We start from the raw sequence: 115,343 nt of genomic DNA on the forward strand, positions 1-115,343 counted from the left end.
CATTTTGAATATCCTGCAAAACGCCGAAGAAGCCATCACGGAGCCGCAGGGCAATATCTCCATACGAACCGGCCTCGAAAAGAACAACATCCATCTCGAAATCACGGACACCGGGCAGGGCATTCCTCCGGATGGCATGAAAAATATTTTTGATCCTTTTTTCACGACCAAACCCTCGGTCAAGGGCACCGGGCTCGGACTTTCCGTAAGCTACGGAATCGTGAAGATGCACGGTGGCGACATTCAGGTAGAAAGCAAACCGGGGGAAGGCACCCGGTTCATTGTCATCCTTCCGGTCAAGGCCCGGAATCTCCATACCGACGTTCTGCAGGACCCGGCGCTTCAGTCATTCAATCAGAATCCGCCGGGCTCCGGCCCGCCGCGCACCTGATCTCAGGAAATTGGCCATTTGTGGAAACTGCTTTATAATGGTTTTTTTGTGGCTGATGATTGAAACGCCATGTGCGAGGCACATGGACCCCGCAATTTACGAATTCGAAAATGTCCATTTTAAACATACGCAATTGTCTCGACCCGGTGCTTCGTAAAAAGTGCGCGCCGGTGCAGAATATCGACGGAAACCTGGTTACGCTTTCCAATGACATGATCGAAACCATGTTCGATTCGGTGGGCGTCGGCCTCGCCGCCAACCAGGTGGGCATTCCGCAACGCCTGATCGTGGTCGATTTCGGTTTCGATGCCCAAAAAAAGGAAGACCACAACCCCATCATCATCGTCAACCCGGTCATCACTGCCGCGGAAGAAGAGCAGGACGGGCAGGAAGGATGCCTCAGTATCCCGGAAATCGTCGCCGACGTGCCCCGCTTCAAGCGGGTCGAAGTGAAGGGAGTCGATCTGGATGGCAACGACGTGCGTTACGAAGTGGAAGATTATCTCGCGCGCGCCTTCCAGCACGAACTCGATCACCTGGAAGGCAAGCTGTTCTGGGACATGCTGGGCCGCACCAAACGCGACATGCTGAAACGCAAGTTCAAGAAACTGCTCAAAGAGCAAGGAGACGAATGAACCTCGTCTTCCTGGGCACCCCCGATTTCGCCGTCCCCACGTTGAAGGCCCTGCATGCATCACGCCATACCGTGCAGGCGGTGGTCACGCAGCCCGACCGGCCGAAAGGTCGCGGCCGTGCCGCCCAGCCGCCGCCCGTCAAGGAATTCGCGCTGGCCCACGGACTCGACGTCCTGCAGCCGGTGAAAGCCAGCGCCCCGGATTTCGTCGAACAGTTAAACCTTTTGAAGCCGGACCTCATCGTCATCATCGCCTACGGTCAACTGTTAAAACCGAACTTCCTGGAAATCCCGAAACACTTCTGCATGAACATCCACGCGTCCATTCTGCCGAAGTACCGCGGCGCCGCGCCCATCAACTGGGCCATCATCAACGGCGAAACCGAAACCGGGGTGACCACGATGAAAATCGACCCCGGCCTCGACAGCGGCGACATGCTGTTGATCCGCAAGGTGCCTATCGGTCCAAACGACACGGCGCAGGACGTGCACGACGCGCTGGCCGACGCCGGCGCGGAGCTGGCTTTGGAGAGCATCGACCAGCTTGAGGCGGGAACGCTTCCCATCACACCGCAGAATCATGACGAAGCCACCTTCGCCCGCAAACTGAAAAAAGAAGACGGCTTCATCTGCTGGAACCAGCCGGCTCGACGCCTTCACGACCTGGTGCGCGGACTCAACCCGTGGCCCGGTGCATTCACGTTCCTGAACGGGCACCGGCTCAAACTGTACAAAACAGAAACCGCACCGAGGCAGCAAACAGACGAAGCCGGAATGGTGATGCGCGTCACCAAACACGGCATCGAAGTCGGCACCGCCGACGACCGGCTGATCCTCACCGAACTGCAACCCGAGGGCAAAAAGAAAATGAACGCGCAGGATTTCCTCGCCGGACATGATGTGCAGATCGGCGACCGGTTCGAATCCGCGCCGCAACCCATTCAATCCGACTAAAGGAGCCCCATGCCAACCACCCTGGTGACCGGCGGCGCCGGATTTGTAGGATCGCACTTCTGCGACCTCCTTCTGGAAAAGGGACACGACGTGGTGTGCCTCGACAACTTCATCACCGGGTCCCGCGACAACATCGCTCACATCTCCGATCCCCGGTTCCGGTTCATCGAGCAGGACATCACCGAACCGTTTTCGTACGACGGGCCGCTCGACTACGTGGCACACATGGCGTCGCCGGCCAGCCCCCCGGACTACTACGCGCACCCCATCGTGACACTCAAGTGCGGCTCCTACGGCACACACCACACGCTGGACCTGGCGCGGGAGAAAAACGCCGTTTACCTCACCACCTCCACCTCCGAGGTGTACGGCGATCCGCACGAGCATCCGCAGCCGGAAACCTACTGGGGTAACGTGAACCCCATCGGACCGCGCAGTGTGTACGACGAAGCCAAGCGGTACGCCGAAGCGCTGATCACCGCTTACCACCGCACGCACGGCATGGAGGTGCGTATCGTTCGCATCTTCAACACCTACGGGCCGCGCATGCGCCTGAACGACGGCCGGGCCATCCCCAACTTCATGCACCAGGCGCTGAACGGGCTGGACCTCACCGTATACGGGGACGGCACCCAGACCCGCAGTTTCTGCTTCGTTTCCGACCTGGTGGACGGCATTTTCCGCCTGATGACGTCCTCCATCAACGAACCCGTCAACATCGGCAACCCCAAAGAAATGAGCCTTCTGGAGATGGCCCAGAAAATTTTGCAAGTCACCGGGAGCCAGAGTAAAATCGTCCACAAACCATTGCCGGAGGACGACCCCAAACTGCGGCGGCCCAACATCGACAAGGCCCGCCGGCTCCTGAACTGGGAACCCGGGGTCGATCTGGAAACGGGACTCCGGGCCACCCTGGATTATTTCAAGCAGCAGATGGAACCCCCGAAGTCATGATGGCGCCCCTATGGCAGACAACTCCACGTCCTCGTCCTCAATCAAGCATTGGCCCGAGGATGAACGTCCCCGCGAACGGCTCGTCCGTTACGGCGGGGACAAACTGTCCGATGCGCAGCTGCTCGGCATCCTGATCGGGTCGGGGGACCATCGATCGCAGAAAAACGCGGTGGACATCAGCCGCGACCTCCTGCATGAATTCGGGAATTTCCAAAGCATCGACCGCGCCTCGGTGAACGAACTGTGCTCCGTTCCCGGCATCGGTGTGGCCAAGGCCGCACAGATCAAGGCCGCATTGGAAATCGGCAAGCGGCTGGCCGCACACAGCGTCGGCCAGCGGCAGAAAATGAATTCCTGCCAGTCGTTTGTGGATCTGTACGCACCTTTCCTGAAAAATCTCAGAAAGGAAATCGTCAAAGTCGTTCTTCTCAACCAGAAGCTGAACATCATCCGCGATCTCACCATCTCCGAGGGAAGCGTGGACGCCAGCATCGTGCATCCGCGGGAGGTGATGATCCCGGCCATCAAGGAATCTGCCGCGCGGATCGTTCTCATCCACAATCATCCCAGCGGCGACCCGACCCCCAGCCAGGCGGACATCGAGATCACCCACCGCGTTTCGAAAGCGGGCGAGATCATCGGCATCCCGTTGATCGACCACATCATCATCGGCGGCTCGGAGTATTACAGTTTTTCTGAAGAAGGTTTATTGTAAGCGAGAATTCAAAGGAACCCCATGGACCGGATCAAGGAATTTCTGAACGAAAGCGCGGATCTGAAACGCGAAGTCGCCAACACGCTGGCGCCGCAGATCCTCGAAGCGATCAATCACGTACGCACCAGTTTCGAGAGCGGCGGCAAGTTGTTGCTCATGGGCAACGGCGGCAGTGCGGCGGACGCCCAGCACCTCGCGGCCGAGTTCATCGGCCGTTACAAGCGCGAGCGCAGTCCCATCCCCGCCATCGCGCTCACCGTCGATTCGTCCATCCTCACCTGCGTCGGCAACGACTACAGCTTCGACGACGTGTTCGTGCGGCAGGTGAAAGGCCTCGCCCGCAAGGAAGACGCAGTGATCGCCATCAGCACCAGTGGCAACTCCGGCAACGTGATCAAGGCGGTGGAAGCCGCAAAAGAAATCGGCGCCGTCACCATCGGGTTTCTCGGAAAGGGCGGCGGCAAACTGAAAGACATGGTGGACCTGCCCATCGTCGTGCCGTCTGACGAAACCGCGCGCATCCAGGAAGTGCACATCACCATCGGTCACATCCTCTGCGAAATCCTCGACCAGGAGTTCTAGGATGAAAACCAAATTCCAGCATCTGTTTGACGAAAAGAAGCGGGTCAAGATCCTCGTGGTGGGCGACCTCATTCTGGATGAATACATCTGGGGATCGGTCAGCCGCATCTCGCCGGAGGCGCCGGTGCCCATCCTGGAGAGCAAATCCGAAAACCTGGCGCTGGGCGGTGCGGCGAACGTGGCCAACAACCTCGTGGCGCTGGGGTGCGACGTGTACCTCGTCGGCGGTGTCGGCAAGGACGAAAAAGGCGACAAGCTGCTGGAGCTCATCGGCAACCGCAACATCCACACCGACGGCATCTTCCGTTTCGTGCACCGGCCGACGACTTCCAAAATCCGCGTCATCGCGCACAACCAGCAGGTCCTGCGCATCGACAAGGAGGACAACCGGCCCATCCTGCCCGAGACGGAAAAAAAGATCATCAATTACATCAACGAAACCGTGCCGAAGATGGATGGCGTGATCTGCTCCGATTACAACAAGGGCATCCTCACCGAAAAAGTGACGCACACCATCATGCACCGCGCCAAAAACGCGAAGAAGCACGTGGTGGTCGATCCCAAGGGGACCGATTTCAGCAAATACAAGGGATGCACGGTGATCACGCCGAACCAGCTGGAAGTGGAGCGCGTCGCACCGATCAAGATCGCAACGCAGGAAGACCTCGACCGCGCCGCCGAATACCTGATCTCGCTCGCAAAGGCGGAATCGATCCTCGTCACCCGCGGCAAGGAGGGAATGATCCTCTATCGCAAGAAAAAGAAGCCGGTGGACATTCCCACCGTCGCGCGAGAGGTGTTCGACGTCACCGGTGCGGGCGACACGGTCATCAGCGTGTTCGGCATGTCGCTGTTCAGCGGCTTCACGTTTGAGGAAGCGGCGCGTCTGTCCAACATGGCGGCGGGCATCGTCGTCGGCAAGATCGGCACCGCCGTCGTCACGTTGAACGAGCTCAACCAGTTCCTGCAGGAAGACATGCTGCGGACGTCGCCGACCATCCTCGAAGTCGAGGAAGCGAAAAAGATCGTCAGCCTCGCCAAGAACATCGGCAAGAAGGTGGTGTTCACCAACGGCTGTTACGACCTCATCCACGGCGGGCACATCGAGTTTCTGCAGAAGTCGCGGCGCATGGGCGACATCCTCATCCTCGGCCTCAACAGCGACGAATCGGTGAGCGCCATCAAGGGTCCGAACCGCCCCATCAAAACCCAGCAGGAGCGCGCAAATATTCTCTCCGCCCTGCAGGACGTGGACTACATCGTCATCTTCAACGAACAGACGCCGGAGAACCTGATCCGCGAACTGCGCCCGGACATTCTCGTCAAAGGCGACGACTACAAGATCGACCAGGTGGTGGGACGCGAGATCGTGGAAAGCTACGGCGGCAAGGTGGCCCTCGTGCCCATCGTCAAGGGCCTGTCCACCACCAACACCCTCGACCAGATCCTGCAGCACCACAAAAGCTGACGCGCCATACGCACGCACGAAAAAAGGGCCCGGCTCGTTCGCCGGACCCTTTTTGTTTTTCACGCAGACAATGCGGCGTGCCGTCAGATCATCCTGATCAGTTCCTTCACCGTCTTTTCGATGCCTTCGGCCACCTCCGAAATGCTCTTGCCCAGCATGTACGCGGGGCTGGTGACGATTTTTGCCGCCTGGTCGATGACGATGTCTTCCACAGCGCAGTCCTGGTGCTTGCTTCCCATCGCCACGATCTTGCCGCTCGTGCCCTTGTCGTTGCCGATGGTGAGTGTCGGGTGCATGTCGGTGTTTTTGTAGATGCCCGCCATCACTGCCGGGGCAATGCACACTGCGCCCTGCGGTTTCTGCTTGTCCTTGAACTCGCGCACCAGCCGCTGGACTTCCGGATGCACCTTGCAGTTCTCGCCGTTCACCGCAAAATCGCACAGGTTCTTGGCCGCGCCGAAACCGCCGGGGAATATGATCGCGTCCAGGTCATCCGCCTTCACCGTGGCGATGTCCTTGATCTCGCCGCGTGCGATGCGCGCCGATTCCACCAGCACGTTGCGGCTTTCGCCTTTCGCCTCTTCCCCGGTGAGATGGTTGATGACGTGCATCTGGTCCACGTTCGGAGCCATGCACACCGCTTCCGCCCCGTTGCGGTCGATGGCCAGCAGGGTGATCACGGCTTCATGGATTTCCGATCCGTCGTAAACTCCGCACCCGGCCAGCACCACACCAATTCGCTTTTTCATGATGGACACCTCCCCCTGGAGCCCCAGGTTGAATGATTGAAGATGGGTCGATGGTTCGTATTCTGATTTTTGCGAAAATTCTAGCACAAATGCCAAACGCCTTCCAAAATCCGTGTGCGCCCTTCCTCACCGCCAGAATCCCCACCCTGCTGTAAAAGAAAACAGGGCTTTTTGGTTTTATTTGGGTCTGGAAGCCGGATGTACTAGAATGAGTTCAAATTCTTAAATCAACTCGGAACCCACAGGTTACAGAAACGGCGCGTCGGGTCTCATGCATTGCATCGCATGCGACGAACGCGGACCTTCTCGATTTTCATCAACGGATCCATGACAGACACCCACACCGTAGAAACCAACATCAAGTATTCCATCGAAAAGAACGGCTACCCGGGGAAAACGGTGAAACTGCCGTTCAAGCCGGTCTACCAGAGCTGCAAGGACCACGGCACCGCGCTGAAGACCGTTCTGGCCAATTTGCAGGACGAACAGATCACCGGGCACATCGAAGGCGACTACATCGTGTTCCCGTCTCCCCACCGCAAAGAGGGGGTGGCGGAGCCGGAGGTCGAGCCGGCCGGAAATTCGTACACTCCGCCGGGGGGCGGTGCGGAGTCGTGGCTCGACATGCTGAAGCGCATGCCCGGACTCAACAACCTGTCCAACCTCGAAGGCGAAATGCAGAAGGCCATGTCCCAGCTCACGCCGGAACAACTGCGCGAGGTCCAGGAACGCGTGAAAAACATGACGCCGGAAGAAAAACAGGCCATCATGAAATCGCTCGGCGACCTGTTCAAACCCAAACCCGGGCCGCGCTGAAGCGTGTCCGTTCCTCTTTTATTATTAATGCCGAACTCAATCCCACATTCATGCTGATCTTCGCCAAAGACATTTACGAAAGAAACCCGCGCGTTCAACGCGAGGCGGACCATCCGGAACTGGCAAAGTACATGGAATACCAGCGCCAACTGTTTCCCTACACCATCGTGCGCGCCGGGCTGGACCTCGCTTACAAGGAACTCGACGACATTCTGAACTACGTCGAGAACGACCACCAGAAACCCGAAGGCTCGCAACGCGACTCGTATCCCGCGGACGTCCCCGCGTGGTACCGCGACCGCTTTCCATGGTCCGCGTCGTTTTTGAGCATGGAAGACATGCACAGCCTGATGGTGACGCTGATCCAGTCGCTCGACTCCTTCCGCACCTTCGAGCGCGGCACGACGTACCAGTGGGTCATCCTCTACGATGCCACGCACAACATCGTGCGCGTGTACAACGACCTGTTGAAAACCAATCCCAACGGGGCACGCGACATCCGCCTGAGCCGCGAGGTGGAGGTGGACTTCGACGACTTCATCAACACCTACTGGCCGCACCTCGAGTTCATGATCCTGTCGAAACCCGATTACCCGCACCGGCGGCTGATGGAGCGCAACCACGAAATCGAGGAAGCCATCAAGGCGCAGCTGGCCGATGGTGCCTCGCCGTTGAAAGCGTTGGAGGACGCGGCGAAGCAGTACTCTTTCGCTCCGGGCACCCTGCCCCTTTTGCGACGCGATCCCGTTACCCCGGACGTCGCCATACTGGAAGAGGTGCCGATCGAGTCCAATCCCTACAACCCGATTCAGGAACCGACACCCCCCGATGCGCCCATTCCAAACGTGCCGTGGGTCGAGGCCGAGTACGAGCTCAATTTTCTCAGCAACCGGGGCATGGCCACAAAAGAGTGACCTCCGGTTCCAGGTTTTCATACAAACTCTGCGCCCCTCTCCTTTACCCAAAAAGGACAATCCTGTTCGTAAACCTGCTCCGACAAAAGCCGTGCTCCCGCCTTGTTTTCCCTTTCGGTTTTTATCAGACGTTACAGGCTAATTTTCTGAACTTGCCAGAAACGGCAAAATATTCATTTTTTGTGTTAACATTTCGGAGTTCTTGAACCCCCGTACCGCCATGCTGAAACCGACCCCTCTCCAAACCCGCATACGTATCCAGGGCACCGACGGCATCCGCCGCGAGGTGATGCTGTCCTCGCACCCTTCCATGAAGGGACTCACACCGCAGGAAGCGTTTCTTAAAAAAGGCGTCATCACCGACCTGTTCATGGAACAGTACGCCTACGCCCACGTGCGGACGGTGTTGCAAGAGCGGCGGTCCTCCATGCGCCCGGTGTTTGCAGTGGCGTGGGACCCGCGCGATATCGAGGGCAAATTCAACGAGGCCGTGGTACGCGGCATCCGCAAGGCCGGAGGCGACGCGCACGTATTGGGCATCGCCCCGACGCCCCTGGTGCCGCTTTACATCCAATATGCGAATGCCGACGGCGGCTTCATGGTGACCGCTTCGCACAACCCCAAGGACCAGAACGGCATCAAGATATTTCTCGCGCACCGCGGCATGAAGCTGTTGCCCGAAAACGACATCGCTCTCACCGATGCCCTTCTGGACACGCCCTCGCTCGTCAACAAACCGTTGAAGGGAAAACGCGTCGACCGGCAGAAGGTGGCGACCAACCTGTTTCTCAATTTTTCCCTCGATCCGGAAAACAGCTGGGTGGACAATGCCGGCCTCCTGAAAAACATCACACTGGTGGTGGACCCCGCCTGCGGTGCGTTGACGGGGGTGGCCGCCGCGGTGTTGAGTCGCGCCGGGTTCGGCAAGGTCATCGAGGTCAACACGCACATGGATGGCCACGTCAACGTGAACAGCGGCGTCGCCGACCTGGAAGGCCACCGTACGATCCCCCCCGGGGCCATCGCGGCCCGAAGCGGTGCGTTCCGAAAACACAAGGCGGTGGTCAAGCTGTTCCAGCTCGGCCGCAAACATCGGGCCGAGATCATCAGCGGACAACGCCGAATCGCAGCCGCTGTGTTCGACGCCGACGGCGACCGCTTCTACCGGCTCGACTACGATCCGTTTACCGACGACCTCACCGTGTCGAGCGGCGACGAGACGGCGTACCTGCAGGCGGCTTACCTGTCAGCCAGGGACCCGGACCGTTACCGGAACGCGGCATACATCCACACCGTCGAAAGCGACCTCAACACCGGTGTGGCAGCGCAAAAACTGGGACTCAAACGCGAACTTTCTGCCGTCGGTGACAAGTGGATTCTGTACCGAATCGCAGGGATGATCGCCGCGGCGCGACTGAAACGGTTGAAGGGTCCGGCGAAGTTGGATTTGGCAAACCGTTTGAAGTCGATTCTGCAAGGCGTCTGCTTTGACGTGGGGCAGTTCGACGCTTTGGAAAAAGAAATCGACCGGGTGAGTGTGGGCCTGCCCGAGACCGCCCTGTCCGTTCCGTTTGCGGTGGGGAGCGAAGAGACGGGCCACAACATCACCCTTGGCTGGCTGGACACGCCACTTGGCCGGCGGGTCCCTGTCTTCTGCGGCAACGGGCTCAAAAGTGCGCTCAACACCTTCGCCGCTACGGAATCACTCCTGCAAAACAAACCCGCGAAGCGGTATTACTCCGTGCTCGCCAAACCGTTTCCTGCCGGGTTCAAGGCCACCCTCTACGCCTATTATGTGAAGCAGGCGGAGTTTCACCACAATTCGCCTGCTTGGAAACAGGTGCTGGCGGTGATCCGCAAACAGGCCAAGCCGCTGGGCTTCACCTGCAAGACGGTTCGTTTCAGTGAAGACCCGGACATGCTTTACGTGGCGATGGCCTCTGCCGACAGACGGGAGGCGGCGGTGTTTGTGCGCAATTCGGGCACGGAAAACAAGATCGGCGTCAACCTGCGCGGCGCGAAGTCAAGCGCCAGAGCACTGAACACCCTGGGCGAGGCGGTCCTGCGCCTGCTCATGGGGTTGCTCAAGGACAGCGCGCATCCGTTGTACGCGGTGGAACAGGACCTCCTTCAACGCATGCTGACAAAACCGCTGGCCGCGCCCAAAGCAAACGAAGACAGCCTCCAGCGCGTTCTTCGCGAGATGGGCAAGCAGGGCCTCACCCGCCTCACCCCCAAAGGATTCGTTTTAACGCCACGGGGGAAATGGTATATTGAGGGCTGACTGTTTCAGCACACCCACCCGTAAGGCGAGCCCCCTCCATGCGCAACCTCAACTCATTTTTCGATCACCTCGATGAATTCGAACACAAGGCGGTGTTCGACGGCATCGATCGCGTTTGGGAACCGCTGACCCAACTCAAAACCTCCATTACGAACATCCTTGACCGCCTGCCTGATTCCGTCCACTGCATGCAGGGAATGGAAGGCATGCAGTTGCTGCCGGCAAAATCGCTCAGCCGCTTTCCCGAACCCGCCGTGCTGGTGGAGCGCTGGATCGAATTTCAGGAACCCACCTACATACAACCGGCACAGGTTTATTTCGGCGCGGGCACGGTGGTGGAACCGACCGCGGTCATCAAGGGCCCGGCCGTCATCGGCAACCACTGCGAAGTGCGGCAGGGCGCGTACCTGCGCGGCACCCTGCTTGCTGGCGATCACTGCGTGCTGGGTCACAACACGGAGATCAAGAACTCCATCCTCATGAACCACACCGAAGCCGGGCACTTCAACTACATCGGCGACAGCATCGTCGGAAGCTACGTGAACCTCGGCGCGGGATCGAAGCTCGCCAACCTGCGCTTTCGTTCGCCGCAGGACAAAATCGACGTCGCTTTTCCGCCGATGACACTGGAACTCGACGGCGAGACCATCGAATCCGGCATGTCCAAGCTGGGAGGGGTCATCGGCGACCATGTGGAGATCGGGTGCAACGCGGTGCTGTGTCCGGGTGTCCTCCTGGGCAAGCAGACCTGGGTGTATCCCAACATGACCGTGTCGCAGGGCTACTACCCTCCCGACAGCCTGCTGGCCTCGCGCGAGAACAAGGGCCGCACGCGCAAATCCACCTGACCCCCTGCACCCTGCGCCTGCCCGTTGCGGCATGGATTTTCATGAAAGCCTTTTCTTTGTCCCGCGACTGCCTATACACTGTTCCCATCTGAATCCACTTATACGAAGGCACATGGCCCCCTCCCCCATCGAAGAAGCCCGGCAACTGCTGGAAGACGCGATCATTCACCACAAGGGCCGTCCCGTGGGTACGGCGGCGGCGCGCGATCCCAACCTCGCCTCTCCCAATTACGCCGACTGCTTCATCCGGGATTTCTTTCCGGCGGCACTGGTGTTTTTGAACGAAGGCAAACCGGACATCGTCAAAAACTTTCTGGAGACGGTGCTGGAACTCCGCAACCAGCAGAGGCAGGTGAGCGGCCACCAGATCCATCCCGGGGTCATGCCCGCGAGTTTTCACATCGAACAAAGCGAGGACGGCGCGGAGAACCTGGTGTCCGATTTCGGCGACCGCGCCATCGGCCGTGTCGCCCCGGTGGATTCCATGATGTGGTGGGTGCTGCTGCTGGGGGCGTACGTGAGGAAGACGGGCGACCGTGAACTGGCACACACCGATGCCTTCCAGAACGGCATGCGGTTGTCGCTGGAGCTGTTTCTGCGCGACACGTTTGAAGTGTTCCCGACGCTCCTCGTGCCCGACGGCAGTTTCATGATCGACCGCCGCATGGGGGTGTACGGTCACCCGCTGGAGGTGCAGGCCCTCTTCTACGGCCTCCTCCAGACCACCCTCGACCTGCTTCCCGATAACGACGACACCTGCCGCAAACTGCGCGGCATGGCGGAGCAACGTATCAAGGTCCTGCGGACCTACGTGCGCATTTTCTACTGGCTGGACATCGAACGGCTGAGCGAGATCCACCGCTTCAAGACCGAGGAGTTCGGCACCGGCAGTGTGAACATGCTGAACATCTACCCGGAATCCATTCCCGACTGGCTTAGCAACTGGATTCCGGAAAAAGGCGGCTACCTGGTGGGCAACCTGGGGCCGGGGCGCATGGATTTCCGCTTTTTCGCACAGGGAAACCTGCTGGCCATCCTGTTCGGCCTGGCCACGCCGGAGCAGTCCCAGAGCATCCTGAACCTGTACACAGAGCACTGGGACGACCTCATCGGCGCCATGCCGATCAAGATCTGCTTTCCGGCGCTGGAGGGCGTGCGCTGGAAAATGCTGACCGGAAGCGACGCCAAAAACGCGGCATGGTCGTACCACAACGGCGGCAACTGGCCGGTGCTTCTGTGGCCGTTCGTCGCAGCGGCATTGAAATCCGGGCGCGACGACCTGGCGGAGACGGCCTTCGAGCAGGCCTGCAACCGCCTGCCGAAGGACCGCTGGCCGGAGTATTACGACGGCCACATGGGACGGCTCATCGGCCGGCGCGCCAACCTGTACCAGACCTGGTCGGCTTCCGGCCTGCTTCTCGCCAACCAGCTTCTGGAGGAAAGAAAAGGGCTGGAACTGTTCCCCGCAAGCCCGGATCACGGCGCCGGCGAAGCCCCGCCAGAGGCCGTGGACCCCCTTCGTTGACAGCCTCTGGAAAAGGTGGTCTAATTTTCCTTTTGAATTTTGCGAGGGTGGCGGAACTGGTAGACGCGCTGGATTTAGGATCCAGTGGGCAACCGTGGGGGTTCGACTCCCCCCTCTCGCATGCCCGGAACCTTTATCCATTCACCCGGAAACGAACCGAATCATGAAATGTGAAGTTGAAGAGATCGACAAGTGCAACCGGAAGCTCAAGATCGAGATTCCGCTCGGCGACTACCAGTCCCAGGTCAGTGCCTACTACAAGAAACTGAGCCACCAGGTCAAAATGCCCGGCTTCCGGCCCGGTAAAATCCCGCAGTCCATCATGGAAAAGCGCTTCGGCCCGGAGGTCAAACAGGAAGTGCTGACGCTGATGGTCTCCGAGAGCATCAACCAGGGCATCCAGGACAACCACCTGCACGCCATCGGCGAACCCAGCATCGTGGAAATCCACGCCGAGGAGGGGACGGACATCACCGTCACCGCCAACGTGGAGGTGCTGCCGGAGTTTTCCGCGCCGGACATCAGCAAGCTTGAGGTGCCGGTCAAAGTGCCGAAGGTCACCGACGAGCAGGTCGAGCAGACCCTGGAGTCCTACCGCGAGCAGAAGGCGGTGAACGAAACCGTCACCGACCGCGGAATCGCCAAGGACGACCTCATCAAGATCGATTTCGAAAGCACCTGTGACGGCAAGCCCTACGAGAACAGCAAAGCCGAGGATTATGTCGTGCAGGTGGGCGGCCACCTGATCGGCGGCTTCGACGACAAGGTGCTGGGCATGAAGATCGGCGAGACGCGCTCGTTTTCGCTCACCCTGCCGGACGACCATCCCAACAAGGAAGTGGCGGGGAAAGAAGTGGACTTCACCGTGACGCTCAAGGGCATCCAGGTGAAGAAACTGCCGGAACTGGACGACGCCTTCGCGCAGACGGTGGACCCCGACAAGAAATACGAGAACCTGGACGCGTTGAAATCGGGCATCCGCGCCGAGCTGGAGGAACACCACCGCAAGCAGGCGCGGGTGGAGGCGCAGAAAACCCTCGCCGACAAACTGGCCGACGTCAACCCGATCGACGTGCCGGAAAAACTGGTTCAGGAACAGATCAAGTTCATGGTCAACAAGGAGAAACAACAGGACGCCGCAGGTGTGGTGCACGAACACCAGACCGACCACGTGGCGTTGACCGACGAAGACCAGAAAAAACACCGCGAGCAGGCGGTGAAACTGCTCCAGCAGGAACTGGTCATCAACAAGTTCTCGGACGAGTTGGCCATCGAGGTCAGCGAGCAGGAACTCGACCGGGAACTGCAAGTATTCATGTCCCTTTTGCAGATCAAGGACCTGAAGAAAATGAAGCAGGAATGGGCCCAATCCGGCGCATTACTGAGACTCCACAACCGGATGCGCCGGGACCGGACCCTGGAGAAGCTGCTCGACCAGGTTCAGCTGCAGGAAGAAATGGTTGACAGCGCCGACCTTAAAAAAGATAATTAATTGTAATGATTACCCTTTCAGTTTCCCCCTGCTCCGGCAAGATTCGTTTGCATCTGGCAGGAAATTCCGTCATAAACACGCCTGTTTGCGTCACCACCCATATAGAAAGTGAATTCGTGTGCCTATGAGACAAGACATCTACAATCAGATCACCAACCAGCTGGTTCCCATCGTGGTCGAGCAGACCAGCCGCGGAGAAAGATCCTATGACATCTATTCCCGCCTGCTGAAAGATCGTATTATATTTATAGGGCAGCAGATTGAAGACCACATGGCCAACCTGATTATCGCGCAGCTTTTGTTCCTGGAATCGGACGAGCCGGATCAGGACATTTATCTATACATCAACAGCCCCGGCGGGCACGTGTCCTCCGGCCTGGCGATTTACGACACCATGCAGTACATCAAGCCGGACGTACAGACCATCTGCATCGGCCAGGCGGCCAGCATGGGCGCGTTGCTGTTGACGGCGGGCACCAAAGGCAAACGCTTCGCCCTGCCCAACTCGCGGGTGATGATCCATCAGCCCTCCGGCGGGTTCCAGGGACAGAGCACGGACATCCAGATTCATGCAGAAGAGATTCTCAAGGTGCGTGACACTCTGGACGAAATTCTCGCCAAGCATTCCGGTCAGCCGAAAGAGGCGATCCGGCGCGATACGGAGCGCGACCACTTCATGACCGGTCAACAGGCAAAGGAATACGGGCTGATCGACAATGTCATCACCAGCCGTACCGAATCGAAGGACCTGTCCAAGGGAATCGATGATTAAATTGCCGGATCAAGGGAACCGGGAGGTTCTCCCCATAGCAGACGCACTCGGAGGCACTCATGGCTAAGAAAACTTCCAACTCGGGTAACTACCGTTGTTCTTTTTGTGGTAAGAGCCAGGAAGAAGTTAAAAAACTGATAGCAGGCCCCACGGTTTACATTTGCGACGAGTGCATCGAGCTGTGCAATGAAATCATGGTCGAGGAGTGGGCGCAGGAAAAGACCGAGGATTTCAAGCACCTGCTCAAGCCGAAGGACATCTTCACCCACCTGGACCAGTACATCATCGGCCAGGAGCGTTGTAAAAAAATCCTTTCCGTTGCCGTGCACAACCACTTCAAGCGGGTCGATGCGGGCATCGACATGGAAGACGTGGAGCTGCAGAAGAGCAACGTCCTGCTCATCGGCCCCACCGGCTCCGGCAAAACGCTGATGGCGCAGACGCTGGCCCGCATTCTCGATGTGCCGTTCACCATCGTGGACGCGACCACGTTGACCGAAGCGGGGTACGTCGGTGAAGACGTGGAAAACATCATCCTGAAACTGCTGCAGGCGGCCGATTACGATGTGGAGAAGGCCGAGCGCGGCATCATTTACATCGACGAGGTGGACAAGATCAGCCGCAAGTCGGAGAACCCGTCAATCACGCGCGACGTCTCCGGCGAGGGCGTGCAGCAGGCCCTTTTGAAAATCATCGAAGGCACGCACGCCAGCGTTCCGCCGCAGGGCGGACGCAAGCATCCGCACCAGGAGTTCCTTCAGGTCAACACCACCAATATTCTGTTCATTTGCGGCGGCGCGTTCGTCGGCCTGGACAAGATCATCCGCAACCGCATCGGCAAGAAAACGATGGGCTTCGGGCAGGAACTGGTCAGCAAAGAAAGCCAGGACATGACCGAGGTTCTGGAAAAGGTGCAGCCGGAAGATCTTCTGAAATACGGATTGATCCCGGAATTCGTCGGCCGCCTTTCCATCACCGCCACGTTGAGCGAGCTGGATGTGGACGGGCTGGTGCAGGTGCTGACCGAACCCAAGAACGCGCTCATCAAGCAGTACAAGAAACTGTTCGAGTTCGAAAACGTCAAGCTGAAGTTCACCGACGGCGCCATCCGCGCCATCGCCGAGAAGGCCTATCGCATCAAAACCGGGGCGCGCGGCCTGCGTTCCATCCTCGAAGAAGTCATGCTCGAAATCATGTTCGACCTGCCGTCCCGTGAGGACGTGGAAGAAGTCGTCATCAACGAGGAAGTCATTTCCCATCTGGAAAAACCGTTGATGGTGTACCAGAATCAGAAACAGGCCAGTTGACCCCTATGACATCAGATCGAACCATTCTTCCGCTGGTCCCCCTGCGGGACATTGTGGTGTTTCCTTTCATGGTCATCCCGCTTTTCGTGGGACGGGACAAGTCTGTCCTGGCGCTGGAAAAAGCGATGGCCGACCAGAAAAACATCTTTCTCGCTACCCAGAGAAACGCCAACCACAACGACCCCGGTCCCGCTGACATCTTTGAAACGGGAACGCTGGCCAACATCCTGCAGATTCTGAAACTCACCGACGGCACCATGAAGGTGCTGGTGGAAGGCGTCCAGCGCGGCCGCATCATCAGTTTCCAGGACAACCCGAACTACCACGAGGTCGAGATTGTCCGCATCGAGGAAAACATCCAGGTCGTCCCGGACGTCAAGGCACTGATGCGGAGCATCGAAAACCTGTTCGAGCAGTACGTCAAACTCAACCAGAAGATTCCGCTGGAAGCCATCTCCGCCATCGCCAACATAGCAGAACCGCACCGCTTCGCCGACACGATCGCTTCCTACATGGTGTTCCAGACGACCGAGAAGCAGGAGTTGCTCGACACCTACAGTCCTGTGGATCGCCTCAACAAACTGATTTCCTCGCTCAAGTCGGAAATGGAAATCCTCAAGATCGAAAAGCGCGTTCACGGCCGCGTGCGCAAGCAGATGGAGCGCTCACAGAAAGAGTTCTACCTGAACGAGCAGATGAAGGCCATCCAGAAGGAACTGGGCAAGCGCGATGAGTTCAAGTCCGACATCGACGAGCTGACGCAGAAAATCAAGAAAGCCAAGATGCCCAAAGATGTCCAGGAAAAAGCCATGAAGGAAGTCCGGCGGCTCGAGATCATGCAGCCGATGTCGGCCGAGGCCACGGTGGTGCGCAACTACATCGACTGGCTGGTGGACATCCCCTGGCACAAGGGGAAGAACTCGGACAAGATCAACATCAAGGAAGCCCAGAAGATCCTGGATGGCGATCACTACGGTCTCGAAAAAGTAAAGGAACGCATCGTTGAGCACCTGGCGGTGATGAAACTGGTGAAAAAGATCAAGGGCCCCATCCTGTGCCTCGTCGGCCCACCGGGCGTCGGCAAAACCTCGCTGGGCAAATCCGTCGCCCGTGCGACGGGACGGGAGTTCGTCCGCGTGTCCCTGGGCGGGGTGCGTGACGAGGCGGAGATCCGCGGCCACCGCAAAACCTACATCGGTTCGCTTCCGGGCAAGATCATCCAGTCCATGAAAAAAGCCGGCACCACCAACCCCGTGTTCCTGCTGGATGAGGTGGACAAGATGAGCATGGATTTCCGCGGCGATCCGTCGTCCGCCCTGCTGGAGGTGCTCGACCCGGAACAAAACGTGAATTTCAACGACCACTACCTGGAAATCGACTACGACCTGTCGCAGGTGCTGTTCATCTGCACCGCCAACGTGTTGCACGCCATTCCGCAACCGTTGCAGGACCGCATGGAGATCATCCGCATTCCCGGTTACACGGAACAGGAAAAGCTGGCCATCGCCCGGAATTTCCTGATCCCCAAAAAGCTGAAGGAACACGGGCTGACGAAAAAGCAGTTGACCATCAGCGAATCGTCGCTGACGAAACTCATCCAGGAATACACCCGAGAGGCGGGCGTACGCAGCCTGGAACGGGAAATCGGTTCCCTTTGCCGCAAGACCGCAATGAAGGTCGTGGAGGAGGGCAAGAAAACGGTCATCGATGTCAAGCCGCAAACCCTCTCCAAACTGCTCGGCGTTCCCAAATACCCCGGCGACCGCGAACGCGACCGGCCGGAAGTCGGCGTCGCCACAGGGCTTGCGTGGACGGAGTTCGGCGGCGAGATGCTGAACATCGAAGTCTCCGTCACCCCCGGCAAGGGCATGGTGATCAGCACCGGCAAGCTGGGCGACGTGATGAAGGAATCCGTGCAGGCGGCGATGAGCTACGTGCGCAAGCGTTCGGATCAACTCGGGCTCAAACCGAATTTTCACATGGGCGTGGACGTCCACGTGCACATCCCGGAAGGCGCCATCCCGAAAGACGGTCCTTCGGCGGGCATCACCATCGCCGTGGCGCTGATCTCCGCCCTCACCGGAAACGTGCCGCGGAGCGACATCTGCATGACCGGAGAGATCACCCTGACCGGCAAGGTTCTGCCCATCGGCGGCCTCAAGGAAAAGGCCCTCGCCGCGCACCGGATGAAGATCGAAAACGTCATCATCCCGAAAGACAACGAAAAGGACCTGCCGGACATCCCGGAGATCATCCGCAAAAAACTGAACTTCATTTCCGTGGAAACGATGGACGACGTGCTGGAGCACAGTTTCGAGAAGAAGCTGAAGGTCAAACCCCAGCGCGCCGCCAGAAAATCCGCAACAAAGAAAAAAGCCGCCAAGCCGAAATCCCGGTCGCGCAAGACGCCGGCCCGGAAATCGCCCACCACGGCGCATTTGAACTGACGGTAACGAGCGGCCCCGCCGTTCCCGTTACCGCACCACCCCTTCAACGCTGAGTGCGATTAAAGAAAGGAAACCCCCTCTACTATGTTTCATCCGTGGCATGACGTGGAACTGGGCGACGAATTGCCGGACATATTTCCGGCCATCATCGAAGTGCCCAAAGGCTCCAAAACCAAGTACGAACTCGACAAGAAAACCGGCATGATCAAGGTGGACCGCATCCTGTACAGCTCCGTGCAGTATCCCGCCAACTACGGGTTCATCCCGCGCACGCTGGGCGACGACCACGATCCCCTCGATGTCCTCGTGCTGGGACAGGACCGCGTGTACCCGCTGTCCATCATGCGCGCCAAACCCATTGGCGTGATGGAAATGCTGGACCAGGGCGAGGAAGATGACAAGATCATCGCCGTGCACATGGACGACCCCGAATACAACCATTACGAGTCGATCGACGAGCTGCCGCCGCACCGGATGGAAGAAGTGAAACGGTTTTTCCAGGACTACAAGAAGCTGGAGAAGAAGGAAGTGGTGGTGGAGGACTTTTTGAGCCGGGAAGAAGCCGTGCGCATCCTCAACGCCGCCATCGACCTCTACAAGAAGGAAATCGGGAAATATAAAGTTTAGAACAACAATCGTTCAAAAATGGCCAGCCACTTATATTTGTTTTTGGATGTTGGTTGAGTTGTCAATAAGTCACCACCGGCCGCGACGAAGCCGTGCGCATCCTCAACGCCGCCATCGACCTCTACAAGAAAGAGTTGGGGAAATAGGCAGCCCTGTAAGTCGGCCGATTTCATATCCAATTTTGCCCCGCATCACAGCCGTTGCTTTCCCTCTGGCATTTCGGAATAATTGAATTAATCTGAAAGGCAGTATCCGTAATGACCGGATGGAATCGGGAGGGACACGTGCGCGCGGGAACCCACATCGAAATGGCATTCAAAGTTCGACGCCCCCCCTTGTCGTCAGGTCCTTTCGCCGAGAGAGGGCGCAGGGTGGGGTACTGCACTCTGCTCCTCCTCTGCGCCTTGTTCCTCACCGCCTGCGACACCACCCGCTACGCCCGCAAGCAGATTCCCAAACAACAGATGCAGGCGTACCTCGAAAACAAACCGGAACCGCTCCACAACGTTTACCGCGACGTGCTGGAGGAGGGCTCGCGCAACTTCGTGCTCAACCACATGCGCGCCGGACTGGGGGCGATGGAGCTGGGCCGTGACCGCCTCGCCGCGGAATCGTTCGAGACCACCCTTCTCAGCATCGAGGCCGTCTATGCGGAAAACGAGTCGGCGGAAAAAGCGCGGAGCGTGTGGTACGAGGAGGGTAAAAAAGACTTCAAGGGCGAGCCGTACGAGCGAGCCATGGCCTATTACTATCGGGGCCTGCTGTTCCTGAAGGAAGGCGATTACGAAAACGCCCGCGCCTGTTTCAAAAGCGGCCAGCTGCAGGACGCGCTCGCCGAAAACGAAAAATACCAGATGGACTTCGCCCTCCTGATTTACCTCGAAGGCTGGGCGTCGCACCTGCTGGGCGACGAACAACTGGCGAAGACGGCGTTCGAGGAAGCTCAGCAGATCCGGCCGGACCTCACCCCGCCCGCGCCGGGCGACGATGTGCTGGTGCTGGCGGAGAGCGGCATGTCGCCCATCAAGGTCGCGGCGGGCGAAGGCAACGCCGCGCTCACTTTCAAGCGGGGTTCCGGCTTCCGCGAAAAGAGCGCGCGGCTGTTCGTCAACGGCCGCACCTATTCACCGCGCATGACCGAAGACATTTTCTGGCAGGCCTCGACGCGCGGCGGCAGGGTGGTGGACGCCATCCTCAAGGACAAGGTCGTCTTCAAGGAAACGCACGAGACCATGGGCAAGGCGCTCACCGAACTGGGCGTGCAGGGCATGCTGTTGTCCGCGCAACATGACAGCAACGAAGGCCTCCTCATCTCCGGCATCGTCACGGCCATCGGCCTCGTCCAGCAGGGCGTCGCCGCCAGCACGCAGACCCGCGCCGACGACCGGTACTGGGAATCGCTCCCCGACAGCGTCCACGTGTTCACCTACGGCAAAGATGCCAGCAATCCAGGTCGCACGGTGACGGTGAGTTTTGTCGATCCCGGCGGAAACACCGTCTCCAACCTGGCGTTCGAGGTGGAGGTGCACATGACCGCGCGCGGTCACGGTCTCGCCTGGGTGCGCTCGCGCGCGGCCTTCAAAAAACAGGATCTGGCCGACCTCGATCCCAACGACGAAGGCGACCCCGAAACCCCTCCGGAATCCATCACCCCTCCACGTACCCAGCCCCGCAACACCAACGCCCCGGCACGGCAACCCTCCCAGCCCAATTGAGGGATGTTCCTGCGAATTTCATTGAATTGATTTTCCGATATTGTTGATATTTCAATAAGTGTGACCTGACCCCTGCGCCCGCCATTACTTCTCTATCTAATTGTTATTTATAACCAGCCGAGCGAAGCTCAATATCAGATATCAAATATTCGCGTCCTGCGACCGGAATCCCTCTTATAAATACCTTGCGCCCTTGGGCCCAAGTCTTTATATTTCCCCTGCACACCGAATTCAAAATGGTTTGATTGGCGTTATCCAGGGAGGGCCTGCCGATTGATTTTACACGCCGACTCATGCCTCCTTACCTTACCGAACGTATTTGCCTGAACTGGCAATTTTTATAATTATTCATTGCTGCATAGGAGGCAGAGTCATGAACCACCCCACCCTTTCCATTTATAAAAAGTGTTTATTGCTGGTTCTCGCGGTCACGCTGGCGGCCTGCGCCGGTCCGCAGATTCCGAAACCTCAGGACATCGTCAACGTGCCCCAGCCGCTTCTGGACAACACCGGCGAGTTCATGTCGCCCTACACGCAGGACGGCGTGCTCGCCCTGTGGGTGGACAAAGCGATCAACGCTCAGCTGGGCTCGAGGGTCGGGCAGATGGCGGGAGCCTTTGCCGGCCAGAAGGCGCTGGAACAGGTTCCTTTTGTCGGCGGCATCCTCGGCGCCCAGGTGGGGGAATACGCCGGACGCAAGATCGCCATCGAGGCTTCCGGTGGCATGGAGTACATCACCGAAACGTCCGATATGTCGTTCACCAACATCAACGACATGGCGGTGTATCTCTACGCCCGTCACTCCACGCACGAGCATTACCAGCAGGCACTGGAAGCGACGTGGGAGATCTACCCCGACCTGAAAAACAACTACCACCAGGCTCTGGTCAACGCCGGCGGCAAGCGCTGACCGCGCCAAATAAAAAGAGCTGATAATCGTCTGCTTGCGGCGGCCGCGTGCTCCGGAGTTCCATGACTCCCGGAGTGCGCGGCCAAAGTTTTTTGCCCCCCGCCGGGTTATGGGGTACTATTCGATAAGGTGACTCACCCCGCCAACCCACGTTTTTTTCAATCGAAGAAGGATGGATTTCATGAACGGACCGGTCAGAGTTTGGTTTCCATGGGCAATCGGCCTGCTCCTGTTGGGCGGATGCGCCACCTATTCCGCTTCCACCATCGAAAACGCACCGGGAAGCCCCACGGTGTACGAAGACCCGAATTCCACCGGACAACTCGCAGGGGTGGGCATCGAGTCGCAGGATATCCGCGCCATGACCGACAAGATGATGCGCGACATGCTGACCAATCCGTCGCTCGCCGGCGCCAAGACGCCGCCCAAGGTCATCATCGACGCCGAGTTTTTCCGCAATGAAAGCTCCTCGCGCATCAACAAGAACATCATCACCGACCGCCTGCGCGTGGACCTGAACCGCGCCGCGAAAGGCCGCATGGTGTTCGTCGGCCGCCATTACGAAGGCATGGTGAAGGAAGAAACCGCCTACAAGGGCCGCCCTGCCGGCCTGCTTTCAGGCGACTACCGGCTGGGCGGGCGCATCACCACCCTCGACCAGATCAATCCCACCACCGGACGAACCTCCCGTTATCATCAGATCATTTTTGAGATGGTGGACCTGAACAACAGCGCCATCGTGTGGACGGGGATTTATGATTTTCGCAAATCTGCGCGGGACGACATCATCTACCGGTGACGACGGCTCGATGACCGGAAATCACAAACGCCGCCTCGGTGCGCTGGCGCTGGGCCTGCTCCTGCTCCCGGCCTGCGGCCCGGCGTCGCAGAAAGCGCACGTCTCCGATGCGGTGATGAACACCTACCTGCAGAACAAGCCCGCCAACCTGCACACCCTTTATCGCAAGGCGCTCATTGAAGGTCCGCGCAACCAGGTGCTGAACGACATGCGCGTGGGGCTCGCCGCCATGGAACTCGGTCATTACTCGCTGGCCCGCGAATCGCTGGACCGCGCCCTGATGAACATCGAATCCATTTACGCTGACGATGAAACCGCGCGGAACGCGCGCAGCCTGTGGTACGAGGAAGGCAAAAAGGACTTCAAGGGCGAACCATACGAGCGCGCCATGGCCTACTACTACCGTGGCCTGCTCTACATCATCGAAGGCGACCTGGAAAACGCCCGTGCCTCGTTCAAGGGCGGTGTCCTGCAGGATGCGTTCGCCGAAGAGGAACAGAACCGGTGCGACTTCGCCCTTCTCATTTTCCTGCAGGGCTGGGTGTCGCAGAAGCTGGGCGATCAGGATCTCGCCCGCATGGCGTACGAAGAAGTGAAACGCTTCCGCCCGGATTTCCAGATTCCCGACCCGAATGACAACGTGCTGGTCCTGCTGGAAACAGGCACTTCACCGAGGAAGGTGTCCGACGGCATCGGCCACGGCGAGTTGAAATTCAGGCGCGGTCGCGGTTTCGTCGAAACCCGCGCGCACCTTCAAATGAACGGCAACACTTACGACGCGTATCCGATGGAAGACATCTACTGGCAGGCCACCTCGCGCGGCGGCCGGCAGTTTGACAAGATTCTGGAAGGCAAGGTGGTCTTCCGCCAGACCAACGCCATGGTGGGCTCGGCATTGACCGACATCGCATCGAAGACCATGATCATGGCGCCGCTCATGGAAAACTCCGGCACGTTCCAGCTTGCCGCCGGTGCGCTGGGGCTGGTCGGGGCGACGCAGATGGCGCTCGCCGCCAACACCAAAACGCAGGCAGACACGCGTTACTGGAACAACCTTCCGGACAGCGTGCACGTGCTCACCCTGCAGGTCGATCCCGCACAGTGGGGAGAGGTCGGTATCTGGTTTGAAGACGCAAGCGGGAAAAAACAGGCCGCATTGTCCACACAGCGTCCGATCTTGAAAACACACGGCGGCACGGGGCTGGTTTGGGCCCGTTCCCGCACCGCACTGGTCAAAAAATGACAACGACTCATTCACAACATATTAACGGAGGCTGTATGAACCGATCAGGAACCCTGATTGCCTGCCTTGTGGCGGCGGGCTGGTTGACCGGATGCGCCACGGACCCCTGTCCGCGCATCCTGGCGGAAGGCGAAGCCGACGCCGCCATCAAGATGAACAGCGTCCGCTTTCTCGATGAAGGCCTGCAACGCCGCAGTGAGTGGCAGAACTACTGCCGCGGCAATCGGCTGGGTCCGGAACCCTCTGTGCCCATGAACGCCCCCGGAAAGAAAAAAGTCTCCATCACCGAACACAACTCCCGTCCCACGGAAACCGGCACATTGGAAGTGTGGGTGCAGATCCGCAACCACACCGACTTTCCTCTGCAGGTTCAGGCGCGCACGCGGTTTTTCGACAAGGACCGAAGCCCCACCGAGGAAACCTCGAACTGGGACCGTGTCCAGCTGCCGGCGCAGAGCTACGAAACGTACCGGACCTTTTCCACCAGCCCGGACGCACAGTGGTATTTCATCGAGGTGCGGGAAGGACAGTGACCCCCCCCCGACGGGGGAGGTCACATTTCGTTGCGGAATTTTTCGTAGGGAACCTGCAGGTCTTCCGTGCGTGCCATCGCCAGGTGGCTTTCCCCGGACATGCGTGATTTGACCACATCCAGCAGGGTGACGGCCTCGGACAGGAACTTCTGCTCGTTGCTGTTATCCACCTTCCGTGCCAGCAGTTCCTGGTACAGGTCGATCAACGGCCTGGTTTGCAGAACCAGTCGTCCCACTTCTTCATAAGGGATGTTGCGATCGGCAATGCGCTTGGCCTCCTGCGCATACTCGACCCATTCATCAGCCACCGCTTTGGGATTGCCCAGCTGGATCATGTGCTGCCTTGCGCCTTCCACTCCCCTGTCCTCGATCATCCGGCTGACCGAGATGGCCAAGCCGGTGAGCGGCACCCCCTTGGCGGTTTTACACAGGTAACGGAGAGCAAAGAAAAGCTTGTTCGTGTTGCTGTCTATCTGGAACCCGGTGTCGGAAAAGGGGCGCAGTTTGTCGTTCCGCTCGAAGGCATGCCACAGGCCGCCTTCCCTCTGCACCAGCTTGCGGGTTTTATCCATTGGCTCCAGCATCGCAATGCAGGAATCGGCATCGTTGATCTGCGCCACCTGCGCGCTGACATCCACGTTTGTCAATTTGTCTTTTAAAGCCGGGTCCACCTTCACCTGCAAGGTGGGTTCCGGACTCGCCGCCACCTTGTCTTTTGTGATCTCCACTTCCTCGGTTTTCACCCAGGTTTTCTCTTTTTCAGGTAATTGCAGGGGTTGTTCTTCCACGGTCTGCGTGTCGCCACAGGCCGAGGTCATAACCAGCAGGAGCACCCACATGAGGGTCAATTTCTTCATATTCAAACCGCCATAAGTAATAAAAATCAGGAATATATCCTTTATACAGCAAAACCCGGGGCGGTGCCACCCCACCAGTTTGGTCTGAGAGAGTCCCGCCCACTCCAGGCCTCAACCCGGGAATGAAAGTCTCTGGAAAACAGGGCAAGCTTTTCCACGTCACTGGGAAATATTTGCCCCGGGGACCCCATTCATCATTTCCCACGGCGCGCCTCCTTTCCCGAACCCACCCTAACCCCTTTGTTTACATTGGGTTAAAAACACAAAAGATTTTTCCCGGTTTTGGCACCGGGCTTGCTAGTAAAAGGTTGAGTTCTGGAAACAGGACCCTATTGACCACGGTTTTACCAATACGAAATAAAGGATCAAGCGAGATGGACTTCCTTCCGATGCCGGCACAGACGAGCCCCCTGGGACCCAACCCGGCCGACAAGGCCAAACGGCTTGGGGAGCAGGTACAGACCCTGAACCCGGCGAGGGCGCTGACGCAATCGTTCTCGCAGAACCTGGCGCAGGTGAAGCAGGGCGGTGAGAGCCAGAAGACCTCCGAAGGCAAGCAGGAATCGGAAAAACTGATGGAGGTCTCGCGGCAGTTCGAAGGACTGCTGATCCACCAGATGCTGAAATCCATGCGCAAGACCGTGAACAAGACCGGACTGATGGAAGGTTTTGCCAACCAGCAGTACGAGGCGGTTCTCGATGAAGAACTGTCAAGGGAAGTGGTTCGGCACCAGAGCATTGGGATGGCCCAAACCATATACGACCAAATGAGCCGGAATCTGCCACTCCCGGTTCGGTAGCAGGACCCTTTTGAGAGGTGTGTCATGAAAGAGTTATACCAGGCGCTCAATACCATTCTGGAACAAAAAATCGAGCTGTATGACCGGCTGATCAAGGTCTTCGGCGAGGAATGGGACGCGGTTACGGAATTTTCCCGCGACCGTCTCATGAAAATTTTGGAGCAGAAAGAGGCCCTGCTGACACAGGTGGGTGAACTCAATCAGAAACGCGAGGCCATTTTGCGGGAAATGGCCGAACAATGGAACATTCCCATTGAAAAAGTAACCCTTCGAAAAATCGCCCAGTTCAAGAACAACCAATGGTCGATGTCGATGATCCTCTGCCAGAAACGCATGAAGGACCAGATTGCGCGGATCAAGAAAATGAACGAGATGAACCGCAGGCTGATCGAACGCTCCGCGCATTCGATGAAGGAGTCCATCAACGTCCTTTACAAGGCGGACTCCAGCTACACCCCCTATCACGCCGACGGCAAAACGGACCATGTTCCGCTGACCAGCGGTTTGATCAGCACCAACATCTGACGGGTCGAATCCATGACGTCGAACATTTTCAGCATTCTGAATACCGCCAAACTGGGACTGCAAAGCCAGCAGTTGGCCATCGAGGTGACCGGCAACAACGTCGCCAACGTGCAGACGGAGGGCTACAGCCGCCAGACGGTGACATTCGAGCCGAACTCCCCGCGCAATTTCAACCTGGGGCAGATCGGCACGGGTGTGAAAACCTCCGGCATCGCAAGGTCGTTCGATCAGTTTCTGTTCAACCAGATTCTGAGCGAAAACCAGAGCCTCGGCAATTTCACCGTACGCCGGGACGTGTTCGAGAACCTGGAAATCCTGCTCAACGAAACGGAAGGCGTCGGCATAAACAGCCAGCTCAGCAATTTTTTCAGTGCACTGAGCGACCTGGCGAACAATCCCACCGGATTTTCCGAACGAACCAATGTGATCGCCGCAGGCGCCTCGCTGGCGCAATCGTTCAACAAACTGGGCAACTCCCTGGCGGAAGAACGGCTGAACCTCGACCGAAAGATCCAGGATGAGGTGACACAGATCAACAGTCTGCTCACTGAAATTGCACGCCTGAACGAAGCCATTCCCGCTCAGGACCTGACCGGCTTCGCCGCCAATGACCTGATGGACCAGCGCGATCAGCTGGTGAAAGAGCTGTCACAAAAACTCGATATCACGCGGGTCTCTTCCGGCGACGACCGGACGAACCTGACCCTGTCCGACGGCACACCGTTGGTCCTGGGTAACCAGACTTTCACACTGAGCACGCAGGCCAACGCCAACAATGGCGGGCTGAGCGACATTCTCGTTCAGGACACCGGGGGCGGCACCGTCAACATCACCAACACCATCCAGGGTGGAGAGGTACGCGGCCTTTTGGACATGCGCGACACCGAAGTGGCCAACGCGCTCGACCGCCTGGACCGGCTGGCCGCCAGCATCGTGACCGAGGTCAACCGCGTGCACCAGCAGGGCATCGGTACGGACGGCACCACCGGCAACGATTTTTTCACCACGCTACCCGTGACCCTTGCGGCCAACTCCGCCAACTCCGGAACAGGCAGCGTCACCATCACCAACGCCAGCTCGACCACCACCTCTACCGACAAGTTCCGCCTGACGTTCACCAACGCCACGGACTTTGACGTGGTGAACCTGACCACCGGCCAGAGCGTGGGCTCGTTTTCATATGCAGGCACGCCTATCAACCTGGGTGGCGGCTTTGCGGTGACGGTCACCGGCGCACCGACCGCGGGAGATGTGTTCGATTTTTCGACTTCCGCCAGCGCCGCTTCCAGCATGTCGGTTTCCACCACGCTTCTCGCCGATTCGCAGAAACTGGCGGCAGGACAAAACGGAACCACCGACGGCGACAACGCGCTGGCCCTGGCCGGGCTTCAGACACGCGGCATTTTTTCCGGAATCGGCTTTTCTTCCGGATCGGGCACGGTGACGTTCAACGATTTTTACAGCGGCCTCCTCAATAATGTTGGCAGCGGTTCGCGTTCCGCCCAGACCCTGGCGCAACAGCAGGAAGGAATCAAGCTGCAACTCGATATACGGCGGGAAAGTGTCTCCGGGGTGTCCATCGACGAAGAGATGATCAACCTCATCAAATTCCAACAGGCGTTTCAGGCTTCGGCCCGGATGATCAGCATCGTCGATGAGATGTTCGACATCCTCCAAAACCAGATATGAAACAGGGCCCAGATGGATTGACGGGCCGGGAGTGACCACATGGTAATGCGGGTGACCAACCAGGCGCAACAGGCGAACGCGCTGCGCAACCTGTTCCGCATCACAGAAGACCAGTTTCTCGCCAACCAGCGCATTTCCAGCGGCAAGCGCATCCTCGCGCCGTCGGACGATCCCCTGGGATTGCGGGACGCGCTCGGTTTGCGGGCCACCATCAGCCGCTCGGAACAGTTCAACCGCAACATCACGTTCAACCAGGTATTTGTCAACAGCGCCGACTCGGCACTGAGCAATGTGAGCACCAGCCTCACCCGCGCGCAGGAACTGGCCGTGAACAGCCTGAACGGACTCAACACCGCCGCCACGCGGCAGGCCGCGGCGGAAGAACTGGACCAGATCATCGGCACCGTGTTCCAGGCCGCCAACACGAAAGTCCAGGGACGCTTCCTGTTCTCCGGTACCGGTCTCGCTACCGAACCGTTTCAGCAAAACCCGGGCGCACTGGGCGCGCTGTACACCGGCGACGGCAACCGGCTGAACCTCGAAGTGGCGGACGGGCTGACCGTGCCCATCACCAAACCCGGATCGGAAGTGTTCGCGGTGGACCTCAATCCCGCGGTCACCACCGCCACGAATCTCAGCGATTTGAACGGCGGCGCGGGTGTGACCCTCGGCAGTCTTTCCATCACCGACCGTGCGGGCAACAACGCGGTGGTGAATCTTGGCGCGGCGACCACGGTGAACGACGTCATCGTCGCCATCAACGGCGCGGGCATCAATGTCACCGCCTCCATCAACAGCACCGGCGATGGGCTTTTGCTCACCGACACCAGCACCGCCATCACACAGGCGCTGACCGTCACGGAATCCGGCGGCGGAACCGTGGCGCAGGAGCTGGGCATCCTCGGCTCGCGAAACGGCAACCTGACCGGGCAGGACCTGAATCCCGTCATCACCACCGCCACCACCCTTGCCAGCCTGAACGGAGGCAACGGTCTGACGCTGGGCTCAGTGGACGTGACCAATGGATCGCTTTCCGGCACGGTGGACCTGAGCGGTGCGACGACCCTCAACGATGTCCTCACCACGCTCAACGGTGCAGGGCTGAACCTGACGGCGAGCATCAATTCTCAGGGCAACGGGCTCGACGTGGTTTCGTCCAACGCGAACACGACCGCGGTCATCGACGATGTCGCAGGCGGAAACACGGCCTCCATTCTCGGCATCGGCGGAAACAATGTATTTCTGGCTCTGGATACCCTGAAGCAGGCTCTGGAACGCGACGATACCGAGGGGATCTCGGCGTCATTGGACCTGTTGAATGCGAGCCGCGACAAGGTGAGTGATGTTCGCGCAGAATTCGGGGCGGTCAGCCGAACACTGGACCAGATGGAGGTCTTGAGCGGAGAGGATGTGGTGACACAAAAGGAACAGTTGTCTGATATCGAGGATGCGGATTTCGTCCAGGAGGCGGCCAACCTGGCAGCGCTCGAAACCGCCCTCCAGGCCACCCTCGCCGTCACAGCACGGGTCCTGCAACCCACGCTGCTGGACTTCCTGAATTAACCCGTTTTCACGCGGAACGTCCGGGTTCAGCGGGGACCGGTGCAGGAGAGTCCTGCCGGGACCTCACGGGCAGCCATAAGTGGACCGCGGTGCCCTTTTCTTCCTCGCTTTCCACTTCGATGAATCCGCCGTGCTGCTCCACGATGGTGTAGCAAACGGACAACCCAAGCCCGGTCCCTTTTTCCTCCGGTTTGGTGGTGAAAAACGGCTCGAAAATCTTGCTCAGGTTTTCCCGGGAAATGCCCACGCCGGTATCCCGGATCTCGATGTGAAAAAAGTTTTCCCGCCGGACGGGAATGCTCTCCGGGTCGAGGTACATGTCCTCCTTGCGCCGATTCTGCATGATCTCGCGTACGATTTTTTCCGTCCGCACAGTCAGCCTGCCTCCCTCCGGCATGGCGTGCCGGGCGTTGTTGAACAGGTTCAGGAACACCTGGCGCATGCGGTCGGGATCGGCACGCAGGTATACCTCCTCCTCGGTAAACTGCCGATCGAGCTCGATGCAATCCATACGCATCTCCTTTTCCAGGAGGGAAAGCACAAAGTCGAGTTCCTCGTTGAAGTCCACCTCCTGCAACTCCATGTTCCCCTTGCGCGAAAACCGCAGGAGGTCGCTCAGGATTTTGTCGATGCGAAAAATCTCCTCGCGCATGGAGCGGAAGTGCTCGTCCCGGGTGCCGTCTCCGGCTTGATCCCGCATCAACGTCTGGACGTGACCTGAAATGATGTTGAGTGGATTGAGCACCTCGTGGCACACCATGGCGGCAAGACGGCCGATACTCGCCAGCTTTTCCGAGCGGATGATGCTTTCCTGCGCAATCTGGAGTTTCTGCAACGACCCCTTCAGTTGATGGTTGGCTTCCATCAGCTTGTCATTGGCGCGCTTCAATTCTTCTTCCGCCCGCTCGCGCAAGTCCGCCTCGCGGCGCAACTGGATGGCCACCTCGATACAGCGGATCAAGGATTCGGCGGTGAGGTTGTTCTTCGACCGGTAGTCGGTGGCGCCGCATTTCATCGCTTCGGCGGCGACTTCCGGATCGCTTTGCCCGGTGAGGAAAATCACAGGATGGGGATACCCCTTACCCCGTACCTTCCGGAGGAGCTCGATCCCGTTGCCATTCTGCAGGCGGTAATCGAAAAGACAAATGTCGATCTGGTTTTGTTCGAGAGCGGCCGGAACTCCCTCAGGCGTGTCTATATGCGTGAGTTCACATATGAATTCCGGCTCGCTCGAAGTCAGCATGCTTCGAATGAGATATGCGTCCTCCGCATCATCCTCTACCAGCAGGATTCTCAAAGCCCTTTTCATCGTACCCTCTCCTTAAAAAGTACGCAGAAGAGTCAGGCTCTCTTCCACAAACGCAGGATAGGAAAAATCCTACACCACCCTTCGGAAAAACTAAATCCTTGGTATGAGGTTCAAGGATCGCTTCAGGCTCAACACATTATTGGTATGAACACATGATAACCCGTTATTTAAAAATAAAAAAGCAGTATTTTTCGGAAACAGGATAAAATACTACGCCTGAATAGTAAGTCTACGATTTATCTAAAAATTTAAACCCCTGATTAAAAAAATCGTTTCGCTCCTCACCCCGCGCAAATATGCAAAAATCAAATAACTTCCGAATACAAAATAAAATGGTTACATTTCCGATATGGTTGTTTTCTGTAATTGTGTCCGTCGTTTTTTTCACCCATTGCCATATCGGCCCTTCGGCACTGCTGAAGACCTGCGCACGATTCAGTTTTTTAATGGATCTGTCCAGGGTCGCACCCTATCCTTAACAATCCCATAAAGACCCGCATGGATTGCTTGGGATTGCGGCGGATCTCAAAATTTTTCAAATAATGAAACACATCCGCATTCTGCGATAATGGCCCCTTCGGGCTTATATCGGAACAATCTAAGTCGCTCTTTAGGGTTTTTTTATTTTTCATTCAAGTTGCCCCTCAAAACCATCCAAATTTGTTAGCCTGATCTGGAATCAAATATCAAGGAGACCTTCATGACCCGGACAAGCCCCTACACCCAACTCGATCCCCAATTTCTCTATCGCTGGTCGCCACGGGCTTTCCTCAGCGATCCCCTGGCCGATGAGGACATCATGACGTTGTTCGAAGCGGCGCGTTGGGCGCCGTCCTGTTTCAACGAACAGCCGTGGTTATTTGTGTACGGACGGGGGGATCGGCTCAAGGAGTTCCAGACGGCGCTGGTGGAGGGAAACCGAAAGTGGGCGGACAAGGCTCCTCTGCTCATCATCGTGTTCGCCCGCAACGATTTTGAAGAACGGGGCAAGCCCAACCACTGGGCGCAGTTCGATTCGGGGTCAGCATGGATGTCGCTCTGCCTTCAGGCGCAGAAGATGGGACTGGTCTGTCATGCCATGGGGGGCTTCATCAAGGACCGGGCGCACGCGGTGGCAAATGTGAGTGAGGACAATTTCACGGCAATGTGCGTGATTGCAGTCGGAAAACAGGGGCCGGCGGAAATTCTGGACGACGACCTGCGCGAACGGGAAGCTCCCAGCGACCGCAAGCCGCTGGCCGAGATCGCCCACGAAGGCCCGCTTCCCGGTTGATCCCGAAGGTGGACACGGTCACTTGTCTTTGCGTTGGCCCAACTGCGTGAACTTTTCAGGCTGGTGGCGCACGATCTTGCCTTCCACCAGGTAAATCACGTCTTCGGCGATGTTGGTGGCGTAGTCGGCGATGCGCTCCAGGTGGCGGGAGATGGAAATGTAGTTGATGAGGATCTCCACCTGGTCGGGGTCCTGCCTGATTTTCTCGTACACCCGCTGGTACACTTCACGGTTCATGGCATCGATCTCGTCGTCCGCCTGCCACACCTTGTGTGCGGTCACCGGATCCATGTTGATCAGGCAGTCGATGGACTGGCTCAGCATGGCGCGGGTTTTTTCTGCCATGGCGCTGAAGTCGAACGGCGGCTTGACGTTGCGTTTGCTCGCCAGGACGATGACGCGCTCGGCGATGTTCACCGCGAGGTCGGCCACGCGTTCCAGGTCGTTGTTGATCTTGAGGGCGGCGATGACGAATCGCAGGTCCCCCGCCACCGGCTGGTGCAGGGCCAGCACCTTCAGGCATTCTTCTTCCAGTTGCACCTCGGTGTTGTCCACGGCCTTGTCCTGTTCGATGATCTCCTGCGCCTGCTTCACGTCCAGCGCGGCCACCGACTTCATGACGCGGAGCACCATCTCCTCGACCTCCGCGCTCAGGCCCAGCAGTTGCTTTTTCAGAACATCGAGTTCGCGTTGAAAATGTTTGGTCATGAATCCCCGTTAAGAATCAACCAAAACGTCCGGTGATGTAGTCTTCCGTCCTCTTCTGGTCCGGTTGCGTGAATATTTTCTTGGTGGAACCGAATTCCACCAGGTCCCCCTCGTACAGAAACGCCGTCAAATCCGAAATTCGCGCCGCCTGCTGCATGTTGTGCGTGACGATGACGATGGTGTAGCGTGAACGCAGTTCCTGGATCAGGTCCTCGATGCGCGCCGTGGCGCGGGGATCGAGCGCGGAACAGGGCTCGTCCATCAGGATCACTTCCGGGTTCATGGCGATGGCGCGGGCGATGCACAGTCTCTGCTGCTGTCCGCCGGACAGTTTGAGCGCCGAGTCGCGCAGGCGGTCCTTCACCTCGTCCCACAACGCCGCCTTGCGCAGGGCCTCTTCGGCCAGGTCGTTCAGGTTGCCCTTGTAGCCGTTGATCTTCGGCCCCCACACCACGTTCTTGAATATGGACTTGGGAAACGGGTTCGGCCGCTGGAACACCATGCCGATCTTCTGCCGGATGAGGCCCGGGTCCACCTTTTTATCGTACAGGTTCTCGCCGTGGAATAACACTTCTCCTTCCACCCACGCGGTCGGGATGAAATCGTTCATCCGGTTGAACACGCGGAGCATGGAACTCTTGCCGCAACCGGAAGGACCGATGACTGCGGTCACCTGGTGCGACGGGACCTGGAGGTCGATGCCTTTCACCACGCGGAGGTCACCGTAATTGATACAAAGTTTCCGCGTCTCCAGAATGGTATTGCACTCTTCCAAACCAACCTCCCTCACGAATTATTTATACCTTTGCAGTTTTTCGCGAATGAACACCGCGCCCGCATTCATCGACAGCAGGAGCACGAGCAGCACAATGATGCCCGCGGCGGCGAGCCCGTGGAACTCCGCCTGCGGCCGGGCCGCCCAGTTGAAAATCTGCACCGGCAATGCGGTGAACGGATCTTCCGGCGTCTCCGGCGTGAACGCGACGTAACTCAACGCCCCGATCATGATCATGGGGGCGGTCTCGCCCATGGCTCGTGACAGGGCCAGGATGACGCCCGTCATGATGCCCGGCAGGGCGGACGGCAGCACCTGCCACCACACCACCTGCCAGCGGCGGGCGCCCAGCGCAAACGCGCCCTCCCGGATCGATGCCGGCACGGCACGGATCGCTCCCTGTGCGGCGATCACGATGACCGGGAGCACCAGCAGACTCATGGTCATGCTCCCCGCCCACAGGCTGCGGTCGAATCCCAGGAAACGGACAAAGATGGCCAGTCCCAGCACCCCGTAAAGGATGGAGGGCATGCCCGCCAGGTTGGCGATATTGATTTCGAAAATACGGAGCAGGCGGTTTTTCGGGGCGAACTCTTCCAGGTACACCGCCGTGGCCACGCCCAGCGGAATGGCGAACGCCGCCGTCATGCCGATCAGCCAGATGCTGCCCCACAGGGCGGACTTGAGTCCCGCCTCCTCCGGATGGCGCGAGGGGAAGCTGGTCAGGAAATTCCAGTCGAGCCAGACGAAACCCTCTTTCACCACGTGCGCCAGAAGGATGCCCAGCACGGCGACCGTCATCCACGTCACGGCGGAACAAAGCCGGATGAACCAGCGGTCGCGTTGTTTTCGTTTTTCGCGGAATTCGGTCACGAGTTGTATTGCTTCGATTTCAGAATGAAATGGTTGCCGATGATGTTCATGGTGAGCGTCATCAGGAACAACAACATGCCCACCGCGTACACGGTGTAGTACTCGACCCCGCCTGCAGGAATGTCCCCCAGGCTCACCTGCACGATGTAAGCCGTCATCGTCTGAATGCTTTCAAGGAAGCCGATCGACCAGTTCGGCGTCGCCCCGGCCGCCAGTGTGACCGCCATGGTCTCCCCCACCGCCCGCGACAATGCCAGGATGACCGCCGCGCCGATACGCGTGGCGGCGGCGGGAAGAATGATCTGCGACGTCACTTCCAGGTGCGTGCCCCCCAGGGCGTACGCGCCTTCGCGCAGGGTTCCGGGCAGTCCCCGGAAAGCGTCGTCGCACAGCGACGACACCATGGGCAGGATCATGATGCCCACCACGATGGCGGCACTGGCGGCGTTAAAAATATGCGTCTCGGGAAACACCATGCGGATCAGCGGGGTCACGAACGTCAGGGCGAAGTAACCGTACACCACCGTCGGAATGCCCGCCAGGATTTCCAGCACGGGCTTGATGACCGACCGCACGTTGTTGGAGGCAAACTCACTGAGGTAAGTGGCGATCAGCAACCCGAACGGCAGGGCGATGAGAATCGCCCCGAAAACGACTTTCATCGTCCCGGCCACCAGCGGCAGGACGCCGAACGATTTCGGCTCCAGCAGGGGCGCCCAGTTGGTCCCGAACAGGAATTCAGTGACCGGCACTTCGCGGAAGAACAGAAAGGATTCTTTGCCCAGTAGAAAGATGACCACCAGCGTGGTCATCAGGGTGACGCCCACGCAGAGCACGAGAATCCCGTGCACTGCGTGGTCCATCCACTTTGAAAACATGTTGTGTCCTGAAAGGTTCAGTTTCTGGCCAGCTTCAAGAGAGCATTCTCAAACCGCTCCAGGTGGTCGCGGTACATGGAATCCGGCAGGGGGATGTATCCCACTTCCCTGGAAAGCTCACCGGCGTTTTTGATATAGAACCGGATGAAGGCGTTCACCTCCGGCCGTTTCGCCGCCTCGACATTGACATAGATGAAGATGGGCCGCGACAGGGGCGAGTAGGTTCCCTGGTTGATGGTCTCCAGGGTCGGCTCCACCGGAGCCTTGTTGCCTTCCTGGATCGGCACGGCTTTCAGGATGTCCTTGTTCTCGACATAGTAGGCGAAACCGAAGAAACCCAGCGCGTACTTGTCTCCGGCCACACCCTTGACCAGCATGTTGTCGTCTTCACTTTTGGTGAAATCGGCACGGCTGGCCTGCGATTTGCCGTTGATGACTTCGGTGAAGTAATCGAAGGTACCGCTGTCGGTGCCCGGCCCGTACAGGCGCAGGGCCTTATCCGGCCACCCGTCCCGGACGTCCGCCCAGGTTTTCACGGAGCTGCCCGGTTCCCAGATTTTCTTCAACTCGTCGGTGGTCAGGTGATCCACCCAGGTGTTGGCCTGGTTGACTACCACCGTCAACCCGTCATAGGCAACCGGCAACTCGAGGTATTGGATGTTGTTCTTTTTTGCCTTGTCGATTTCCCTTTGCTTGATCGGGCGGGAGGCGTCGTTGATGTCCGTTTCGCCCGCCGTGAATTTCTTGAATCCGCCACCGGTACCCGAAACACCGACGGTCACGCGAACGCGGGCGTAGTCGCGGTTTTTACTGAACTCTTCGGCCACCGCCTCGGAAATGGGGAACACGGTGCTCGATCCGTCGATGCGGACGGTGCCGCGCAGTTTTTCGCCCGCCAGGGCCATGGTAGAAGCGCCCAAAACCAGCGCCACCATCAAAATTCGGGGTATCCAGCGATACATGGGAGTGATCTCCTCAAAAGGGAAAATGGTTTTGCCTTCGTTCGGAAACAAGGTACTCCACCAATGTTAGGGGTTTGTTAGAGCCCGGTTTAAATTCGGATGGATTCGGGCCGGGAAACCCCCGGCATATTCAGGAGTTGTCGTTACATGCTTGATCTTGCAGGAGATGGTCGATCACCCGCCCTCTCCGGTCATACACGTAGGTGCAACAGGAATCGAGCGCCTGCTTCAATTTCTTTTTGGCGCGCTGGTGGCGCGACTTGGCGGCGGCGAGGGTGATCCCCAGTTCCTCCGCCGCCTGCTTCTGCGTCCGGTCCTCGAACTCGATGCGGGTCAGGATGTCACGGTCCGCCGCTTCCAGCGTTTTCAGGAAGTGCAGGAGGCAGGCCTGGATGGCCTCGCGCTCCCCGGCTGCAGAACCCCGGTCACCGGGTGCGGGGTCGGCGGCGTCCCCTTCAATGTCCCCCGGTGGCGCTTCGATTTTGCGCGAGCGGTAGTGGTCGATGATGCGGTTGCGCGCGATCCGGTAGAGCCACGGCACCAGCTTGTCGCGGTCCTTGAGACGCGGCAGGCTCTCGTGCATCTTGAGAAAGATGTCCTGCGTGATCTCGTCGGCATCGGCCGCCGAGCCCACCCGCCCCATCACGAACGCACGGATGCGGCCGTACAGCGATTCAATGTCCACAGCAGGCAGGGTTCCCATGGTGTCCCTCGGTTGGCCGGAGCACGGCAAACACTTCCCATGCGTTGCCGTCGGGGTCGTGCACCCAGACCTTGTCCTGAACAGAATAACAACATTCCGTCTGCATCTCCAACTCGGTGGAAAGACCCAGGGTGCGCAACCGCTCTTCCTGATTCTCCACCGCAGCGGTCACAGGCACCTGGATGCCCAGATGGCTGATGCGGTTGCCGGAAACCCGCGGCACGCGGTTCAGGGTGAAGTTGAGCGGGGGTTGCCGGACATCGAATTTGGCGTAGCCGTTTTCCAGCTTCATCGGCGGCACCCCGAAAAGTGCTTCATAAAACCGCACGCTGTCGTCGAAATGCCCGGTGTTGAGGGCAAGGTGCATTTTACTGTCAGTTCCAACGTTCATTCTGCGTCTCCTTCGTTTAAGGGTTCACCCACAAAGACGAACGAGCCGCAAAAAGGATGCACCCCACCACGTGGGGAGAATACGAGGTACTGCATGGAGGCCGGGGCCCCGCTCATGCCCGGAGGAAATACGTTGTTTTAACTGCCGGATTTTATTTTTCCGAAAAGATGCTGGTCGAGGACCTCGCCGTCTTTCACCACGCTGGCCTGCAAAACCCCTTCCCGCACGAACCCGGCTTTTTCCAGCACACGCATGGAGGCGGCGTTGTTGGAAAACACGCCTGCCCACAAACGAATCCATTCCCCGCCCGCCAGCAGGTGATCGGAAAACGTTTGCACGACGCCGGTCATGATGCCCCTTCCGTGATACGGCTCGGCCAGCCAGAATCCCAGTTCCGCCGAATACCGGTGCACGTCCTGGCCGGGCTGGCACCCGATGGTGCCGATGGCCTCGCTTTCCGTCGCGATGGCGAAGGTGCGCGGCGGGTATTCCCGCGTTACCTGGTCGAGAAATCCCTCGGCGTCTTCCCGCGTGTACGGGTGCGGGAACCAGTCGCGCAGCTGTTTCCAGATTCGGTAGTTGTTCGCATGGCGGGCGATGGATTCGGCATCCCCGCCCCGGAACCGGCGGACCTGGTAGCCATCGAACTGCAACAACGGATCGCTGAAAGGAAAGGTTTCGGAAGCCATGTCATTAGCCGGGAAATTCGATTAACATAACCGCTGACAAAGTTTGGAGAATTTCAGTCCTGCGGCTCCGGCATATTATGGATTGAAAGTTCATTCCAGGTACAATCCGTTTCCCGCCGGGGTCATCCGGTCATACTAACCCGATTGTCGCCCATGCAGGAATCCCAACTTCCGCAAAAATCCGACCCGGCACACACCCGCTGCGATACGTGGTGGACGCTGGGAATCCTGGCGGCGGTGTGGACCTGCCGCGCCGTGGCGGCGGCGGTGGTGCCCATCATGGACGAAACCGAGGCGCGCTATGCGGAGATCGCGCGCAAGATGGTGGAGACGGGCGACTGGATCATGCCGCAGTTCGATTACGGCGTGCCCTTCTGGGGCAAGCCGCCACTCTCCACCTGGTTCTCCGCCACCGGCATCGCTCTCTTCGGCCCGGGGGAGCTGGGTCCGCGCCTGCCCATCCTCGTCCTGTCCGCCGCCCTCCTGGTTCTGTTCTGGCGGTTCGTGAAGGAGTGTGCGGACGCCACCACCGCGCACCTCGCCACCCTCCTGCTGGCCACCAGCTCCATTTTTTTCGCCGCCGCCGGAGCGGTGATGACCGACCTCGTCCTCCTGTTTTCGCTGTTCGTGGTGATGAGCGCCTGCTGGCGTTTCACGAGGGAGTGGAATCCAAAACACGCACGCTGGATGTTCGCCGGCATCGGCATCGGTCTGCTCACCAAGGGACTCATGGTGATCGCGGTCGGCGGACTCCCCATCGCGGCCTGGCTGGTCCTCACCCGGAAATGGAAACCGTTCTTGACGAAACTTCCGTGGGGAACGGGACTCCTCATTGCCGCGGTCATTGCGGTGCCGTGGTACGTCGCGGCGGAGATGCGGACGCCGGGATTCCTGAATTATTTTTTCATCGGCGAACACTTCAACCGCTTTCTCGTGCCGGGTTGGGAAGGCGACCGCTACGGCTTCGCGCACGCGCAACCGTTGGGCATGATCTGGGGGTTCTACCTGCTGGGGCTGGCGCCGTGGATCGTGCTGGTGCCCGCATGCCTGCTGATCACGCGCCGCAAACCGGAATGGATGCAATGGCGCGAACAAAAGGGAGACCAAGGCGAGTTCATCCTGTTCCTGTTGTGCTGGATGCTGGTCCCCGCCGTGTTCCTGACATTTGCGCGCAACATCATCTGGACCTATTCCCTTCCCGCCGCGCCGCCCGCCGCGATTCTACTGGCGCTGTCTTTGCACGCTGTACCGTCACCCTCCAAAGTCCTGCGCACGGTTCAGGTGACAACGGCGGTGATGATCGCAGGGTTGACGGGCTATCTCTTGTTCGCGGTGCAGAAGGACACCGCCTGGCCCCTGCCCACGCACAAGAGCGTGGTCGCGGAATACAACAGGGTGTGTGACGGCGACCCGGACTGCCGGCTGTGGGTGTTCGGCGAACGTTCGTTTTCCGCCGAGTACTACACGCGGGGAAAAACCAAACGTACGGAACGGGTGAACTTCCTGCTTCACGACTCGCGCGGAAACAAACGCGATTACCTCGCGGCGCGCGATCACCTGCTCGACCGCCTGCATCCATCCGAAAAGAATCACCTGAAACCGGTGGCCCGGTTTGGCGACCTCGCCTTATGGCGGGTTGAGCGGTGAACGGGACAGGGCAGGATTTATAACGGATTCGGCGGGTAGTGGAATTCGTACATCGGGTTGGGGTGGGGCCGCCCTTCCCCGCCCGGCGCAGTGGCGGTGGGCCCGCGGTGTTTCGCCAGGTAATCGAGTATGGATTTGCGCACCTGCGGTTCCAGTTCCCACAGGCCCTGCTTCTCCTGCATCCAGGTGATGAGCGCATCCCATTCGCTTCGGCTCATGCGGTTCTGCAGAATGAGCGCGGCGTTGTGACACACCGTGCAGTTGGCAATGACCTCGTCGCGCCCTTTGCCCTCAGGCAACCCGGCGTTGGGGTCGATTTCATCCGCCCACAGGGGAGGCGCGGCCCATACGACGAACACAAAAACAAGAAGGACTCTCCATCCAGGAAGCGGCGGTTTCATCTTACGGTCACCGCAATGCGGTGCATGGCGTTGTTGAGGTAACCCGACGGATTCCATCCCGGCACCACCATCGGTTGCATGACGCCCATCTCGTCCGTGGCGCGCGCCCACACTTCGTAATAGCCCGGCGCGGGAAACCGCACCTGCGTCTGCCAGCGTTGCCAGGCGTAACGGTTGACCGGTTCCTTCAACTGCGCCACCTGCCACGTCGCACCAAAATCGACCGACACGTGCACCGCCGCCACCGAGCGGTCCCCCGCCCAGGCGTGACCGCGCACGAACAGGGGTTGGCCTTTTTGGATTTCGATCCCGGTCTGGGGATGCGTGATGAGCGACTTCACCGGCATCGATTCGATGATTTCCATATTCTCCTCCGGCACCGGCGTGCCGGGTTTCACCGGGTAACGCGGCACGCGGTAGTGATCCATCTTCTGCCCGTCGTGGACGCGGTCGCGCACCCAGATGCGCTTCAGCCATTTGGGAGACGTCGATCCCGGCCAGCCGGGTGTGACCAGCCGCAACGGAAACCCGTTCAGGAGCGGCAGGGGTTCGTCGTTCATCGCCCACGCAACCAGCGTGTGTTCGTCCATCGCCTTGGCGATGGGGGTGCCGCGCGAAATCGACACCTTGTCCGGCTGACCCGACAGGTGCGAGTCCGCGCCGTAATACCCGGTGTACACGGCGGAAGCTTGGATGCCTGCGGCGTTCAACACATCACCCAGACGCACGCCGGTGAAGCGCGCGCAGCCAATGGCTCCGAACCGCCACTGGTTGCCTTTCGCCGATGGATAAAATCCGGCGCGGCCGTTGCCGCCGCACTCGATCTGCAACGCCAGCGTGTGGTGCTTGAACTTGCGTTTCAATTCATCGAGCGTGAGGGTGAGCGGCCGGTGCACTTCGCCGTCCACGGTGAGAGTCCACGCGCCGGGGTTGTCGGTCTCGCCGGGAGGCAGGCCGTTGTTGCGCACGAAAAAATGTTCTTTCGGCGTGAAATCGGCGTCGAGCAGGTGCGGCGGCGGTTCGGCATTGATCGGCCGGTCATTGTGCACGATCAACCCGTTTTTGCCTTCGATGACGGGAGTGGAATCGGATTCGGCGAGCGCGACGGGGAGCCATCCCTGCGGCAGGAACCGCGCATGAGGAAGGTGCGCGCCGATGGTGAGCGCCATGAAGGCGAGGCCCGTGTCTTTCAGGAAACCGCGGCGGGAAACGGGATCCGCCTCGCGTCCCCACAATTCCCAGTCGGCTTTTTCGGGATCGTCACGGTAAAGCTCAAACAAACCGCGTTCTTTTTTTCCGGGCATTCTCACCCTCCATAAAGGGCAACGCACTCAATTAGAGAATACCGCTTTCAAGCAGGAAAACAAAAACATAAATGGAAGGGAAAAACCGTTTCCCGCATCCGTTCGTGGGAAGTGTACTGAATGGCGAGCAGTCAGTGACTGAGCACCGCGCGGTAACGCACGTTGCCCTGCTTGAGCTTTTCTATCGCGTCGTTGACCTGCGAGAACCTGAACTGCTCGACCACCGGCTGGATGCCGTGGCGCCTGCAGAATTCCAGCATGGTGGCGATGGTGGCGGGGCTCCCCACCGGCGAGCCGGAAACCGAACGCTGCCCGATGAGCAGCGGAAATATTTGCAGGTCGAGCGGCTCCAGCGTGGCGCCGACGAAATGCAGGCGCCCGCGCGGCTTGAGCGCGTTGACGTACAGGTTCCAGTCGAGCTTCACGTTGACCGTGGAAATGATGAGGTCGAACGACCCCGCCGCGGCTTCGACGGCTTTCGGATCGCGCGAGTTGACGACATGGTGCGCGCCCATCCCGCGTGCTTCTGTTTCTTTGGCCGTATCGGAAGTGAACGCCGTCACCTCACATCCCCACTTGCTTGCGAACTGAAGCGCCAGGTGGCCCAGCCCGCCGATGCCGATGACCGCAACATGGTCGGTGGGCTCGATGCCGAACTGCACGAACGGATTGAATACGGTGATGCCGCCGCAGAACAGCGGGCCGACGGCCGCGAGGTCCAGGCCGTCGGGCAGAGGCACCACGCTGTGCGCCCGGGCGCGGACCCTGTCGGCGAACCCGCCGTGATGACCGACGATCGTCTCCTGCGGCGCGGCGCACAGGTTGTGGTCGCCGGTGGAACAGGAACCGCACGTCCCGCAAAATCCCGCGTGCCAGCCCAGTCCCACGTGCTGGCCCACCTCCAGGTTGCGCACCGCATCGCCCTTCTTACCGATGCGCCCGACGACTTCGTGACCCGGCACCACGGGAAACTGCGTGATGCCCCAGTCGTTGTTGACGACGCTGACATCGCTGTGGCACAGGCCGCAGTGCAGGACGTCGATCTCCACCTCATCGGACGGCAGGACGCCGGGATCGTATTCGAACGGTTCGAGCGGCTCACCCGCCTGTTTCGCGGCGTAGGCGTTGATCATGTCATCGGTCTCCTGAGATAAAAAAGGGGATGGAATTTATTGATTCCCGGACCATCGTTCGTCTTCCGGGAATCTCTTCAATAAAATGTCAGCGTTGGATCCGTCCGCTCCGCGCCGGGCGCGGTTCGCTCCACGCCGGGTGAGGTCAGTCTTCGGCCATGGCTTCGGAAAATTCGAAAATCAGGTTGAGCGCGCCGACGACGCGGGTGCGGTCCTTGTCCAATCCATCCATATCCTCGATCGACTCCTCGCAACCGCTTTCCTTCAATACGTCGCGCACCGTGCGTCCGTCGGGGAGCACACCGTCAAGACTTCTGAAAGCGGTCATTTCCTGTCTGGCGTGTTCGACGATCACCTCGTAATCGTCGACCGCGTGGATGGACTTGTAGGTTTGCAGGGATTTCGGGATCTGTCCCGAGTATTCATTCAATATGGGATGGACGGTACCCATGATTCGACACACTCCTCTTTATAAAAGGAACCGGGGAACGCCAAACCCATCCCCGGTTCGAAAGTTTGAGATTCGATCCCCGATTCTACGACAGGCGGAAGGTGACTGTCAGTAAAAGAAGTGAGGCCGGGAATTTCCCACCGGTTTCACTCAGCGGCCGCTCATCCCGCTGAACGGAATACCGGAGAGATCGCTCATCTCGCGTTTCCACGTGCTCAGGTCGCGTAGCGAAAACCGATTCAGATGTTCGTGGCCGCAGGCGCGCGCCATGACCTGCATCAACTCCACCGACGCGTTTAGAAACCGGGTCAGCCGTTTCGGGGCTTCTTGCGTGTCCAGGATCTTTCTGCGTTCCGGATCCTGAGTGGCGATGCCCGCCGGGCAGTTGTTGGTGTGGCAGATGCGTGCGGCCACGCACCCGATGGCCTGCATCGCCGCGTTGGAAAGGGCGATGGCGTCGGCTCCCATCGCCAGCGCCTTCACGAAATCGGGCGGCGTGCGCAAACCGCCGGTGATGATGAGCGTCACGTGGTCGTAGCCTTTGTCGTCGAGGTACCGCCGGGCACGCGCCAGTGCCGGGATGGTGGGCACGGAGATGTGGTTGCGAAACAACAAAGGCGCGGCGCCCGTGCCGCCTCCGCGTCCATCGACGATGATGTAATCCGCTCCGGCCTGCACCGCGAACTCGATGTCGTCTTCAATGTGCTGCGCCGAGGTTTTGAATCCGATGGGAATGCCGCCCGTGACCTCACGCACGCGGTCGGCGAATTTCTTGAAGTCACCCACCGAATGCAGGTCGGTGAAGGTCGGCGGCGAGACGGCATCCTGCCCCGGTTCCAGTCCGCGGATTTCCGCGATGCGTTCGGTGACTTTCCTTCCCGGCAGGTGGCCGCCGGTTCCGGTCTTCGCGCCCTGCCCGCCTTTGAAGTGGAACGCCTGCACCTTTTTGAGAAGCTCTTCCTTGTAACCGAACTGCGCCGACGCCAGTTCGTAAAAATAACGTGAGTTGTTTTCCTGTTCTTCCGGCAGCATGCCGCCCTCACCGGAACAGATGCCCGTGCCCGCGGCCTCCGCCCCCTGTGCCAGCGCGATCTTCGCTTCCTCCGACAGCGCGCCGAAACTCATGTCCGAGACAAGCAGGGGGATTTTCAGGGTGAGCGGTTTTTTGGCGCGCGGCCCGATGACGACTTCGGTGCCGACCTCGATTTTTTCCTGCAGGGGTTGCTGAGAAAACTGAGCGGTCAAAATCTGGATGTCGTCCCAGCGCGGCAACTCCGGCGCGGGCACGCCCATCGCCGCCACCTCGCCGTGGGGCCCGACGCGTTCCAGCCCGTTCTGGGCGAGTTCGTGAATGTACTTGACGGTCGGCTCTTCCTTCGTCGGTTTGACTCCGGACTCCCCGGCGTCGCTTTCATTCTGCGAGTCGGCATCCGCCTCCTGTCCTTCTTCCCCGTCTTCGGACAGGGAGGAATGCGTGCCGTCGCAGTACGGCGCGTCTTTCGTGTGCTTGCACATGCACAGGTACGCCGTTTCGTCCTTGTCTGCCTTGAACATTTTCGGCTGGAACGAGGTCCCCTTGTGCGAGCCGTCGCAGAACGGCTGGGTTTTGGACCGGCCGCAGGAACACCAGGCGTACACCTTGCCTGCTTTCAGTTGCACTTCAGTGGGTTGGGTGTCGGCCACCACGGGTTTGTCCACGATGCGCTCCTTTAAATATTCATTATATGAAGTGACCTCAGTGTATCAAGGCCTGCCGGAGTGGGCCAATGTTTATGCGCGGTGGTGAAACCCCATGCGTTTTTTTTATAAAGCGGCGGGCTTCACAGGTATGGATGAAACGCTTGAAAGATTGAGGACAGGGACGTCCCGGAGATCAAAGAAATCCGGAAAGGAGGGTGGCGATGCCCAGGAAGGAGAAGAAGCCCATGACGTCGGTGACGGTGGTGAGGATGATGGACGACGCGGTGGCGGGGTCCTGCCCGACGCGCACCAGCACGATGGGCACCAGGGCGCCCGCCACGCCGGCGATGACCATCGACAGGATCATGGAGATGCCGATGACGCCGGTGAGTCCCGCCGACCGGCTCCATAAAAACACGCCGAGGCAGGTGGTGGCGCACACGCCGACGCCGTTCATGAACCCGGCTCGGCATTCCTTCCACACCACGCGAGGCCAGTGGCGGGTGGTGATCTCGCGGATGGCCAGGCCGCGCATGGTGACGGCCAGGGCCTGCGCGCCGGTGTTGCCGCTCTGGCCCGCCACCACCGGAAGCAATACGGCCAGCGCGGTGAAGCGCGCGATCATGTCCTCGAACAAACCGACCACCGCCGCCGCCAGGAATGCGGTAACGAGGTTGATCTGCAACCACGGCTGGCGTTTGCGTACGGCGAAGATGGCTTTTGACAGGGCGCGTTCGTCGCGACTCGCGCCCACCATCGCCTGCACGTCCGCCGTCGCATCCTGTTCCACCGCGCGCACCAGCGTGTCCTGCCAGATGACGCCGAGCAGTTCGCCATGCAGGCCGACCACCGGAATGCTCTGAAACCGGTGCTTGTCGAACAGCGCGACGATTTCCTCCTGGGGTGCGAGCGGTTCGACGAACACCGAGACCGGACCTTTGATCTCGTCCAGCAATTGTTCCGGCCGCGCCGACACCAGCGTTTGCAGGCTGACGCGTCCGGTCAGCCGCCGCGCCTCGTTCTGCACGAACAGCACCGACTTCACGCGGTATCCCGGCTGGCGCAGGCGCTTCAGGGTCTGCTCGACGGTGAGCGTGCCCGCGTACGGTTCGACGCGCGGGTCCATCATGTTTCCGGCAGTGTCCTCCGGGTATTGCATGAGCGCGGTGAGTTCTTTTTTGACAGCGGGAGAAACGAGATTCAGGTAGTCTTCCGCCTTTTGGGGGTCCACCTGGTGGAGGATGGCGACCATCGCCTTGGGATCGGTCGCGGCGACCACGTCCTTCACCCGTTCATCATCCAGAAAAGGCAGGATGGAAGCGGCCAGCGACGGCGACAGCTGTTCGACCACGGGAGTGAGCTGGACGGAAGCCATCCGGTTGAGCAGGACCGCCGCCGATTCCGGTTCCAGTTCTTCCAACCGGCGCGCGGCGGCACGCGGATGCCCCTGGAGGAACCGCCGGTTCAGGGCCTCGGCTACCGTGCTGGCATCACCGCTCATGGTCATCCTCCTTTACGGGAGCCGACCTGGGCGGTTCGAGAAACGGCAATGACACCATGCCACGCACCCAGGCGGTGGTGGCAAGCAGGAACAGGGGCACCAGGCTTTCGAACAGCGAGGCGTCCTCCACATTTGCCTGACCCGTGTCCAGCGCTTCCCGAACCTGCGCCGCCTTCAGCACGCCTTCCAGTTGATGATCGACATTGAGCACCGGAAGCGCGTGTGCGTGGTGCCATGCAGGGAAGGCACGCACCGTGGTGAGCGGAGCCTGCACCAGGACCGGTTCGATGCGCGGGTCGAGCAGTTCCGTCACCGGCCGGTCCGGTGGCTCCTGCAACAGCTTTGCAATCTCCACCGCGCCCACGTAGCTGCCGTTTCTCTGCATGACGAAAAAATACTGTCCTTCACTGGACTCCGCGCGGCGGAGCTGGTCGAGCGCTTCCTCTACCGTGGCGGAATCCGAAACGACGGGCAACGGTTCCGACATCCAGTGCCCCACCGAATCGGGGCGAAAAGTGATCTGACGGCTCAATGCCTTCTGTTTCTTTTTCGGCAACGCCTCAAGCAGGCGTTTTCGGGAATCCGCATCACTGAGACGCAGGGTGTGACTGGCGCGGTAGGAAGAAAGAAGTTCGATCCGTTCTGCGGCTTCCCGGGTCGTCCAGTGGCTCATGCACTGCACGAGGTACCACGGCAGGAGTTCCTCCATCACCGGCGCCGCGTCTTCCGGTTCCATCGACGCCAGGTAGGCGGCGGAATCTTTTGGCGGCATGGCTTCCAGCACGCGTGCGGCCTCGCCGGGAAAGGCGGACAGGTAATGCCGGGTGAATTCGATCGCGTCATTCATGTTCGTTTTGCCCGATCAACTGTTCCATGGGTTCCTGTTCAAACAAACTGGCCGGAAGAATCAATCGCCCCTCCTTGGTCGCCAGCACGACGGAGGTCGGTGTGAATTCAAGGATCACCCCTTCGCGTTTTCCCCAGCGCACGCGCTGGCCGATCTCGTACTGCTTGTGCACGAAATGCGCACCGATGAGGTTGCTGACGAAGGTGCGTCCACCCAAACCGAACGCCAGCGCCAGGCTGCCCAGAAACGACGCCGCGCCGATGGCAATGAGGGTGGACAGAAACGCCACCTCGATGCCGATCTGGTCGAGACCGATCACCAGTGCGGTGATCAGCGTCGCGCCCTGCGCCAGTGTTCCCAGCAGGCTTGCCTGCGGGATGCCCGCCGTGTCCGCGGTGGTGATGGTGAGGTCGCGCACCAGGACGCTCAACAACACACCGGCGATGAGGATGATGCCACCGGCGAGAAACGTGGGCAGGTAATTGACCACCTGGTTCAGCCACTGCGCCACCGCATGCAGGCCGAGGATGTCGGTTGCGAACTTGACGAAAAAAAGAATGACCGCCCAGAAAACGATTTTGCCGAACAGGTCGAGCGCCGGGTGCGTTACCTGAAGGTGAGGAGCGGTGCTCCGTTTGATGGGCGTGCGGCTGAGCACCCGGTCGAGCGCCACCACCGTCTTCACGCAACCGACCTGCGCCAGGCCCGCCACCATCCAGCCGACCGCAAGCAGGGCGGCCGCGCCAAACAGGTTCGGCAGGTAATCGATCAGGTTCTGAAGGGCGGGCAGGCTGGCCCTTTTGATCTCTTGAAACCAGGAGGAGAGGAAATCCATTCAGGTCACCTCATCGTGTTCCAGGTAATTGGAATTGGAGCCGGTTGGGAAAGCGTGAACCGGTAATCATGATCCCCCTTCCGGTTGCACGTTCTATTATTCTAACGCACTCAAAGAATAAAAACAGGCAAAAGAAAAATGAGGAAGCGGGGGGTGCTGCGTTTTCAGGAAACGGATTCGTTGGGAGCTTCGGACAGGTTGGTTGCAGCGGAGGCCGGTCGGACGGTTTTATCGGCCATTTGGGAGGAAGCCCCGCGGCGGCGTTTCCAGAACAGGAACCCGCTGACGAACAAAAGCGCGGGACTGAGACCGATGATCACCGTCAGCACGCGCCCGGCTCCTCCCCAGAAACGCCCGATGTGAAGCGGGTACTTGAGGTCGGAGGCCACCTGCCCGGACGAGGCCTGACGGAAGCTGTGCACCATCATCGCTTCTCCCGTTTCCGGATGCAGGGCGAGGTAGGTGGAACCGTTGGGGTGCGGATTTTCATCGAACCGCATGCGCAGGACAAACGGCGCGTCGGAAGTGCGCGGCGGACGCAGCCACGTGATGGTTGCCTCCGGCAGGATCGATTGCCCCCGTGCCATCAGTTGTTCCGCGGGCATGGGGTGGTTGACCGGGGCCGTGAGGTTCGGCGGCAGCGGCCGCATGGGTCCTCCCAACACCGACTCCAGCACAACGTTGGCGGCCTTGTGAAACACCATGCCCGCCCCGGTGGCGATACTGAACACGAGAAACCCCATCGACACGATGCCGATGAAGCGGTGAAGGCGGAACACCCGGCGCATTCCGGTTTCCTTCCACCCGATACGGAACGCGCCGGACCAGCGCCCGCCGCGCGGCCACCAGAGCACCAGCCCCGTGCCCAACAGCACCAGCGCCACCAGGCCGATGGCGCCCATCACCGTCTCACCGGTTTCCCCTGCGAGCAGGTGCACGTGGAGATCATGCAGGGTTCCCATCAACCCGTCATGATCTCCACGCAAACCGAGGAGGCGCGTGGTGTACGGGTTCACATACACTTTGCGAGTGCCGCCCGCGTCCTGAATCCAGACTTCCATCGCGTGATCCGGTTCGCGCGGCAGACGCACGTTAACCACCTGCGCGTTCGGGTGGGCCGCCCGCACTGCATCCAGGGACGCGTCGATGCGGTGCGGGCCGTTCTGCGGTTCCACCCGCCACAGATCGGGATTCAGCGCGTGGTCGATCTCCTTGTGGTACACGAGGAGACTGCCGCTCAGTCCCGAAACCACCAGCACCAGACCGGCGGTGAAAGCCAGCACCAGGTGCACACGCCGCATCCATTGACGCAGTCGCTGGGATGAGGGAGTCGAGGCTTTCATGATTTGATGTTCCCTGTAAAAATGCAACGTTTCATGACATCACCAGATCCCGTTTTTCCTGCAGGGCCGATCTGTCCCGGGACATGACTCCACTCTCCGGATGAACTCCGGTGAATCAATAATCGAGCTGCACACCCAGAATGAAGGACCGGCCCGGTGAGGGAAGTCGTCCTACCGGACTCACGTCGACGCCGCGGAAGTAATAATCCTCGTCAAACAGGTTGTTCACCGAAAGGCCGACGTTGAGGTTGTAGCCTTCCATTTCAAAATCCCGGCCGACCCGGGCGTTGACCAGCGTGTATTCGGGGAGTTCTCCCGCACTGCCGTTAGCCGTTTCCTGATCCGTGTTCGCGGCATCGCTGTAACTTTCGCTGACGTAGAGTGCCGTAAGCCCAAAATCCCACTGCTCGTGCCGGTAACCCCCGTTCAGGCTCACATGATGGTGCGGTGCATACGGCAACTCTTTGCCCTTGTTCGCGCCGGACCGTTGCTCGGTATCGAGGTAGGTGTACGACAAACTGAGACTGGCATTTTCCGTCACTTCCCAGTCCGAGGTCAACTCGATGCCGTGATGGAGGGTTTCGCCCAGGTTTTCGAACCGCGCAGTGCCGCTGTTGAACTGGATCTGGTCGCGGTAGTCGATGACAAACAAGGTGGCGGATGTTTGAAGATTTGGTAATACCTGAATCCGGCTTCCCAGTTCGTAGTTCCACGCCGTTTCATTGGCCACGTCGCCCGCGCGCGTGACCTGTGCCGTCTGCACCGGCACAAGCGAACGCTGGGCGTTGGCGAATACGAAGACGCGATCCGTCGCCTCATACCCTACGGTGATGCCCGGAAGCAGCCTGGACGCCTTGTTGGTGTCCATGACGCCGTTCAGGTTGTTGCGAAAATCCATGTACACGTTTTCGTAGCGCACGCCGGGCGTCACCGCAAGGCGGTCGTTCATGAACCGGATGGTGTCGCTGGCATACACAGCGAAGGCGTCCACATCAAATGCCCAGTCCCGCGCCACGGTGCGGGTGCCGGTGGCAAATTCCACGCGGTTCACATCGAAATCCACTCCCTCCCGCACGTAACGCGCACCGACGATGATGGTGTGGTTGTCGATGCGGCGGGTCAGGCGCGGCTCGATCCCCATAACGGAGAAAATGCGCGGCGAATCGGCTTTGTGGGTGGCCGGAATGGCGGGATCGAACACGTTGCCGCCGCCCAGGTTCTGGCCAAAGAAAAACGTGCGGTCCGCCTTGTGGTAAAAGTTGCGCCACTCGAATTCCGTATTCTTGTCCGGCGTGTAGGTCCAGGTGAGGGTGGCGCGAAACATGTCCGCATCGAAACTGTCATGCGGCCGTTGCGAGCTGGTGCGGTCCTGTTGGTACCGGCTCGGGCTCAACGAACCCGGCAGTTCCGCTTCCACATTGTAGTATTGGAACTGGAAGGCCAGTTGGTTCTGTTCATTGGGAAACAAGTCCGCATCGAAGATGAAATTGTGGACCTCGGTGTCGGAATGGTCTCGGAAACCCTGTCCCTGCAGGGTGTTGTATTGCAGTTGCAGTCCCAGCTTGTCGGTGGCGAATCCGCCAATGCGGAAATACGTGTCCGTCAGGATGTTGCCGGTTTCCTCGGAGATGGTGATGCGTTCGCCCAGGGTCTGCGAAAGTTCGTAGGGAATGGGACGGGTGATGAAATTGAGCACACCGCCGACGTTGTTGGGTCCGTAATGCACCGCCGCGCCGCCGCGCACCACGTCGATCGTTTCAATGCTCTGCATGGTGAGGGGAAACAAGGACAAACCGATGTTGCTGTAAGGACCGATGGCAACGGGGTACCCGTCTTGCAAAACCTGAATGCGCTGACTGCGAAGCGGGGTGAGACCGCGCACACCGATGTTCGGCAGAATGCCGACACCCGTTTCGTCGAGGATGGTGACGCCGGGCACGGTACGCAGGGTGTCTTCCAGATTCAATGTTCCCCGGCGCTGGATCTGTTCCTCGGTCACAACGCTGCGGGAACCGCTGTAGGTACGCACGCTTTCCGGCGTGGGCGGCCCCAGCCAGTCCCCCTCCACCTTCATCTCCGGGAGGGAACCTTTTTTGATTTTTTCCCCATGCTGCAGTGTCACCGTATTGGCATCCTTGAATTCAGCAGACAGTTCCGTCCCCGCCAACAAAATCTCCAACGCCTTCCGGGCCGTGTGCTCTCCCGACACCCCGGACGTCGAAACGCCTTTGACGTCCGCAGTCCTGAAGGCAACCTGCAAGCCGGACTGATCGAAGAACTGCGCCAACGCCGACCCCAAAGGTTGCGGCGGAATATCGAACGATTTCACATCTCCCGCCTGGGCCAGCTGCATTCCGCTCACATCCGAAACTGCAAACTTTTGAGAAAACGCCGAGTGGAAGGGTTCGCCTGCATACGCATCATCCACACCAAACGAATGCAAAGCAGGCAGGACCGCTACCAACGCGACGGCAAGGCCTGTTCCAAAAATGTTCCCTGTATTCTCCAGACCCTTGCCCGGTAAGGCGCGGCGCCGCTTTATGCCGATGAATGCCATTGCATTCCTCCTCTTTCCAGTTCATGCACGGCATCCTTCCGCCAAAGGCAGGGTTCCCATCGAATGCCTGTTGAAAATTTTCCTTAATTCAGGAAGTTCAACATAAAGACGGGTGGGAACCCGGTTTGCCCAACTTGCGATTACAAAAAAATTTTTCGCCCCCCGCATTGCAGAATGACAACAGCTAACGAAGGACAAGAAGATAATCCGTGATGTGCGTGGCGCGAAGCCCCTGGGTGGAAGCGAGAGCCCGAATGGCGCTTTGCGCCTGGTCCACATGGAACAGGCCGCTGACGGGTTGCTGTGCGGCGTGTTCGCGAAGGATCAACACGCGCCCGGGGAAATAGGCATCCAGCTTTTCAATGGCGTCGGCAAACGGCATTTCATCGATCACAATCCTGCCTCGTGTCCACGGCAACACGGCATGCACATTCACATTTCGAACCGTCTGCGAGGGTGACCCCGATATGTATTCGACGGCTTGCCCGGCGGTCAGGTGCACCGCCCGCGGATTTTCCGCAACCGGCAGGGAGGATTGCGAGGGCGGGACCACCGCGACCTCGCCGCTCAGGACCGTCACTTCCAGACTTTCTTTCGAATGCGAAACGCCAAAACGCGTTCCCAATACTTCCACCACGCCCTGGCGGGTGGTGACGCGGAACGGTCGCGATGCGTCCCGGCGGACATCAAACAGCGCCTCGCCTTCCAGCAATTCGATGTGGCGCACGCCATTCTCGTAATGCACGTTCATGGCGGTGGCGGTATTGAGGTGCGCCGTCGACCCGTCCGGCAACTCCACCCGACGCAGCTCACCTTCCGCCGTGCGGTGATCCGCCAACCAGAGGAAGCCGAACTGCGCCCACAACACAAACAAACAGAAACAGGCGGCGGCCCAGCGAAACACGGCGAACGGATTTTTCGAGCGGGGGGACGAGAGGAGCGGGTCCACATCATTGGCAGGCCCCACCGCAGGCGCGGAGGAAACCGGTACAGGCGACCCCGGCATGTCTGCGGCAAACGCCCCCCTCAGTGCTTCCAGCTCCTGCCACAGACGCCGTTCCCGGCGGAAGGCGTCCCGGTGCCTCGCATCCGCGTGCAACCATTTTTTAAAACGGCGGGCTTCCGACGGGGTCATTTCTCCCGAAGCCAGGCGCACCACCCACTGCCGCGCTTCCTGTGGAGATTCATCCGGTAGAGCTTTGCCTTTATCCGATACCATGTTTGCGCACACAAAAAGTATGAGCCGGAGTCACATACCTTCACCGGCGTTGATGATTTCAAAAACCTTCTGTAAATAAGACGAATGAACCCATGTGTTGTCATACCCCCCTTGTGCGTTTTTTAAGTACTTCCAGCCGATCCCGGGTGGCGGCCAGGTGATCGAGCACCTTTCGGATGTGTTTTTCGACGGTGGTGACCGACACCCCCACCTCTTCCGCAATGGCGCGCTGGGGCTTGCCCTCGAACCGGTTCAGGTAAAAAATCCGGCGGCTGAGCGGCGGCAGGTCCTGAACCGCTTTCTCGTACAGCTTCAATTCCCAGCGGGCCAGGACCACCCTTTCCGGGGTCACCTGGTTTTCAGTCCGGGTCAGAACGTCGCGGCACTCCCGAAGCAGCTCCGCCCGGCGGGCTTCAACACGGATGTGATCGGTGGCCAGGTTGGAAGCGATGCGGAACAGGTAGGCCCTGCAGTTTTCGATGCGGGTGGGGTTTTGAATTTTCAGGAGGCGAAGGTACAACTCCTGCACCATGTCGCGTGCCGCAAAGCCGCACTTCAGACGTTGGGATAAAAACCGGGTCAGGTCTCCCTGGTATTCATAGTAGGCCTCGAGCAAGGCCGAACGATCCATTTGTCCCGATTGCAATCCCATGCGATCCGATTCTGTCCCCGGTACCAACCCAGGCCGGGCGGGGCAAAAGAAGAATCCTCGGTTGGAGCCACCCTCCTCCATACGCAAGGATTCAGCAGTCACTTCTTGAAAATAATAATGGATTTCATTTTCAATATAAACCGGGGAAAGTCAACCCTAATCCCCAAATATCGGCTTGCCGGATTCCCACCCCGTCAGCCAACTTTTGTAATGTTTTAAAAGTTAACTATTTAGGCCTGTGGTGAAGGAATGAGCCCAAGGTATAATAATGACTTTCATTTTCATTAGTTTTTAAGTAGTATTATGAGAACGAATTTCAAAAATATTTTCATTTTGACGTCAGGGTCCCGGCCCTCTCATTCGTCTTACTTTATATGTATAGAGGAGCGTCTTGCCCTGTGTTTCGCGGGTGGATGCAGAGGGGAAGCATTCAAAAATATTCCCTGTTCCGATAAAAGGATTCCGCGTAATCACCGGATGCACATCGGGAGGCCGGCTTGTTCTCGCGCTCCGGCTTTTCAATGATTCTCGAGTAGAAAGTGACAGGAGGTTGAATGGATCCCGCACAAACCAAAGCCGCAGTGGAGGGCACCACTCCAATACTGGAGTTGATCGGCAAGGGTGGGGTCCTCATGATTCCCATCATCCTCTGTTCCGTGATCGCGCTGGCGCTGATCATCGAGCGGCTGATCTTTTTCTACTCCAACCAGCAAAGTCCGGAAAAGATGCAGAAGGTTTTCAAGACATTGTTTCTTGAAGGCAACAACATCTTTGCCCGCTCGCACGAACAGCCGCCCGGTCCTGCCGGACGCCTTCTGCAGGTGGCGCGGAACTGCTTTCATTATCCCAAGTGGAAATTCGAGGAAGCGCTGACACTGGCCGGGCAGGAAGAACTGAGTCGAATGAGCAAAAACCTGCGCGCGCTGGAAGTCATCGCCGCAATCGCTCCCCTGCTGGGCCTGCTGGGTACCGTAGTCGGCATGATTCAGGCATTCGGCAAGGTCGCCCAGCACAAGAACCAGATCGACCCCAGCATTCTGGCCGGAGGTATCTGGGAAGCGTTGATGACAACGGCCGCGGGCCTCGCCGTCGCCATTCCGGTGATGGTGATGCTTCATTACTTCGACCGCCGAATGGAGACCATGTCGTTCCTGCTGGAGAAGTTCGGCCTGCACCTGGTGCATCAGTGGGACGACACCAAGGAAAAAGCGCGGGCCAAAAGCGCCAACATTGAAAAAGAACCCGGCGAACGGCGCATGGCCAATGCACCGGGGAAATGAGTCTGCGAGAAGATAATCATGGTCAGCCTTAAAGTCCAACCCCGAAAGAATAAAGGGCTCGATATCGCGCCGCTGGTCGATATCGTTTTTCTTCTCCTGATCTTTTTCATGCTGACGTCCACCTTCATCCGGCAGGAGGGCATGGACATCGAGCTGCCCAGGGCGGAGTCCAGTGAGTCCTTCGACATGAAGTCGATCAAGATTCAGGTGCAGGAGGACGGGGCCTTGATGGCGGGCGACAAAAAAGTTGAGTTTGAAGAACTCCGCTCGATTATTGGATCGGCGGTGGAGAAGGATTCGTCGGTGCCCATCATCATCGAGGCCGACAAGAAAACCGATTTCGACATGTTCGCGAAGATCCTCGATCTGGCGCGACTGCTGGGAGCCAGCAACATCGTGATTGCAACCGATCCACTGGAGTCCACTTCATCATGAACGCAGAAGTCCTGGAGACCCGATACCCCGCACACCTGCCCGTAACCGCATCGGTGGTGGTTCACCTCCTGCTGGCGTGGATGATCTGGCAACAGGACATCACTTTCAAACTCGAACCGAAACCGGAGCCGAAAGTGAAGGTGCACGTCGCGCCCAAACCGCCGCCCCCTCCCCCGCCTCCGGCGCAGACCCAGCCCGATGCGGTGAAACCCGTCGCCCAGAAGGCGGTGACGCCTCCGCAGAAGACCGTGCCCAAAAAGCCGGTGACTCCGCCGACGCCGCAACCGATGAAAGCGGTTCAGACCCAGCAGGTGAAAGCCAAGGTGCCGCCGCCTCCGGCGAGCATGCAACCCATTCAACAGGAAGTCGCCACGCACAAACCGCAGACGCCGACGTTCGCACGGGCGGTACGACACACCCCGATTGAGGCCACGTTCAAGACCCCGGTGTCCACGGTGCCGGTTCAATCCAGGATGACACCGACCACCGCCGTGTTGAAAACACCGGTCAGGACGGACATTCCGCCGAAAGCACAGACGGTGAAGGCGCAGGCCCCGGTGAAAGTGGATGAAATGATTGAAGATGCGGCGGAACCCATCCAGACCGCCAGCCTCAACATGCCGGCTTTGCAAAAAACCGGACCGGTTGAAAAAGTCAAGTTCAGCGGCAACGGACCGGATTTGAAGAAGGCTCTGGACGAGTTCAACAGCGCCATCTGGGGGCAGATCCTGCAGGCCAAGTATTATCCCAAGATGGCACGCATCCGCCGCCTGGAAGGACAGCCTGTGGTAAAATTCACTATAGAAAAGGATGGTTCCCTGAGTCACATCGCCATCAACAATTCATCCAATCATGAAATACTGGACAGTGCGGCGCTCAAAACCATCCGCAACGCGGCCCCGTTCCCGACCATTCCGGAAATCCTGAACGAAGAACGGATGGTCCTGGAAATTCCCATTTCATTTATCCTGAACCAATAAAACCATGAAAAGATCGATCCATTTCCCCGCTCTGGCAGCTTTCATCCTCATCACCACTCCCGCATGGGCGGAAGTGCACGAGATCGACTCCGATTTCGACGGCAAGGTGGACCAGTGGCAACACCTGTCGAAAAACGGCAAGCCGGAAAAGGTGGAGTTTGACAAAAGCGGCGACGGCAAACCGGACCAGGTGGAATACTACGATAAGAACGGAGCCCGCATCCGGGTCGAGTTCGACCGCAACCACGATGGCAAAATGGATCAGTTCCAGCACTACTCCGCTTCGGGCGCGATTGAAAAAATGGAACTGGACTCCAATTACTCAGGCAAGATCGATTGGACGGAATTTTACAACGGCCAGGGCAAGCTGAACAAAGCCGTTCGCGATGAGAACGGCGACGGCAAACCGGACCAGTGGCAGTTCTTCAATGCTTCGGAAAAACTGGAGCGCATTGAATACGACACCAATGCAGACGGCCAGGTGGACCGCTGGGATCTTCTGAACGGTTCCGGAAAAATTCATGAATCTTCATTCGACACCAACGGCAACGGCAAGCCCGACCAGTGGCAGTTCTTCAACAGCTCCGAGGTGATGGAGAAGGTGGGATTCGACACCAACGGCAACGGCAAGGCCGACCAGTGGCAGATTTACGGGCCGGACGCCAGGGTGGTCCGCGTGGAGATCGACCGCAACCACGACGGCAAACCCGACCAGGTGATCAACAAGTAGCCGCTTTCTTCCTTTACGCTGCCGGACCCGTTTTCCTCAGGCTTCGGTACCACGGGTTCCCCCTTCCCCTCACCCCCCTGCTTCACATTAGAGACGCAGGCCTCGATTTATCGATTAAAATATCAAGGTGCCTGTTCCCTGAAATCCAGTTACTGAATTGGTATGTTCCTCAAATTTGAAACTGCATTCAAACGAAACCGGGTTTACCGGGATGTGCGGGTTTTGTTTTATCCCGTCGCCCTGGTGGGGCTGTGGTTCATGGCCATCGCCGTATTCAATCCGGAAGGCACCCGCGGCGACGCGGTGACCATTTTCCTGATGGGCCTGGGAGTGCCGCTGTTTCTCGGATACATACTGCGCTGGCTGCTGCATGGTTCCATCACCCTGGATGATAAACGCGGTGTGCTTGAATTTTCCGAAAGCTGGAATTTGAACCGGCCCCAGTGGAGCGTGCGCCGGGACGAGATTGACCGGGTGGGTATGAAATATTACAGCCCCGGGGCGGGAAACCATCTTACCAGCAACGGAGGGTACCGTCTGGAGCTGGGTGTGCGTCGGGGCGGCCGCTTCGAAAACAGGATCCTCGATCTGTTTTTTCCCGATTACAGGGACTGCGAAAAAGCCGCAAAGTGGATCGGACGGTTTGCCGGGCGGCCCGCCTATGACGATGAAAACAACCTCGTCTACGAGCCGGATACCTGACAGACCCGGCCCGCCCTGCTTTCGGTCAAATCAGGCCGGCTGCAAAGGCCCGCGAAAAACCGTGTTCTCACTGAAACATTTCCCTTCCCGCCACCTTCACCCGCAACGGTTCCTTTAAATTTTTATTCTTGTGATAACTGCGGATCATTTGCACGCTTTCCTGCGTCATGGCGTGACCCGCACTGGCAATCCGGAAGTCTTCTTCATCGACAAGGTCCTGCAGCAAAATCATGCCCGCATGCAGATCCTTGACGGCAACAGATTTTTCTTTTTCGGACGGCATTTCCTTTTCGATTCTTGCGAGAGTCTGGATCAGTTCCGGCGAATAGATGTGCGGTTCGCCGGCCAGGACGGAGATCACTTCAGACGGCCTCTCTCCCTTGAACACCTTCATGTCGAAAGCAATCGCCACCTTCAGGATTTGTCCGCCCAGCTGGACCGGATCCAGGAGGTCCGGCGGCCCTTCGTGCAACTGCGGGTTGAACGGATCCAGCTGATGCAGCACCATGCCCGCCACCTCGTCCAGGCCGGGGATCCCCCGTATCAGGTCCGCCCCCACCGCAGGATGGGACTGGAACAGGGCCTGTTCGCTTTTTGAAATGATTTCTTCCTTGAATACTTTTTTCAGCAAATGAATGGGCAGGGCAACACAGCCGATATTGGAAAGCAGCGCCGCCGTTTCAAACCGCCAGATATTCTCCAGTTGCATGTACTCCGCCATCCTGCGCACCAGCTTTTTGATGCGGCAGGCCTGGTTGAAAGCCAAAGGGTTGGTCATCGAGAGGGTCTGGGCCATCAATTGAATGGAACCCAGCAGGGTTTGCGACAATAGACTTTCCAGGCGACTGGAGGTCTCCTGCAACCTCAGGTGCGTTTCCACCCGGGCGCGGATGATCACCGACTGTATGGGTTTCTGGATGTAGTCCACCCCTCCCATCTCCAGGGCCCGCACTTCATCCATCTCGTCCTTGGACCCGGTAATGAAAATGACGGGAATCATTTTATGCGGCAGCTGATCCTTCAATTGCTGGCACACCTGGTATCCGTCCATACCGGGCATTTTGATGTCCAGCAATATAAGGTCCGGAGGGGTTCTTGAAAAAACGATATCCAATGCCTTCGGCCCGTTTGTGGAAACCTTGACCACATACTCGTTCTTCAGGATTTCCACAAGCGCATCGATGATTTCAGGTGAATCGTCCACGACGAGGATCTGCTTTTTCGCTATCATTTGAGACCATCCTTCATCCATCATTTAAAATTGCTAAATTGAAACCACTGTGTTCCTTCCATTTTTTTTGGCTTCATACAGGTTCTGGTCCGCCCGGTGTAGAAATTGTTCCATGGTTTCCTTCCCATCGAACTGCACCACACCGAAACTCATGGTGAGTTTGATTTCCCGGTCCTCCATGCAAATGGTTTCCGCCTCGATTTTACTGCGCATGCGGTCTGCGACATGAGTCGCCCCCTCCAGATCGGTTTCCGGCAGCAAAACCAGAAACTCCTCCCCGCCCCAACGCGCGGCGGTATCGTGACTCCGGAGGTTGATGGAAATGATGCTGGAAACTTTTTTCAAAGCCTCGTCCCCGGTCAAATGACCGTGGTCATCATTCACCTTCTTGAAATGATCGATGTCCGCCACAATACAGGAAACCGGTTTGCCGTTTCTCATGGAACGCTTCCTTTCGATCTCCAGTTTTTCCTTCATGTCCCGGCGGTTGGACAACCCCGTCAGCTGGTCTCGCCTCGCCAGCTCGTCGAGAATCTGGTTGGCCCGCTTCAACTCCTTGATCATTTGTTTGTTCTTTTTGAGGAGGCACCTCATCTGGACATGAGTGCGGACCCGCGCCCTGGCAATTTTGGGGTTGAAGGGTTTCTGGATGAAGTCCACCGCTCCCAGGTCCAGGGCCTGCACCTCATCCATTTCGCCGTCCCGGGCCGTGATGAAGATCACGGGAATATCGCGGGTGGCGTCCTGGCTTTTCAGTTTGCGGCAGACTTCAAACCCGTCCATCCCCGGCATCATGACATCGAGGAGAATCAGGTCCGGCGGCTCATTGGCATTGGCAATCTCCAACGCCTTGTGCCCGTCCAGCGCCACCTTGATCCGGTATTCCGGCTCAAGGATGCCGGTCAACACATCAATGTTTTCCGGACGATCGTCCACCACCAGCACCCAGGCTTCATTCAGCAAACGGTCCAACGTCGCCCTCCTGGCATTGTTTGTTTTTTTCCGAAATAATTTCATCCAAAACCTCGATCGCCTCATCGAACTGGTACAACCGGATGGATTTGGTCAGCTTCATCCACAGGTCATTCAGGGTGGAGCCTTCCAGATACCCTCTCAGCGCATTCACCCGTACGGTGGCCCGGCTGTCACTTTCTTCCAGCAAGGCCCGGAGGTTTTTCATAAGCCTGTCCACCTGCGCATCACACATGGTCAGCGAAAAAGCCGGGGCAGGAGGTTCGGGCTCACTGATTTTTTTCCATTCCAGCAGCAGGCTCATGAAGTCGTTCACGGATTCCACCAGAATATGCGTGTGAATTTCCTGCTCCTGGCGATTTCCATTATTCAGTGTGTTTTCCAGGATTTCCGCCTGTTCGTAAAGTAAACTGGCCCCCACATTCCCGGCCACTCCCTTGAGGGTATGCACCAATAATTGCAGATTTTCATAATCCCCCTGGTTGAAGGCGGAGAGGATTTTTTCTCCATCCCCGGAGTGATTGTCATAGAATCCGGACAGAATTTTGCCGTACTTGGCTCGGTTGCCTCCGATGCGCATCACGCCATCGTCCACATCCAGCCCCATAATCGAGGGCAAGGACATTTCGGGAGATTCGGTCGTTTCCGACTGGGGAGACGCGGTCTCCTGTTGGCGGGTATCCGGTTCACCGGCCGGCACTGCGGGTGCCGCTTTTTCCCCGGTCGAGGACGTCACCCACCGGCTCAACGTCTTGTACATGACTTCCGGATCGATGGGTTTGGTCACATGGTCGTTCATGCCCACTGCCGCCGTGCGTTCGCGGTCCCCCGCCATCGCGTTCGCCGTCAGCGCAATCACCGGCAGGCTCTCGAATTGTTTGTCCAGGCGGATCTGCCGTACCGCCTCGAACCCGTCCATCACCGGCATCTGCACGTCCATGAGCACCACGTCGAACTCCTCGGATGACAGCCGGTCGACCGCCTCCTTCCCGTTGCCCACAAGGGTGACCTCGAAACCGACATTCTTCAACAACTCCTCCACCACCTCCTGGTTGATTTCGTTGTCTTCCGCCACCAGCACCCGGCGGCCCTGGAACGAGGTGGAATCGAATACGCTTTGCGGCGGTGCCGCAGCGCTTCGCAACATGCGGGATTCCTTGTCGTCAAAGAGGTCGGTGACCAGGTCGAACAACTGCGAAAGGCGAACGGGTTTCACCAGCACCCCGTCGAGCGATTTCCCTTTGATTGGGACCTGGTTCAGGTAATCCAGATCCGGAACCACCAGCACCACCCGGGAATTTCCGGAATGGGTGCTCAACAGTTTCAGCCGCTCGGAAGTCTCCTCCCAGTGAAGTTTGGTGAATTCCAGGTCGACAAAAACAAGGTCATATGCCTTATCCGCCGACAACCCCACAATATTTTCTTCCGCTGCATCCATAGATTCCCGGTGCTCCGCGAAAAATCCCAACGACTGCAACATCCCGGTCAGCACTTTGGACAGCACCGGATTGCTTTCAATCACCAGGGCGTGCCTTTCGGGACCCTCCATTTTGACTTTCACTTTTTCCAGTTCGTTGGGCTCGCACTGGAACGGCAGGGTTACAAAAAAAGTGCTGCCTTTGCCCGCTTCGCTTTCAATACAGATGCTTCCAAGCATCAGTTCCACCAGTTGCAGGGTGATGGCGAGACCCAGCCCCGTCCCTCCGTATTGCCGGGTCGTGGAGGCGTCCGCCTGGCTGAAGGCACCGAACACGCTCTCCACCTGTTCCGGGGTCATGCCGATTCCCGTATCCTGAACCGTAATCTTGAGGGTGACCTGGTTGGGCTTGTCCGGTTCTCCCGGCTCCACATCGGTATAAACCGCAACCGTGCCCTTGCGGGTGAACTTGATGGCGTTGCTGACCAGGTTGGTCAACACCTGCCCCAGACGCATCGGATCGCCGATCAGGCTTTGCGGAACCTTGGGTGAAGAGAAAAACACCAGTTCCGTTTCCCGTTTCTCCGCGGCCTGCGCCTGCTCGTAGGCCACGGTTTCCAGAACTTCCAGAAGGTCAAACCGGACGGCTTCCATCTCCATCTTGCCCGCTTCCACCTTGGAGAAATCCAGGATGTCGTTGATGATGCCGAGCAGGTTCTTGCCGGATCTTTCAATTTTCTCCAGATAATCCTTTTGCTTGGGAGACATTTCATTTTGCAGGGCCAGGTGGGCCAGCCCCAGGATGGTGTTCATGGGGGTGCGGATTTCGTGGCTCATGTTGGCCAGAAAGCGGCTCTTGGTCTCGTTGGCGGCGACCGCCTGGCGTTCCGCCTGCCTCAATTCCTCTTCCGCGGTTTTGCGCACGGTGATGTCCCGGCAGATGCCGACAAACCGGCGCTCGCCGTCGATCACCATTTCATTGATCAGCAACTCGACCGGGAAAACGGTTCCGTCCCTGTGACGGCCGAACTCCTCGCGCAACTCCCCGAGTATGGTCGGTTGCAGGGTGTTCCTGTACCTCGCGATGGCCTCATCGTGGCTTGCCTGGTGGGGTTCCGGCATCAGCATGCTGACGTTCTTCCCGATCACTTCCGAAGGCTCGTATCCAAAGGTGGCCTGCGCGGCGGGATTGAACACCTCGATGGCCCCTCTCTCATCGATCACGATCAGGGGATCCAGCATGGTTTCCACAATGGCTTCAATTTTTTCCTGCTTTAAATCGCATTCGCTGTGCAAGGCCTCGATTTCCTTGTACAACTTCGATTGCTGTGCAAACAGGTCGTTCTTGACGAGGATGTTTTTTCTCAATTCGAGCTGGGAGACCACCTGGCGGGCCAGCAGCGCCAGGCACCTTCTCTGCTCTTCAGTAAGATGATGCGGTTTCTGGTCGATGGCGCACAGGGTGCCGATCCGATGACCGGTGGGGGTCTGCAGGGGGGCGCCGGCGTAGAAAATGACCCTGGGTTCCCCGGTGACGATGGGGTTGTCCGCAAACCGTTCGTCCTCCAGGCTGTTGGGAATTTCAAACACCTCTTCCTGCAGAATGGCGTGACCACAAAATGAAACGTTGCGCGGCGTTTCCCGGGCGTTCAACCCGTAATGCGACTTGAACCATTGCCTGCTTTCATCAATCAGCGAAATCAGGGCAATGGGCACATCGCAGATTTTGGATACCAGTTCGGTCAACTCATCGAACTGCTCCTCCGGGTCGGTATCCAGCACGTGGTAATCGAACAACGCCTGAAGGCGATCCGCCTCATTTTCCGGTATTTCCGGTTCCAGCATGAGCGACCCTTTCTTAATGATTCCGTCCGGTATTTCTTAATTTGTTAACGGCCCGCGCCGACCGGGATCACCGCGATGCCACCCCGGCCTTCTGGCACTGCCGCTTTCTTTGCCAGGTGATTTTCTGCAAAAGCTGCAACGCTTCATCAAACTGGTACACTTCGATGCATTCCTTGAGACGTTTCCAATCGTCGTGCAGGGGGGACCCTTCCAGGTAGCCCCGGAGCGCGGCGACTCGGACCGTGGCCCGGCTGTCGCTTTCTTCCAAGAGGGACTGGAGGTTTTGCAACAGGATTCCCGCCTGCTCATCGCACATGGAGTTTCGTGAAGACAGCGGAATCAACGGTTCGCGAACCGGCTTGTCCATTCCTTTCCATTCGCCGAGCGGGTCCATGACCTGTTCCAGGGAATTCAGGAACTCCTGCAACTGGTTTTCATGGTCCTTCCCATTGCCCGCCCTCAATGCCTGCTCCAGCATTTCCGCCTGCTCGAACAATGCATCGGCGCCCACGTTGCCCGCCACACCCTTGAGGGTGTGCACCGCTATGCGCAAACCCTGCGTGTCGTTTTTTTCGAACGCGGACCGAATCTTCTCCCCGTCTCCCGCATGGTTCTCATAAAAGCCGGTGAGGATTTTCCGGTACCGATCCCGGTTGCCTCCCATCCGTTTCAAACCGATTTCCACGTTGAGGCCCGGAATGTCGGGGAAACCGTTGCCGGAAGTCTCGACACCGTCTTTGCGCAATTTCTCCACCGGAGGTTCGGCGGTTTTATCTTTCACCGGGGGAGGCTCCGCAGGCTTTTCGGATTCAACGCGGGCGGGGCTTTCTATCCACCGGCTCAACGTTTTGTACATGGCTTCCGGATCGATGGGCTTGGTCACATGGTCGTTCATGCCCGCCTCCGCCGTGCGTTCCCGGTCCCCCGCCATCGCGTTCGCCGTCAGCGCAACCACCGGCAGGCTCTCGAATTTTTTGTTCAGGCGGATCTGCCGTGCCGCTTCAAACCCGTCCATCACCGGCATCTGCAGGTCCATGAGCACCACGTCGAACTCTTCGGATGACAGCCGGTCGACCGCCGCTTTTCCGTCGCCCACCAGGGTGACCTCGAAACCGACCTTCTGCAACAGCTCCTCCACCACCTCCTGGTTGATTTCGTTGTCTTCCGCCACCAGCACCCTGCGGCCCTGGAACGAGGTGGAATCGAATACGCTTTGCGGCTTGCGGGAAGCCCTTCGCATCATGTGGGTGTCCTTGCCGTGGAAAAGGTTGGTGACCAGGTCGAACAACTGCGAGAGGCGAACGGGCTTCACCAGCAACCCGTCGATCGATTCCCCCTCCACCGTCACCAGGTGCAGGAATTCCTCCTGCGGAGCGATGAGGACCACTTTCAGACGTCCGGATTGCGGGTTGATGGTTTTCAGCCGCTCGCAAGTCTCGTTCCAGCCTGACTGCACCAGGCCCAGGTCCAGAAGAACCAGATGGTAAGGATTCGCCGATCCGGCCTTTTTCAATATCCGTTCGCCGCTTTCCAAATTCGAAGCGTAATCGGTGTCAAAGGAAACGGACCTCAACATCCCTTCCAGCATTTTGGCGGAAACCGGATTGCTCTCGATCACGAGGGCCCGGTTCTGAATTCCACCGGATTGGCTTCTGGCTCTTTCCAGTACTTCCTGCTCGCACTCGAAGGGCAGGACCACGGTGAACGTCGTACCTCGGCCCGGTTCACTTTCCAGATGGATGCGTCCGCGCATCAGTTCCACCAGCTGCCGGGTGATGGCCAGCCCCAGCCCGGTGCCCCCGAACTTCCGGGTGGTGGACGCGTCCGCCTGCGTGAACGCCCCGAACACCCCCTGCACCTGGTCCTCGGTCATGCCGATGCCCGTATCCTGGACCGTAATCTTCAATTCCACCCGGTTCTTACTGTTATTGGGACTCTCCACCAAATCCGCATACACCGCCACGGTGCCCTTGCTGGTGAATTTGATTGCGTTGCTGATGAGGTTGGTCAGCACCTGGCTGACCCGCAGGGGGTCTCCGATCAACCGGTTGGGAACCACGGGGGAGCAGAAAAATACCAGTTCGGTCGCGCACTCCTCCGCAAAATAGGTCTGCTGCTGGGAAATCTGTTCCAGGGTTTCATGAATATCGAAAGGAATCATCTCCAGGTCCAGCTTGCCCGCTTCCACCTTGGAGAAATCCAGGATGTCGTTGATGATGCCGAGCAGGTTCTGGCCGGACTTTTCGATTTTTTCCAGGTAGTCCTTCAATTTTGGAGGCACCTCGTTTTGCAGGGCCAGGTGGGCCAGCCCCAGGATGGCGTTCATGGGGGTGCGGATTTCGTGGCTCATGTTGGCCAGGAAACGGCTCTTGGCTTCGTTGGCGGAAACCGCATCCGTCTGGGCCTGCAACAGCTCCTCTTCTATGGCCTTGCGTGCGGTGATGTCCGTGTGCGTTCCCACCGCGCGTGTGGGATAGCCCTGCTCATCCCGCTCGACGGTTTTTCCCCGGGTCAGAATCCAGCGGTAACTCCCGTCCTTGTGGAGCATCCGCACTTCGTATTCGAAATTATCGTCGGACTGTTCCAGATGTTTTTTGATCAGCTCCCCGTAACATTCCAGGTCCTCCGGATGAATACGGTCGTAAAAGGTGGCGTTCGTATAGGGCAGTTCATCGGGCTCGTATCCCAGCATGGCCAGCCACTGCGGGCTGAAATAACAATATCCCGTCGTCCAGTCATCGTCCCAGATGCCGTCCTGCGAGGCATCCAGGACCAGCGAAAAACGCTCCTCGCTTTTGCGGAGGTCTTCCGCGGCTTTCATGCGGCGGGTGATGTCCCGGATCACCTTGAACACCACCCGGCCTTCCTGCGTGGAGACGAGGCCTTCCATCACCTCGATCGGAAACTGCGTGCCGTCCTTCTTTATGTGGTGCCGCAACGCCACTTCGGTGAGCCTCCCTTCCCGCAATTGGCGGAAGGTGCTCACCGTCCCTTCCGGATCGGCGGACAAGTCGTCCACTCTCAATTTCAGCAACTCGTCCCGGGTGTAGCCGTACAATTTTTCAGCCGCCGGGTTGACGTCCCGGATCTGCCTGGTTTCGGCATCGCAAATCAGGATGGTGTCCGATTCAGCCAGGAACAGCTGGCGGTATTTTCCCGCCTCGTCCCTCGCCCGGGTTTCATTTTCCTGAAGCTCGGCCTGCCGCAATTCAGTTTCGGCCTGCCGCCGTTTCAAGACCAGTGTCACGACCACCGCAAAAAACAACACGAACAGGAGAACGACAAAGATCCTCTCCAGGGTCCGGGAAGACCGGTAGGCCTCGTCCACGTCCATTTCGGTGGTGATCCCGATATTGTATTCAGGCAGCCAGGTCCAGGCTCCCACCACCGGGACGCCGCGGTAATCCCGGTAACCTTCCACGTCCAGTCCGGTTTCCCCTTTCAGGGCGCTCTGGACCATGCGGGTGAAGGGCTGCTTGTCGCGTGGAACCGAAGGACGGTGCCCTTTCAGGATGTTTCCACCGGGGTTGCGGATCTGCACTTTCATGGTGGACTGGTTCGGAAGGTGCTGGGTCATCCCGATCCGTTTGAGGTGACCGAGGAACCGGCTTCCGCCGATCATGTACCCTTCGGAATTGAACGCGTAGGCCTCCCCCGATTCGCCAAAGAAAGACACTTCCAGCGATTTGCCGAAAGCCCTCGCCGGACGCAGGCGGAAGCCCAGCACGGCGATGGTCTCCCCGTGTTCATTGAATACCGGGGAAGCGGCGAAAATGGTGGGCTGGTTTTCGCGGTCCACCCCGTCCAGGTCCGGAAGCATCACTTCGCCCCAGAAGGGGGAGGAAAACACCACCTCGCCCCGCAACACCTCCTTGACGAACTGCTTGTCCTTCAACAGGGACTGGCCGACCGGTTCATCCAGCAGGGCCGCCATGGTGAGCCCGGAAGGGTGAATGACCACGAACCCGACGTGGTCCTGGTTCTTGTGGAACGGGCCCAAAAACCTCCGCAAATCGTTCATTTCCCTGGAAGCCATCAATTCCTTCTTCGTGCGCAATCCGTTTGAAACCTTTTCGGCGAGGGACTGGATGTTCTTCTGGATGCGCGGGTCCCGGCTCCAGTATTTCACCATCTGCATTTCGCGCTGGACCAGCGAACGGATGGATTCCACGTTGATTTTCAGATTGGTGGTGAGCAGGTTGGCGATGTTGCTTTTGTTTTCGCGGTCCACCAGCTGGAAACCGCCCCAGCCAATGACGATCATGAAAAAACAGAACACGATCGGCAAAACCGTGATGGAAGAATATTCCTCGAGTAACAGCGCCATGGTGAGAATGAAAAACGTCATCAACACCACGGACAACGCCAGGTTGTCCTTGTCGATGACCACGGTCAAAGCGTGGCCCAGCTCCGGGGCCGGGATAAACACCGATGCGGACATGCCGGTGTAGTGCATGCCCGCCACGGCCAGTCCCATAATCAGGGAGGCCACCACCTTGCAAGGACATCCCTTAAAGGGACCGCCTTCCCGGATTTTCAGAACGATGTACAGGGCGGCCATGGAGGCGGTGACGGCAATCAGGATGGAAAGGAGAAAGGGAACCAGCTTGTAATGCTGGGTGGCTTCCAGGGTCATGGCGTGCATGCCGGAGTAATGCATGACGCAGATTCCGGCACCCATGATGAGTCCGCCCAGAACCACTTTCTGGACCATGCGTTCCATTTTGACCACCATGTAAATACCAATACCGGAGGCCACGATGGCGGCAATCAGGGAAAGGGCGGTGATCCACGGGTCGTAAGAGACCGGGATGGGAAGGTTGTATGCCAGCATGCCGATAAAGTGCATCGACCAGATGCCACCACCCATGCAAACGGCACTGCTGATGACCAGAAAGTTTTTAAAAGAAACTTCTTCTTTCTTGATGCGGTTCATCACATCAAGCGCGGTGTAGGACGCAAATACCGCAATCAGGTAGGATAACGCAACAAGCCCATAAGAAAATGAGCCTTGAAGGGGCGAGGTTTCCTGGGTGATGGCTGGGAAAATCATTCTCCAAGTCCTTCCAAAGAGGCCCTTCGTGATCTTCTGTGACAATAAAAATGATAAAGGGGTTTTCAGGTGAAGGCAAATTCAAAAAGCGGCTCGACACAAACGTTTACACCCTGAAAATCAAGGCAATTACCATTTTTCCGACTAGTTCGAAGATCCTAAACTCGCCAGACCCTGCGCCGGATTCGGGGCTTTCTCCTGTCCCAAATAATCTATCCCGAAAAAGCCTTCAAATAATTGGCGTTTTGGATTGAAAAAAGTGCCGGGCCGGACAGGGGGACGAGGGCGCGGGACCCCTGACTGCAAAAGAGTAAAGAAAACGAAAAGCTGGACAGGATTCTAAAATCGGCAAGGTTATGTCTACATGCAGGTCAGGATGGACACAAAAAATGAAGGCATCGGTACGGGCCGGGTAGGAACGCCTCACCCACTGCCGTAGGGACGGGTGAGGATTTCCAGCAGGTGGCCGGAAGGTTCCTCGAAGTACACGCCGCGTCCGCCGTCGCGGCGGTTGATCTCTCCCAGCTTCTTCTGCTGGGGGTCGGCCCAGTAAGGCAAACCGCGTTCCTGGATGCGGCCGAAGATCTGGTCGAACTCCTTTTCGTTCACCAGAAAGGCGTAGTGCTGGGTGTCGATGGCATCGGTGATCTGCAGAAAGTCGAGGCTGACGTTGTTGCTGGTTTTGACAATGAGGAAGGACTCGTACACTTCAGGAGTGGCGAGGCCCAGAATATCCGCCACGAAGTGCGCGGATTTTTTTTTGTCCGCCACATAGATGATGGTGTGGTTCAGCTCGACGCCCATGACGCTTCCTCATCGCCGCCCCGGATGGAGGGCGGCCCCGGTGGATTGAATTCATGTACTTCCATCATAAAAAATCGAAGGGGTGAATTCAATTCATTAACCGGGAGGGAGCGGCTTTCGGATTCAGGCGAAGGTGAAGGGTCGACCGCGCCCGCGCACCGTTTTCAGATGTGGCTGGGAGAGGTGTCCCCGATCATGCACAGAGGGGAAGGGTTTCCAGCTCTTCCTGATGGTCCGCGTAATCGAGGGCGATCTGCATGAAATCGGATTCGAGGTCCACAAACACGTCGACCATCTCCGGATCGAAATGCGTGCCCCTGCCTTCCAGGATCACTTCCACCGCGCGCTTGTGGGAAAAGGGCGGTTTGTAAACCCGCTTGCTGATCAACGCATCGTACACGTCGGCAACCGCCATCAATCTTGCCGACACCGGAATCTCGTCCCCCTTCAATTTGTCCGGATAGCCGGTCCCATCCCAGCGTTCGTGGTGGGAATAGGCGATCTCCCGGGCGTAACGCAGAAACGAATAGCGGTTGTTTTCCTTGCCGAGCCGCCTTTCGGCTTCGAGAATGGCGTCGCGTCCGTACACGACGTGCTTGTCCATCTCCCGGGTTTCGTCATAAGTCAAGCGGCCCGGTTTGCGCAGAATGCGGTCCTGCACACCCACCTTGCCGATGTCGTGCAACGGAGCGGATTTATAAAGGAGATCGATCACTTCGTCGTCCAACTCACCGCGAAACCGCGGCAGGTCGCGCAAATTCCGTGCGAGGAGGCGGACATAATTTTTAGTGCGTGAAATGTGGCCACCGGTTTCACTGTCCCGGTACTCGGCGAGGGTCGCCAGCCCGGCAATGGTGACGTCCTGCGTGTTTTCCAGTTCCCGTGTCTTTTCCTTGACCAGGTTTTCGAGCAGCCGCTTTTGATTGTACAAAGCAAGATGGGTCTGGACGCGGGCCATCACGATGGGAACGCTGATGGGTTTGGTGATGAAGTCCACCCCGCCCACTTCAAATCCCTTCGTTACATTGTGCACCGCATTCAGTGCGGTCAGGAAAATGACCGGAATGTTTTTGGAAACCGGGTGGGACTTCAGTCTCCGGCATACCTCATAGCCGTCCATGCAGGGCATCAGGATGTCGAGCAGAATCAGTTCCGGCGGATTTTCAGACTGCGCCAAACGCAATCCCCCTTCTCCGTTTGTCGCGACCTGCACATTATATTGCCCTTTTAACACTTCCACCATGAGGTGGACGTTTTCCGCCGAATCGTCAATAACCAGTATGGTGGGTTTGTGGGTTTCGGAAGCGAACATGGTTCATTCCCTCTTCGTTTTTAAGGGTTGTATATTCATTAACCAGATTTTTTTGGGTAGAGGCCAAGCCTTACGAGACTTATCGGGAATTCTTTTGAAGCCCTTTACACAAAAATGGCCTTCAACGTCATTTTCTTTTCACAGGAAGGAAACATGGCCCTGCGGGCCACCGGACCCTCATCAAATTGAAACAATGTTTTCAATTATTTCCGGAGTGGAAGGCGGACCCGGTTGGTCCCGGGAGCGGATAGGGACTCGGCAAACAAAAAAGGCCCTGCACCTTGAAAAAGATGCAGGGCCCTTTCCGTTTGGGAGGCTCCAGACTTCGAAGGAAGGGGAAGAAGTCTACCGTCCCGCGAGTGAACCCGGCAATGACGCCGGGTCTTTCATCATTTATATGTGCCTGCCTAGGGTTCAGGGCAGTGCCTGTAAATATCTTTTTTCGGAAACGCCTTTTCTTATTGTATCGCCACGCAGGCACATCTTCCCGTTCCCCGGGTTGGTCATCCCATTGTGGCGGCAGAATATTCTTTTCCGTGCCTCGACCGTTCCCAGGATAACCCCCGAAGGAGATTCTCCAGAATGCGCGACTGCCGGTGAAGTGTCAGATGGGTCTTGATACGCGCCTGAACGATGGGAATGCTGATCGGCTTGGTGATGTAATCCTGGGCTCCGACCTCGAATCCCCTGGCGACATCCTTGAGCTCATGCAGTGCTGACAGAAATATCACCGGAATATTTTTTGAAACCGGGTGCATTTTAAGACGGCGGCATACTTCATACCCGTTCATCTCCGGCATCATGATGTCCAGCAGAATCAAATCCGGAGGCCGGTGCGACTGGGCGAGCCGGAGCCCCTGCTTGCCATCGACCGCGACTTGAATTTCGTAGTCATTTTTCAAAACCTCAACCATGAGCTTCAAATAATCCAACGAATCATCAATCAACAATACTGTGGATCGTCTGGTTTCAACATGAGTCATGATGCTTTTCTTTCACAAAGGGGAGTAATGGACTTCCTCGGCCCGATACCCAATGCCTGCCAGTTCGTGCCGCTCTTTTTCGTATGTTATGAATTTTATAGTCTGGACGGGTTGGGAACAATCGTCCGGCTTGCTATTGATTTTTAGAATAAGCGAGGAACAATCTAGTAATTTTAAAGGGTTTACTAGTATTTATTCGGAGGCAGGGTAACTATGGGGAAAACCGGGAGGAAAGGGTCTCGATGCAATCCGCTGAAAATCAGTGGTATTGCCGCCTCACCCCACCTGTTCCGATAAGACCGGCAAAACCGGGGGGCCTTCTGCTTCTCGATTCGTATTCAAAGGCGGATGGGGCGGGTGCAGAATAAATGGCATCGGTTTCTGCGAAACAGCGCTGAAACCCGGCATTGTGCCCGGTCAGGACGAGGATTCCGGTGCGGTGTGAACGGGTGGATCAAATGATCCCGTTTTTCAGGGCGTACTGGATGATATCCGCATTGTTCTTCATTCCCATTTTCGCCAGGATGTTTCCCCGGTGCGTGCTGACGGTGGTGATCCCCAGCGCCAGTTCATCGGCGATTTCCTTTAATTTCTTGCCCGCCGCGATCTGGCAAAATACCTGGAACTCCCGATCCGTCAAAGTCTCGTGGGGCGGCTTGTCCGAGCTGCCGTCCAGGTTGAAAGCCAGTTTTTCCGCCAGGCTGGGGCTGATGTACTTGCCCCCGGCGGAGACCTTCCGCAGGGCATCCACCAGCAGTTCCGGCGCACTGGATTTGGTCAGGTACCCGGAGGCGCCGGCGCGCAGGAAGCGGAGCGCATAGTGATCCTCCGAATAAATGCTCAAAATGATGATGGGCAGTTCGGGGGTCTGGCTTTTCAGCTGAACGAGGGTTTCCCAACCGCTTTTCTCCGGCATGTCAATGTCCATCACCACCACATCGGTTTTGACATTTTTAACCAGTTCGAGAACTTCGTTGCCGTTCTCCGCTTCCCCACACACGATCATATCCTCCATTTTAGACAGGACCTGAATCAATCCCTTCCGGACGATGCCATGGTCGTCTGCAATGAGAACATGGATTTTTCCACGAGCAGCACTATTCATAATGGTATATCGGGATTGTAACATGCACGATCGTTCCCTTTCCCTCTTCTCCGCTGATTACAGCCTCGCCTCCCCAATGGAGGGCGCGTTCCTGAATTCCGATCAACCCAAATGATTTCGGGTCGGCCATCTGGCTTTTTGTGATCCCCGCCCCGTTGTCCTCGACTCTCAGCACAAGCTGGTTGCCTTCATTGAACAAATGGACCTGGATTTTGGTTGCTTCCGAATGCCGCGCGACATTGGTCAGCGTTTCCTGGAAAATACGGTATATGGTCGTCGCGCAGTCCTTGTTCAAATCAGTCAGGTTGTTCTCGATGATCAGTTCACAGTATATACCGGTCCGCTTCTGAAACTCCGTAGCCTGCCATTCAATGGCCTCGTTGATGCCGAAAATATCCAGGATCTGGGGCCTGAGTTCCGTGGTGATGCGTTGAACCGTTTCAATGGTTCTATCGACCAGATGGGACATTTCCTTAATTTTGTTCTTGATAGGCCTCTGGTCCGGAGGAAGGTCGCTGTTGACATTCGTGAGGTCGATCTTCAATGCGGTCAACGTCTGGCCCAGTTCATCATGCACTTCCCTCGCGATCCGTTTACGCTCCTCTTCCAGCAGGTTCTGCGCATGCGAGTACAGCTTTCGAATCTGCTCGCGGGACACCTTGAGCGCTTCTTCATTTTTCTTCCGTTCGGTAATGTCCCGGAACGTGCCCACAATCCGGGTGGGGTTCCCTTCCTTGTCCCTCGCAACGATTTTGCCCCGCACCAGGGTCCATAGAAGGTAGCCCGACTTCGTAATCAAACGGCTCTCGTACTCGTAGAGAGGCGTTTTGCCTTCCATATGAGCGTTGGTCGCGCCGACAGCCAGCTCCACGTCCTCCGGATGCAGGAGACTGCGGAAGGATTCAATGTGGGCAGCAAACCCTTCGGATTCATAACCCAGCATGGAGTAACACCCCGGACTGAAGAACACCTCGCCGGTGGTCACATCCCAGTCCCACACACCGTCTGTAATGGCCTCCAGTGCCAGTTTGAGTCGCTCCTCACTGTCCCGCAACGCCTCCTCGGAACGCTGGCGTTCCAGCATTTCGTTCGTCAATTTCCGGTTGGCGGCGGAGAGCGCGGACTCCCGCTTTTCAATCTGGGACACCATTTCGTTAAAACCATTGAACAGCATTCCCAGCTCGTCCTGGTTCTGGTGCGTGACCCTCAAGGAATAATCGGGTTCCTGAGAAATCTGCAGGGTTGTGTTCGCCAGGGAAAGAATGGGATTGGAAATGATGCTTTGAAGTTTGAATGCAATGGCGACCGATACCAGAACGGTGACGAAAAGAATGCCTCCAATCAGGAAAATGTAGTTGGACAGAACTTCTTCATATTCCTTCAGGTGAGCCTTCAGGTAAATCCTGCCTATGACTTTGTCGTTCAGCATGATCGGCCGGATCAGCTCCAGGCTGTTGTTATACGATGCCTGTCCTTCCTGATCGACCGGAAAAGAGGGGGGCGAGATTTTGACGTTTTCATCGAGCCGGTAGGTGACGAACGAATTCCCTTCTGCATCGTACAGAACCGCGTACAAAATTTGAGGGTCGACCTTCAGGGAAGAAAGAATATTTTCCGCCGCGTTGGGGTCTTCGAAATAAACCGCGGCGCGGCTGTTCGCACCCACCGTCTGCGCCAGAATATCCAGGTTCCTCACCAGGCTCTTGCGAAACAGCTTCAGGTCGTTGTAGAGAAAAATGGAACTGCACAGGGCGAAGGTAATCAGCGTCATGGTAAGCAGGATGAGGATCAGCTTGCTTTTTATGGAAAGATCACCAAAAGTTTTCATGACCCGTCACTCATCGACCAGGATGGCCAGGTTTAGAAGTTCCGAACTGACCTTGATACTTCTGTCTTCCACGGCCCTTCGGTTGATTTTAAACCGGATCTTGTTATTTATAATCACAAAATTGATTCCCACGCCGCGCCGGGAAAAACCCGGGGTGTCTCCGATAAACAGGATGGGCATGCCTTTTGTGCGGTGAAGCATCTCTTCCAGGTTCTCATTCTCCGATTTACCGATATAAGCCATGTGACAGGAGTCCAAATGCGAGCCGGAGGAAAAGTTTTTTACAATTAGCTTGTTCCGAAAAACCCCCTCCTTCTGAGCCAGATCGAACAGGTTCCCGAAAGGGTTGCTGCCCACCAGGCAGAGGACAAACTGGGTTTCACTGTTGTGGATCATTTTTTCTTCCGGCCACTGGATGAATTCGAAAAACTTCAAGATGATACTGGTTTTCAGGAGGTATTCACGCGGAACGGTTTCCTCGCTGTAGGCATTGGGTGTTTTATGTAAAAACACCGGCCAGACCGCCAGAAGGGAACAAATGAATATTTTTAAAAGACCGTGCCTGAGCATTAGGAATACAGTTTCACTGAGTGTCTAATCAAAATTCATTGTGACTTTAAAATAGAAGCTTCTCTGGGTTTCTGTGGAGGCTTCCAGCAGTTCCGTCAGTTCAGGATGGGCATTATCCTGAAGGTTCTGGGCCACGAGGGACAATTCCAGGTCATCCACGGGTTTCCATCCCAGGCGCAAATCGACCCGTGTGTAGGCTGGTATTCTCCGGGTTGAGTTTCTGGATACGTAATAAAGGAAGGAATCGAACTCAAAATTATGCGGAAGGTTCAGGTAGGAGCGAATATTGAAAATGTGTTCGGGTTCGCCTTCCGCGTCCAGATCCCCCTCGCTGTTGAAGGCCCCCGGGTTGAACACGTTGGCCAGAAGCGGTTTGAGGTCAATTTTGGTGAACGTGTAGCTTCCCGCAATGCGCCAGTTGGAAAGAGGCTGCCATTGGGCGGCCAGTTCAAAACCAAAGACTTCCCCCTTCAGGGAATTATCGCTTTTGAAGGGAAAGACCAGGTGCGGCGGAGGCGGGGTGGCCTCGAAAAAAACCGGCCCGGTGGTGAACTCGATAATTTTGTCATAATCGAAATAGTAAGCCGTGGCATCGAAATTCAATTCCTTTATGGGCTTGAAACGGTACCCGACCTCATAGGCGATCAATTCCTCCGCATCCAGGTTGTTCTGGTTGCGCTCACGAAGCAGCAGGGGCGGAGCGCCCGGGATCAAAGCGCGGTTGACCTCCGCTGTCGCCTCCGTGACCGTCGGTATCCGGACGGCGCGTGAAACGGCCGACCACAGGGTGTGCCGGTTATTCGGAGTCCACACCGTGCGGATACTCGGCTGAAATTCAAAACCGGAAAATTCATTGTGCTCGATCTTGATGCCTGTAATCAGGCTCCAGGTGTCGGGCACAAGCGAAATTTCATCATGGATGAAAAAACCGAACAGGTTGGTGTCCCGGTCCGGAAGCTCGAGGATCTCGGTGTGGTCGAAGTTGAACCGCGTGTAACGGTAGTTGAGTCCCCACGAAACATTGTGGGTCTTGCTCCAGAACTCGGTTAGAAAATCATACTGAAATTCCAGGTCCGCCTGCTCCACCACGTTGTCAAACGGAACCCCATCGGCCTTTCTCAACAGACGGTCGTAATAGGCCTGCACTTTGAAGGCGGAAGCGTCTTCCAGGTACCGGTCCCAGCGCGCCAGGAAATTGGACCCCCTTTGCGTTGTGGTTCCCTGAAAAGGCGCGTTTCCCTGTGACAGCGACACGAACCGGCTGTTGAAGTCCAACCCGGCGTCCAGGCTGTAATGGTCTCCCTGAAAAGTCAGGTGATTTTCCGGGTTCGCCTGCCAGTCCGTACGAAACCCGCCTATATACATTTGCTTGTCATCGATACCGGTGTTTCCATTCGGCCTCAACCCTTCATCCCGGTCCCGGTATCTTGCGTACACCCTGTAATTCAACCCTTCCTTATACTCCCCCGCATAGCGGACGGAACCGAACCCTTTCTCCTCCGTACCCGTGCCGCCGGACACCAGCAGCCCGTCGGTGTCGTGAGCGGATTTGGTGATGATGTTGATCACCCCCGCGACGGCATTGGAACCCCACAGGGCCGCTCCCGGCCCGCGGATGACTTCAATGCGGTCGATATCCTCCAGCATCGTATCCTGACCAATCCAGAACACACCGGCAGCGGAGGGGCTGTACAGGGTGCGGCCGTCCATGAGGACCAGTAACTTGTCCGAGCCCAGCCTGCGGTTGAATCCCCGGATGGAAATGGCGTAGCGGTTCTGGTTGATCTTGGATACCTGAACACCCGGAACGATGCGCAACGCTTCCATGATGTTCACCGCACCGGTCCTCCGGATATCCTCCTGTGTGACTACATAGATCGCCGAGGCGGTCTCGTGCAGTTTCTGAGGCCGCTTGCTCACGGAGGTCACCACCACTTCCGTCTGCATGAGCTGCTGGAGATCCATCTGGAATAATTGTTTTTCCTCTTCCGTCAACGTTTCGCCTGGCTGGGTGGAATCTGGGGAGTTTTCTTCAGGATGGGCGGTGGGCAGGAGTATGCAAAAAAAGGAAAGCCAAATCAGAGCAAATACAAAGGTTTTCGATTTAATAGAAGTCATAAGCATTCATCTTATGAAAGTGGCCGAAAAGGACTCCTGGTAACAACTATATATTTTAGGCATACCAATTTTTTAGCCTAATCGAACAAGCTTTCTCCCATATGTGCGGCGCTTGATTTTAGCACAAAAAATTAGTAACTTAGCCTTTAAAAACAATAAGTTATAGTAACTATACTACTGAAATATAGTAGTTCCGGGGATTGAATAATAGTATCCGAAGAATTACGTTAAAGGTGAAAAAGTTGATTTGTAGGGGCTTTCAGGGAACCGGGGCTATAGTCCTCCACCAAGGCCTGAGACGCAAATCAAATTTGATTTATCCGATTGAATTTATTAAAAATTAAATAAAGGTGACTGCCATGACCCACAAGAATCTCCAGGACGCTTTGGCCAAAATCTCCAACGATTCCGAATACTGTGAAACCATTGTCGTAGATCCGGAACGCCTGAAAAAAGATTTCGGCCTGGAACACGAAGACATGGACTTTTTGAAAACCGGTGGAATTCCCGGCATGAAGGATGGCGCGATTCGGCCGGTGGCTATCTGCTGCACCTGCTACGCGGCGCCTTCGGATCCGTCCCGGAACTAAACCGTTTTTAATTTTTTATACTGGTACATCGGCCCATCCGGGAATAATTCACTTTCTCACGTTCTTTAGCTCACTCCCGGGTTCATCTCTAACTGCTTTTCGTTTCCTCTGCTTCATGGGTATTCTATGAAGGGAGTCCAATACACCCCCTCGGATTATCTTGCCGTAACTCTTCCGAGTCGGCCTTGTTTGGCTCCGTGGGCCACAATGATGGAACTGGAGGACGGTCGTCTTCAATTCTGTGGAGCGGAATTCAATTACGCTCTGCGGAATGATCTGCTGGTTGAAGCGTTCCACACCATTCATCCCCTGCTGGATGGCAACCATCGGGTAGATGAAATTGCAGATGCAGGGGGAACGGACATCCTGCCGACTACGATCATCTTTCTCCTTAAAATCCTGAGGGCGCATGGCCTGTTACAACAGAGCCTTGCGCCCTCTTTGGTTTCAAACCAAACAGAAGCGCCTCCTCAAAGAAACAGCGAAATCCAGTTCATCTCCCATTTTGTATCCGATGCACCCGGTTCATTGGACCAGTTGCAGCATTCGCGAATTGGGGTGGTTGGAGCCAAATCGCTGAAAGACTGTGTTGAAAGCTCCCTGCTATCCATCGGGATCGAACAGGTCGTCAAAATCGGAATTTCCTCTACAGATCCTGAGTCCAAGACCCTGCAATCGCGTGCGCTGATGAACTTTCTGAAAGGCGTGGATTTTCTCATCGCCTGCCAGGATGCACCGGCTTATTCTTTTTTCGAAATCATCAATTCCGCCTGCCTGGAAGTCAGAAAACCCTGGCTGCACCTCGCGATTGAAGGCACAAAGGCGCTGATGGGTCCGACATTCATTCCGCACCAGTCGGCCTGTTATGTGTGCTATGACAAGCGCATGGCTTCCAATGTGCCGGACCTGGAGATACACGTTGCTTACCAAAAACAACTGGCCGTCCAGCCGCATTCCGGCAACGAAGGTGTGTTTCAGCCTTTGTGGTCCACCCTGGCCGCCCAGGCGGCGATGGAAGTGAGCCGCAACCTGTCCGGGTTTGCCCCGCCTGCAACCATCGGCCGGTTTTATGAAATCCCCTCCACCTCGCCGGTGACGGTCGGGCATGATATCCTGCGGCTGCCCCGTTGTCCCGCCTGCAAACCATACCGCCCCCGGCACGAGGCGTGGGACAGCACCGCGCCGGAAAAAGACAATGGAAACCATTGAGACCGTGCTGAAGGCGCGGCGCTCATCGTCCCGGCCCGCACCGACGTCCATAGAGGATAGCTTGAAGCGGGCCAACCGGCTGGTCAGCGACCGCACCGGGATCATTCAAAAAGTCGAATTCGAGGAACTGGTGTGTGGCGAGCCCAATGTATTTTTCGCACGCAGTCATCCCGCCAACCTCAAGCCCATCAGCGGCAAGGAAGCATTGAACAACGGCGACGCCGCGTCCACCGATCCTGACCGCGCCATCATGAAAGCCGTGGGCGAAAGCATCGAACGGTATTGTAGCGCACAATACGAAGAAGAAGACCTTGTGCTGGCTCCCTGCGAGGAGTTGGGCAGTCCCGCCGTGGACCCCTCGGGCTTTGCGCTGTTCAGCCAATCCCAATACGCTTCGCCGGGGTTCCCTTTCACCGCTCCCGATACCCAAACACCCTTATGTTGGGCCAGGGGATATTCGCTGACCCACGAAACCCCCACTTTCGTCCCCGCGGCGTTCGTGTACGTTCCATACTATTACCGGGCTCCGGACGAACCCCCCGTTCAGGATTCCATCTCCACCGGGCTGGCCTGCGGATCCAGCCTTGCCGCCAGCGTGTACAAGGCCATCTGCGAGGTGATCGAACGCGACGCGTTCATGATCGTCTGGCAAAACCGCCTGCCGCGACCGCGCATCGATCTCGAATCCGTGCACGATCCGTTCGTCCATCAATTGTTGCAGGCATTGGACGGCATCCCCGTTACCTGCAACGCATATTTGCTGACGCTGGATATTGCGGTGCCGGTCATCGTGGTCATGCTGCAAAGCACGGAGGGCCAGGTGCCGCACACGGTCATGGGACTCGGCACCTGCCTCAATCCCAACAAAGCTCTGGTACTGGCACTGGAAGAAGCGTTGCTGACCTATATCGGGATGAGCCGGTACGCGCGGAACAACCCGGAATTCCAACCCGATCCGGACTACCGCAATGTGGACAAGCCCACCCTGCATGCCCTGGCCCATGCCCTGCGTCCGGAACTCCGGACCGCCATGGATTTCCTGATGGCGTGGCCGGACAAAATCCCGATCCAGAACCTGACGAACCACTTTCAACCGGATATGTCCGCGAACGTGCAGTTCCTTGTGCAACAACTTAAAAAATCCAACCTCGACACCGTGGTTCTGGACCTGACCACATCGGATATCGACGAAGCGGGATTCAAGGTAGCCCGGGCGGTGGTGCCCGGAATGCAGCCCCTGGACTTGAATCATGCCCGCCAGCATCTGGGCGGACGCCGATTGTACGAGGTGCCCTATCGGCTGGGGCTGGTCGGGCGCCCGCGGACCGAACACGAAATGAATCCGTACCCACACCCTTTCCCCTGAATTGTGGAGGCATGGCTTGACATGGCCGACATCCTCAAACCCGTCATTGCACTCGGTCCCCGGAAAGACCCGGAAAAGGTTTCCCTGTCCGAGCTGTATCACGAAAACACCAAACTGCATCCCGATCTGCTGGCCGGCATGATCCCCAGTTCGTTTTCCCGTACCGAACTGGTTGCCATGACGCACGGTTACAAACAGTATTCGCATGTAAAAAAAGTGAAGCTGATTCCGAAAGAGGAATTGTACATGAGCGACCAGCGGTTTGATGAGACGATCGCCACGCGCCGGTCCATCCGTGATTTCGGGGAGGAACCGCTGAGTTTGCGGGAGTTCTCCAAAATCATGCACCAGAGTTACGGCATCACGGGACAGATGCCCATCCCCGGTGGCGGTGTGCAGACGCTGCGCTCGGCCCCTTCCGGTGGCGGCCTCTACCCCGCGGAAATTTACCTGGCAGTGAGGCGGGTGGAATCCATCGAGCCCGGGATCTATCATTACAACGTGCCACATCACGAACTCGAACTGCTGGTTCCCGGCGACCCCACCGACGCCGCTTACGAAGCCTGCTGCAACCAGGAACACGTGAAGCGCGCGGGGGTGGTGGTGATGATCTCCGGCGTGTTCCAGCGCACCAAGCGCAAGTACGGCGAACGGGGCTACCGCTACGTCCTGCTGGATGTCGGGCATCTGGGGCAGAACATTTACCTGTCCTGCCACAACCTGGGACTCGCTGTCATGACCACCTGCGGGTTCTTCGATGACATCGCCAACGACCTGCTCCGCCTCGACGGCGTGGACGAGACCATGCTCTACGTCGCCTTCCTCGGCAAACGCAAATGACTCCTTCGGGTCCTTTCATCGCATCAACCTGAAGGCATAAAAAAAGCCCGCATCTTTGCGGGCACATAAGTTTCCTGGAATTGCATCAGACTTGAAGTGAGTGGAGGCGGGGGCCCGGGGACTCCTGAGCAGTCCTGGTAAACAATTGCATTTGTATAATTTGATCTATAAAGCTTTGCCGCCTGCCCGCAACGTTACCTCTCCATGTTGGTTTTTTCCACCGGCTTTATAGTTATCGCTAGGCTTCCTTCGGAAGCGTGATTCGCTCCTCTTCATGATCAACCAGTTTCATTGCAATATTGAAAAACTCCTGCTGCAATTGAACAAAGGTATCCACTATATCCGGATCGAACTGCGTCCCCCTTCCCTTAATGATTAAATCCACTGCCTGCTTGTGGGAATAGGGAGGCTTGTAAACCCGCTTGCTGATCAAAGCGTCATAGACATCGGCCAGTGCCATCAACCTTGCAGAAAGAGGAATTGCATCGCCCTTCAATTTTTCCGGATAACCGCAACCATCCCAGCGCTCATGGTGAGAATAAGCGATTTCACGGGCAAACCTGAGAAAAGAATACTGGTCCCCGGCCTGCCCCAGAAGTTTTTCCGCTTCAAGGATGGCGTCCCTTCCAAAAACGACATGGCGGTCCATCTCCGCAACCTCTTTATGCGTCAACTTGCCGGGTTTACGCAAAATTCTGTCCTGCACACCCACCTTGCCAATGTCATGCAGAGGCGCGGATTTGTGCAGGAGATCGATGACCTCGTTGTCCAGCTCACCGCGAAACCGGGGCAAGCCTTTCAGGTTCTGCGCCAGAAGGCGAACATAGCTTTTGGTACGCAGGATGTGGCCCCCGGTCTCATTGTCGCGGTACTCCGCCAAAGTGGCCAGCCCGGTGATGGTGACGTCCTGCGTGTTCTCCAGTTCCAGGGTCTTTTTCCGCACCAGGCTTTCCAGATGCCGGGTTTGGTCGTACAGCTGAAGATGGGTTTGGACGCGGGCCTGAACGATGGGAAGGCTGACGGGCTTGGTGATGTAATCGACACCCCCAACCTCGAATCCCTTTGCCTCATTGTGAACCTCGTTCAAGGCGGTCAAAAAAATGACAGGAATGGTTTTGGAAACCGCGTGCGCCTTCAACCGGCGGCACACCTCGTAGCCATCGATGCCCGGCATCATGATGTCGAGCAGGATCAGGTCCGGCGGACGATCCGACTGCGCTAACTTCAATCCCTTTTCCCCATTGGACGCAAGCTGGACGTTGTAGTCTTCCTTTAATATCTCCACCATGAGTTTCAGGTTTTCCACCGAGTCATCCACCACCAGAATGGTGGCCCGGCTAGCAGGGGGAATCGACATGAGGTCCGTTCTCTCATTCAGGATTGCTGAAATATATATTCAGTATACATCATGATGGAAGATGATTGACAGGTCCTCCCCTCGCCCGATAATAAACTCATTGAGAACATTCTAAAGTTTCACAAGTGGGAGGGACAAGGGTCCGCCCGGGGCCAACGGAGACACCCCTGGTTTTATTTTGCGGGATCCGGGAGCGTTGTTTTCGTCCAAACCGTACGCACCAATTCCTGATCGCACAGGGTCAGAAAGCACTGAACCCCGAGTGGTAAGTGACTTCGCCGGAGGGAGTGCGGGCTTCAAAATTCAATTTCATAAAATACTCCGCAGGGGCTCCTGTAAAAATCAGCTTCGAGTCGTTTTCGAAACCGAATCGCCCGTAGTATGCGGGTTCACCCAACACAACGCACCCCCTGCTCCAAACCGTTTCAATCCGATCAACCCTTCCTGAATCAAAACCGCGCCGACGCAGAGCAAAGTAGAAACCCTTACCTGGAAACTGGCAACCATAAGGATCAGGCCCGGTCCGGTCCGCCTGGGCTTGAAACTTTTTTCCCAAGTGCATAAAAAAAACAAAGGGGCTGGAGCCTCCAGGCCCCAGCCCCTTTTCCTTGGATCCTGCCTTTTTTGAACCTACTTGAGATATCGACTCAATCGTTTTTGCATTTCCTCAATACTCCGGGAATAAGCCCTGAACTCGGGTCGATCTGAAGCCAATCTGGAACCAGCATCAAGCGCTTCCCTGGCCGCATCCCAATTCTGGCTTTCAGCATGGCAATTCGCCTGGGCAATAAAATCTTCGATTAAAAGATTTTCCGGAAGAACGTTTTTTCCAATCGTTTTCCTTAAAGCGTTCGCCTGCTGACAATCGGGTGCCCGCACTTCCTTCACAGTATAGTTTGCGAACGGTTCACTGTAATTTTGAACACGCGCTGCAGAAATATAGGAGGATAATGCCGAGCCCGGGTGCTGCTCTGAAAGTGTTGTCAGGAATTTAATCCCCGCTTCCAGGTGGTCACCCCTTCGCCACAATAAGAACTTCCCCGCTTGAGTATTGCCGGGATCATCCACCGAGAACAAGGCTTCCCCGGCTTTTGAAGACCCCACTTTAATTGTGGCAGGCTCCGAAATGAAAGCTGAATAACCGCTTTTGGCAGGCACTTCTATTTGCACCGAAATACGATATTCGCCGGTTTCATTAAAGTTCCAACCATTGGCCCCGAAAAAGATGGGGAAGACTTCGCCTACAGTCTGGCCAGGCCCCAAGGTGGTTGAGCCGCTGAAATCGCTTGCGCTGAGGGGGAGCAATATTTTTTTCTCCCCATTGGCGCCGATTGAATAGACTTCAATCAGTCCTTCACCGGGCTTTAAGCTGCCGGTGAAATCAACCGGTTCCTGCATCATATTGGTGACTTGCACGGCCAGATAAACCGGTTCCCCCAGCTCCACGGATTGCTTTAATGGCATCGCAACTACTTTTATGCCTTCGCCTTGGGAAACTGTGGCTGGTGCAGGTGCATCCACGATGGAGGCCGGATCACCCAGATCGAGTCCCTGCTTCACTGGTGATGTACAACCAATCATGGCACCAGATAATGTGAGTACGAAAAGAAATGATAGTAATCTAAAATTCATTTTGGCCCCTCTCCTTAATGAACATGTGGGCAGGCGTAGTCGCGAGGACTCACGCCAGGCCAGACTTCGTTGTCATCATGATTTTGCAGGTGATCCAAACTGGATGCGCTGAACTGATAATTATAAGTATCACCAACGGTCCCGGTTGAGTTCATGATCGTCGTCGAACCATCCCCATCGCAATGATTCAGGTTGAAGCCATGACCGACTTCATGTGCCGTCGAGCGCAGGTATTTGGCATTGTCGGAATTCACCGTGGAGTTTTTCCAAAAGCTGACAAAGGCCGACCGGTCGTTTGTGGCCCCGCCGGCGCCCGCATACATCAGGCCTAACGTTGTTGTACTTCGACAGGCCACGCCACAATCGCCTTCTCGATAGTGATCCACCACAACACCGTAAAGATGGTACCGTGTGCAGGTAAAAGCATTCCACAACCCGCAGTTGAAGGTTACCGGCCCGATCGGGTCTCTCCGGTTTGCGGTTTCAAGTGTCTCAAGCTCCGCCGGATTGATGTAATCATATTGATCGGGGTCCAGCGGATTGGCCGGCCCCGTCAGGGGCGCAATATTGGTGGTGTTTTCATCGACGGTAACGACCCGCTCGCCTTGCCAGTAGATGGTCGTCAGATTCACCTCTTCCCCAGATACGGTTTCCGGCTGCGGATACTGGGTACCCGTCATTCGATCGTATTCGATGCGGGTGGTTGTGCAGCCAATTAGAATAGTTAATGCAAGCACTAAAGCTATCCGAGATAAGCCGAGAAAAAAACCCATATTATCCTCCATATTGAATTACTTATTTGGCAAACGGATATTAAAAGCCGGCCAGAGAAAACATAAAAAACCAGAATTTACTTATATTTGTAGGAATTTTGGAGTTTGGTTCAGTAACGGGCCCACGCAAAAAAATTTAGTATACAAAATATATATATCGGCTAGCCAAAATTAAACCCTGAACGGGGTAAATAGTCAAGCCCGAATATCGGTATGTCCTGCCCCGGGAACGGGGCCAGGTGTTGGGTTGGGGTCTGGGCCCCAAAAATCGGGATGACGGGAGGCCTTGTGGGAAAGGAAGCCGTTTCAACCGGAAAAATCGTAGCGCCGGGTTTGACGGGTGATCCCGGACTCCACAAAAAGAAAAAGCCCGCTTTTACACGGGCTTACGGATCTGCTTGGATTTTATCGGATCAAAAATTGGTGGAGGCGGGGGGAATTGAACCCCCGTCCGGAAGTCTTCAACCAAAGGCGTCTACATGCTTAGTTCGCGTTTTGGGTCTCACCGGAATTACTCCCGCGAACAGGATTGCATCCCGGCCAGCCTCTAAAGTTTAACCAGACACTCCCGAGACGCGAAGTGCACAGCGAGTCCGCAGAGATGACGTCCATATCCTCCTCGCGAACAGAAGAGAACGGGACGGTAGCCGGTAAGGGTTAGTTACGCAGCTACAGCTACTTCATAATCATTGGCGATTATGTTTTGTACCGTTTTTTTAGGGGCCAACGGTATCCCCTGCATGCAACCTTCGTCTCCTTACTCCCGTCGAATCCAGATCGCCCCCATATGCATGAAGCGCAAGCGAGAGAACAAACGAAGTGTTTCTATACTATTAATATAACACCGCCCCCGCCGTTTCCCAAGGTGACAGACGACTTTCCCGAATAATCATAAAAGCCGCCACCAGCAAAAACACCCCCCACCCGCTTTCGAGGGGTGCGGCCCAGATAAGGAGGGGAATGGCGGAGCCGGGAGCTTCCCAAAACCCTTGCGGCTCCGCCGAGACCGGGCCCGGCCGTCCTCCGGCCGCACCCACCTTATTTATCGGGACCGCCTTGTAAAAAGTTGATTTTATTTGCTTTGTGCAATAACATATAGCCTCTCCGAAGGGCCCCGTCGCCCGGAAATTCATTGATTTATGCACTTATAGGACTTGGAGGAAGCATGCGTGGTATCAGGTTGGCTGTGATTTGGATGATGGTTTGGGGACTCCCGGCAACGGCGTTTGCGGACATGGACCCGAAATATTCGTGCCTCGACTACTTTTCGCGCCAGGTGACGGTGGTGAAGGCGAAGGACCGCAAAGCCCCGGCGGTGGAAGCGTCGTACACCTTTCGCGGCCTGCCGGTGCTGAACGTCAACTTCCACGCGCTCGCCGCCATGAAGCCGAGCACCCTCATGCAGGAGTTCATGTACTACCGTGAATGCGGCCGCCATGTGCTGGGCTTCGTCGTCAACCCCGCCACCACGGCCTTCCAGCTGCGCAAACAGACCGGGCTCGCCGATTGCTGGGCCGTCAACCGCCTCTACTATTACAACGGCACCGACAAGGCAACGGTCCTGAAAGTTCAGGAAATGCTCAACGCCCTGCCGCGCGGCCACTGGCAGCACTTTCCTGGCCCCATGCGCATGGTCGATTTCCCGAAGAACTGCTACCTGCGTTAATGGAGGGCGGTGTCGCCTCGCGGATGAGATGTGATAGAGTTGAGTTATGGACAATCGCTCCCAAAAACCGCCGCCGCGGCGCCACGAAAACCCCATCTTCACTGTCTGGGTGCACGTCGGCTACACCATCCTCATCATCTCCATGATCGGCTGGATGGTGTACATGGAATTCTTCATGTAACGCCGGGTTGCACCCGGAGGCAGATGGCTAATGCCATATGGGCGAACGATGGTCCGTGGGCGCAGGACAATGGCCCCCTTCTCCTCCAGGCGTAGCCTGATCTGTGTTCATCGGTGTTCATCTGTGGTTGAAATGGTTTTCAGTGGATTGCCACCCGCCGTTCCAGCAGGTCCACCACTTTTGAGAACAGCAGGGTGAGCAGCAGGTAGGTGAGCGCGACGTAGGTGTACGTCTCGAAGTAATTGAAATGCGTCGCGGCGTACTGGTTGGCCACGCGCAGGATGTCGCTGATGGCCAGCACCGAGACGAGGCTCGTGTCCTTCAGCATGCCCAGCGTCTGGTTGCCGATGGCCGGGATGATCGTCCGCCACGCCTGCGGCAGGATGATTTCAAACATCGCCTGCCGGTCGTTCATGCCGAGACTGCGCGCCGCCTCCCCCTGCTCTTTCGGCACCGCCTCGATCCCCGCGCGGAACACGTCGGCCATGTACGCACCGTAACTGAAACCGAATCCCAGAATCGCCGCCAGCAGTTTCGGCACCGAAAAAATTTCCCCAAGCGCGTAATAAATGTAAAACAGGAACACGAGAAGCGGTATGCCGCGCAAGGCTTCGGTGTAGAGCGACGCCATGAGTTGCAACGGACGTTTTCCCGACAGCTTGCCGAAGGCGACAATGAGGCCGACGAGGATGGCGGCGAGGCTTCCCGCCACCGTCACCCCCAGCGTGTAGAGGATGCCGACGGGCAGCAGCTGCATCAACCCCAGGTAACTGCCCGGCACGGCGCGTTGCATGAAAGCGTCTTCGGCAGGCAGGTAGACGAGCAGGACAAAGCTCGCCGCCACCACCAGGTTCCACGCCAGTTGCGTGACCGTACCCGAAGGTTTGCGCGCCGGTTCCATATCAATCGTCCTTGCCCGTTGTCCCGGTTTTCGGCACCACTGCCGCCTGACCGAGTTCCCATTTCTGATGCAGGCGCGCTACCGTGCCGTCGGCCAACAAATTTTTGAGCGCGTCGTTCACTCTCTGCAACAACTCCGCCTCGCCTTTGCGCGCGACGATGCCGTAGTGCTCCTCCGTTAAAATGTCGCCCACCATCTTGATCTCGCGAAACACCGCCGCGTCGTTGTTTTTGTAATAGAGCGTGCCCGTGCTCTCACCCAGAACGGCGGTGATCTCGCCCTTGATCAGATCCTGTACCGCGTGACCATACAGTTCGTACGCCTGTTTACTGAGTTCGGGATAATCTTCGAGGTAAAAGAACGCCGTGGTGGCGCGTTGCGCGCCGACGATGCCGCCCCGCGCCTGCACGTCTTCCAATGAAGTCACGCCCTCCGTGTCGCGCCGCACCACCAGCGACAGCCCGCTTTTGAGGTATGGCACGCTGAACGCCATGCGTTCCCTGCGTTCCTCCAGGATGGTGACGGAACTGATGACGAGGTCGTATTTCTTGGTGATGAGCCCGCCGAACAGTCCGTTCCACTCAACGTTGACCAGGTCGTACTCGAACCCCGCCTGCTTCGCCACGGCGTCAATGAGTTCGACTTCAAATCCTGCGAGTTGATTCTGGTCGTTCAAAAACGACATCGGCGGCAGGGTGGCGTCGGTCGCCACGATCAGTTTGGGTTTCGCATCCGTGGCGTCGCCGCCGCACCCGGCCAACAACGCCAGCGTTGCACAAAAAAGAAGGATCAATGATTGCCGTATCTCACGCACTCGTCGCCCCGCTGGGTTCGCGTTCATAAATCAACGTGTCCTGCGCCGCCACCTGCACCCACACTGCCATGCCCGTGCGGAGGCCCGCATCGTTTCCATGGCGCACCTGTGCGGTCACCGCTTCTCCATTTTTGAGCGCCACCCGGTAGCGCGTATGACTGCCGAAAAAGGATTTCCTCTCCAGCACTCCTTCCATCAGGTTCATGCCACTCTCGTAATCCGGCGAGACACCCAATACCGCCTTTTCCGGCCGGAAAAACACATCGACAGGCGTGCCCGGTTTGAGCTTCCTGCCATCCGTTACCGTCATGGCTTCCCCGCCATCGAGCCGCACCACACAGCCGTCTTCCGTTTCGTTTTCCACCACACCTGGCAGGCGGTTGACCCCGCCCAGGAACCCGGCCACGAAGCGGTCCGCCGGCCGATCGTACAACTGTTCCGGCTCGCCCACCTGCAACAGGTGTCCTCCTTCCAGCACGCCCATGCGGTCGGCCAGGCTCATTGCTTCTTCCTGGTCGTGGGTGACGAACAGGAAGGTGATGCCGAACGCCTTCTGCATTTCCACCAGTTCCTCGCGCAAATTTTGCCGCAGGGTGGCGTCGAGTGCCGAAAGCGGTTCGTCCAGCAACAGCACCTGCGGCCGGTTGATGACCGCGCGCGCCAGGGCGACGCGTTGCGACTCGCCGCCGCTCAACTGTCCCGGCCACGCGTGGCGCAGGTCCGTCAGGCGGGTGATGGTCAACAGCGCGTCGATCTTGTCGCGTATATCCGCCTCCGCTTCACCGCGGATGCGCGGACCGACGGCGATGTTGTCGTACACGGTTTTGTGAGGGAACAGGGCGTGGCGCTGGAAGATGAACCCGACCGGCCTTTTTTCGACGGGCAGGGAATTGACGGCCCGGTCATTAATATAGATGGTTCCGGCGTCCGGTCGTTCGAATCCGGCGATGCACCGGAGCAGTGTGGTCTTGCCGCATCCACTGCGCCCCAGAAGAACGAACCGTTCCCCTTCCGCGATCTCCAGCGACAACTCCTTCAGCACGGGTTTGCCGTCGAACGATTTGGAAAGTCCTTCAATACGGATCATGCGCACCTTCACGGATTGCGGCCACGGTGCCCGTTTCAGCCGGGCTTTGTATAAAAATAGCATGGAATGCCGATGGCGGGGCTTCCGACGATTAAAATTGTGCAGGGTGCCGTTTTTCTATAAAATTCAGGCCAGTCACGAAACACAGCCGTATCCACAAAAGGAAAGAAGGGGGAATGAAAATACTCATCATCGGCGGTGGTGGCCGCGAGCACGCGCTGGCGTGGAAGATCAAACAAAGTCCGCTGGTGACGGAAGTCTTCTGCGCGCCGGGCAACGCAGGCACGGAATCCATCGCCCGCAACATCGCCGTCTCCGCCACCGACCTCGATTCGCTGCTCGCCATCGCGCTGGAAAACCAGGTGGACCTCACCGTCGTCGGGCCGGAACAACCGCTTGCCATGGGCATCGTCGACCAGTTCCAGAGCCAGGGGTTGAAGATCGTCGGGCCCACCGCCAGGGCGGCCCTCATCGAAGGCAGCAAGGCCTTCGCCAAGGACCTGATGAAGGCGCACAACGTGCCCACCGCCGATTTCGAAGTGTTCGAGGACAAGGAATCGGCCAAGGCGTACTGCAAGGGACGCGGCCCGGTGGTGGTGAAAGCCGACGGCCTCGCCGCGGGCAAGGGTGTGTTCGTCTGCAACAACGAAGCGGAGGCGATCGACGCCGTCGAACAGATCATGGGCGCGAAGGCGTTCGGCGATTCAGGCAAGCAGGTGGTCATCGAGGAAAAGCTGGAAGGACAGGAGGTATCGCTCCTCGCATTCACCGACGGACACATGATCCTTCCCCTGGAAGCGGCGCAGGACCACAAGGCCGCGTTCGAGGGCGACACCGGACCCAACACCGGCGGCATGGGTGCGTACTCACCTGCGCCCATCTTCACACCCGCGCTCAAGGACGAAGTGGTCGAACGCATCATGCTCCCCGTCCTCCGCGGCATGCAGAAAGAAGGCGTCCTTTATAAAGGCATCCTGTACGCGGGCCTCATGCTCACCGCCGACGGGCCGAAGGTGCTGGAGTTCAACTGCCGGATGGGTGACCCGGAAACGCAACCGCTGATGATGCGCATGAAGTCGGACATCGTGCCGTCGCTCAAGGCCTGCGCCGAAGGCACGCTGGAAAAACTGACCCTGGAATGGAAACCGGAAACGGCGGTGTGCGTGGTGATGGCGGCGGGCGGTTACCCCGGCTCGTACGAAAAAGGCCATGCCATCACCGGCATCGAGCAGGTGGCGTCGATTCCCGAAGCGCAGGTGTTCCACGCCGGAACGAAGGTCGACGGCGGCCAAATCGTCACCAACGGCGGCCGTGTGCTGGGCGTCACCGCCCTGGGCGCGGACATCGAACAGGCCATCAACAACGCCTACCGGGCGGCCGACAAGATCCGCTGGGAAGGCGCGCACTTCCGCCGCGACATCGGCAAAAAAGCATTAAAAAAATAAAGAAAGAGGCGACCCCCGCGGTAGGCGGGTCCGGGCGGGATCAGTCCAGCTGCGGTTCTTTGAGGGTGTGGACGTCTTTCATTTTACGGCTGAAGACCTTCGCCGAGCCCCACCAGGTGAGCCAGGCAACGCCCAGCACCAGGCTGATGCCGAGGGTGGCCCACAAACCCACGTTGCCGGAGGCGGACGCACCGCGCAGAAACACGAACATGCCGAGCGGCACGGCCATGACGAAACCGAAGCAGGTCAACAGCATGGAGCTGCGGGCAAAGTATTTCGGACGCACGTCGATGTTGAGTTCGCCCAGGTACTTCTGGTTTTCCGGCACGGCGGCGTCGAGCAGCTCGATGTCGCCCTCGCAGTTCGGGCAGAACTTGCCGCCCCAGAAAGCGTCCTTGCATTGCAGACAGAATTTGACCACGTGTCGGTCTCCGGCGAAAATGGTACCTTATATATGATGCCATATCATAAACCATCCCGGCACCCGGGACCAAGCGGAAAGCGGCACTTATCATGACAGGCTACCAGTTCGCCCTGCTCGCCCACGGCGGCGCGGGTTCCGACAACGCAAATTCCGACGGCACCGACCGCGCCTGCGAGCGCGGGCTGGAGCTGTTGCAGGGCGGGTTCACCGCGGTGGACGCCGCCTGCGCGGCGGTGGAGGTGCTGGAAAACGACGGCCGCTATAACGCCGGGGTGGGATCGCGCAGGCGCGCCGATGGAACGATCCAGATGGACGCGGCCTGCATGGACGGCGCCCGGCACGCCTTCGGCGGCGTGGCGGTGGTCGAGGGATTCCAGAACCCGGTTCACATCGCCCAGGCCCTGCTCGACGAACCGTATCACCTGCTGGCCGGGGACGGCGCGGCGCGGTACGCGACAGAACGCGGCTTCACCCCGCTGGATGAGAGCCGCGTGCGCGACAACGGCGCGAAAAGCTCGGATACTGTCGGTGCGGTGGCGTGGGACGGCAAACAGTTCGCGGCCGCCCTCAGCACCGGCGGCACCGGGAAAAGCTGGCGCGGACGCGTCGGCGATGTGCCGCTGATCGGGTGCGGCCTGTACGCCGGGCCGAGCGGAGCCGTCGCCGCCACCGGGCACGGCGAATCGATCGCCCTCAACATGACCGCCTACCGCGCGTACCAGCTGCTGGAAACAGGCGCGCCCGCCGACACCGTCATGCAGGAAGTGCTCGGCTGGTTCGAGGCGGCGCAGGACATCGGCATCCTGGTGGTGGGCCCGAAAGACTGGGCGGGCGGCTCCAACCGCAGCATGGCCTGGTCCGGGTTGACCGGGAACAAGGAATGAGGTTCCGGCAGGGGGACCCGCCCCGTTCCGGCAAAAAGCCGCCATTTCGGCATTGATTTTCCGGGCCAAAACCGTTTAAATAATCACCTCCAACCCAAGCAAGCCGACGTAGCTCAGCTGGTAGAGCAACTGATTCGTAATCAGTAGGTCAGCGGTTCAAATCCGCTCGTCGGCTCCATTTTTCCCCTCTCCCCTCCCCACGCAATATTCGCCAAAGCGGGCGAACGTCCTGAAACCGTTCACTATTTAAACGCTCCTCCCATACCTCCCTCTCAGAAAGAGTGGCGTCGAACCGGGCCGGGTTCCTACCTTTATATATAAGGAACCTTTTCCCACAAGGAGGAACATCATGGCCGACACCACACACACCACCCCGCAAACCGGGGTCCCGCGCCCGCCGCAGAAAAAGAAATTCTTCCGCTACCTCACATACAGGGAACCGCGCTGGTTCCACATCTTCATCCACACGGGATTCTTCTTCGCCATCGCCATCGCGCTCATCCTCATCGGCATCGCCTTGTGGATGAACCCCGAACTCGCGCAGTGATCCTTCCCGCTCCCGCCCGCCCACAAACGCACCCCGTCACTCGAAGATCGTGAACGCGTACTGCAGCTGCACGCGGTGATCGGCGAAGCGTTCGTCGGCGCGGTCGGCGGTGATGACGCCGAAACGGTAGCGGATGGAGAACCCTTTCAGCATTTCCTGGAAGCGGTACCGGATGTCGAAGTTCGTCTCGGCGGAGTCCGCGCCGCCCACTTCTTCCGGCAGGTCGTAATGCGCGTGGCTGAGCTTCACCATCCACTCCTCGCCGTAACGGTAGATGGCGGTCGCCTTCACCGCCCATCCGGCCTGCACAGTCGGCTTCACGGTGAGGCCCTGCATCATGCTGTTGGTGAACAGCGCGTCGGTGGAAAAGTTGTACGGCGATAAAAAACTGCCGCTGCGGAACGTGCCGGGCTCGGTGGGGATGTAGTTCCACCCGACGCGGAACAGCGCGCCGTAGCCCTCCACCCCTGCCTGCGCGCCGTAGAGTGTCGACCGCACCGTGCCGAGAAGCGCGGCCTGCACGTCGTCCTCGCGGCCGAACTGGAATTTCAGGAACGGCCGCACGTCGGCATCGGGGAGCAGGGTCACCTCGCCCTGCACGAAGAACAGGTGAAACAGATCCCAGAACCAGTACTCCCACACCTGCAGGCGCATGTGTTTGCGCCGCCAGTCCGCGCCGATCACGCTGACGCCGTCGGTCTGCACCGGCGTGCCGGTGAGGCGGCCGGTGATGAACGCGCCCGCGTCGTCGAACTGGTCCTCCTGCCGGTTCTTCACCTTGTCCAGGTGGATGGCGTGCAGGGTGACGTCCATCGGCAACCTGTGCCGCAACGCCAGGCCCTCGACGTGAAACGGGATCATGAACGCGTCGGCGGGGTTGATGAACGGCGTGTTCACCGTCTGCCGTCCCGCGCGCAGGCGGGTGGCGTCGCTTTGGTATTGCAGGAAGGCTTCGGCGAAGACGGCGTTGTTGTCCACCGTGAGCGCGCCGTTGGACGGCGGCTCGCCATCGCCGGAAAGGGAGAACCCGTTGGCGGTGTAGAACCCGACCCGGCCGCTCCAGCCGTACGTTTCCCCCGTGTGCCACACCAGTTTGCCGCCGACGGAGGCGACGGAGGAATACGGGCGGGTGGCGAAGTCGCGCGACTGGAAGTACGCGCGCACGTTGCCGTGCAGGGTGCTGTCGCGAAAGAACGCGGGGAGGTCGGCGTCTGCGGCGCGGACGGGGTGCGGTGCCGCGAGGGCCAGGGCGAACGCGAGCAACAGGATCGTGAATATGAGCGGAGAATGAGTCCTCATGCGGGTCAGCGGGGAGCAGGGGGCAATCGGAACCGAAAAAAATGCGCCTCAGCATACGGCATTGCGGCGCGGTCCTCAAGCCCGTGCGGGCGCGGGGGACACCCCGGTTTGGGTGCGCGGGGAGGGGAGTGGCGGACAGGGCTTTAAAATTTCGCAGGTTGAGATATACTTAGCGGGGAACTTGCAGGTGGGAGTTTCCGGTCTTTCCTGAAATCCAGCCAGACATGCCGGTGTAGCTCAGTTGGTAGAGCAACTGATTTGTAATCAGTGGGTCGGGGGTTCGAGTCCTCTCACCGGCTTCGTTTTAATTTCAAAAAGTTATAAGATAACATCAAATGGCACCCACCATTAGGCTAGCGCGATGGCTAGCATTTAAGGCCGAGTGAATTCTTTCGAGATTCAATCCCCGGGGTTCTTCAAGTAGCTCGCGGCTAGTTGGATGGTTGATCGCGGTAGTTCGGCACCAGTTGTTTCAATAATTTTCTCAATCAATTCTTTAGCTTTTTCCTGCCAATATGACTCCGGTACTTGGGCATATTTCAAGCTGGCCTTTAAAAGTTTAAGATCCTTTATTCTGTGACTAACACGGATTTTTAGCCGTAAATCTTCCCTGTCTATACACCCACCTTCTCGACCATAAATAAACCCATGGCCTTGGATGTTGTTTTCCAAAAATACTAGAGTCTTTTCCTGAAGGATTTCATGGTATTCAATATTTTTAAGTCCGTCTTTCCATCTTTCACCATCGAGTCCATTTGGGATTGGGTGGTCGCCAATCCCATCAACTTCTCTCTCCCATTCAAGCCACTCCTTAAAAAGTGCCTCGAATTCCTTTTCTACCCACTTCTTATTGGGGTTCAAGATTGTGAGTTTTTCCCTTTGTCGCTTTTCCATAAATTTTATCCCCTCATTTTTCGGCCCTGCATGAGCCCGCTCCCCTCCCTTTAAAAGGGTCCTTTTTCATTTTCAAAAACATCACCTTTAATCCCATTTGTAAGAAAACTCATACCCCTTTTGGCATTTTAAGCAAGTAAATGGAATGGATTTCAAGCTATCATCCTCTTTGGTTTCCATTAAAATTTTTAATCGAGAGCCACATTTGCAATCAAATTCCATAACCCCTTCTTTAAAACAAGCCTTTCTATCTTCCAATGAAAAAATTAAAAAGGCTCGTAAGGTGGTTGCAATTACAGCAAATTTGCTTTTTGGTTCCAATTTTTTTGCGGATTTAACCAATTTCGATTTGGGCAATCGTTTTCTCGTTTTGTCATAAGCATCTTGGATGGTTTGTTTTCCGTCTTTTGGAAATGCTTGGTATAAATTTGAAATGTTGGATTCATTTATTCTGGACCCAAGCTTATGCGCGAAATCATTTCGCAATTTTCCCAAAGCTTTCAATACTCCTCCATATTCTTCATCTAACCCTAATGCCAACGCCAAACAAACTTTTCCAAAATAATCAGGTTGGGAAACTTCATATGATGGAAAATCCTGGCATACGTATTCCAAAAATTGATTTAGTTTATTTTCAATTTCAATATGCGACCGGATAACTACCCCTAAATCGTCTTGCCCCATTAAATTTTGAAAAAATTCGTCATTATTGTTAGCGTTCTGGTTAGGCATCAGGCTACATCTCCCATCTCCATTGGCCCTTTCGAAAACAATACATCCAATTTTTTAGACTTGCCGAATATTACAGCGGAAAATTGAGCTATGTCAATTCAGGCAAAAACTTAAACTATTAATCAGCGATGCCGAATTCGGCAAAAGAACCGTAGCCCGCTCCATCCATCCCCTTTTCCCCCTCTCCACCCTTTCACCCAAGCCCCCAATATTCAAATTTTAATTAAAGAGCGCAGCCCGTTTAAAACCGCAACCCGTTCTATAACTGGAAGATGGCGAACGGCGGGCCGGGGTTGGGGAACACCCCCGCCTTTCAGGCCTGCAACCGGGGACGGGTTTGTGCCCGCGGGCTATTTAATTTGGTTGACCTATGAAATGAATTTCAGGTATCGTATTTCATGTATTCTGATATCGAGATTCTTCGATTCCTGAAACCGCAGGCTGGGTCCCGGGGAACTGGCCGGGGCCGCACAGGGTCGTGGTGGAAGATGACAACAAAATAATCGCTCCGTCGTGGACGTTTCTGACCAACCATGCGCACGTCCTTTTGTGCCTGGCCAGAAACCCGTCCGAACGGATACGGGACATCGCGGTGGAGGTGGGCATCACCGAACGCGCCGTGCAACGCATCATCGGCGAACTGGAGGCGGACGGCTACCTGAATCACCACCGGGACGGAAGGAGAAACGTGTACAAGGTTTTCAGTCACAAGCCGCTTCGGCATGCCATTGAAAAACACCGCGAGGTGCATGACCTGATCCGGCTCATCAACAAATGAATAACGGAACGCACCGTGTGATCCCCGCACGGGACGAACTTGACGAGGCTGAACCCATGGATCGCTCTCTATGAGTACGATTTCAGTGCAGTCCCTTTCCCGGGAAATCCGCGACCAGGTGCGGCAGGTGGTGCTGAACGCCAGCGAGCCGATCGCCCCGTTCTGGCCCATGCGGACGATGGTGGCGCAGAACCCGCTGCACGGACTGGAATACCTGCCGTTCGATGAGGCGGTGCGCAAGGGCAGGGACCTGCTGGGCGGCAACGGCTACCTCGCCAACGACGAATACCGACAGTTTCACCGCAACGGCCGCATCACCCAAAAAAGTTTCGAGCGCGCGTTCTCCCGCGCCGGGCCCCGCGCCGACGGGCGGGTTCCTTTAGAGATAGGAAAGCGCGCGGTGGCGCCGGAAGAGGTCTGGCAACTGCACGTGCTGTACGGCTTCGAGGCGTTGCCGCCGCCGCTTCTGGATTGGGAGCTGGGCGGAGGCGGGGCCACCCGGCAATTCCGGGCCGACCTGCCCGAAGCCTCCCGCCAGCGCATCATCGAAAAACACATCACCGGATGCCCGCCCGGCGCGCATCCGCAGGCAACCTGCCTGACACAGTTATGGGAAAGCGTCACCGCCGCCCTCGAGCTAACTGAATCTTCCCCTGCCGCATCCCCCACCTCCGGGAACACACAATCACAAACAACCGAATCCATTTCCCTGTCGCCGCAACGCACCCTGAGCGACTGGGTGGACCGCCTTGCCGGAAGCGGGGTGGTCGAGGAAGTCAACAACCAGCTCATCAAATGGGTGGCGGCGTTCCTCGATGAAGGGTTGTCCGGCTGGCCCATGCCCGGCCGGGAAAAAGGGTTCTACCACGCCTGGCGCGACCTCGCGCCGGATGATTTTTCGGCGCGGCTGATCGGCATCAAGGACTTCTCCAGAAAAGTGCGCGGTCTTCCGGAAGCGGCGGAGGACGCCATCCTTTCCAGCCTGCACCGGCTGAACGTTCCCGAAGCGCAGTGGAAGGATTACCTCGCGCGGCAACTGTCGCTGCTGCCGGGCTGGACGCGCTACATCCGGTGGCTCGGCGAGCACCCGACGTACCACGCGCAACAGAAACACCCCATCGACACGACGCAGTACCTGGCGGTGCGCCTGTTCTACGAAGCGGAGCTGGTGCACAACCGGTGCCGGCAGGAATGGGGGATCGATGGCACGGTTGCGGCGCTGACCGATTACTGGAAGGAGCGGCCCGAAGAATACCGCGAGCGGATGGGTCACGATGCGCACGCCGCCGACCCGGTCAAAGAGACGTTGTGCCGGGATGCGTGGCGGCTGTTCCACCTGGCGCAGTTCCTCGAGTTGACGCCGGAAGACGTTCGCGGCCTTTCCCCGGCCGACGCCCGGACGCTTTTGCAGTGGCTGGACGAGTTTCCTTCGGATCGGCATGGGCGGGTGTGGATCGAGGCGTACGAAGATTCTTTTCGCGAGACCATACTGGGGAAAATCGCCAGGCACCGCGGCACGGTGGCCGAACCGGAAACGCGTCCCCATGCGCAACTGGTGTTTTGCATCGACGTGCGTTCGGAATCGTTCCGCCGCCATGTTGAAGCGCAGGGTCCTTACGAAACGTTCGGGTTCGCGGGTTTCTTTGGCATTCCCATCAATCACCAGCCTTTCGATTGCGACCAACGCGCGTCCCTGTGCCCGGTGCTGTTGACCCCCAACCATGCGGTGATGGAAACACCGCGGCCGGGAGAAGTCGCGGCGCTGGAAAAGTATTCTTCCAATACCCGCTGGGGCCGGCTGGGTCATCATTTCTTTCATGACATGAAGCACCATCCCATCGGGTCGATGATGGTGATCGATGCGCTGGGATTCTTTTTCAGCCTGGGGCTGGTGGGCAAGACCCTGCTTCGCAAATCGTTTCGCGCGCTCACCTCCGCCATCGGGAAGGGGCTGACGTACCGGGTTCCCACGCGCGTCACGATATCCGCGCCGGCCGATCCCCAAAGCCCGCGTGCAGGAGAAGTGGCCGGGGACGGAATCCCGGACGGGCTGGCCGCGGGGTTTTCCCTCACCGAGCGGGCGACGTTCATCGAAAACGGGTTGCGCGCCATGGGGCTGACGCGAAACTTCGCGCGGCTGGTTTGTCTTTGCGGGCATGGCAGTGAGACGGACAACAATCCCTATTACGGCGCGCTGGATTGCGGGGCCTGCGGCGGAAAGCCGGGCGATGCCAACGCGCGCGTGTTTGCGGCGATGGCGAACGAACCGGAGGTCCGGCGCATCCTGAAGGAAAAGGGATTGCCGGTTCCCGATGACACGTGGTTCCTGCCGGGCAAACACAACACGACGACGGACCGCGTCGAGTTTTACGACCTGGAGGAATTGCCCGGTTCGCACCGGGACGACCTGCGGGCGTTGCAGGAGGATCTCGAAAAAGCCGGCGCGATGCAGGCGCTGGAGCGATGCCGCCGCATACCCCGTGCGCCGACGGAGATTTCTCCCGAACAGGCGTTTGATCATGTGGACGCGCGCAGTTGCGACTGGGCGAATCCCCGGCCGGAATGGGGACTGGCGGGCAATGGCGCGTTCATCATTGCAAGGCGAATGCGGACCAAGGGACTGGACCTGGGCGGGCGCGCCTTCCTGCATTCTTACGATCCGGTTGCGGACCCGCAGGGCGCCATCCTCGAAAAGATCATGACGGCACCGCTGATTGTCGGCGAGTGGATCAACACCGGCTACTATTTTTCCGCGGTCGATCCCTGGAAGCATGGAAGCGGCAGCAAGGTGCTGCACAATGTCGTCGGCGGTGTGGGGATCATGCTGGGAGCCCAGAGCGATTTGCAGATGGGGTTTCCATTGCAAACCGTCAACAACGGGGACGCTCATTACCATGAACCGATGCGGCTGCTGGCCATCATCGAACAGGCGCCGGACGTGATTTCATCGATCATTCAAAAGCACGCGATCCTTCAGCAGCTGCTTCACAATCAATGGCTGAACCTGGTGGCCATGGATCCGAACACGCAGGAGTTTCATCGGTACAATCCGGATGCAACGTGGGAGGCGATACACGATCTCTGATTCGACATCCATTGAAGACAAGCTCAAGGACTTTGACAGGAACGCAGACGATTCACTCTATATCTACGGTTGGTTCTTTATAAGATGAAGCGAATACACTGACACCCGGCGGAATACACGCATCGGATACCTTTATGTCATCTCGACTCAGGCCTATATCATTCGGATTCCTTTTCTTCAAATCCATGGCCCTGTTTGTGTTCTGGGTGATGCTGTCCGCCAGCTTCGAATGGGTTCACCTTGGATTGGGACTGGTCCTTTCCGTGGCCGTGGCCTGGGTGAACGCGGGCCACTCCTCCTTTGTCCCGAAATTTCGGATATGGCCCCGAATCCTCCTGTACCTTCCATGGCTGTTTTACAAAATCGTTCAAAGCAGCCTTCATTTGTCCAGGCTCATTTTGCACCCCGCGCTTCCCATTTCACCTCAATTGATTCGCGTGGAGTCGAAACTGCGTCACCACGGCGCGGTGGTGCTTCTGGGTAACTCCATCACGTTGACCCCCGGGACCATTACGGTGGAGGTGGACCGCAACAACCTCATTGTCCACGCGATGGATGATGTTCTAGCCGAAGACGTTCAAAGCAAGCAAATCGAATCGAAAATCGCAGATATTTTTAAAGACGAAGATTCTGACTTATGACAACGTTTCTTTTCAGTGTTCTGGTGGTGCTGGCGGTGCTCATTGGCGCGTATCTGTACCGCGTTCTGCAAGGCCCCACCATTTTTGACCGCGTGCTGGGCCTCAACGGCATTTCCACCAAGGCGATCATTCTGCTCATTGTCATCGGGATGTATCTGGAACGGGTCGAAATGTTCATCGACATCTCGACCGGGTACGCTCTGCTGAATCTGGTCGGTGCGCTGGCCGTGGCCAAATACCTGGAGCAAAGGGGGATTCCGTAGCATGGACATTTTTTCGATCGTTTTCATAGTAGCGGGATTGTTTTTCCTGGTCGTCGCCGCGATCGGGGTGATCCGGTTGCCCGACGTGTTCAGTCGTTCACACGCCGTATCGCTGACCGATTCCCTGGGGGCGTTTCTGGTGTTGATCGGCATTGCCTTTCATGAAGGGCCGGACAAAAACTCGATGAAAATCATGGTCGTGCTGGCCCTGCTGTATATCCAGAACCCGGTCATCGCCCATGCCACGGTCCGCGCGGCTCTCCGGTCCGGCTTGAAACCCTGGAAAAAGGAGAGCTCATGATATATTCATTTGATATCCTTTTGCTCATTCTTCTGATTGCCACGGCCGCCGGCGCCATCCTGGTCAAGGATTTGATGAGTGCCGTCCTGCTTCTGGGCTCTTACAGTTTTTTCCTGTCGCTGGTATGGGGATTGCTCGGAGCGGTGGACGTCGCCTTCGTGGAAGCCGTCGTGGGGGCCGGTCTGGCAACGGTTCTTTTTCTACTGACCCTGTTCGGCACCGCGCCCAAAGACACCCGGCTTCGCCGCCCTCCCCCTTCTTTAACCACGCTGATCGTTTTTCCCCTCCTGGGAATTCTTCTGCTTTACGGCGCGATTGACCTGCCTCAATTCAGGAACCCGAATTCTCCGGCGAGTGTTCACATTTCACCGACGTACATCGAGCAGAGCTATCAGGACACCCACACCCCGAATGTTGTGACGGCGGTGCTGATGGACTACCGATCGCTCGATACGATGATCGAAACCGTTGTGATTTTTGCGGCGGGCATTGCCTGCGCTTTACTGCTTAGGAGACATGCAAAATGATACGGCCCCATGACAGCATTATCGTTCAGACCCTGGGACGGTTCCTCATTCCGGTGGTTCAGATTTTCGGCTTGTATGTGTTGTTCTTTGGACAATACGGACCGGGGGGAGGTTTTGTAGGCGGGGTGATCCTGGGCACGGGGATGATCCTGTCGGTTCTGATTTTTGGACATGATGCCTCCCGGAGCGAATTAGCGAAAAAGATTTTGCACGGGGACGGCGTCGGGATGCTGATTTATGCAGGGGTGGGAGGCCTGTGCATGATTGGCGGTGGAGAGTTTCTCAATTACGCGAACCTGGAAATTCCGGGTCTCGAGACCGCCTCCCGCAGGTCGTTGGGAATCGTGCTGACCCAAATCGGCGTGGCCATCGATGTTGCGGTGACCGCCGTTTCCATTGTGTTCAGTCTGTCCGCCGAAGAGATCATTGAGGACTCCATCAATGTTTGACGCCTTGCTTGCCGTCTTCCAGCGGCCCAATTTTATAACGTTTGTCATTATTTTCCTGTGGGGCTTTTTCATCATGATCACGCGGTACAACCTCATCAAGAAACTGATCGGGATGTACCTGGTGCAAACCAGCGTGATTTTTTTCCTGGTGTCCATCAGCGCGAAGAAGGGTGCGACGGCTCCGGTTCTCCTGTCGGTCACGGAGCCGGTGCAGGCAGTCGATTACGTGAACCCGCTGCCTCATGTCCTGACATTGACGGCCATTGTGGTTGGCGTGGCGATCCAGGGAGTGGGATTGGCCTTGTGCGCGGCGATTTATCGAAAGTATGGAAGCCTGGACGAAGAAAAAATCCTTGAGAAACTAGAATGAGCCACCAACTTCCAGCAATTCTGTTTCTTCTCCCCTTGTTCGCGGCCATCTCCATGCCGATGGTTTGCCTCAAGCACCGTCATTGGAGCTGGTTCATTTCCGTATCCGTCCTCGCGGCCATGGTACCGATCTCCATCCTGAATCTCCACAACGTCGTCCATCATGGGGAAATCCGGTATATGTTCAGTGGGTGGACGGCGCCTCTCGGCATTGAGTGGGTGGCGGATGGACTGGCCAGTGTCATTTTGGTGCTGTTGAGTGCGCTGGGTTTGCTGGGCGTGTTGTTCACCGGTTCCACTTGCCCGCAGGCTCTGGAGGGCCGCATTGTTCATTATTACACGATGATCATGCTCCTGGTCTCCGCCCTGACCGGCATTGTATTTGCCGGAGACCTGTTCAATATTTTCGTGTTTCTGGAAGTCGCTTCCATCTCAAGTTACGCACTGGTGGGAGTCGCCGGGGGAAGAGCGCTGTTTGCCTCCTTCCGCTATCTGATTCTGGGAACCCTGGGCGGTTCCCTATATCTGTTGGGAGTGGGTTATTTCTATGCGTTGAGCGGCACACTGAATATGGCCGACATGGCCGGACGGCTTTCGCTGTTGCTCAGCTCGAAAGCCCTGGTGAGCGGACTGCTTTTCATGTTCATCGGACTGGGTATCAAGATGGCCATGGTCCCGTTTCATTCCTGGATGCCCGAAGCCTACACCTACGCGCCCGAGTCCATCACCCCCATCCTGGCTCCACTCGTCACAAAAGTAGCGCTGCTGGTTTGGATCAGAATCATTTACTGGGTCCTGAATGCATCCATTGTTGTGAATACCATCCCGATATTGATGCTGGTGGCGGTGGTCGGGGCCCTGGCGGCGGTCATAGGCGCGAGCCTGGCCCTGGCCCAGCGGGACCTCAAAATGATGTTCGCCTATGGCGGGATTTCGCACATCGGCATCATCCTCATTGGAATCGGGCAGGGCAACCAAACGGGATTTGCCGGAGGTATCTTTTATTTGATGAACGATGCCGTGATGCAGGCGGCCCTGTTTTTTCTGGCCGGCGTGGCGTTTTTCCTTTATGGAGTCAAAACCATCGACGACCTCGGGCGAATTGGAAAACAAACTCCCTGGCTCACCGGTTCTTTGATCATCATAGCCATGGGCATGATTGGCCTGCCGCCAACCGGGGGATTTTTTGGAAAATGGTACATCATTCTGGGAGCACTGGAAGCGGGCGATTATGTTTCCGTCGCCGCGGTACTGCTCTCCACCCTTTTGACACTTGCCTATTTCGTCAAACTGTTTGAACGCATTTTTCGCCAGTCTTCAACCCGATTGGAAATTCAATCCAAAGAAGTCCCCATCTCATTCAAACTGAGTCTGGGAGTGACGTCTGCGGCTATCCTGATTCTGGGTTTGTTCAGCGCACCCATCGTTCAACTTCTGTTGAACGAGGCCCTGCCACCGCGTCTTTGAGGGGATAAAATGACACTTTTCGTTCTCATTCCTTTGCTTCCCCTCCTGGCGTCTCTCATTCTTCTGCTGGGAGGACGCCGTTGGGGCGAGAACAGTCACCGGATCGGGATTCCCGCCATCGCCATTTCCTTCGGACTATCCGTTGCCGCTTTTATCGAGGTGATGAGGAATGGACCCTTCACCCTTTCTCTATACCGTCTCTTTCAATCCGGTGCCCTGACCATTGACTTGAACCTGTTTGTGGACCAGCTGACGGTGTTGCTTTTGCTCCTGGTCACGGGGGTGAGCACGATTGTGCATGTGTATTCCTCGCGTTACATGATTGGAGATTCCCGCTACAACCGTTTTTTCGCCGTCATTGCGCTGTTTACCTTCTCCATGATCCTGCTGGTCATGAGCGGCAACCTTCTGATGTTGCTGGTCAGCTGGGAAGTGATGGGAATCTGTTCCTATTTATTGATTTCTCACGCCGCAGAACGGCCTCCCGCCTGCCGCGCCGCCACCAAAGCGTTTCTCGTGAACGCCGTTGCAGATGTCGGATTCAGCTTCGGCGTCATCCTCACTTTTTTTACTTTTGGCACCCTCGACATCCAGACCATCCTTGCCCAGGCGGAGGGCATGCAGGACCATACCATCAATATACTGGCGTGGATGGATTTGGAACTGCACATCCATCCGGTAACGGTCATCCCCTTCTTCCTCTTTATGGGGGCGATGGGAAAATCGGCTCAAATTCCGTTTCACGTATGGCTGCCCTTTGCCATGGAGGCGCCCACTCCGGTATCGGCGCTCATTCATGCGGCCACCATGGTGAATGCCGGTCCTTTTTTGCTGGTTCGGTTGAGTCCGCTGATCGTTCTTTCTCCGCCCGCCATGGCCTTCATTGCCGTTATTGGCGTTGCCACCGCGGTCTTTGCCGGAATCGTTTCCCTGACCCAGTCGGACATCAAAAAGATTCTGGCCTATTCCACGATCAGCCAGATCGGGTTCATGGTGATGGCCTGCGGCCTGGGCGCGTTTGCGGTTGCGATTTTTCATCTTCTCGCCCACGGATGCTACAAGGCGTTCTTTTTTCTATCCACCGGCAACGCATTGCAGTCCGTGGAGCAACACCTTGAGCACGGTACGCATGAACACCCTGTCCACAGGGAAGGAATGGGAACTTTGTATGGCGGGGCTTTAATGCTCGCGTTGATCCCGCCGTTCGTATTGTTTTCCGGATCGTATGAAAACCTTTGGGGAGTCAGCGGGTTTGCTTCCGCTGCGATCGGGTTCAAAGTCATTGGCCTGATCACGGTGTTTGTGGCCTCTCAATATATTTTTAAAGGCGTCACCTCGCTTTTCGCCAACGGGCCAAAAACTTATGGATCCGCTACAGGACCCGATGGAGTGGAGCCCCAAACAGTTCGCCCCCGGTTTTATAACGCCCCCGTTCTAACCGGCCTTTTTCTGGTTGCGGTAATTGGCGGCGGGTTGTTGATTCTGACCTGGAGCTGGTTCGCCGGCTTCCTTGCTCCGGCGTTGGCCTTTCCGTCGGTCCAAGTGGGAGAAGTTGCCGCCGGGCAGGGGTTCCCTTTTTGGCTTTTTGCTTCTCTTGCGGTGGCCGTGGCGGGATGGGTCCATGCCTGTTCAAGGCAGCTGCGAAATCAACATCAGTCCGCCAAAGCAAATGCGAGAACCCGCCGCCTGTATGTTCTGTTTTGGAATAAGGGGTATTTTGATGAAATCTATGACGCCTATCTGGTAAGGCCGACCATCCGGCTCGCGCACTGGCTGTGGCGGAGGATCGACGTAAAAATCATCGATCAGTTTATCCATTCTATTGCGTATTTCTCCGTGTATTTCGCCAGGCTGCTGTGGCGGATCGTTGACATAAGGGTCATCGATCAATTCATCCATTCCATCGCAACTTATTCTGTGCGTTTTGCCAGGCTGCTGTGGCGAATTGTCGATATTCGCATGCTGGATCAAAGAGTGGAACGAGTCGCAGGTAAAATCGATGCTACGGGACAGTTACTGCAAGAGATGGAATCCCGTACCATCCAGCGGCAATTATTGGTGATGATCTTTTGGTTGGGGGCCATGACGGGTTTGTTGTATTTCCTGGCTGTATGAAACCCCGGAGTGCGTCCCTGCAATAAAAGGCAAACAGCTTGCGAGCGGCCCCGGAAAGGGCTCTCTCGCTAATTTGAAAATCCACAGGCTTGCAACTTCCTTGTGGCGGAGGTTTCTAAAATGGCCATTTTGATGGACCACCTGATCAGCTGGATGATTGCCGTTCCATTTCTGGGTATTGCCATTCTGGGATTTGTACGTGATGCCAACTGGATTCGAAGAGTTGCTTTAAGCGTCACGCTGGTAGAGTTTTTCCTGTCGCTGGTACTCTGGAAGAGCTTTGATTTCACCCAGAAGAACATGCAATTCGTGGAGCGCATGGAATGGATGCCCACCTTCAATATCCAGTATGCGGTGGGTGTCGACGGCATCAGCATGCTGCTGGTGATGCTCACCGCCCTGCTCTGCCCGCTCTGTATCCTTTGTTCGTGGACGGGAATCACAACGCGGGTGCGCGCCTACCTCTCGCTGATCCTGCTGGTGGAAGGCGCCATGATCGTGGTCTTCACCGCCCTGGACCTGTTCCTGTTTTTCATGTTGTGGGAACTCACCATGATTCCCATGTATTTCATGATCATCCTCTGGGGAGGACCGAACCGCATCGCCGCCGGACTCAAATTCGTTTTGTACAGCCTGACCGGAAGCCTGCTGTTGCTCGTGGGAATCCTGGGCCTATACCTGAATGGCGGGCATACTTACGACCTGCTGGTGTTGTCGGAACAAACGTATTCTTCCAAGACGCAGTTCTGGCTGTTCCTCGCGTTCTTTCTGGCCTTTGCCATTAAAATGCCGATGGTCCCCTTCCATACGTGGCTTCCGGACGCCCACTCCGAAGCGCCAACAGCGGGCAGTGTGATTCTTGCCGGAGTCCTGCTGAAAATGGGCGGATACGGGTTTCTGCGCTTTTGCCTGCCGATGTTCCCGGAGGCCTCAGCCGATTTTGCCCCCTACATTCTGTGGCTGTCGGTCACAGCCATCATCTATGGAGGGTACATGGCCCTGGCGCAGTCCGACCTCAAAAAACTCGTGGCCTACTCTTCGGTTTCTCACATGGGTTTTGTGACTCTCGGAATTTTCGTGTTCAACAGCCAGGGAATCCAGGGGGCCGTCCTGCAGATGTTCAATCACGGAATCACCACCGCCGCTTTGTTCATAGCGGTCGGCCAATTGTACGACCGCACCCACAGCCGGGCGATTTCCGATTACGGCGGCCTGCACAAAACCATGCCACGATTTGTGGCCTTGTTCTTCCTCTTTTCAGTCGCCGCCTTTGGACTTCCAGGCACCTGCAACTTCATTGGGGAGTTTTTGGTCCTGGTAGGGACTTCCTATGTGAGCTTTGCCATGGTTTTCATCTCCATCGGCGGCATTCTTCTGGCTGCTTCCTACATGCTTTGGATGCTGCAACGGGTGGCGCTGGGGGAACCCTCCACGGAAGCCGCCAAAGCCCTCCCGGATTTGTCAAACCGGGAACTGGTCACGCTGATTCCGTTGGCCATCCTCGTGCTGGGGATTGGGTTGTACCCCTCCCCCTTGATGGAGATGATGGACGCAAGCGTGATTCACCTCATCCAGCAAACGCTGGAATCGCAGGCGGGTGAAACGTCTTTGCTGCAAATCCAACCCTGACCCCGCAACGCGGGAAAAAGCCGGGCACGTGCGGTTGGGCGGGGAATGAGGGCGGACCCCAAATTCATTTGCGTTGCGGGGTGCCCACCACCTCCGCTTCTTGTACTTCTCCCCCGTCCCGAACCGCCGCTGCCTCGTGCAGGTAATGTATCTGCGGATGGGGGTGACTGAGAAAGTCATGATGCGAAATGTGCCAGCCGTAAGCCCCCGCGTAGAGAAACAATAGAATGTCGCCCGCGCGCAACCGTTCCACCGGAACATCGCGCGCCAGCAGATCCTTCGGCGAGCAGAGTTCGCCGGCAACGGTCAGATCGCTGCCGCGCACCTCCGGTCGGGAAAACGGGAAGGGCCAGTCATCGACAGGTATGACCTGGAAAGGATGGTTGTGCTTCCACGAACTGGGCAACCGGAAGTGATGGCTTCCTCCACGAAGAACCGCAAACCACTTTCCATGAGTCAATTTCACATCGAGTACTTCCGCCGCATAATAACCGCAGGCGGCACTCAGGTAGCGTCCGCACTCGAACAGCAGGGTGAAGTCGGGACGCAGTTCCTCGATCAACGCACCGAGTTGCGAAGTGAATGTCTTCCAGTCGAATTGCTCCTCGAGATTCGCGTAATTGATCCCGATGCCCCCGCCCACATTGAGATGGCGCAGGTCGATCGAAAAGGATTCCGCCCACCTGCGCGCGGAGTGAATGTAATGGCCGATGAGTTGAACATGCCGGGATGCATCCAGATTGTTCGAGATGGAATGAAAATGAAAGCCATGCAGATCCACATGAGTGCATTGTTGCGCCTGGACGATCGCCATCGGAATGTCGGCCTCGGCAATGCCAAACTGCGTGGGCGCACCCGCCATGTGCAGGGTGGCGGAGGGCAGGATCTCACCCAGGTTGACGCGTAGCAAGATTGGAACCCTGGCGTTCATTTGCCTGGCGAGGTGATTCACCCGTTGCAGTTCGTGCAGACTTTCCACATGCAGGAGCTTGACCCGGTGGCGGATGGCGCAAACAATTTCCTCGTCGCTTTTACCCGGTCCGCCGAAAATGATCGGCACCCCCCTGTTCACCGCGCGCACTTTTTCAACCTCGCCACCGGATGCCACTTCAAAACCATGCACTATCGAGGACAACTCCTCCAGGATCCTCGCCTCCGAATTGGCCTTGATTGCGTAGTACAACTGGCATGATGCCGGAAGGGTTTGCACGGTCTGCCTGGCGTGGCGCCGCAGGTGGTCCAAGTCATAAAGGTAAGCGCAACACGGGTTCTTGTCCCGCGCCTTGAGGGTATTGATGTAGTCGATGATGTGTTTCACCTTCACGCCTCCTTACGAATCAGGTTTCATTGCCTGCAAAAAGGAATCATGCTCCGCGCGCAAGGCCCGTGAGGCGATACCCCGCTCGTCACCGAGGACAAAGGCCGTCACGCCCAGGTCCAGCCAGACCGGCAAGTCCGCCTGCGCCCGGGGGATGGCACAAAACGGGATGCCGTGTTGACGTGTCGCGTCATGCATCTCCCCCAGGGCTTGCTTCACTTCCGTTGCGCGCGTCTGCCACGGCATGCCCAGAGACTGGGAAAGGTCCGCCGCGCCTTCCAGCACCATGTCGATCCCTTCCACGGAGAGGATTTCCGGCAGGTTGTTCAAGCCTTCCTTATCCTCAATCATGGCGACCACCATGACCTCTTCGTTCGCCGCATGAATGTAATCGACCAGGTCCATCCTGCCGAACCCGGCGAGGCGGCCTCCATTCAAACCGCGGCACCCGTGCGGATGGTAACGGCTGGCCCGCACCGCGCGCGCGATGTCCTCGCCGCGGTTCACGCGGGGCACCACGACACCCTGCGCCCCGGCATCCAGCACATGCAAAATGGAATCGGGCGATCCGGCGGGGACGCGTACCAGCGCCGTGATCCCGGCGCATTCGGCCGCCCGGATCATGTTCGCCAGCGTTTCGGGATTCACCAGCGCGTGCTCGGTATCGAGAATCACGAAGTCGAATCCGGCACAACCGATCATCTCCACCACCAGCGGAGAAGGCGTCGAACAGAACAGGCCCGCCACCGGATTTCCTTCACGCAGTGCCTGTTTCAATGCATTGCGTCTCAGCATGCCAGGCGACTCCCCACGCGGGTTTCCCGGTCTTTGCCTGCAAGCGGATTGGCCACACTGTGAGTCCGCACTTTGGTGTCCGGCAACAGGCGGCGCAAGGTCAATTGCTCCACCCGGACCTCCGGCGCAAAAAAATCAAACAAGGCAAAACCCGGTTGCAACTCCGGAAAGCGGCCCTGGTATTCCAGGATCACATCCGAAAGCAGACTCCAGAACGCATCCTCGGCCAGACCGCAATGTTCACTCAACAGCAGCGCCAGCTCCGACAGGTTGATGAACAGGAGCGCATCGTGCACGAAGTCGCGAAGCTCCAGCGGGTCGTCGGTTTCGATATACGAATTGCGGTTGACGCGCGCATGCTCCTCCGGTGTGGCAAGCAGGTCCGGCCGATTTTCCGGGTCGGAAAGATACGCGGGAACAAAACGGATGCCGTCATGAAAATCCTTCAGCGCCACCCGGGCGGGCCAACCCTCTCTGTGAATCAGCATCATGTTCTGCGCGTGCGACTCGAGCGCAATGCCATGCGCGCACAACATGTGCATTACCGGGATCACACTCACCTCCATCAAACGGCGCAACCATGGGACCAGCCCGTGCGCCTCGATCCAGGGTTCGATGAAGGGCCGGCCATCGGCATCCAGGTGAGCCAGCGCATTGAAGGGAATGGCGCCCTCCCCTGCGTCGAGGTGAGGATGCAGGCTTTCCCTCCAGATGCAGGCGAGCATGCCGTAGGCTTTTTTCCGCACCGAGTCCGGACCCGCGGGCACATACACCGCGCCCTCAACTTCCGCCAGGAACACCGGGCACAATTCGTCACGCAAAAAATCATCCCGCTCCACAATGGACTTCAGCCAGGCGGAAATGGGCGCCGCATTTTGCACGGTATGTGGCGCGAGGATCCGTGACGTCGACGTGTTGAGGATGCCCAGGGCCAGTTTCAGGTAACACCGGTCCGGCCGGGTTTCATTCGTCAGCGTTCGGATGGATTGCTGGGCGCGGTAACGGTCTTCCGCAGGACCCAGAACCATGAGATCTTTTCGGCGGATATCCTGAAACAAGGTGGGCACGATCTGCTCCCGCCATTGCCAGGGATGAACGGGCAGCAGATGATAATCCTCAGGCCGTCCCCCCTGCTGTTCAATCATATTTATGAAGCGCGCCATGACCGTCTCGCCCAGTTCCGCGGCGACGAACTCTGAAAATCCGTCCTCGCCCGAACCCTGAACCCGGAGAAGATCGCTACGCGCCGCCACCCACAACGGTTCCAGCGGTTGACCGAACTCATGGCCGTAAGACAGGTTGTCCTGATGATCGAATCCGATGCGGGATTTATAACAGGGGTGGTACGGGTGACCGTCTGCAAGCAGGGATTCCACATCATCGAACCCGAGCGACCGCAGAGGAACCGCCTGTTGGCGCCGCGCATACTGGGCCAGGCAGTCATTGAATAGTGTCCGTTCCAGCTCATGGACAAACTGCGTCAGCCGGTCCGGGTCCACATTCATGGAGCCCTGGATTTCCAGCAGGAAATCAGCCAGCGAGTCCGCCTCGTTCACCGAACTTTTCGCATACCGCATCACCGGCGCGGCATCCAGCCGGATGCGTTCGAAGCTGGCGCGCCGCCGTCCCTCAAACCGGTAATGCAGGGCGGCGCCGTTGGCGTCGCATCCGTCCAGCTGATAATGCAGTCTGTCGCCGACGGCCTTGCATCGGGGCCGGATCACTTTTTCATAAATCAGCGTCTCCAGCAGTTGCCGGAAAATGCGTCGGCGAACATGAATGAAGGATTCGGACCGCAACGCCCGTTCCACTTCATGGTCGGCGGAAACGGTCGATGGGGAACCGTTTCCTGTTTTCAAAATGGACTCGGTCATGACGCATTCTCCTGCATGGGGTTGGGCACAGAGACGTACAACGGACGTTCGCCGCGTTCGCGCAGGCGGCTCAAGAAGTTGGCTTTACCTGGAAACGTTTCCCTGTTGAGCAGATCGTGGATAAAATCCGCTTCTCCTTTTCCTGAAAACAAATCCAGGTGATCCCGCAGGGTGGAACCCACCACGCCCCACAATGAACGTTCGCCCACGTCTCCATGACGCGCGAGCGTGGCGATCAAGTGACCGAAATGGTTCACCAGGATGTAGTATTGAAAACGGTGCCAGGCTTCGCTGTCATCGTAAAAGGCCGCGTTGTTTTCTTCCAGGTGTGAAAACAGTCCATGACGTTCCGCTATGCCCCGGGCGATGCTGGCACCTTCGAGGTCGCGGACAAAAAACCGTTCCGGCCAACCGTCGCGAACCGCCAGCAGGGTGTTCTGCACGTGCGCCTCCAGGCTGATGCCTCCCTGCACGAAGCATTGCAACAGCGGCACCAGGCTGATCTCCATGTAACGCCGCAACCACTCGCCGAGAAAGGGCGCATCCACGGGCCTGCCACAACCCCCTGCGGCACGGTGAACGCAATGCATGATCGCCGGCATCCCGCCCCGGATATCCGGTTCCAGCAGTCCCGCCAGCACCATGGGCGACGGAAGCCCAGTTGGGGCGGAACGAAACAGAACGGCGGAACTCGCCACCAGTTGTTCCCGCGTCTCCGCATCCCATTCCGGATTGCAAAGCATCCGGTAACCGACTTCGGTCAACACCGAAAATCCACGGACCGGTTTGTGCCGTGTCCAGATCGAAAGCGCCCGGCTGGCCGTCACACTGCGTTGCATCTGCTCCAGCGGATTGACCCTGTAAAAATTGGTCAGGCGAACGTTGAAAGGAAGTTTGAAAAAGTATTCGTGTTGCGGGTCCCGCACCGTGCGAACGGAGGAAGTCGGGAAAACCGGTTCGCCCAGAACACCCAGGTCCCGCACACGCCCCCCGGCCATCAAGTCCTGGATCGCCTTTTGATTGCAAAGGTAACCGTACTGCCAGGGGTGGCAGGGCAACAGGGGCCAGTCCTTGCAACGCTCATCCAGGCGCTGATCCGCTTCCTTCCGCACCGCCTCCGGAATCACGACCTCAACCGCGCCGGGAAAAAAATCCTCCTGCAGAAATGCCGGGTCCACTGCCAAATAATGCAAACGAAAGGTCACTCCCAACTCGGGTGAATAGCGGGCCAGGTCCTGGGTGGAGAACCCTTCCGAACTCTTCGGTGTCGGGTGAAACGGGTGGCCGAACAGCAGGGATTGCTCCGCTGTCAAAAGAGGATCTTCAGCATTGGGATCCCAGGCCGCCGCCCCGTTGCGCAGGCGCATCTCGACGTAGTGCGTGGTCTTTTCGAGACTGTTCTGGATGTGGGCCAACAAACTGTTGACCCGTTCTTCCTGGTTGGGTCCCGCGAGTTCCGACATCAGCAGTCGCGCCAGTTCCACCGCCCCCGTAACCGGCCGGGGAGCGGTCTCACCCATGCGGCACCACCACTGCGCGTCAAACTCGTGATGGCCGATGGCGGAGCGATGACGGCATACCCCTATCAGCAGAACGTCTGTCGCCGCGAGCCGCAAAGTCACCGCCCGCCCTTGTGCCGCCAAGCGTTGAAGGATCTCCCGGCAAGCCCCATCCAGTATGGAGGAATCAGGTTCGCACGGGGGTTCATGGGTACCGGTTTCGCGCAGGTAGCAATTTATCAGGCGTTCGACCGCCGCCCGTTCCGCCAACTCTTGAGCCGTATTGTCGGTTATTGGTTTCATGAGACATACTCCATTTCCCACGGACGACGCTGTCTCCAGACAAGGCCCGCCGCAACGAGCATGAGTCCTGCCATGAAGAGGAACGCCGTGGGCAATGTAAAGAACGTGGATAACCCGGCACTTGCCAACGGCCCTATGATTTGTCCCAGCGTAAGGACACTGTTGGCAACGCCGATTTGAGTCCCCTGATTCACCGGAACCCCGGCCTGACTGATCCGCAGATAAATGGTTTGCACCAGTGCGGCAAAGAAAAAGCCCTGAACCATGCGCAATGGCAGGAACCATTCCACATCGGTCACGAGTGCCTGAAAAGCAATACTGAGTGCGCACCCGGAGGCGGCGATGGAAAAATTGAATTCCATGGCAGTACGATCGTTGCGGTTTCCCCACCAGGGCGAGCTCAGGAAAGTCGCACCCCAGGTTGCGGCATAAAGAATCCCGACCCAGGTTGCGGCGTAGGAGGGGTCGGCCAGCAGAGACTGAACCTGAAGTGCAAAGATGCTCACCAGGCCGTAGGCACCGGCCTGAACGCAGATACCCGCAAGGACAAAGGCGCGCGGACCGGGATCACGAAACAATGAAGATACCGCCTGCCGTGGAAGGGGGCGTTCCGCCCCGACCGATTCCACCGTTTGTTGCGTCAATACCCGGGCGGCGAGCAAGGCACCCATTGCAGAAGCCAGTCCGGTGAACACCAGCAAAGGACGCAGGCTCCACAGGTCCGCCATCAACCCGCCCAGCAAGGGACCGGCCAGGCACCCCGCGGCCGTCGCGCTTTGCAGGCCGCCCAACGCCCGCCCCCGCGCCGCCTCCGGTGCCGCAACGCTGACGAATGCGGCAATCGAAACCGTCAAGCCGCACGCACCCTGCAACAGACGGCTGAGAACAAATTCTACCGGGGTGTGCGCCAGAGCCATCCATAGCATGCTGAGGGCAAATCCAAGGAAGGCGCAGGTGACAGTCGTTTTACTTCCAAACCGGTCACCCAGCCAACCCCATAGAGGCGCCGCCAGCAGCACGCTGAATGCCGGCGCTGCCAGCGCCACAGCCGTCCAGCCGGGATTCGCCTCAGCCCCCCCGCCCAATGTTTGAATATAAAAAGGAAGGAGCGGCACCAATGCCATCAAACCCAGAGACGCGAAGAATTGTCCGCTCCACAGCAACCGGTAATCGCGCCGCCATGCCGCTTCGGCAACAGTCATGAGTCCGCTCTCCCCTGTGCCGGTTCCACCGTCAAAGCGCGCAACGGATTGGCAATGAGCCCGCGCCCACTGGGCATGCCCGCGCCCGTTGCCTCCCTCGCAAGGAACGGCGTCAGCAACAGTTTCGTCGGCCAGGTGTCATTTTGAAGCAGTTCCCTTTCCAATACATCGCGCGCGGGGGCGGGAAGGTCGAGCGCAGCAAGCGCCGACTCGATGCTGTTTTTTATCACGTGCCAGCCATCGCGCTCCGTTACGGGATACGCCTGCGCCAGAGCATGAACGATGGCAAAAAGATTCACCTGTACCCCGAGAGTCTGAAAGTACATGAGCAAATCTTCGGGACTGTGATTGATCATGGTATTGGGAGTCGTGTGGTTGAGCACATAATCCGGTTCCGGCAGGCCGCGGGCCTGCAACCAGGGACGGTGTATGCGCACGGTGTCGTGATCACGCAACAGCAACCCATCCAGACCGCCGT

General features: G+C 57.6%; 104 protein-coding genes, 3 tRNA genes and 1 other RNA gene (2 of these 108 only partly in view). 56 read left to right on the plus strand and 52 right to left on the minus strand.

Annotated elements, in window-relative coordinates:
* The 7 genes from ACTRW9_RS09905 to rfaE1 form a co-directional block, all read left to right on the plus strand.
* Window positions 1-391, plus strand: partial view of an MASE1 domain-containing protein gene (locus ACTRW9_RS09905; RefSeq protein ID WP_442429201.1) — the 3' end only. Its footprint begins 1,742 nt before the window's first position; the window shows 391 of its 2,133 coding nt (coding positions 1,743-2,133); its start codon lies off the left edge, out of view; the stop codon is at window positions 389-391.
* 110 nt (window positions 392-501) lie between these two features.
* Window positions 502-1,026, plus strand: coding sequence for a peptide deformylase (gene def, locus ACTRW9_RS09910; RefSeq protein WP_442429202.1), 525 nt, complete (start codon window positions 502-504; stop codon window positions 1,024-1,026).
* Window positions 1,023-1,979 (plus strand): methionyl-tRNA formyltransferase, encoded by a 957-nt coding sequence (gene fmt / locus ACTRW9_RS09915; protein ID WP_442426076.1) that lies wholly within the window; start codon window positions 1,023-1,025, stop codon window positions 1,977-1,979. Before def ends, fmt begins: the two co-directional genes overlap by 4 nt.
* 9 nt (window positions 1,980-1,988) lie before the next feature.
* Complete coding sequence (locus ACTRW9_RS09920; protein ID WP_442429203.1) at window positions 1,989-2,933, plus strand: UDP-glucuronic acid decarboxylase family protein; 945 nt, start codon at window positions 1,989-1,991, stop codon at window positions 2,931-2,933.
* A gap of 10 nt (window positions 2,934-2,943) precedes the next feature.
* Window positions 2,944-3,648 carry a RadC family protein gene (radC, locus tag ACTRW9_RS09925; RefSeq protein ID WP_442429204.1) on the plus strand — a complete coding sequence of 235 codons (705 nt, stop codon included), beginning with the start codon at window positions 2,944-2,946 and terminating at the stop codon, window positions 3,646-3,648.
* 21 nt (window positions 3,649-3,669) lie between these two features.
* Window positions 3,670-4,230, plus strand: coding sequence for a D-sedoheptulose-7-phosphate isomerase (locus tag ACTRW9_RS09930; protein WP_442429205.1), 561 nt, complete (start codon window positions 3,670-3,672; stop codon window positions 4,228-4,230).
* 1 nt (window position 4,231) lies between these two features.
* Window positions 4,232-5,698 carry a D-glycero-beta-D-manno-heptose-7-phosphate kinase gene (rfaE1, locus tag ACTRW9_RS09935; RefSeq protein WP_442426080.1) on the plus strand — a complete coding sequence of 489 codons (1,467 nt, stop codon included), beginning with the start codon at window positions 4,232-4,234 and terminating at the stop codon, window positions 5,696-5,698.
* 83 nt (window positions 5,699-5,781) lie between these two features.
* On the opposite strand, the gene elbB is transcribed toward rfaE1, so the two are convergent.
* Window positions 5,782-6,447, minus strand: coding sequence for an isoprenoid biosynthesis glyoxalase ElbB (elbB, locus tag ACTRW9_RS09940; protein ID WP_442429206.1), 666 nt, complete (start codon window positions 6,445-6,447; stop codon window positions 5,782-5,784).
* A 285-nt stretch (window positions 6,448-6,732) separates the two neighbouring features.
* On the opposite strand from elbB, the gene ACTRW9_RS09945 reads away from it, so the two are divergent.
* The 11 genes from ACTRW9_RS09945 to ACTRW9_RS09995 all read left to right on the plus strand — a co-directional run bounded on the left by ACTRW9_RS09945 (window position 6,733) and on the right by ACTRW9_RS09995 (window position 19,479).
* Window positions 6,733-7,263, plus strand: a complete 531-nt coding sequence (locus ACTRW9_RS09945) for a hypothetical protein (protein ID WP_442426082.1) — start codon at window positions 6,733-6,735, stop codon at window positions 7,261-7,263.
* 50 nt (window positions 7,264-7,313) lie between these two features.
* Window positions 7,314-8,177 (plus strand): hypothetical protein, encoded by an 864-nt coding sequence (locus tag ACTRW9_RS09950; RefSeq protein WP_442429207.1) that lies wholly within the window; start codon window positions 7,314-7,316, stop codon window positions 8,175-8,177.
* A 202-nt stretch (window positions 8,178-8,379) separates the two neighbouring features.
* Window positions 8,380-10,461, plus strand: coding sequence for a hypothetical protein (locus tag ACTRW9_RS09955; RefSeq protein ID WP_442429208.1), 2,082 nt, complete (start codon window positions 8,380-8,382; stop codon window positions 10,459-10,461).
* A gap of 38 nt (window positions 10,462-10,499) precedes the next feature.
* Window positions 10,500-11,309: a UDP-N-acetylglucosamine diphosphorylase gene (locus ACTRW9_RS09960; RefSeq protein WP_442429209.1), complete on the plus strand. Its 810-nt coding sequence runs from the start codon at window positions 10,500-10,502 to the stop codon at window positions 11,307-11,309.
* A 112-nt stretch (window positions 11,310-11,421) separates the two neighbouring features.
* Entirely contained in the window at window positions 11,422-12,834 is a 1,413-nt protein-coding gene (locus ACTRW9_RS09965) for a glycoside hydrolase 100 family protein (RefSeq protein WP_442429210.1), read from the plus strand.
* A gap of 41 nt (window positions 12,835-12,875) precedes the next feature.
* A tRNA-Leu gene (locus tag ACTRW9_RS09970) sits at window positions 12,876-12,955 on the plus strand.
* A gap of 42 nt (window positions 12,956-12,997) precedes the next feature.
* On the plus strand, window positions 12,998-14,326 hold the full coding sequence (gene tig, locus ACTRW9_RS09975) for a trigger factor (RefSeq protein WP_442429211.1): 1,329 nt from the start codon (window positions 12,998-13,000) through the stop codon (window positions 14,324-14,326).
* A 124-nt stretch (window positions 14,327-14,450) separates the two neighbouring features.
* Window positions 14,451-15,098 (plus strand): ATP-dependent Clp endopeptidase proteolytic subunit ClpP, encoded by a 648-nt coding sequence (gene clpP, locus ACTRW9_RS09980; protein ID WP_442429212.1) that lies wholly within the window; start codon window positions 14,451-14,453, stop codon window positions 15,096-15,098.
* Window positions 15,099-15,157: 59 nt separating this feature from the next.
* Window positions 15,158-16,405 (plus strand): ATP-dependent Clp protease ATP-binding subunit ClpX, encoded by a 1,248-nt coding sequence (gene clpX, locus ACTRW9_RS09985; RefSeq protein ID WP_442426089.1) that lies wholly within the window; start codon window positions 15,158-15,160, stop codon window positions 16,403-16,405.
* Window positions 16,406-16,410: 5 nt separating this feature from the next.
* The gene (gene lon / locus ACTRW9_RS09990; RefSeq protein WP_442429213.1) at window positions 16,411-18,852 is read left to right on the plus strand and encodes an endopeptidase La; all 2,442 of its coding nucleotides are present in this window, start codon (window positions 16,411-16,413) and stop codon (window positions 18,850-18,852) included.
* Window positions 18,853-18,936: 84 nt separating this feature from the next.
* Window positions 18,937-19,479, plus strand: coding sequence for an inorganic diphosphatase (locus tag ACTRW9_RS09995; RefSeq protein WP_442426091.1), 543 nt, complete (start codon window positions 18,937-18,939; stop codon window positions 19,477-19,479).
* Here ACTRW9_RS09995 and ACTRW9_RS10000 read toward each other — a convergent pair.
* Window positions 19,476-19,652: a hypothetical protein gene (locus ACTRW9_RS10000; RefSeq protein WP_442429214.1), complete on the minus strand. Its 177-nt coding sequence runs from the start codon at window positions 19,650-19,652 to the stop codon at window positions 19,476-19,478. The two genes, ACTRW9_RS09995 and ACTRW9_RS10000, sit on opposite strands and share 4 nt — an antisense overlap.
* An 84-nt stretch (window positions 19,653-19,736) precedes the next feature.
* On the opposite strand from ACTRW9_RS10000, the gene ACTRW9_RS10005 reads away from it, so the two are divergent.
* The 5 genes from ACTRW9_RS10005 to ACTRW9_RS10025 all read left to right on the plus strand — a co-directional run bounded on the left by ACTRW9_RS10005 (window position 19,737) and on the right by ACTRW9_RS10025 (window position 24,679).
* A complete protein-coding gene (locus ACTRW9_RS10005; RefSeq protein WP_442429215.1) occupies window positions 19,737-21,194 on the plus strand; it encodes a hypothetical protein in 1,458 nt (485 codons plus the stop codon).
* Window positions 21,195-21,567: 373 nt separating this feature from the next.
* A complete protein-coding gene (locus ACTRW9_RS10010) occupies window positions 21,568-22,104 on the plus strand; it encodes a hypothetical protein (RefSeq protein ID WP_442426094.1) in 537 nt (178 codons plus the stop codon).
* 181 nt (window positions 22,105-22,285) lie between these two features.
* Complete coding sequence (locus tag ACTRW9_RS10015) at window positions 22,286-22,903, plus strand: penicillin-binding protein activator LpoB (protein ID WP_442429216.1); 618 nt, start codon at window positions 22,286-22,288, stop codon at window positions 22,901-22,903.
* Window positions 22,860-24,146 carry a hypothetical protein gene (locus ACTRW9_RS10020; RefSeq protein WP_442429217.1) on the plus strand — a complete coding sequence of 429 codons (1,287 nt, stop codon included), beginning with the start codon at window positions 22,860-22,862 and terminating at the stop codon, window positions 24,144-24,146. Before ACTRW9_RS10015 ends, ACTRW9_RS10020 begins: the two co-directional genes overlap by 44 nt.
* A gap of 35 nt (window positions 24,147-24,181) precedes the next feature.
* Window positions 24,182-24,679: a YcfL family protein gene (locus ACTRW9_RS10025; RefSeq protein ID WP_442426097.1), complete on the plus strand. Its 498-nt coding sequence runs from the start codon at window positions 24,182-24,184 to the stop codon at window positions 24,677-24,679.
* Between the two features lie 20 nt (window positions 24,680-24,699).
* On the opposite strand, the gene ACTRW9_RS10030 is transcribed toward ACTRW9_RS10025, so the two are convergent.
* A complete protein-coding gene (locus ACTRW9_RS10030; RefSeq protein ID WP_442429218.1) occupies window positions 24,700-25,536 on the minus strand; it encodes a hypothetical protein in 837 nt (278 codons plus the stop codon).
* Window positions 25,537-25,910: 374 nt separating this feature from the next.
* Here ACTRW9_RS10030 and ACTRW9_RS10035 point away from each other — a divergent pair, with 374 nt between their 5' ends.
* The 4 genes from ACTRW9_RS10035 to flgL are packed head-to-tail and all read left to right on the plus strand — an operon-like array spanning window position 25,911 to window position 30,113.
* Entirely contained in the window at window positions 25,911-26,336 is a 426-nt protein-coding gene (locus ACTRW9_RS10035; RefSeq protein WP_442429219.1) for a rod-binding protein, read from the plus strand.
* A 24-nt stretch (window positions 26,337-26,360) separates the two neighbouring features.
* Window positions 26,361-26,861 carry a flagellar protein FlgN gene (locus tag ACTRW9_RS10040; RefSeq protein WP_442429220.1) on the plus strand — a complete coding sequence of 167 codons (501 nt, stop codon included), beginning with the start codon at window positions 26,361-26,363 and terminating at the stop codon, window positions 26,859-26,861.
* Window positions 26,862-26,873: 12 nt separating this feature from the next.
* Window positions 26,874-28,550 carry a flagellar hook-associated protein FlgK gene (flgK, locus tag ACTRW9_RS10045; protein ID WP_442429221.1) on the plus strand — a complete coding sequence of 559 codons (1,677 nt, stop codon included), beginning with the start codon at window positions 26,874-26,876 and terminating at the stop codon, window positions 28,548-28,550.
* Between the two features lie 39 nt (window positions 28,551-28,589).
* Window positions 28,590-30,113, plus strand: a complete 1,524-nt coding sequence (gene flgL / locus ACTRW9_RS10050) for a flagellar hook-associated protein FlgL (protein ID WP_442429222.1) — start codon at window positions 28,590-28,592, stop codon at window positions 30,111-30,113.
* Window positions 30,114-30,120: 7 nt separating this feature from the next.
* On the opposite strand, the gene ACTRW9_RS10055 is transcribed toward flgL, so the two are convergent.
* On the minus strand, window positions 30,121-31,422 hold the full coding sequence (locus ACTRW9_RS10055; protein ID WP_442429223.1) for an ATP-binding protein: 1,302 nt from the start codon (window positions 31,420-31,422) through the stop codon (window positions 30,121-30,123).
* Between the two features lie 700 nt (window positions 31,423-32,122).
* On the opposite strand from ACTRW9_RS10055, the gene ACTRW9_RS10060 reads away from it, so the two are divergent.
* The gene (locus tag ACTRW9_RS10060; protein ID WP_442429224.1) at window positions 32,123-32,695 is read left to right on the plus strand and encodes a nitroreductase family protein; all 573 of its coding nucleotides are present in this window, start codon (window positions 32,123-32,125) and stop codon (window positions 32,693-32,695) included.
* Between the two features lie 18 nt (window positions 32,696-32,713).
* On the opposite strand, the gene phoU is transcribed toward ACTRW9_RS10060, so the two are convergent.
* The 8 genes from phoU to ACTRW9_RS10100 all read right to left on the minus strand — a co-directional run bounded on the left by phoU (window position 32,714) and on the right by ACTRW9_RS10100 (window position 38,674).
* Window positions 32,714-33,403 carry a phosphate signaling complex protein PhoU gene (gene phoU / locus ACTRW9_RS10065; RefSeq protein ID WP_442426105.1) on the minus strand — a complete coding sequence of 230 codons (690 nt, stop codon included), beginning with the start codon at window positions 33,401-33,403 and terminating at the stop codon, window positions 32,714-32,716.
* A gap of 16 nt (window positions 33,404-33,419) precedes the next feature.
* Window positions 33,420-34,178: a phosphate ABC transporter ATP-binding protein PstB gene (gene pstB / locus ACTRW9_RS10070; RefSeq protein ID WP_442429225.1), complete on the minus strand. Its 759-nt coding sequence runs from the start codon at window positions 34,176-34,178 to the stop codon at window positions 33,420-33,422.
* Window positions 34,179-34,196: 18 nt separating this feature from the next.
* Window positions 34,197-35,051, minus strand: coding sequence for a phosphate ABC transporter permease PstA (gene pstA, locus ACTRW9_RS10075; RefSeq protein ID WP_442429226.1), 855 nt, complete (start codon window positions 35,049-35,051; stop codon window positions 34,197-34,199).
* A complete protein-coding gene (gene pstC, locus ACTRW9_RS10080) occupies window positions 35,048-35,929 on the minus strand; it encodes a phosphate ABC transporter permease subunit PstC (protein WP_442429227.1) in 882 nt (293 codons plus the stop codon). Before pstC ends, pstA begins: the two co-directional genes overlap by 4 nt.
* 17 nt (window positions 35,930-35,946) lie before the next feature.
* Window positions 35,947-36,891 carry a PstS family phosphate ABC transporter substrate-binding protein gene (locus ACTRW9_RS10085; RefSeq protein WP_442429228.1) on the minus strand — a complete coding sequence of 315 codons (945 nt, stop codon included), beginning with the start codon at window positions 36,889-36,891 and terminating at the stop codon, window positions 35,947-35,949.
* Between the two features lie 130 nt (window positions 36,892-37,021).
* Entirely contained in the window at window positions 37,022-37,594 is a 573-nt protein-coding gene (locus ACTRW9_RS10090) for a sigma-70 family RNA polymerase sigma factor (protein ID WP_442429229.1), read from the minus strand.
* Window positions 37,566-37,985 carry an ArsI/CadI family heavy metal resistance metalloenzyme gene (locus tag ACTRW9_RS10095; RefSeq protein WP_442429230.1) on the minus strand — a complete coding sequence of 140 codons (420 nt, stop codon included), beginning with the start codon at window positions 37,983-37,985 and terminating at the stop codon, window positions 37,566-37,568. Before ACTRW9_RS10095 ends, ACTRW9_RS10090 begins: the two co-directional genes overlap by 29 nt.
* Before the next feature lie 137 nt (window positions 37,986-38,122).
* The gene (locus tag ACTRW9_RS10100; RefSeq protein ID WP_442429231.1) at window positions 38,123-38,674 is read right to left on the minus strand and encodes a GNAT family N-acetyltransferase; all 552 of its coding nucleotides are present in this window, start codon (window positions 38,672-38,674) and stop codon (window positions 38,123-38,125) included.
* A 153-nt stretch (window positions 38,675-38,827) separates the two neighbouring features.
* On the opposite strand from ACTRW9_RS10100, the gene ACTRW9_RS10105 reads away from it, so the two are divergent.
* A complete protein-coding gene (locus tag ACTRW9_RS10105; protein ID WP_442429232.1) occupies window positions 38,828-40,321 on the plus strand; it encodes an ArnT family glycosyltransferase in 1,494 nt (497 codons plus the stop codon).
* A gap of 17 nt (window positions 40,322-40,338) precedes the next feature.
* Here ACTRW9_RS10105 and ACTRW9_RS10110 read toward each other — a convergent pair whose 3' ends face one another.
* The 12 genes from ACTRW9_RS10110 to ACTRW9_RS10165 form a co-directional block, all read right to left on the minus strand.
* A complete protein-coding gene (locus tag ACTRW9_RS10110; protein WP_442429233.1) occupies window positions 40,339-40,722 on the minus strand; it encodes a hypothetical protein in 384 nt (127 codons plus the stop codon).
* Window positions 40,719-42,026 carry a sulfite oxidase gene (locus ACTRW9_RS10115; RefSeq protein ID WP_442429234.1) on the minus strand — a complete coding sequence of 436 codons (1,308 nt, stop codon included), beginning with the start codon at window positions 42,024-42,026 and terminating at the stop codon, window positions 40,719-40,721. Before ACTRW9_RS10115 ends, ACTRW9_RS10110 begins: the two co-directional genes overlap by 4 nt.
* Before the next feature lie 131 nt (window positions 42,027-42,157).
* A complete protein-coding gene (gene ahr / locus ACTRW9_RS10120) occupies window positions 42,158-43,159 on the minus strand; it encodes an NADPH-dependent aldehyde reductase Ahr (protein ID WP_442429235.1) in 1,002 nt (333 codons plus the stop codon).
* Window positions 43,160-43,304: 145 nt separating this feature from the next.
* The gene (locus ACTRW9_RS10125) at window positions 43,305-43,610 is read right to left on the minus strand and encodes a hypothetical protein (RefSeq protein WP_442426118.1); all 306 of its coding nucleotides are present in this window, start codon (window positions 43,608-43,610) and stop codon (window positions 43,305-43,307) included.
* Between the two features lie 150 nt (window positions 43,611-43,760).
* Window positions 43,761-45,308 (minus strand): glutamate synthase-related protein, encoded by a 1,548-nt coding sequence (locus tag ACTRW9_RS10130; protein ID WP_442429236.1) that lies wholly within the window; start codon window positions 45,306-45,308, stop codon window positions 43,761-43,763.
* A gap of 175 nt (window positions 45,309-45,483) precedes the next feature.
* Window positions 45,484-46,791, minus strand: coding sequence for a magnesium transporter (mgtE, locus tag ACTRW9_RS10135; protein WP_442429237.1), 1,308 nt, complete (start codon window positions 46,789-46,791; stop codon window positions 45,484-45,486).
* On the minus strand, window positions 46,781-47,638 hold the full coding sequence (locus ACTRW9_RS10140) for a magnesium transporter MgtE N-terminal domain-containing protein (RefSeq protein WP_442429238.1): 858 nt from the start codon (window positions 47,636-47,638) through the stop codon (window positions 46,781-46,783). The genes mgtE and ACTRW9_RS10140 overlap by 11 nt, the downstream gene beginning before the upstream one ends.
* Complete coding sequence (locus ACTRW9_RS10145; RefSeq protein ID WP_442426122.1) at window positions 47,631-48,473, minus strand: mechanosensitive ion channel family protein; 843 nt, start codon at window positions 48,471-48,473, stop codon at window positions 47,631-47,633. Before ACTRW9_RS10145 ends, ACTRW9_RS10140 begins: the two co-directional genes overlap by 8 nt.
* A 164-nt stretch (window positions 48,474-48,637) precedes the next feature.
* A complete protein-coding gene (locus tag ACTRW9_RS10150) occupies window positions 48,638-49,816 on the minus strand; it encodes a PepSY-associated TM helix domain-containing protein (protein ID WP_442429239.1) in 1,179 nt (392 codons plus the stop codon).
* Between the two features lie 115 nt (window positions 49,817-49,931).
* A complete protein-coding gene (locus ACTRW9_RS10155) occupies window positions 49,932-52,373 on the minus strand; it encodes a TonB-dependent siderophore receptor (RefSeq protein ID WP_442429240.1) in 2,442 nt (813 codons plus the stop codon).
* A gap of 184 nt (window positions 52,374-52,557) precedes the next feature.
* A complete protein-coding gene (locus ACTRW9_RS10160) occupies window positions 52,558-53,592 on the minus strand; it encodes a FecR family protein (RefSeq protein ID WP_442429241.1) in 1,035 nt (344 codons plus the stop codon).
* Between the two features lie 100 nt (window positions 53,593-53,692).
* Window positions 53,693-54,244 carry an RNA polymerase sigma factor gene (locus ACTRW9_RS10165; RefSeq protein WP_442429242.1) on the minus strand — a complete coding sequence of 184 codons (552 nt, stop codon included), beginning with the start codon at window positions 54,242-54,244 and terminating at the stop codon, window positions 53,693-53,695.
* A 554-nt stretch (window positions 54,245-54,798) separates the two neighbouring features.
* On the opposite strand from ACTRW9_RS10165, the gene ACTRW9_RS10170 reads away from it, so the two are divergent.
* The 5 genes from ACTRW9_RS10170 (at window position 54,799) to ACTRW9_RS10190 (ending at window position 58,371) form a co-directional block, all read left to right on the plus strand.
* Window positions 54,799-55,524, plus strand: a complete 726-nt coding sequence (locus tag ACTRW9_RS10170) for a MotA/TolQ/ExbB proton channel family protein (RefSeq protein ID WP_442429243.1) — start codon at window positions 54,799-54,801, stop codon at window positions 55,522-55,524.
* Window positions 55,525-55,542: 18 nt separating this feature from the next.
* On the plus strand, window positions 55,543-55,959 hold the full coding sequence (locus ACTRW9_RS10175) for an ExbD/TolR family protein (RefSeq protein WP_442426128.1): 417 nt from the start codon (window positions 55,543-55,545) through the stop codon (window positions 55,957-55,959).
* On the plus strand, window positions 55,956-56,939 hold the full coding sequence (locus ACTRW9_RS10180; protein ID WP_442429244.1) for an energy transducer TonB: 984 nt from the start codon (window positions 55,956-55,958) through the stop codon (window positions 56,937-56,939). Before ACTRW9_RS10175 ends, ACTRW9_RS10180 begins: the two co-directional genes overlap by 4 nt.
* 4 nt (window positions 56,940-56,943) lie before the next feature.
* Window positions 56,944-57,669 (plus strand): hypothetical protein, encoded by a 726-nt coding sequence (locus ACTRW9_RS10185; protein WP_442429245.1) that lies wholly within the window; start codon window positions 56,944-56,946, stop codon window positions 57,667-57,669.
* Between the two features lie 162 nt (window positions 57,670-57,831).
* Window positions 57,832-58,371 carry a hypothetical protein gene (locus ACTRW9_RS10190; RefSeq protein WP_442429246.1) on the plus strand — a complete coding sequence of 180 codons (540 nt, stop codon included), beginning with the start codon at window positions 57,832-57,834 and terminating at the stop codon, window positions 58,369-58,371.
* Between the two features lie 67 nt (window positions 58,372-58,438).
* Here ACTRW9_RS10190 and ACTRW9_RS10195 read toward each other — a convergent pair whose 3' ends face one another.
* The 11 genes from ACTRW9_RS10195 to ACTRW9_RS10245 all read right to left on the minus strand — a co-directional run bounded on the left by ACTRW9_RS10195 (window position 58,439) and on the right by ACTRW9_RS10245 (window position 77,456).
* A complete protein-coding gene (locus ACTRW9_RS10195) occupies window positions 58,439-59,602 on the minus strand; it encodes a response regulator (protein WP_442429247.1) in 1,164 nt (387 codons plus the stop codon).
* A 33-nt stretch (window positions 59,603-59,635) separates the two neighbouring features.
* A complete protein-coding gene (locus ACTRW9_RS10200; RefSeq protein ID WP_442429248.1) occupies window positions 59,636-60,574 on the minus strand; it encodes a diguanylate cyclase in 939 nt (312 codons plus the stop codon).
* Entirely contained in the window at window positions 60,555-63,836 is a 3,282-nt protein-coding gene (locus ACTRW9_RS10205; RefSeq protein ID WP_442429249.1) for a response regulator, read from the minus strand. The genes ACTRW9_RS10200 and ACTRW9_RS10205 overlap by 20 nt, the downstream gene beginning before the upstream one ends.
* Before the next feature lie 67 nt (window positions 63,837-63,903).
* Window positions 63,904-68,889: an MHYT domain-containing protein gene (locus tag ACTRW9_RS10210; protein WP_442429250.1), complete on the minus strand. Its 4,986-nt coding sequence runs from the start codon at window positions 68,887-68,889 to the stop codon at window positions 63,904-63,906.
* 423 nt (window positions 68,890-69,312) lie between these two features.
* A complete protein-coding gene (locus ACTRW9_RS10215; protein ID WP_442426135.1) occupies window positions 69,313-69,693 on the minus strand; it encodes a VOC family protein in 381 nt (126 codons plus the stop codon).
* Window positions 69,694-69,886: 193 nt separating this feature from the next.
* Window positions 69,887-71,005 (minus strand): HD domain-containing phosphohydrolase, encoded by a 1,119-nt coding sequence (locus ACTRW9_RS10220; protein ID WP_442429251.1) that lies wholly within the window; start codon window positions 71,003-71,005, stop codon window positions 69,887-69,889.
* Between the two features lie 503 nt (window positions 71,006-71,508).
* A complete protein-coding gene (locus ACTRW9_RS10225) occupies window positions 71,509-71,988 on the minus strand; it encodes a response regulator (RefSeq protein WP_442426137.1) in 480 nt (159 codons plus the stop codon).
* A 454-nt stretch (window positions 71,989-72,442) separates the two neighbouring features.
* The gene (locus ACTRW9_RS10230; protein WP_005006327.1) at window positions 72,443-73,093 is read right to left on the minus strand and encodes a response regulator; all 651 of its coding nucleotides are present in this window, start codon (window positions 73,091-73,093) and stop codon (window positions 72,443-72,445) included.
* A complete protein-coding gene (locus ACTRW9_RS10235; protein ID WP_442429252.1) occupies window positions 73,086-74,921 on the minus strand; it encodes a CHASE sensor domain-containing protein in 1,836 nt (611 codons plus the stop codon). The genes ACTRW9_RS10230 and ACTRW9_RS10235 overlap by 8 nt, the downstream gene beginning before the upstream one ends.
* A 6-nt stretch (window positions 74,922-74,927) precedes the next feature.
* Window positions 74,928-75,434 carry a YfiR family protein gene (locus ACTRW9_RS10240; protein WP_442429253.1) on the minus strand — a complete coding sequence of 169 codons (507 nt, stop codon included), beginning with the start codon at window positions 75,432-75,434 and terminating at the stop codon, window positions 74,928-74,930.
* Window positions 75,435-75,515: 81 nt separating this feature from the next.
* Window positions 75,516-77,456, minus strand: a complete 1,941-nt coding sequence (locus tag ACTRW9_RS10245; protein WP_442429254.1) for a TonB-dependent receptor plug domain-containing protein — start codon at window positions 77,454-77,456, stop codon at window positions 75,516-75,518.
* Window positions 77,457-77,968: 512 nt separating this feature from the next.
* Here ACTRW9_RS10245 and ACTRW9_RS10250 point away from each other — a divergent pair.
* From ACTRW9_RS10250 to ACTRW9_RS10265, 4 genes are all read left to right on the plus strand, one after another.
* A complete protein-coding gene (locus ACTRW9_RS10250; RefSeq protein ID WP_442426141.1) occupies window positions 77,969-78,199 on the plus strand; it encodes a hypothetical protein in 231 nt (76 codons plus the stop codon).
* Between the two features lie 207 nt (window positions 78,200-78,406).
* Complete coding sequence (locus ACTRW9_RS10255; protein WP_442429255.1) at window positions 78,407-79,408, plus strand: TOMM precursor leader peptide-binding protein; 1,002 nt, start codon at window positions 78,407-78,409, stop codon at window positions 79,406-79,408.
* Window positions 79,395-80,774, plus strand: a complete 1,380-nt coding sequence (locus ACTRW9_RS10260; protein WP_442429256.1) for a YcaO-like family protein — start codon at window positions 79,395-79,397, stop codon at window positions 80,772-80,774. Before ACTRW9_RS10255 ends, ACTRW9_RS10260 begins: the two co-directional genes overlap by 14 nt.
* A gap of 21 nt (window positions 80,775-80,795) precedes the next feature.
* Window positions 80,796-81,614: a SagB/ThcOx family dehydrogenase gene (locus ACTRW9_RS10265; RefSeq protein WP_442426144.1), complete on the plus strand. Its 819-nt coding sequence runs from the start codon at window positions 80,796-80,798 to the stop codon at window positions 81,612-81,614.
* Window positions 81,615-81,852: 238 nt separating this feature from the next.
* Here the strand turns inward: ACTRW9_RS10265 and ACTRW9_RS10270 are convergent, their stop codons facing one another.
* From ACTRW9_RS10270 to ssrA, 4 genes are all read right to left on the minus strand, one after another.
* Complete coding sequence (locus tag ACTRW9_RS10270) at window positions 81,853-82,971, minus strand: response regulator (protein ID WP_442429257.1); 1,119 nt, start codon at window positions 82,969-82,971, stop codon at window positions 81,853-81,855.
* A gap of 630 nt (window positions 82,972-83,601) precedes the next feature.
* Complete coding sequence (locus ACTRW9_RS10275) at window positions 83,602-84,603, minus strand: hypothetical protein (RefSeq protein WP_442429258.1); 1,002 nt, start codon at window positions 84,601-84,603, stop codon at window positions 83,602-83,604.
* Between the two features lie 14 nt (window positions 84,604-84,617).
* Window positions 84,618-85,376, minus strand: coding sequence for a hypothetical protein (locus ACTRW9_RS10280; protein ID WP_442429259.1), 759 nt, complete (start codon window positions 85,374-85,376; stop codon window positions 84,618-84,620).
* A 421-nt stretch (window positions 85,377-85,797) separates the two neighbouring features.
* Window positions 85,798-86,161: a transfer-messenger RNA gene (gene ssrA / locus ACTRW9_RS10285) on the minus strand.
* A gap of 380 nt (window positions 86,162-86,541) precedes the next feature.
* On the opposite strand from ssrA, the gene ACTRW9_RS10290 reads away from it, so the two are divergent.
* Window positions 86,542-87,042, plus strand: coding sequence for a hypothetical protein (locus tag ACTRW9_RS10290; protein WP_442429260.1), 501 nt, complete (start codon window positions 86,542-86,544; stop codon window positions 87,040-87,042).
* A gap of 46 nt (window positions 87,043-87,088) precedes the next feature.
* Window positions 87,089-87,223, plus strand: coding sequence for a hypothetical protein (locus tag ACTRW9_RS10295; protein ID WP_442426157.1), 135 nt, complete (start codon window positions 87,089-87,091; stop codon window positions 87,221-87,223).
* Between the two features lie 139 nt (window positions 87,224-87,362).
* Here the strand turns inward: ACTRW9_RS10295 and ACTRW9_RS10300 are convergent, their stop codons facing one another.
* From ACTRW9_RS10300 to ACTRW9_RS10310, 3 genes are read right to left on the minus strand one after another with little or no spacing between them, the layout of a single operon-like run.
* Window positions 87,363-88,124, minus strand: a complete 762-nt coding sequence (locus tag ACTRW9_RS10300; RefSeq protein ID WP_442429261.1) for an amino acid ABC transporter permease — start codon at window positions 88,122-88,124, stop codon at window positions 87,363-87,365.
* A gap of 1 nt (window position 88,125) precedes the next feature.
* Window positions 88,126-88,965 (minus strand): transporter substrate-binding domain-containing protein, encoded by an 840-nt coding sequence (locus ACTRW9_RS10305; RefSeq protein ID WP_442429262.1) that lies wholly within the window; start codon window positions 88,963-88,965, stop codon window positions 88,126-88,128.
* Window positions 88,931-90,088, minus strand: coding sequence for an ABC transporter ATP-binding protein (locus ACTRW9_RS10310; protein ID WP_442429263.1), 1,158 nt, complete (start codon window positions 90,086-90,088; stop codon window positions 88,931-88,933). Before ACTRW9_RS10310 ends, ACTRW9_RS10305 begins: the two co-directional genes overlap by 35 nt.
* Before the next feature lie 113 nt (window positions 90,089-90,201).
* Between ACTRW9_RS10310 and purD the strand changes: the two genes are divergently transcribed.
* Complete coding sequence (purD, locus tag ACTRW9_RS10315; protein ID WP_442429264.1) at window positions 90,202-91,470, plus strand: phosphoribosylamine--glycine ligase; 1,269 nt, start codon at window positions 90,202-90,204, stop codon at window positions 91,468-91,470.
* Window positions 91,471-91,510: 40 nt separating this feature from the next.
* On the opposite strand, the gene ACTRW9_RS10320 is transcribed toward purD, so the two are convergent.
* Window positions 91,511-91,891, minus strand: a complete 381-nt coding sequence (locus tag ACTRW9_RS10320) for a hypothetical protein (protein ID WP_442426163.1) — start codon at window positions 91,889-91,891, stop codon at window positions 91,511-91,513.
* 92 nt (window positions 91,892-91,983) lie between these two features.
* Here ACTRW9_RS10320 and ACTRW9_RS10325 point away from each other — a divergent pair, with 92 nt between their 5' ends.
* The 3 genes from ACTRW9_RS10325 to ACTRW9_RS10335 all read left to right on the plus strand — a co-directional run bounded on the left by ACTRW9_RS10325 (window position 91,984) and on the right by ACTRW9_RS10335 (window position 93,325).
* On the plus strand, window positions 91,984-92,778 hold the full coding sequence (locus tag ACTRW9_RS10325) for an isoaspartyl peptidase/L-asparaginase (protein WP_442429265.1): 795 nt from the start codon (window positions 91,984-91,986) through the stop codon (window positions 92,776-92,778).
* Window positions 92,779-92,880: 102 nt separating this feature from the next.
* A tRNA-Thr gene (locus ACTRW9_RS10330) sits at window positions 92,881-92,956 on the plus strand.
* Between the two features lie 171 nt (window positions 92,957-93,127).
* Entirely contained in the window at window positions 93,128-93,325 is a 198-nt protein-coding gene (locus ACTRW9_RS10335; RefSeq protein ID WP_442429266.1) for a hypothetical protein, read from the plus strand.
* 36 nt (window positions 93,326-93,361) lie between these two features.
* Here the strand turns inward: ACTRW9_RS10335 and ACTRW9_RS10340 are convergent, their stop codons facing one another.
* Entirely contained in the window at window positions 93,362-94,624 is a 1,263-nt protein-coding gene (locus ACTRW9_RS10340) for an OprD family outer membrane porin (protein ID WP_442429267.1), read from the minus strand.
* A gap of 226 nt (window positions 94,625-94,850) precedes the next feature.
* Between ACTRW9_RS10340 and ACTRW9_RS10345 the strand changes: the two genes are divergently transcribed.
* Window positions 94,851-94,923: transfer RNA gene (locus tag ACTRW9_RS10345), tRNA-Thr, on the plus strand.
* A gap of 100 nt (window positions 94,924-95,023) precedes the next feature.
* Here the strand turns inward: ACTRW9_RS10345 and ACTRW9_RS10350 are convergent.
* The gene (locus ACTRW9_RS10350) at window positions 95,024-95,518 is read right to left on the minus strand and encodes a hypothetical protein (protein ID WP_442429268.1); all 495 of its coding nucleotides are present in this window, start codon (window positions 95,516-95,518) and stop codon (window positions 95,024-95,026) included.
* Between the two features lie 87 nt (window positions 95,519-95,605).
* The gene (locus ACTRW9_RS10355) at window positions 95,606-96,250 is read right to left on the minus strand and encodes a hypothetical protein (RefSeq protein ID WP_442429269.1); all 645 of its coding nucleotides are present in this window, start codon (window positions 96,248-96,250) and stop codon (window positions 95,606-95,608) included.
* A gap of 478 nt (window positions 96,251-96,728) precedes the next feature.
* On the opposite strand from ACTRW9_RS10355, the gene ACTRW9_RS10360 reads away from it, so the two are divergent.
* From ACTRW9_RS10360 to ACTRW9_RS10410, 11 genes are all read left to right on the plus strand, one after another.
* The gene (locus ACTRW9_RS10360) at window positions 96,729-97,028 is read left to right on the plus strand and encodes a helix-turn-helix transcriptional regulator (RefSeq protein ID WP_442429270.1); all 300 of its coding nucleotides are present in this window, start codon (window positions 96,729-96,731) and stop codon (window positions 97,026-97,028) included.
* A 70-nt stretch (window positions 97,029-97,098) separates the two neighbouring features.
* Window positions 97,099-100,113, plus strand: a complete 3,015-nt coding sequence (locus ACTRW9_RS10365; protein ID WP_442429271.1) for a DUF2309 domain-containing protein — start codon at window positions 97,099-97,101, stop codon at window positions 100,111-100,113.
* Window positions 100,114-100,247: 134 nt separating this feature from the next.
* Complete coding sequence (locus ACTRW9_RS10370; RefSeq protein ID WP_442429272.1) at window positions 100,248-100,754, plus strand: Na+/H+ antiporter subunit E; 507 nt, start codon at window positions 100,248-100,250, stop codon at window positions 100,752-100,754.
* Window positions 100,751-101,017, plus strand: a complete 267-nt coding sequence (locus tag ACTRW9_RS10375) for a monovalent cation/H+ antiporter complex subunit F (RefSeq protein WP_442426171.1) — start codon at window positions 100,751-100,753, stop codon at window positions 101,015-101,017. The genes ACTRW9_RS10370 and ACTRW9_RS10375 overlap by 4 nt, the downstream gene beginning before the upstream one ends.
* 1 nt (window position 101,018) lies before the next feature.
* On the plus strand, window positions 101,019-101,318 hold the full coding sequence (gene mnhG, locus ACTRW9_RS10380; protein ID WP_442426172.1) for a monovalent cation/H(+) antiporter subunit G: 300 nt from the start codon (window positions 101,019-101,021) through the stop codon (window positions 101,316-101,318).
* Window positions 101,315-101,845, plus strand: a complete 531-nt coding sequence (locus ACTRW9_RS10385) for a DUF4040 domain-containing protein (RefSeq protein ID WP_442426173.1) — start codon at window positions 101,315-101,317, stop codon at window positions 101,843-101,845. Before mnhG ends, ACTRW9_RS10385 begins: the two co-directional genes overlap by 4 nt.
* Window positions 101,842-102,294 carry an MnhB domain-containing protein gene (locus ACTRW9_RS10390; RefSeq protein WP_442426174.1) on the plus strand — a complete coding sequence of 151 codons (453 nt, stop codon included), beginning with the start codon at window positions 101,842-101,844 and terminating at the stop codon, window positions 102,292-102,294. Before ACTRW9_RS10385 ends, ACTRW9_RS10390 begins: the two co-directional genes overlap by 4 nt.
* Window positions 102,287-102,664: a cation:proton antiporter subunit C gene (locus tag ACTRW9_RS10395; RefSeq protein WP_442426175.1), complete on the plus strand. Its 378-nt coding sequence runs from the start codon at window positions 102,287-102,289 to the stop codon at window positions 102,662-102,664. The genes ACTRW9_RS10390 and ACTRW9_RS10395 overlap by 8 nt, the downstream gene beginning before the upstream one ends.
* Window positions 102,661-104,130 carry a complex I subunit 5 family protein gene (locus ACTRW9_RS10400; protein WP_442429273.1) on the plus strand — a complete coding sequence of 490 codons (1,470 nt, stop codon included), beginning with the start codon at window positions 102,661-102,663 and terminating at the stop codon, window positions 104,128-104,130. Before ACTRW9_RS10395 ends, ACTRW9_RS10400 begins: the two co-directional genes overlap by 4 nt.
* A 9-nt stretch (window positions 104,131-104,139) precedes the next feature.
* Complete coding sequence (locus ACTRW9_RS10405) at window positions 104,140-106,245, plus strand: NADH-quinone oxidoreductase subunit 5 family protein (protein WP_442429274.1); 2,106 nt, start codon at window positions 104,140-104,142, stop codon at window positions 106,243-106,245.
* 120 nt (window positions 106,246-106,365) lie between these two features.
* Window positions 106,366-107,874 carry a complex I subunit 4 family protein gene (locus tag ACTRW9_RS10410; RefSeq protein ID WP_442429275.1) on the plus strand — a complete coding sequence of 503 codons (1,509 nt, stop codon included), beginning with the start codon at window positions 106,366-106,368 and terminating at the stop codon, window positions 107,872-107,874.
* A gap of 64 nt (window positions 107,875-107,938) precedes the next feature.
* Here ACTRW9_RS10410 and ACTRW9_RS10415 read toward each other — a convergent pair whose 3' ends face one another.
* The 6 genes in view from ACTRW9_RS10415 to ACTRW9_RS10440 are tightly spaced (at most 12 nt apart) and all read right to left on the minus strand, a layout consistent with a single transcriptional unit that may run on beyond the window.
* Entirely contained in the window at window positions 107,939-109,192 is a 1,254-nt protein-coding gene (locus tag ACTRW9_RS10415) for a type III PLP-dependent enzyme (RefSeq protein WP_442429276.1), read from the minus strand.
* 12 nt (window positions 109,193-109,204) lie between these two features.
* Window positions 109,205-109,987: an HpcH/HpaI aldolase family protein gene (locus ACTRW9_RS10420; RefSeq protein ID WP_442429277.1), complete on the minus strand. Its 783-nt coding sequence runs from the start codon at window positions 109,985-109,987 to the stop codon at window positions 109,205-109,207.
* Window positions 109,981-111,861 carry an IucA/IucC family protein gene (locus tag ACTRW9_RS10425; RefSeq protein ID WP_442429278.1) on the minus strand — a complete coding sequence of 627 codons (1,881 nt, stop codon included), beginning with the start codon at window positions 111,859-111,861 and terminating at the stop codon, window positions 109,981-109,983. Before ACTRW9_RS10425 ends, ACTRW9_RS10420 begins: the two co-directional genes overlap by 7 nt.
* Entirely contained in the window at window positions 111,858-113,663 is a 1,806-nt protein-coding gene (locus ACTRW9_RS10430) for an IucA/IucC family protein (RefSeq protein WP_442429279.1), read from the minus strand. Before ACTRW9_RS10430 ends, ACTRW9_RS10425 begins: the two co-directional genes overlap by 4 nt.
* Complete coding sequence (locus ACTRW9_RS10435; RefSeq protein ID WP_442429280.1) at window positions 113,660-114,865, minus strand: MFS transporter; 1,206 nt, start codon at window positions 114,863-114,865, stop codon at window positions 113,660-113,662. Before ACTRW9_RS10435 ends, ACTRW9_RS10430 begins: the two co-directional genes overlap by 4 nt.
* Window positions 114,862-115,343 carry the 3' end of an IucA/IucC family protein gene (locus ACTRW9_RS10440; protein WP_442429281.1) on the minus strand. The gene runs 1,414 nt beyond the window's last position, so only the last 482 of its 1,896 coding nucleotides appear in the window; the start codon falls outside the window, past its right edge — the gene reads right to left on this strand; the stop codon is at window positions 114,862-114,864. The genes ACTRW9_RS10435 and ACTRW9_RS10440 overlap by 4 nt, the downstream gene beginning before the upstream one ends.

The sequence above is a fragment of the Nitrospina sp. 32_T5 genome, assembly GCF_052156635.1.
In the GTDB taxonomy this organism is placed as follows: domain Bacteria; phylum Nitrospinota; class Nitrospinia; order Nitrospinales; family Nitrospinaceae; genus Nitrospina.

Coding starts and splice junctions, on each gene's coding strand:
- def (WP_442429202.1), top strand. CDS start 502: ATGTCCATTTTAAACATACGCAATTGTCTCGACCCGGTGCTTCGTAAA.
- fmt (WP_442426076.1), top strand. CDS start 1,023: ATGAACCTCGTCTTCCTGGGCACCCCCGATTTCGCCGTCCCCACGTTG.
- ACTRW9_RS09920 (WP_442429203.1), top strand. CDS start 1,989: ATGCCAACCACCCTGGTGACCGGCGGCGCCGGATTTGTAGGATCGCAC.
- radC (WP_442429204.1), top strand. CDS start 2,944: ATGGCAGACAACTCCACGTCCTCGTCCTCAATCAAGCATTGGCCCGAG.
- ACTRW9_RS09930 (WP_442429205.1), top strand. CDS start 3,670: ATGGACCGGATCAAGGAATTTCTGAACGAAAGCGCGGATCTGAAACGC.
- rfaE1 (WP_442426080.1), top strand. CDS start 4,232: ATGAAAACCAAATTCCAGCATCTGTTTGACGAAAAGAAGCGGGTCAAG.
- elbB (WP_442429206.1), bottom strand. CDS start 6,447: ATGAAAAAGCGAATTGGTGTGGTGCTGGCCGGGTGCGGAGTTTACGAC.
- ACTRW9_RS09945 (WP_442426082.1), top strand. CDS start 6,733: ATGCGACGAACGCGGACCTTCTCGATTTTCATCAACGGATCCATGACA.
- ACTRW9_RS09950 (WP_442429207.1), top strand. CDS start 7,314: ATGCTGATCTTCGCCAAAGACATTTACGAAAGAAACCCGCGCGTTCAA.
- ACTRW9_RS09960 (WP_442429209.1), top strand. CDS start 10,500: ATGCGCAACCTCAACTCATTTTTCGATCACCTCGATGAATTCGAACAC.
- ACTRW9_RS09965 (WP_442429210.1), top strand. CDS start 11,422: ATGGCCCCCTCCCCCATCGAAGAAGCCCGGCAACTGCTGGAAGACGCG.
- tig (WP_442429211.1), top strand. CDS start 12,998: ATGAAATGTGAAGTTGAAGAGATCGACAAGTGCAACCGGAAGCTCAAG.
- clpP (WP_442429212.1), top strand. CDS start 14,451: ATGAGACAAGACATCTACAATCAGATCACCAACCAGCTGGTTCCCATC.
- clpX (WP_442426089.1), top strand. CDS start 15,158: ATGGCTAAGAAAACTTCCAACTCGGGTAACTACCGTTGTTCTTTTTGT.
- lon (WP_442429213.1), top strand. CDS start 16,411: ATGACATCAGATCGAACCATTCTTCCGCTGGTCCCCCTGCGGGACATT.
- ACTRW9_RS09995 (WP_442426091.1), top strand. CDS start 18,937: ATGTTTCATCCGTGGCATGACGTGGAACTGGGCGACGAATTGCCGGAC.
- ACTRW9_RS10000 (WP_442429214.1), bottom strand. CDS start 19,652: ATGAAATCGGCCGACTTACAGGGCTGCCTATTTCCCCAACTCTTTCTT.
- ACTRW9_RS10005 (WP_442429215.1), top strand. CDS start 19,737: ATGACCGGATGGAATCGGGAGGGACACGTGCGCGCGGGAACCCACATC.
- ACTRW9_RS10010 (WP_442426094.1), top strand. CDS start 21,568: ATGAACCACCCCACCCTTTCCATTTATAAAAAGTGTTTATTGCTGGTT.
- ACTRW9_RS10015 (WP_442429216.1), top strand. CDS start 22,286: ATGAACGGACCGGTCAGAGTTTGGTTTCCATGGGCAATCGGCCTGCTC.
- ACTRW9_RS10020 (WP_442429217.1), top strand. CDS start 22,860: ATGATTTTCGCAAATCTGCGCGGGACGACATCATCTACCGGTGACGAC.
- ACTRW9_RS10025 (WP_442426097.1), top strand. CDS start 24,182: ATGAACCGATCAGGAACCCTGATTGCCTGCCTTGTGGCGGCGGGCTGG.
- ACTRW9_RS10030 (WP_442429218.1), bottom strand. CDS start 25,536: ATGAAGAAATTGACCCTCATGTGGGTGCTCCTGCTGGTTATGACCTCG.
- ACTRW9_RS10035 (WP_442429219.1), top strand. CDS start 25,911: ATGGACTTCCTTCCGATGCCGGCACAGACGAGCCCCCTGGGACCCAAC.
- ACTRW9_RS10040 (WP_442429220.1), top strand. CDS start 26,361: ATGAAAGAGTTATACCAGGCGCTCAATACCATTCTGGAACAAAAAATC.
- flgK (WP_442429221.1), top strand. CDS start 26,874: ATGACGTCGAACATTTTCAGCATTCTGAATACCGCCAAACTGGGACTG.
- flgL (WP_442429222.1), top strand. CDS start 28,590: ATGGTAATGCGGGTGACCAACCAGGCGCAACAGGCGAACGCGCTGCGC.
- ACTRW9_RS10055 (WP_442429223.1), bottom strand. CDS start 31,422: ATGAAAAGGGCTTTGAGAATCCTGCTGGTAGAGGATGATGCGGAGGAC.
- ACTRW9_RS10060 (WP_442429224.1), top strand. CDS start 32,123: ATGACCCGGACAAGCCCCTACACCCAACTCGATCCCCAATTTCTCTAT.
- phoU (WP_442426105.1), bottom strand. CDS start 33,403: ATGACCAAACATTTTCAACGCGAACTCGATGTTCTGAAAAAGCAACTG.
- pstC (WP_442429227.1), bottom strand. CDS start 35,929: ATGTTTTCAAAGTGGATGGACCACGCAGTGCACGGGATTCTCGTGCTC.
- ACTRW9_RS10085 (WP_442429228.1), bottom strand. CDS start 36,891: ATGTATCGCTGGATACCCCGAATTTTGATGGTGGCGCTGGTTTTGGGC.
- ACTRW9_RS10090 (WP_442429229.1), bottom strand. CDS start 37,594: ATGGGAACCCTGCCTGCTGTGGACATTGAATCGCTGTACGGCCGCATC.
- ACTRW9_RS10095 (WP_442429230.1), bottom strand. CDS start 37,985: ATGAACGTTGGAACTGACAGTAAAATGCACCTTGCCCTCAACACCGGG.
- ACTRW9_RS10100 (WP_442429231.1), bottom strand. CDS start 38,674: ATGGCTTCCGAAACCTTTCCTTTCAGCGATCCGTTGTTGCAGTTCGAT.
- ACTRW9_RS10105 (WP_442429232.1), top strand. CDS start 38,828: ATGCAGGAATCCCAACTTCCGCAAAAATCCGACCCGGCACACACCCGC.
- ACTRW9_RS10110 (WP_442429233.1), bottom strand. CDS start 40,722: ATGAAACCGCCGCTTCCTGGATGGAGAGTCCTTCTTGTTTTTGTGTTC.
- ACTRW9_RS10115 (WP_442429234.1), bottom strand. CDS start 42,026: ATGCCCGGAAAAAAAGAACGCGGTTTGTTTGAGCTTTACCGTGACGAT.
- ahr (WP_442429235.1), bottom strand. CDS start 43,159: ATGATCAACGCCTACGCCGCGAAACAGGCGGGTGAGCCGCTCGAACCG.
- ACTRW9_RS10125 (WP_442426118.1), bottom strand. CDS start 43,610: ATGGGTACCGTCCATCCCATATTGAATGAATACTCGGGACAGATCCCG.
- mgtE (WP_442429237.1), bottom strand. CDS start 46,791: ATGAGCGGTGATGCCAGCACGGTAGCCGAGGCCCTGAACCGGCGGTTC.
- ACTRW9_RS10140 (WP_442429238.1), bottom strand. CDS start 47,638: ATGAATGACGCGATCGAATTCACCCGGCATTACCTGTCCGCCTTTCCC.
- ACTRW9_RS10145 (WP_442426122.1), bottom strand. CDS start 48,473: ATGGATTTCCTCTCCTCCTGGTTTCAAGAGATCAAAAGGGCCAGCCTG.
- ACTRW9_RS10150 (WP_442429239.1), bottom strand. CDS start 49,816: ATGAAAGCCTCGACTCCCTCATCCCAGCGACTGCGTCAATGGATGCGG.
- ACTRW9_RS10155 (WP_442429240.1), bottom strand. CDS start 52,373: ATGGCATTCATCGGCATAAAGCGGCGCCGCGCCTTACCGGGCAAGGGT.
- ACTRW9_RS10160 (WP_442429241.1), bottom strand. CDS start 53,592: ATGGTATCGGATAAAGGCAAAGCTCTACCGGATGAATCTCCACAGGAA.
- ACTRW9_RS10165 (WP_442429242.1), bottom strand. CDS start 54,244: ATGGGATTGCAATCGGGACAAATGGATCGTTCGGCCTTGCTCGAGGCC.
- ACTRW9_RS10170 (WP_442429243.1), top strand. CDS start 54,799: ATGGATCCCGCACAAACCAAAGCCGCAGTGGAGGGCACCACTCCAATA.
- ACTRW9_RS10175 (WP_442426128.1), top strand. CDS start 55,543: ATGGTCAGCCTTAAAGTCCAACCCCGAAAGAATAAAGGGCTCGATATC.
- ACTRW9_RS10180 (WP_442429244.1), top strand. CDS start 55,956: ATGAACGCAGAAGTCCTGGAGACCCGATACCCCGCACACCTGCCCGTA.
- ACTRW9_RS10185 (WP_442429245.1), top strand. CDS start 56,944: ATGAAAAGATCGATCCATTTCCCCGCTCTGGCAGCTTTCATCCTCATC.
- ACTRW9_RS10190 (WP_442429246.1), top strand. CDS start 57,832: ATGTTCCTCAAATTTGAAACTGCATTCAAACGAAACCGGGTTTACCGG.
- ACTRW9_RS10195 (WP_442429247.1), bottom strand. CDS start 59,602: ATGATAGCGAAAAAGCAGATCCTCGTCGTGGACGATTCACCTGAAATC.
- ACTRW9_RS10205 (WP_442429249.1), bottom strand. CDS start 63,836: ATGCTGGAACCGGAAATACCGGAAAATGAGGCGGATCGCCTTCAGGCG.
- ACTRW9_RS10210 (WP_442429250.1), bottom strand. CDS start 68,889: ATGATTTTCCCAGCCATCACCCAGGAAACCTCGCCCCTTCAAGGCTCA.
- ACTRW9_RS10215 (WP_442426135.1), bottom strand. CDS start 69,693: ATGGGCGTCGAGCTGAACCACACCATCATCTATGTGGCGGACAAAAAA.
- ACTRW9_RS10220 (WP_442429251.1), bottom strand. CDS start 71,005: ATGTTCGCTTCCGAAACCCACAAACCCACCATACTGGTTATTGACGAT.
- ACTRW9_RS10225 (WP_442426137.1), bottom strand. CDS start 71,988: ATGACTCATGTTGAAACCAGACGATCCACAGTATTGTTGATTGATGAT.
- ACTRW9_RS10230 (WP_005006327.1), bottom strand. CDS start 73,093: ATGAATAGTGCTGCTCGTGGAAAAATCCATGTTCTCATTGCAGACGAC.
- ACTRW9_RS10235 (WP_442429252.1), bottom strand. CDS start 74,921: ATGAAAACTTTTGGTGATCTTTCCATAAAAAGCAAGCTGATCCTCATC.
- ACTRW9_RS10245 (WP_442429254.1), bottom strand. CDS start 77,456: ATGGATCTCCAGCAGCTCATGCAGACGGAAGTGGTGGTGACCTCCGTG.
- ACTRW9_RS10250 (WP_442426141.1), top strand. CDS start 77,969: ATGACCCACAAGAATCTCCAGGACGCTTTGGCCAAAATCTCCAACGAT.
- ACTRW9_RS10255 (WP_442429255.1), top strand. CDS start 78,407: ATGATGGAACTGGAGGACGGTCGTCTTCAATTCTGTGGAGCGGAATTC.
- ACTRW9_RS10260 (WP_442429256.1), top strand. CDS start 79,395: ATGGAAACCATTGAGACCGTGCTGAAGGCGCGGCGCTCATCGTCCCGG.
- ACTRW9_RS10265 (WP_442426144.1), top strand. CDS start 80,796: ATGGCCGACATCCTCAAACCCGTCATTGCACTCGGTCCCCGGAAAGAC.
- ACTRW9_RS10270 (WP_442429257.1), bottom strand. CDS start 82,971: ATGTCGATTCCCCCTGCTAGCCGGGCCACCATTCTGGTGGTGGATGAC.
- ACTRW9_RS10275 (WP_442429258.1), bottom strand. CDS start 84,603: ATGAATTTTAGATTACTATCATTTCTTTTCGTACTCACATTATCTGGT.
- ACTRW9_RS10280 (WP_442429259.1), bottom strand. CDS start 85,376: ATGGGTTTTTTTCTCGGCTTATCTCGGATAGCTTTAGTGCTTGCATTA.
- ACTRW9_RS10290 (WP_442429260.1), top strand. CDS start 86,542: ATGCGTGGTATCAGGTTGGCTGTGATTTGGATGATGGTTTGGGGACTC.
- ACTRW9_RS10295 (WP_442426157.1), top strand. CDS start 87,089: ATGGACAATCGCTCCCAAAAACCGCCGCCGCGGCGCCACGAAAACCCC.
- ACTRW9_RS10300 (WP_442429261.1), bottom strand. CDS start 88,124: ATGGAACCGGCGCGCAAACCTTCGGGTACGGTCACGCAACTGGCGTGG.
- ACTRW9_RS10305 (WP_442429262.1), bottom strand. CDS start 88,965: ATGAACGCGAACCCAGCGGGGCGACGAGTGCGTGAGATACGGCAATCA.
- ACTRW9_RS10310 (WP_442429263.1), bottom strand. CDS start 90,088: ATGCTATTTTTATACAAAGCCCGGCTGAAACGGGCACCGTGGCCGCAA.
- purD (WP_442429264.1), top strand. CDS start 90,202: ATGAAAATACTCATCATCGGCGGTGGTGGCCGCGAGCACGCGCTGGCG.
- ACTRW9_RS10325 (WP_442429265.1), top strand. CDS start 91,984: ATGACAGGCTACCAGTTCGCCCTGCTCGCCCACGGCGGCGCGGGTTCC.
- ACTRW9_RS10335 (WP_442429266.1), top strand. CDS start 93,128: ATGGCCGACACCACACACACCACCCCGCAAACCGGGGTCCCGCGCCCG.
- ACTRW9_RS10340 (WP_442429267.1), bottom strand. CDS start 94,624: ATGAGGACTCATTCTCCGCTCATATTCACGATCCTGTTGCTCGCGTTC.
- ACTRW9_RS10350 (WP_442429268.1), bottom strand. CDS start 95,518: ATGGAAAAGCGACAAAGGGAAAAACTCACAATCTTGAACCCCAATAAG.
- ACTRW9_RS10355 (WP_442429269.1), bottom strand. CDS start 96,250: ATGCCTAACCAGAACGCTAACAATAATGACGAATTTTTTCAAAATTTA.
- ACTRW9_RS10365 (WP_442429271.1), top strand. CDS start 97,099: ATGAGTACGATTTCAGTGCAGTCCCTTTCCCGGGAAATCCGCGACCAG.
- ACTRW9_RS10370 (WP_442429272.1), top strand. CDS start 100,248: ATGTCATCTCGACTCAGGCCTATATCATTCGGATTCCTTTTCTTCAAA.
- ACTRW9_RS10375 (WP_442426171.1), top strand. CDS start 100,751: ATGACAACGTTTCTTTTCAGTGTTCTGGTGGTGCTGGCGGTGCTCATT.
- mnhG (WP_442426172.1), top strand. CDS start 101,019: ATGGACATTTTTTCGATCGTTTTCATAGTAGCGGGATTGTTTTTCCTG.
- ACTRW9_RS10385 (WP_442426173.1), top strand. CDS start 101,315: ATGATATATTCATTTGATATCCTTTTGCTCATTCTTCTGATTGCCACG.
- ACTRW9_RS10390 (WP_442426174.1), top strand. CDS start 101,842: ATGATACGGCCCCATGACAGCATTATCGTTCAGACCCTGGGACGGTTC.
- ACTRW9_RS10395 (WP_442426175.1), top strand. CDS start 102,287: ATGTTTGACGCCTTGCTTGCCGTCTTCCAGCGGCCCAATTTTATAACG.
- ACTRW9_RS10400 (WP_442429273.1), top strand. CDS start 102,661: ATGAGCCACCAACTTCCAGCAATTCTGTTTCTTCTCCCCTTGTTCGCG.
- ACTRW9_RS10405 (WP_442429274.1), top strand. CDS start 104,140: ATGACACTTTTCGTTCTCATTCCTTTGCTTCCCCTCCTGGCGTCTCTC.
- ACTRW9_RS10410 (WP_442429275.1), top strand. CDS start 106,366: ATGGCCATTTTGATGGACCACCTGATCAGCTGGATGATTGCCGTTCCA.
- ACTRW9_RS10420 (WP_442429277.1), bottom strand. CDS start 109,987: ATGCTGAGACGCAATGCATTGAAACAGGCACTGCGTGAAGGAAATCCG.
- ACTRW9_RS10425 (WP_442429278.1), bottom strand. CDS start 111,861: ATGACCGAGTCCATTTTGAAAACAGGAAACGGTTCCCCATCGACCGTT.
- ACTRW9_RS10430 (WP_442429279.1), bottom strand. CDS start 113,663: ATGAAACCAATAACCGACAATACGGCTCAAGAGTTGGCGGAACGGGCG.
- ACTRW9_RS10435 (WP_442429280.1), bottom strand. CDS start 114,865: ATGACTGTTGCCGAAGCGGCATGGCGGCGCGATTACCGGTTGCTGTGG.